General features: G+C 48.4%; 113 protein-coding genes and 1 rRNA gene. 56 read left to right on the plus strand and 58 right to left on the minus strand.

Going from position 1 to position 115,343, the window contains the following annotated elements; genetic code table 11:
• Positions 1-266: ribosomal RNA gene (locus BFC18_RS05685) — 16S ribosomal RNA — on the minus strand; the annotation flags it as partial.
• 454 nt (positions 267-720) lie between these two features.
• Between BFC18_RS05685 and BFC18_RS05690 the strand changes: the two genes are divergently transcribed.
• On the plus strand, positions 721-1,254 hold the full coding sequence (locus BFC18_RS05690) for a gamma carbonic anhydrase family protein (RefSeq protein WP_070124295.1): 534 nt from the start codon (positions 721-723) through the stop codon (positions 1,252-1,254).
• Between the two features lie 10 nt (positions 1,255-1,264).
• On the opposite strand, the gene aroE is transcribed toward BFC18_RS05690, so the two are convergent.
• Positions 1,265-2,071 (minus strand): shikimate dehydrogenase, encoded by an 807-nt coding sequence (aroE, locus tag BFC18_RS05695; RefSeq protein ID WP_070124297.1) that lies wholly within the window; start codon positions 2,069-2,071, stop codon positions 1,265-1,267.
• Between aroE and BFC18_RS05700 the strand changes: the two genes are divergently transcribed.
• Entirely contained in the window at positions 2,070-2,498 is a 429-nt protein-coding gene (locus BFC18_RS05700) for a group II truncated hemoglobin (RefSeq protein WP_070124298.1), read from the plus strand. The genes aroE and BFC18_RS05700 overlap by 2 nt on opposite strands.
• Positions 2,499-2,564: 66 nt before the next feature.
• Here the strand turns inward: BFC18_RS05700 and BFC18_RS05705 are convergent, their stop codons facing one another.
• From BFC18_RS05705 to BFC18_RS05730, 7 genes are all read right to left on the minus strand, one after another.
• Positions 2,565-3,242: an OmpW family outer membrane protein gene (locus BFC18_RS05705; protein WP_070124583.1), complete on the minus strand. Its 678-nt coding sequence runs from the start codon at positions 3,240-3,242 to the stop codon at positions 2,565-2,567.
• Between the two features lie 187 nt (positions 3,243-3,429).
• A complete protein-coding gene (gene hemF / locus BFC18_RS05710; RefSeq protein WP_139138962.1) occupies positions 3,430-4,344 on the minus strand; it encodes an oxygen-dependent coproporphyrinogen oxidase in 915 nt (304 codons plus the stop codon).
• An 11-nt stretch (positions 4,345-4,355) separates the two neighbouring features.
• The gene (tsaC, locus tag BFC18_RS05715) at positions 4,356-4,913 is read right to left on the minus strand and encodes an L-threonylcarbamoyladenylate synthase type 1 TsaC (RefSeq protein ID WP_070124300.1); all 558 of its coding nucleotides are present in this window, start codon (positions 4,911-4,913) and stop codon (positions 4,356-4,358) included.
• Entirely contained in the window at positions 4,910-5,464 is a 555-nt protein-coding gene (locus tag BFC18_RS21365) for a DNA topoisomerase family protein (protein ID WP_083272935.1), read from the minus strand. Before BFC18_RS21365 ends, tsaC begins: the two co-directional genes overlap by 4 nt.
• 24 nt (positions 5,465-5,488) lie before the next feature.
• A complete protein-coding gene (locus BFC18_RS05720) occupies positions 5,489-5,965 on the minus strand; it encodes a DUF494 family protein (protein ID WP_070124301.1) in 477 nt (158 codons plus the stop codon).
• Positions 5,966-5,968: 3 nt separating this feature from the next.
• Entirely contained in the window at positions 5,969-7,099 is a 1,131-nt protein-coding gene (gene dprA, locus BFC18_RS05725) for a DNA-processing protein DprA (RefSeq protein WP_070124303.1), read from the minus strand.
• Positions 7,100-7,133: 34 nt separating this feature from the next.
• Positions 7,134-8,219 carry a LysM peptidoglycan-binding domain-containing protein gene (locus BFC18_RS05730; protein ID WP_070124585.1) on the minus strand — a complete coding sequence of 362 codons (1,086 nt, stop codon included), beginning with the start codon at positions 8,217-8,219 and terminating at the stop codon, positions 7,134-7,136.
• Between the two features lie 266 nt (positions 8,220-8,485).
• On the opposite strand from BFC18_RS05730, the gene def reads away from it, so the two are divergent.
• Genes def through trkA form a run of 4 tightly spaced genes read left to right on the plus strand, consistent with a single transcriptional unit; the run spans position 8,486 to position 12,686 of the window.
• The gene (gene def, locus BFC18_RS05735) at positions 8,486-8,998 is read left to right on the plus strand and encodes a peptide deformylase (protein WP_070124304.1); all 513 of its coding nucleotides are present in this window, start codon (positions 8,486-8,488) and stop codon (positions 8,996-8,998) included.
• Between the two features lie 8 nt (positions 8,999-9,006).
• Positions 9,007-9,960, plus strand: coding sequence for a methionyl-tRNA formyltransferase (gene fmt, locus BFC18_RS05740; RefSeq protein ID WP_070124305.1), 954 nt, complete (start codon positions 9,007-9,009; stop codon positions 9,958-9,960).
• A gap of 3 nt (positions 9,961-9,963) precedes the next feature.
• Positions 9,964-11,280 carry a 16S rRNA (cytosine(967)-C(5))-methyltransferase RsmB gene (rsmB, locus tag BFC18_RS05745; protein WP_070124306.1) on the plus strand — a complete coding sequence of 439 codons (1,317 nt, stop codon included), beginning with the start codon at positions 9,964-9,966 and terminating at the stop codon, positions 11,278-11,280.
• A 26-nt stretch (positions 11,281-11,306) separates the two neighbouring features.
• The gene (trkA, locus tag BFC18_RS05750) at positions 11,307-12,686 is read left to right on the plus strand and encodes a Trk system potassium transporter TrkA (protein ID WP_070124308.1); all 1,380 of its coding nucleotides are present in this window, start codon (positions 11,307-11,309) and stop codon (positions 12,684-12,686) included.
• Between the two features lie 31 nt (positions 12,687-12,717).
• Here trkA and BFC18_RS05755 read toward each other — a convergent pair whose 3' ends face one another.
• On the minus strand, positions 12,718-14,169 hold the full coding sequence (locus BFC18_RS05755; RefSeq protein ID WP_070124310.1) for a TrkH family potassium uptake protein: 1,452 nt from the start codon (positions 14,167-14,169) through the stop codon (positions 12,718-12,720).
• Positions 14,170-14,289: 120 nt separating this feature from the next.
• Positions 14,290-14,943 carry an isoprenoid biosynthesis glyoxalase ElbB gene (elbB, locus tag BFC18_RS05760; protein ID WP_070124587.1) on the minus strand — a complete coding sequence of 218 codons (654 nt, stop codon included), beginning with the start codon at positions 14,941-14,943 and terminating at the stop codon, positions 14,290-14,292.
• 421 nt (positions 14,944-15,364) lie between these two features.
• Between elbB and polA the strand changes: the two genes are divergently transcribed.
• On the plus strand, positions 15,365-18,136 hold the full coding sequence (gene polA / locus BFC18_RS05765) for a DNA polymerase I (protein WP_070124589.1): 2,772 nt from the start codon (positions 15,365-15,367) through the stop codon (positions 18,134-18,136).
• Positions 18,137-18,548: 412 nt separating this feature from the next.
• On the opposite strand, the gene yihA is transcribed toward polA, so the two are convergent.
• Positions 18,549-19,160, minus strand: a complete 612-nt coding sequence (yihA, locus tag BFC18_RS05770) for a ribosome biogenesis GTP-binding protein YihA/YsxC (RefSeq protein WP_070124311.1) — start codon at positions 19,158-19,160, stop codon at positions 18,549-18,551.
• 177 nt (positions 19,161-19,337) lie between these two features.
• Between yihA and BFC18_RS05775 the strand changes: the two genes are divergently transcribed.
• The 4 genes from BFC18_RS05775 (at position 19,338) to BFC18_RS05790 (ending at position 21,998) form a co-directional block, all read left to right on the plus strand.
• Positions 19,338-19,961: a c-type cytochrome gene (locus tag BFC18_RS05775; RefSeq protein WP_070124313.1), complete on the plus strand. Its 624-nt coding sequence runs from the start codon at positions 19,338-19,340 to the stop codon at positions 19,959-19,961.
• Between the two features lie 361 nt (positions 19,962-20,322).
• A complete protein-coding gene (locus BFC18_RS05780) occupies positions 20,323-20,970 on the plus strand; it encodes a class I SAM-dependent methyltransferase (protein ID WP_070124314.1) in 648 nt (215 codons plus the stop codon).
• A 49-nt stretch (positions 20,971-21,019) separates the two neighbouring features.
• Positions 21,020-21,526, plus strand: a complete 507-nt coding sequence (yihI, locus tag BFC18_RS05785) for a Der GTPase-activating protein YihI (RefSeq protein ID WP_070124315.1) — start codon at positions 21,020-21,022, stop codon at positions 21,524-21,526.
• 13 nt (positions 21,527-21,539) lie between these two features.
• Complete coding sequence (locus tag BFC18_RS05790; RefSeq protein ID WP_070124317.1) at positions 21,540-21,998, plus strand: DUF2489 domain-containing protein; 459 nt, start codon at positions 21,540-21,542, stop codon at positions 21,996-21,998.
• Between the two features lie 20 nt (positions 21,999-22,018).
• Here BFC18_RS05790 and BFC18_RS05795 read toward each other — a convergent pair whose 3' ends face one another.
• Positions 22,019-22,609, minus strand: coding sequence for a DNA-3-methyladenine glycosylase I (locus BFC18_RS05795; protein WP_070124319.1), 591 nt, complete (start codon positions 22,607-22,609; stop codon positions 22,019-22,021).
• 121 nt (positions 22,610-22,730) lie between these two features.
• Between BFC18_RS05795 and glyQ the strand changes: the two genes are divergently transcribed.
• The 3 genes from glyQ to BFC18_RS05810 all read left to right on the plus strand — a co-directional run bounded on the left by glyQ (position 22,731) and on the right by BFC18_RS05810 (position 26,223).
• Entirely contained in the window at positions 22,731-23,636 is a 906-nt protein-coding gene (glyQ, locus tag BFC18_RS05800) for a glycine--tRNA ligase subunit alpha (protein ID WP_070124320.1), read from the plus strand.
• A gap of 2 nt (positions 23,637-23,638) precedes the next feature.
• Positions 23,639-25,708, plus strand: a complete 2,070-nt coding sequence (glyS, locus tag BFC18_RS05805) for a glycine--tRNA ligase subunit beta (protein WP_070124322.1) — start codon at positions 23,639-23,641, stop codon at positions 25,706-25,708.
• A gap of 71 nt (positions 25,709-25,779) precedes the next feature.
• Complete coding sequence (locus tag BFC18_RS05810; RefSeq protein WP_245680347.1) at positions 25,780-26,223, plus strand: hypothetical protein; 444 nt, start codon at positions 25,780-25,782, stop codon at positions 26,221-26,223.
• A 41-nt stretch (positions 26,224-26,264) separates the two neighbouring features.
• Here BFC18_RS05810 and BFC18_RS05815 read toward each other — a convergent pair whose 3' ends face one another.
• From BFC18_RS05815 to dnaA, 5 genes are all read right to left on the minus strand, one after another.
• Positions 26,265-28,229 carry an alpha/beta hydrolase family protein gene (locus BFC18_RS05815; protein ID WP_070124323.1) on the minus strand — a complete coding sequence of 655 codons (1,965 nt, stop codon included), beginning with the start codon at positions 28,227-28,229 and terminating at the stop codon, positions 26,265-26,267.
• Between the two features lie 152 nt (positions 28,230-28,381).
• Positions 28,382-30,802 carry a DNA topoisomerase (ATP-hydrolyzing) subunit B gene (gene gyrB, locus BFC18_RS05820; RefSeq protein ID WP_070124325.1) on the minus strand — a complete coding sequence of 807 codons (2,421 nt, stop codon included), beginning with the start codon at positions 30,800-30,802 and terminating at the stop codon, positions 28,382-28,384.
• 10 nt (positions 30,803-30,812) lie between these two features.
• A complete protein-coding gene (recF, locus tag BFC18_RS05825) occupies positions 30,813-31,901 on the minus strand; it encodes a DNA replication/repair protein RecF (RefSeq protein WP_070124327.1) in 1,089 nt (362 codons plus the stop codon).
• A gap of 57 nt (positions 31,902-31,958) precedes the next feature.
• Positions 31,959-33,062 carry a DNA polymerase III subunit beta gene (dnaN, locus tag BFC18_RS05830; RefSeq protein ID WP_070124329.1) on the minus strand — a complete coding sequence of 368 codons (1,104 nt, stop codon included), beginning with the start codon at positions 33,060-33,062 and terminating at the stop codon, positions 31,959-31,961.
• A 32-nt stretch (positions 33,063-33,094) separates the two neighbouring features.
• A complete protein-coding gene (gene dnaA, locus BFC18_RS05835) occupies positions 33,095-34,639 on the minus strand; it encodes a chromosomal replication initiator protein DnaA (RefSeq protein WP_070124331.1) in 1,545 nt (514 codons plus the stop codon).
• A 619-nt stretch (positions 34,640-35,258) separates the two neighbouring features.
• Here dnaA and rpmH point away from each other — a divergent pair.
• The 25 genes from rpmH to BFC18_RS05950 all read left to right on the plus strand — a co-directional run bounded on the left by rpmH (position 35,259) and on the right by BFC18_RS05950 (position 55,776).
• Positions 35,259-35,393, plus strand: a complete 135-nt coding sequence (gene rpmH, locus BFC18_RS21370) for a 50S ribosomal protein L34 (protein WP_014290886.1) — start codon at positions 35,259-35,261, stop codon at positions 35,391-35,393.
• A gap of 15 nt (positions 35,394-35,408) precedes the next feature.
• Positions 35,409-35,765 carry a ribonuclease P protein component gene (rnpA, locus tag BFC18_RS05840; RefSeq protein ID WP_070124333.1) on the plus strand — a complete coding sequence of 119 codons (357 nt, stop codon included), beginning with the start codon at positions 35,409-35,411 and terminating at the stop codon, positions 35,763-35,765.
• Positions 35,753-36,001: a membrane protein insertion efficiency factor YidD gene (gene yidD / locus BFC18_RS21375; protein WP_211481013.1), complete on the plus strand. Its 249-nt coding sequence runs from the start codon at positions 35,753-35,755 to the stop codon at positions 35,999-36,001. The genes rnpA and yidD overlap by 13 nt, the downstream gene beginning before the upstream one ends.
• A 10-nt stretch (positions 36,002-36,011) precedes the next feature.
• Positions 36,012-37,676: a membrane protein insertase YidC gene (gene yidC / locus BFC18_RS05845; protein ID WP_070124334.1), complete on the plus strand. Its 1,665-nt coding sequence runs from the start codon at positions 36,012-36,014 to the stop codon at positions 37,674-37,676.
• Between the two features lie 59 nt (positions 37,677-37,735).
• Positions 37,736-38,218, plus strand: a complete 483-nt coding sequence (locus BFC18_RS05850; protein WP_070124336.1) for a YajQ family cyclic di-GMP-binding protein — start codon at positions 37,736-37,738, stop codon at positions 38,216-38,218.
• Positions 38,219-38,220: 2 nt separating this feature from the next.
• On the plus strand, positions 38,221-39,609 hold the full coding sequence (gene mnmE, locus BFC18_RS05855) for a tRNA uridine-5-carboxymethylaminomethyl(34) synthesis GTPase MnmE (RefSeq protein WP_070124338.1): 1,389 nt from the start codon (positions 38,221-38,223) through the stop codon (positions 39,607-39,609).
• 3 nt (positions 39,610-39,612) lie between these two features.
• Positions 39,613-40,047, plus strand: coding sequence for an FMN-binding protein MioC (mioC, locus tag BFC18_RS05860; RefSeq protein ID WP_070124340.1), 435 nt, complete (start codon positions 39,613-39,615; stop codon positions 40,045-40,047).
• Positions 40,048-40,054: 7 nt separating this feature from the next.
• Entirely contained in the window at positions 40,055-40,717 is a 663-nt protein-coding gene (locus tag BFC18_RS05865; RefSeq protein ID WP_070124342.1) for a DnaT-like ssDNA-binding domain-containing protein, read from the plus strand.
• A 4-nt stretch (positions 40,718-40,721) separates the two neighbouring features.
• Entirely contained in the window at positions 40,722-41,540 is an 819-nt protein-coding gene (locus BFC18_RS05870; protein WP_070124344.1) for a DnaA ATPase domain-containing protein, read from the plus strand.
• Between the two features lie 651 nt (positions 41,541-42,191).
• Positions 42,192-44,093 carry a tRNA uridine-5-carboxymethylaminomethyl(34) synthesis enzyme MnmG gene (gene mnmG / locus BFC18_RS05875; RefSeq protein ID WP_070124346.1) on the plus strand — a complete coding sequence of 634 codons (1,902 nt, stop codon included), beginning with the start codon at positions 42,192-42,194 and terminating at the stop codon, positions 44,091-44,093.
• A 35-nt stretch (positions 44,094-44,128) separates the two neighbouring features.
• Complete coding sequence (gene rsmG / locus BFC18_RS05880) at positions 44,129-44,731, plus strand: 16S rRNA (guanine(527)-N(7))-methyltransferase RsmG (RefSeq protein ID WP_070124593.1); 603 nt, start codon at positions 44,129-44,131, stop codon at positions 44,729-44,731.
• A gap of 10 nt (positions 44,732-44,741) precedes the next feature.
• Entirely contained in the window at positions 44,742-45,533 is a 792-nt protein-coding gene (locus tag BFC18_RS05885) for a ParA family protein (RefSeq protein ID WP_070124348.1), read from the plus strand.
• Between the two features lie 64 nt (positions 45,534-45,597).
• The gene (locus BFC18_RS05890; RefSeq protein ID WP_070124349.1) at positions 45,598-46,479 is read left to right on the plus strand and encodes a ParB/RepB/Spo0J family partition protein; all 882 of its coding nucleotides are present in this window, start codon (positions 45,598-45,600) and stop codon (positions 46,477-46,479) included.
• 197 nt (positions 46,480-46,676) lie between these two features.
• On the plus strand, positions 46,677-47,060 hold the full coding sequence (locus tag BFC18_RS05895) for an ATP synthase subunit I (protein WP_070124350.1): 384 nt from the start codon (positions 46,677-46,679) through the stop codon (positions 47,058-47,060).
• A 100-nt stretch (positions 47,061-47,160) separates the two neighbouring features.
• Positions 47,161-48,021 (plus strand): F0F1 ATP synthase subunit A, encoded by an 861-nt coding sequence (gene atpB, locus BFC18_RS05900; protein WP_070124351.1) that lies wholly within the window; start codon positions 47,161-47,163, stop codon positions 48,019-48,021.
• A gap of 100 nt (positions 48,022-48,121) precedes the next feature.
• On the plus strand, positions 48,122-48,343 hold the full coding sequence (gene atpE, locus BFC18_RS05905) for a F0F1 ATP synthase subunit C (RefSeq protein WP_012520222.1): 222 nt from the start codon (positions 48,122-48,124) through the stop codon (positions 48,341-48,343).
• Positions 48,344-48,387: 44 nt separating this feature from the next.
• The gene (gene atpF, locus BFC18_RS05910) at positions 48,388-48,858 is read left to right on the plus strand and encodes a F0F1 ATP synthase subunit B (protein ID WP_070124352.1); all 471 of its coding nucleotides are present in this window, start codon (positions 48,388-48,390) and stop codon (positions 48,856-48,858) included.
• Positions 48,859-48,872: 14 nt separating this feature from the next.
• Positions 48,873-49,406, plus strand: coding sequence for a F0F1 ATP synthase subunit delta (atpH, locus tag BFC18_RS05915; RefSeq protein ID WP_070124354.1), 534 nt, complete (start codon positions 48,873-48,875; stop codon positions 49,404-49,406).
• Positions 49,407-49,419: 13 nt separating this feature from the next.
• Positions 49,420-50,961 (plus strand): F0F1 ATP synthase subunit alpha, encoded by a 1,542-nt coding sequence (atpA, locus tag BFC18_RS05920; protein WP_070124355.1) that lies wholly within the window; start codon positions 49,420-49,422, stop codon positions 50,959-50,961.
• A 57-nt stretch (positions 50,962-51,018) separates the two neighbouring features.
• Positions 51,019-51,879: a F0F1 ATP synthase subunit gamma gene (atpG, locus tag BFC18_RS05925; RefSeq protein WP_070124356.1), complete on the plus strand. Its 861-nt coding sequence runs from the start codon at positions 51,019-51,021 to the stop codon at positions 51,877-51,879.
• Between the two features lie 33 nt (positions 51,880-51,912).
• Positions 51,913-53,295, plus strand: a complete 1,383-nt coding sequence (gene atpD, locus BFC18_RS05930) for a F0F1 ATP synthase subunit beta (protein WP_070124358.1) — start codon at positions 51,913-51,915, stop codon at positions 53,293-53,295.
• Positions 53,296-53,362: 67 nt separating this feature from the next.
• Complete coding sequence (locus BFC18_RS05935; protein WP_070124359.1) at positions 53,363-53,779, plus strand: F0F1 ATP synthase subunit epsilon; 417 nt, start codon at positions 53,363-53,365, stop codon at positions 53,777-53,779.
• Between the two features lie 121 nt (positions 53,780-53,900).
• The gene (locus BFC18_RS05940; RefSeq protein WP_070124360.1) at positions 53,901-54,311 is read left to right on the plus strand and encodes a GFA family protein; all 411 of its coding nucleotides are present in this window, start codon (positions 53,901-53,903) and stop codon (positions 54,309-54,311) included.
• A gap of 2 nt (positions 54,312-54,313) precedes the next feature.
• Entirely contained in the window at positions 54,314-54,676 is a 363-nt protein-coding gene (locus BFC18_RS05945) for a VOC family protein (protein WP_170826566.1), read from the plus strand.
• 134 nt (positions 54,677-54,810) lie between these two features.
• Positions 54,811-55,776: a hypothetical protein gene (locus BFC18_RS05950; RefSeq protein WP_070124365.1), complete on the plus strand. Its 966-nt coding sequence runs from the start codon at positions 54,811-54,813 to the stop codon at positions 55,774-55,776.
• Here BFC18_RS05950 and BFC18_RS05955 read toward each other — a convergent pair.
• A complete protein-coding gene (locus BFC18_RS05955) occupies positions 55,747-56,364 on the minus strand; it encodes a tRNA-uridine aminocarboxypropyltransferase (RefSeq protein WP_070124366.1) in 618 nt (205 codons plus the stop codon). The two genes, BFC18_RS05950 and BFC18_RS05955, sit on opposite strands and share 30 nt — an antisense overlap.
• 33 nt (positions 56,365-56,397) lie before the next feature.
• Between BFC18_RS05955 and BFC18_RS05960 the strand changes: the two genes are divergently transcribed.
• The 3 genes from BFC18_RS05960 to BFC18_RS05970 all read left to right on the plus strand — a co-directional run bounded on the left by BFC18_RS05960 (position 56,398) and on the right by BFC18_RS05970 (position 58,920).
• The gene (locus tag BFC18_RS05960) at positions 56,398-56,742 is read left to right on the plus strand and encodes an MGMT family protein (RefSeq protein ID WP_070124367.1); all 345 of its coding nucleotides are present in this window, start codon (positions 56,398-56,400) and stop codon (positions 56,740-56,742) included.
• A gap of 86 nt (positions 56,743-56,828) precedes the next feature.
• Positions 56,829-58,016, plus strand: a complete 1,188-nt coding sequence (locus tag BFC18_RS05965) for a cyclic di-GMP phosphodiesterase (RefSeq protein WP_070124594.1) — start codon at positions 56,829-56,831, stop codon at positions 58,014-58,016.
• 271 nt (positions 58,017-58,287) lie between these two features.
• Positions 58,288-58,920, plus strand: coding sequence for a YiaD family glycine zipper/OmpA-like lipoprotein (locus tag BFC18_RS05970; protein ID WP_070124369.1), 633 nt, complete (start codon positions 58,288-58,290; stop codon positions 58,918-58,920).
• Positions 58,921-58,970: 50 nt separating this feature from the next.
• On the opposite strand, the gene BFC18_RS05975 is transcribed toward BFC18_RS05970, so the two are convergent.
• Positions 58,971-59,444, minus strand: a complete 474-nt coding sequence (locus BFC18_RS05975; protein WP_070124370.1) for a nuclear transport factor 2 family protein — start codon at positions 59,442-59,444, stop codon at positions 58,971-58,973.
• A gap of 138 nt (positions 59,445-59,582) precedes the next feature.
• Here BFC18_RS05975 and BFC18_RS05980 point away from each other — a divergent pair, with 138 nt between their 5' ends.
• Positions 59,583-60,587, plus strand: a complete 1,005-nt coding sequence (locus BFC18_RS05980; protein WP_070124371.1) for a YecA family protein — start codon at positions 59,583-59,585, stop codon at positions 60,585-60,587.
• A 349-nt stretch (positions 60,588-60,936) separates the two neighbouring features.
• On the opposite strand, the gene BFC18_RS05985 is transcribed toward BFC18_RS05980, so the two are convergent.
• A complete protein-coding gene (locus BFC18_RS05985) occupies positions 60,937-61,800 on the minus strand; it encodes a YicC/YloC family endoribonuclease (RefSeq protein WP_070124372.1) in 864 nt (287 codons plus the stop codon).
• Between the two features lie 258 nt (positions 61,801-62,058).
• Between BFC18_RS05985 and BFC18_RS05990 the strand changes: the two genes are divergently transcribed.
• From BFC18_RS05990 to tusA, 4 genes are all read left to right on the plus strand, one after another.
• Positions 62,059-63,996 (plus strand): S9 family peptidase, encoded by a 1,938-nt coding sequence (locus tag BFC18_RS05990; RefSeq protein ID WP_070124373.1) that lies wholly within the window; start codon positions 62,059-62,061, stop codon positions 63,994-63,996.
• A gap of 202 nt (positions 63,997-64,198) precedes the next feature.
• Positions 64,199-64,912, plus strand: coding sequence for a ribonuclease PH (gene rph / locus BFC18_RS05995; RefSeq protein WP_070124375.1), 714 nt, complete (start codon positions 64,199-64,201; stop codon positions 64,910-64,912).
• A 9-nt stretch (positions 64,913-64,921) separates the two neighbouring features.
• Complete coding sequence (pyrE, locus tag BFC18_RS06000; RefSeq protein WP_070124376.1) at positions 64,922-65,563, plus strand: orotate phosphoribosyltransferase; 642 nt, start codon at positions 64,922-64,924, stop codon at positions 65,561-65,563.
• A complete protein-coding gene (gene tusA, locus BFC18_RS06005) occupies positions 65,553-65,807 on the plus strand; it encodes a sulfurtransferase TusA (RefSeq protein WP_070124377.1) in 255 nt (84 codons plus the stop codon). Before pyrE ends, tusA begins: the two co-directional genes overlap by 11 nt.
• 29 nt (positions 65,808-65,836) lie before the next feature.
• Here tusA and BFC18_RS21670 read toward each other — a convergent pair whose 3' ends face one another.
• The 5 genes from BFC18_RS21670 to BFC18_RS06025 all read right to left on the minus strand — a co-directional run bounded on the left by BFC18_RS21670 (position 65,837) and on the right by BFC18_RS06025 (position 69,469).
• Positions 65,837-66,013, minus strand: a complete 177-nt coding sequence (locus BFC18_RS21670; protein ID WP_170826567.1) for a hypothetical protein — start codon at positions 66,011-66,013, stop codon at positions 65,837-65,839.
• Positions 66,013-66,471 (minus strand): hypothetical protein, encoded by a 459-nt coding sequence (locus BFC18_RS06010; protein WP_070124379.1) that lies wholly within the window; start codon positions 66,469-66,471, stop codon positions 66,013-66,015. Before BFC18_RS06010 ends, BFC18_RS21670 begins: the two co-directional genes overlap by 1 nt.
• 94 nt (positions 66,472-66,565) lie before the next feature.
• Positions 66,566-67,150 carry a YqaA family protein gene (locus BFC18_RS06015; protein WP_070124380.1) on the minus strand — a complete coding sequence of 195 codons (585 nt, stop codon included), beginning with the start codon at positions 67,148-67,150 and terminating at the stop codon, positions 66,566-66,568.
• A gap of 9 nt (positions 67,151-67,159) precedes the next feature.
• Positions 67,160-68,443: a metal-dependent hydrolase family protein gene (locus BFC18_RS06020; protein WP_070124382.1), complete on the minus strand. Its 1,284-nt coding sequence runs from the start codon at positions 68,441-68,443 to the stop codon at positions 67,160-67,162.
• 177 nt (positions 68,444-68,620) lie between these two features.
• Positions 68,621-69,469, minus strand: coding sequence for a DUF3014 domain-containing protein (locus BFC18_RS06025; RefSeq protein ID WP_070124383.1), 849 nt, complete (start codon positions 69,467-69,469; stop codon positions 68,621-68,623).
• 283 nt (positions 69,470-69,752) lie between these two features.
• Between BFC18_RS06025 and BFC18_RS06030 the strand changes: the two genes are divergently transcribed.
• Entirely contained in the window at positions 69,753-70,061 is a 309-nt protein-coding gene (locus tag BFC18_RS06030) for a DUF6482 family protein (protein ID WP_070124385.1), read from the plus strand.
• A gap of 8 nt (positions 70,062-70,069) precedes the next feature.
• Here BFC18_RS06030 and BFC18_RS06035 read toward each other — a convergent pair whose 3' ends face one another.
• The 4 genes from BFC18_RS06035 to BFC18_RS06050 form a co-directional block, all read right to left on the minus strand.
• A complete protein-coding gene (locus tag BFC18_RS06035; RefSeq protein ID WP_070124387.1) occupies positions 70,070-71,398 on the minus strand; it encodes an ABC1 kinase family protein in 1,329 nt (442 codons plus the stop codon).
• A gap of 6 nt (positions 71,399-71,404) precedes the next feature.
• The gene (locus tag BFC18_RS06040) at positions 71,405-71,683 is read right to left on the minus strand and encodes a hypothetical protein (protein WP_070124389.1); all 279 of its coding nucleotides are present in this window, start codon (positions 71,681-71,683) and stop codon (positions 71,405-71,407) included.
• 79 nt (positions 71,684-71,762) lie between these two features.
• Positions 71,763-72,296, minus strand: a complete 534-nt coding sequence (locus tag BFC18_RS06045) for a DUF6702 family protein (RefSeq protein WP_070124596.1) — start codon at positions 72,294-72,296, stop codon at positions 71,763-71,765.
• Positions 72,286-74,748, minus strand: coding sequence for a M1 family aminopeptidase (locus BFC18_RS06050; RefSeq protein WP_070124391.1), 2,463 nt, complete (start codon positions 74,746-74,748; stop codon positions 72,286-72,288). Before BFC18_RS06050 ends, BFC18_RS06045 begins: the two co-directional genes overlap by 11 nt.
• A 244-nt stretch (positions 74,749-74,992) precedes the next feature.
• Between BFC18_RS06050 and proB the strand changes: the two genes are divergently transcribed.
• From proB to BFC18_RS06070, 4 genes are all read left to right on the plus strand, one after another.
• Positions 74,993-76,093 (plus strand): glutamate 5-kinase, encoded by a 1,101-nt coding sequence (gene proB, locus BFC18_RS06055; RefSeq protein WP_070124392.1) that lies wholly within the window; start codon positions 74,993-74,995, stop codon positions 76,091-76,093.
• A 50-nt stretch (positions 76,094-76,143) separates the two neighbouring features.
• Positions 76,144-76,581: an acyl-CoA thioesterase gene (locus tag BFC18_RS06060; RefSeq protein ID WP_070124394.1), complete on the plus strand. Its 438-nt coding sequence runs from the start codon at positions 76,144-76,146 to the stop codon at positions 76,579-76,581.
• On the plus strand, positions 76,581-77,510 hold the full coding sequence (locus BFC18_RS06065) for a D-2-hydroxyacid dehydrogenase (protein WP_070124395.1): 930 nt from the start codon (positions 76,581-76,583) through the stop codon (positions 77,508-77,510). The genes BFC18_RS06060 and BFC18_RS06065 overlap by 1 nt, the downstream gene beginning before the upstream one ends.
• Positions 77,511-77,756: 246 nt before the next feature.
• Positions 77,757-78,338, plus strand: coding sequence for a HupE/UreJ family protein (locus BFC18_RS06070; protein ID WP_070124397.1), 582 nt, complete (start codon positions 77,757-77,759; stop codon positions 78,336-78,338).
• Positions 78,339-78,394: 56 nt separating this feature from the next.
• Here BFC18_RS06070 and hypE read toward each other — a convergent pair whose 3' ends face one another.
• The 21 genes from hypE to BFC18_RS06175 form a co-directional block, all read right to left on the minus strand.
• Positions 78,395-79,435: a hydrogenase expression/formation protein HypE gene (hypE, locus tag BFC18_RS06075; RefSeq protein WP_070124398.1), complete on the minus strand. Its 1,041-nt coding sequence runs from the start codon at positions 79,433-79,435 to the stop codon at positions 78,395-78,397.
• Positions 79,436-79,440: 5 nt separating this feature from the next.
• A complete protein-coding gene (hypD, locus tag BFC18_RS06080) occupies positions 79,441-80,568 on the minus strand; it encodes a hydrogenase formation protein HypD (protein ID WP_070124400.1) in 1,128 nt (375 codons plus the stop codon).
• Positions 80,568-80,849 carry a HypC/HybG/HupF family hydrogenase formation chaperone gene (locus tag BFC18_RS06085; protein WP_070124401.1) on the minus strand — a complete coding sequence of 94 codons (282 nt, stop codon included), beginning with the start codon at positions 80,847-80,849 and terminating at the stop codon, positions 80,568-80,570. Before BFC18_RS06085 ends, hypD begins: the two co-directional genes overlap by 1 nt.
• A gap of 8 nt (positions 80,850-80,857) precedes the next feature.
• On the minus strand, positions 80,858-82,333 hold the full coding sequence (locus BFC18_RS06090) for a sigma-54-dependent transcriptional regulator (RefSeq protein ID WP_070124403.1): 1,476 nt from the start codon (positions 82,331-82,333) through the stop codon (positions 80,858-80,860).
• Complete coding sequence (gene hypB / locus BFC18_RS06095; RefSeq protein ID WP_070124405.1) at positions 82,330-83,301, minus strand: hydrogenase nickel incorporation protein HypB; 972 nt, start codon at positions 83,299-83,301, stop codon at positions 82,330-82,332. Before hypB ends, BFC18_RS06090 begins: the two co-directional genes overlap by 4 nt.
• Position 83,302: 1 nt before the next feature.
• Positions 83,303-83,644: a hydrogenase maturation nickel metallochaperone HypA gene (gene hypA, locus BFC18_RS06100; RefSeq protein WP_170826568.1), complete on the minus strand. Its 342-nt coding sequence runs from the start codon at positions 83,642-83,644 to the stop codon at positions 83,303-83,305.
• Positions 83,637-84,725, minus strand: a complete 1,089-nt coding sequence (locus BFC18_RS06105) for a nickel-dependent hydrogenase large subunit (protein WP_070124406.1) — start codon at positions 84,723-84,725, stop codon at positions 83,637-83,639. Before BFC18_RS06105 ends, hypA begins: the two co-directional genes overlap by 8 nt.
• Positions 84,722-85,336, minus strand: a complete 615-nt coding sequence (gene hybE, locus BFC18_RS06110; protein ID WP_070124408.1) for a [NiFe]-hydrogenase assembly chaperone HybE — start codon at positions 85,334-85,336, stop codon at positions 84,722-84,724. Before hybE ends, BFC18_RS06105 begins: the two co-directional genes overlap by 4 nt.
• A complete protein-coding gene (locus tag BFC18_RS06115; RefSeq protein ID WP_245680348.1) occupies positions 85,336-85,584 on the minus strand; it encodes a rubredoxin in 249 nt (82 codons plus the stop codon). The genes hybE and BFC18_RS06115 overlap by 1 nt, the downstream gene beginning before the upstream one ends.
• A complete protein-coding gene (locus BFC18_RS06120; RefSeq protein WP_070124411.1) occupies positions 85,568-86,434 on the minus strand; it encodes a hydrogenase expression/formation protein in 867 nt (288 codons plus the stop codon). Before BFC18_RS06120 ends, BFC18_RS06115 begins: the two co-directional genes overlap by 17 nt.
• Positions 86,435-86,457: 23 nt before the next feature.
• Positions 86,458-86,889, minus strand: a complete 432-nt coding sequence (locus tag BFC18_RS06125) for a thioredoxin domain-containing protein (protein ID WP_070124416.1) — start codon at positions 86,887-86,889, stop codon at positions 86,458-86,460.
• A gap of 15 nt (positions 86,890-86,904) precedes the next feature.
• Positions 86,905-87,234 carry a HypC/HybG/HupF family hydrogenase formation chaperone gene (gene hypC, locus BFC18_RS06130; RefSeq protein ID WP_070124417.1) on the minus strand — a complete coding sequence of 110 codons (330 nt, stop codon included), beginning with the start codon at positions 87,232-87,234 and terminating at the stop codon, positions 86,905-86,907.
• Positions 87,234-87,863, minus strand: a complete 630-nt coding sequence (locus BFC18_RS06135; RefSeq protein ID WP_070124418.1) for a HyaD/HybD family hydrogenase maturation endopeptidase — start codon at positions 87,861-87,863, stop codon at positions 87,234-87,236. The genes hypC and BFC18_RS06135 overlap by 1 nt, the downstream gene beginning before the upstream one ends.
• A gap of 189 nt (positions 87,864-88,052) precedes the next feature.
• The gene (locus tag BFC18_RS06140) at positions 88,053-88,370 is read right to left on the minus strand and encodes a HigA family addiction module antitoxin (protein WP_070124420.1); all 318 of its coding nucleotides are present in this window, start codon (positions 88,368-88,370) and stop codon (positions 88,053-88,055) included.
• A gap of 41 nt (positions 88,371-88,411) precedes the next feature.
• Entirely contained in the window at positions 88,412-89,155 is a 744-nt protein-coding gene (gene cybH / locus BFC18_RS06145) for a Ni/Fe-hydrogenase, b-type cytochrome subunit (RefSeq protein ID WP_070124422.1), read from the minus strand.
• A gap of 27 nt (positions 89,156-89,182) precedes the next feature.
• A complete protein-coding gene (locus BFC18_RS06150) occupies positions 89,183-90,988 on the minus strand; it encodes a nickel-dependent hydrogenase large subunit (RefSeq protein WP_070124423.1) in 1,806 nt (601 codons plus the stop codon).
• Complete coding sequence (locus BFC18_RS06155) at positions 90,988-92,064, minus strand: hydrogenase small subunit (protein WP_070124425.1); 1,077 nt, start codon at positions 92,062-92,064, stop codon at positions 90,988-90,990. The genes BFC18_RS06150 and BFC18_RS06155 overlap by 1 nt, the downstream gene beginning before the upstream one ends.
• Positions 92,065-92,349: 285 nt before the next feature.
• Positions 92,350-94,761: a carbamoyltransferase HypF gene (gene hypF / locus BFC18_RS06160; RefSeq protein ID WP_070124426.1), complete on the minus strand. Its 2,412-nt coding sequence runs from the start codon at positions 94,759-94,761 to the stop codon at positions 92,350-92,352.
• A gap of 18 nt (positions 94,762-94,779) precedes the next feature.
• Positions 94,780-96,231 (minus strand): nickel-dependent hydrogenase large subunit, encoded by a 1,452-nt coding sequence (locus BFC18_RS06165; protein ID WP_070124428.1) that lies wholly within the window; start codon positions 96,229-96,231, stop codon positions 94,780-94,782.
• Between the two features lie 10 nt (positions 96,232-96,241).
• The gene (locus BFC18_RS06170) at positions 96,242-97,237 is read right to left on the minus strand and encodes an NADH-quinone oxidoreductase subunit B family protein (RefSeq protein ID WP_070124430.1); all 996 of its coding nucleotides are present in this window, start codon (positions 97,235-97,237) and stop codon (positions 96,242-96,244) included.
• On the minus strand, positions 97,230-98,558 hold the full coding sequence (locus BFC18_RS06175) for an ATP-binding protein (protein WP_070124432.1): 1,329 nt from the start codon (positions 98,556-98,558) through the stop codon (positions 97,230-97,232). The genes BFC18_RS06170 and BFC18_RS06175 overlap by 8 nt, the downstream gene beginning before the upstream one ends.
• 132 nt (positions 98,559-98,690) lie before the next feature.
• On the opposite strand from BFC18_RS06175, the gene BFC18_RS06180 reads away from it, so the two are divergent.
• Positions 98,691-99,245, plus strand: a complete 555-nt coding sequence (locus BFC18_RS06180) for an RNA polymerase sigma factor (RefSeq protein WP_083272937.1) — start codon at positions 98,691-98,693, stop codon at positions 99,243-99,245.
• Complete coding sequence (locus BFC18_RS06185; protein WP_070124434.1) at positions 99,235-99,819, plus strand: hypothetical protein; 585 nt, start codon at positions 99,235-99,237, stop codon at positions 99,817-99,819. Before BFC18_RS06180 ends, BFC18_RS06185 begins: the two co-directional genes overlap by 11 nt.
• Positions 99,820-99,823: 4 nt before the next feature.
• Here BFC18_RS06185 and BFC18_RS06190 read toward each other — a convergent pair whose 3' ends face one another.
• Genes BFC18_RS06190 through BFC18_RS06200 form a run of 3 tightly spaced genes read right to left on the minus strand, consistent with a single transcriptional unit; the run spans position 99,824 to position 106,397 of the window.
• On the minus strand, positions 99,824-100,837 hold the full coding sequence (locus tag BFC18_RS06190; RefSeq protein ID WP_070124435.1) for an LLM class flavin-dependent oxidoreductase: 1,014 nt from the start codon (positions 100,835-100,837) through the stop codon (positions 99,824-99,826).
• Complete coding sequence (locus tag BFC18_RS06195) at positions 100,834-104,574, minus strand: translocation/assembly module TamB domain-containing protein (RefSeq protein ID WP_070124437.1); 3,741 nt, start codon at positions 104,572-104,574, stop codon at positions 100,834-100,836. Before BFC18_RS06195 ends, BFC18_RS06190 begins: the two co-directional genes overlap by 4 nt.
• A complete protein-coding gene (locus BFC18_RS06200) occupies positions 104,571-106,397 on the minus strand; it encodes an autotransporter assembly complex protein TamA (RefSeq protein WP_245680349.1) in 1,827 nt (608 codons plus the stop codon). The genes BFC18_RS06195 and BFC18_RS06200 overlap by 4 nt, the downstream gene beginning before the upstream one ends.
• 369 nt (positions 106,398-106,766) lie before the next feature.
• Between BFC18_RS06200 and BFC18_RS06205 the strand changes: the two genes are divergently transcribed.
• Positions 106,767-107,981, plus strand: a complete 1,215-nt coding sequence (locus BFC18_RS06205; RefSeq protein WP_070124599.1) for a multidrug effflux MFS transporter — start codon at positions 106,767-106,769, stop codon at positions 107,979-107,981.
• On the opposite strand, the gene BFC18_RS06210 is transcribed toward BFC18_RS06205, so the two are convergent.
• The 4 genes from BFC18_RS06210 to BFC18_RS06225 are packed head-to-tail and all read right to left on the minus strand — an operon-like array spanning position 107,978 to position 112,824.
• Entirely contained in the window at positions 107,978-108,658 is a 681-nt protein-coding gene (locus BFC18_RS06210; RefSeq protein WP_170826569.1) for a M15 family metallopeptidase, read from the minus strand. The two genes, BFC18_RS06205 and BFC18_RS06210, sit on opposite strands and share 4 nt — an antisense overlap.
• A 5-nt stretch (positions 108,659-108,663) precedes the next feature.
• Positions 108,664-110,289: a hypothetical protein gene (locus BFC18_RS06215; protein WP_070124443.1), complete on the minus strand. Its 1,626-nt coding sequence runs from the start codon at positions 110,287-110,289 to the stop codon at positions 108,664-108,666.
• On the minus strand, positions 110,282-112,090 hold the full coding sequence (locus tag BFC18_RS06220; RefSeq protein ID WP_070124445.1) for a hypothetical protein: 1,809 nt from the start codon (positions 112,088-112,090) through the stop codon (positions 110,282-110,284). Before BFC18_RS06220 ends, BFC18_RS06215 begins: the two co-directional genes overlap by 8 nt.
• Complete coding sequence (locus BFC18_RS06225) at positions 112,087-112,824, minus strand: hypothetical protein (RefSeq protein WP_070124446.1); 738 nt, start codon at positions 112,822-112,824, stop codon at positions 112,087-112,089. The genes BFC18_RS06220 and BFC18_RS06225 overlap by 4 nt, the downstream gene beginning before the upstream one ends.
• 426 nt (positions 112,825-113,250) lie before the next feature.
• Between BFC18_RS06225 and BFC18_RS06230 the strand changes: the two genes are divergently transcribed.
• On the plus strand, positions 113,251-115,215 hold the full coding sequence (locus BFC18_RS06230; protein ID WP_070124601.1) for an alpha/beta hydrolase family protein: 1,965 nt from the start codon (positions 113,251-113,253) through the stop codon (positions 115,213-115,215).
• Positions 115,216-115,343: the final 128 nt, after the last annotated feature.

Genomic DNA, 115,343 nt, shown 5'->3' on the forward strand with positions numbered 1-115,343 from the left:
TTGGTGAGCCTTTACCTCACCAACTAGCTAATCTCACTTGGGCCTCTCTTTGCGCCGGAGCCGAAGCCCCGTTTGGTCCGTAGACATTATGCGGTATTAGCAGTCGTTTCCAACTGTTATCCCCCTCGCAAAGGCAAGTTCCCAAGCATTACTCACCCGTCCGCCACTCGTCAGCGATGTGCAAGCACATCCTGCTACCGTTCGACTTGCATGTGTTAGGCCTGCCGCCAGCGTTCAATCTGAGCCATGATCAAACTCTTCAATTAAATATATCGAAAAACTTTTATGAATCGTCGGTTGACACTCTTAACGAGTGCCCACACAGATTGTCTTGTTATACATTTTTAAAGAACAATGCTAAGTGCTTATATAAAAGCTTTGCTTAGCTGCTTCGAAGCTTTACCCCGAAGCGGGACGCGCATTCTACGCGCTTCGTTTTCAGTGTCAATCGTTTTTTAAATTTAATTTCAAAACGTTGCTTTTGAAAACCGCTTACTGTATTTGGCTGAAAGCCTTATCCTGCAAGCACTTCGAGGTGTCTGTCAGTGACGTTCCCCGTCGAAGTGGGGCGCATTATAGGGGGTTCAGTTAATAGATCAATGGTTATTTTCAAAAAACTGAAACATTTCGCTCGTTCGCTTAAATCTTGTACTTTCACGCCTATAAAGCGAGCGATCAGAGGCGTATAGTAACCCTATTATTGTTTAAGAGAGCTTTATAATGCCTGTCAGAGAATACAATTCTATCTCCCCTTCTGTTGCAGAACGCTGCTATATAGATGAATCGAGTGTATTGGTTGGCGAGATAACTATCGGTGCGGATTCCAGTGTCTGGCCCCTTGTTGCAGCCCGTGGTGATGTTAACTACATAAAAGTAGGTGCCAGAACGAATATTCAGGATGGTTCTGTTCTTCATGTTACCCGCAAGTCATCCGGCAACCCTGACGGTAATCCGCTGATCATTGGTGATGATGTCACTATTGGGCATAAATGCATGCTACATGGCTGTACCCTGGGTAACCGCATCCTTGTGGGTATGGGCGCGATAGTAATGGACGGTGCTGTTGTAGAAGATGATGTTTTTATCGGCGCTGGCACATTAGTGCCTCCCAACAAGCGACTTGAGAGTGGCTATTTATATGTAGGCAACCCAATGATGAAGAAACGCCCGCTCAAAGAAAGTGAACAAGCGTTCCTCAAAATATCAGCGGATAACTATGTGCGCCTTAAAGATGAGTATTTGGCGCAGATCTGAGTGTTCGCCGTTATGGCCGTAACTTCTGAATGACACCAGCAGTTTCTGGTGTCTTTCCTGTCCATATTGTGAATGCGGCAGCTGCCTGTTCGACTAGCATGCCGAAACCATCTTTTGTAGAACGTGCCCCCTGCTCCTTCGCATAATTCATAAACGAAGTCGCCTTTGCGCTATAAACCATGTCATAAGCCAATTTACATTGTGAGAAAAGGCCATCTGATACCATTGGCAAATCACCGGTTAAACTTGCTGAAGTGCAATTGATGATAACATCTGGCAGCTGCTTCTTTGCCTCTTCGATACTCACCGCACAAAATGCGTCATGTTTAATATCGGTGACAATTGATTCAGCTTTGGCCAAAGTTCGGTTTGTTATCATTAGCAGTTCAGGTTCTGAGCCGAGTAATGGTTGCACAACTCCACGGGCTGCCCCACCAGCGCCAATTAACAAAATACGCTTACCTTTTAACTCGGTAGCATTCAGTAAATCCGCCACCAGCCCCATGCCATCGGTTGTATAACCAAATAATGCATTCCCCTCACGATGAAGAGTATTTACTGCTTTAGCAGTTTTCGCTTCCGGATTGCAGTTTGCTTCACTTAGCACAAACGCCTTTTCCTTGAAGGGAACCGTAACGTTACAACCCACCGCCAGTTCATCTGCGAAGAATGCGTTAACAGCTTGCTCAAAGCCATCTACTGGCGCCTCAATTTTGTCATAATGAATATCTTCACCGGTTAATTCTGCAAACATATGGTGGATAGCCGGTGATAAACTATGAGAAATTGGATTTCCGAATACAGCGAACTTTTTCATGGGCATTTTTAGCTTGTTAAATAAATCAAAGAAGAATACAGGAACTCCTGCCACACCTTATGAGGCGATTGGCGGAGAGGAAACAGTCAGATTAATCGCTAACCGATTCTATGACATCATGGAGCAAGATCCTATTGCTGAGGAGCTTCTCGCTATCCATCCGCAACCATTGGACAGAATTCGCCATGTATTTTTTCTGTATTTAACAATGTGGCTGGGCGGACCAAATGAATTTGAAAAACAGTTTGGCCACCCACGATTGCGCGCGCGTCACCTGGGCTTCCCGGTGACACCAGCCCTTAAACAACAGTGGATGTACTGCATGCGAAAAGCCATGCTACAAACGGTAGACAATATGGCGATTGCTGAGAAGCTACTCGACGCACTGGATCAGTTAGCTGAGCACATGATTAATCACGAGGAATAAAAAACCCTCCAATTCAGGAGGGCAAATGGCAAGTGCGAAAAACGCATGGAAAGCAAAAGCGAGTTATTAGAAAACGAAGCCCACTGATACGGTGTAAACCCAAGGGTCAATGTCAACGTCTACACTGCCAGCAACACTGGCAACAGTAAAGTCGGCAGTTGTGTCGATAGCGATATAGCGGGCAGAGGCATTAATCAGCCATTTTTCATCAATTTTATAGTCGAAGCCTACCTGCGCAGACCAACCAAATGAATTGTCGAGATCTAGGTCAGAGAAGGTTTGCTCCTCACGATCGCCTGTAAAGTCTTCATCATAGATAAACGTGTAGTTTAAACCCGCACCAATGTAAGGAATAAAAGCTGAGTTGGTATCAAAGAAGTAAACAGCACTAATCGTTGGAGGTAGATGCGTAACTTCAGCAAGTTTACCGTCACCTAAACCTAGAGCATTATCTGCGGTACCTGTCAGTTCAACATCGTGGGTAAACGGAGTTGCAGCCAGAATTTCCACGCCCCAGTTTGAATCCAGCATGTAAACCAGGTTTAAACCAAGCTGAGTATCGTTATCGACACCAACCCCCATACCAACATTGCCGCCCAGCGCGTTTACGTTAACATTGCTAGAATCGTCATTTGGCGCAACCGTAGTTACACCCGCACGAATAATGATGTCACCGGCTTCATAAGCCATGGCTGGAGCAGTAAGAGCAGTCAGAATAAGTGCTGCAAGGGTAGTTCTTTTCATGATTTTCTCTCGTGTATTAACGTTGATGTGCGTACTGTACGCCTCGGGAAAATCAGAATGTTGTTCTAGATCAACAGAAAAAATCTGTTTGAGAATGAGCCCGTTGAGGTTGATCTGAATCAACATCAACGAGTCATAGTGCTTTTAAAGAGAAAGCGAATTCACTGAGAACCAGTGGAGTGAATCACTACCAATCGGTGGGTTTAAGCCAGCTTGAGAGCTTGTCTTCAGGACTGCCAGGGGCTGGTTCAAAACCATACTCCCAACGAGCCAGTGGCGGCATCGACATAAGAATGGATTCAGTACGGCCGCCGGTTTGCAAACCAAACAGCGTGCCTCGGTCATACACCAGGTTGAACTCGACATAGCGACCACGGCGATAAAGTTGAAACTGACGTTCCCGCTCGCCGTAAGACTGACCTTTACGTCGCTCTACAATAGGCACATAAGCATCGAGGTAACTATTCCCTACAGACTGCATAAATGCGAAACTCTTTTCGAAGCCCCATTCATTTAAGTCATCAAAGAACAAACCACCAACACCACGGGTTTCATTGCGATGTTTCAGATAGAAGTAATCGTCGCACCATTTTTTATAATTCGGATAAACTTCATCGCCGTATGGCGCGCAACACTTTTTGGCCGTATCGTGCCAGTGCTGTGCATCTTCCTTAAAGGGATAAAAAGGCGTGAGGTCGTATCCGCCACCAAACCACCAAATCGGCGCTTCGCCTTCTTTCTCTGCAATAAAGAAGCGCACATTAGCGTGGGATGTTGGAATGTAAGGGTTGTGTGGATGGATCACCAATGACACGCCCATAGCCTGAAAGCTTCGGCCAGCTAACTCTGGACGTGATGCTGTGGCGGAAGCTGGCATAGCATCACCGAACACATGGCTAAAATTAACACCGCCCTGCTCGATTACGCAGCCATTCTTCATTACTCTAGAACGGCCACCACCACCCTGTTCCCTCTGCCAGGTGTCTTCTTCAAAAGAACCTTTTCCGTCAGCCAATTCCAGGGTCTGGCAAATATTATCTTGTAGAGAGAGTAAAAAAGCTTTTACTCGAGCGATGGCGTCAGCCGTATCCTCAATGTTCATGGTTTGCATGTCTAGTCTCTGATTATCTGCCCGGTTTCGCAGTCACGAATCGTGCTGGGTCGGGTCTTAGCTCCGGTTTCGCCATCGATATAAATAACGCTATCAGCAAAATATGCGCGCGCTTGCTGTTGATCTTGTGCAGGCGGCTCGCCGGAAGGATTGGCGCTGGTAGATACCAACGGCTTCCCCAAGCGCTCACAGAGCGCTTTAACCACCGGGTGATCAGTAACGCGAACGGCAATTTTTTCGTGTTCGCCCGTTATCCAACGAGGCGCGGTTTTCGATTTGGGTAGTAACCAGGTGTTGTGACCCGGCCAGGAGGAGAAGATTTCTGCTCTGCGATGAGGCGGCACGGCATTATCATTAACAAATGGCAGTAATCTTGAGTACGAATCTGCGATCAGGATCATGCCTTTTTCAATTGGACGCTGTTTTAGCTGTAGCAGCTTATGTACTGCCATTTCGTTATCAGGGTCGCAGCCAATCCCCATTACTGCTTCTGTAGGGTAGACAATTAATGCCCCCTGTTCGAACGCATCTTTCAGCGTATCGTTTTGTTGTTCGCTCATTCTTTGGACTCAGCCTGATAGTCACATAATGGTTGAGGGCAGCAGAGTGTTCCTTTCTTATCGATAAGCAATTCCCATCCACATTCTGGGCAGCTACCCGACACAGGCGGGAAATTTACCACATATCGACATTTTGGATAATGATTACAGGCGTAAAACCGTTTCCCATATTTATTTGTGCGTTCGATGATATGCCCGGTTTTGCATTGTGGACATAAAACCTGTGTATCTTCCTGTTGCTTGATCGGCTCGATATGATGACACTCAGGGAAATTGGTGCAGCCGATAAACATACCATATCGCCCTTTCTTAATAGCCATCACATTTCCACATTCTGGACAGGACGAGCCGGCAATTTCTTTTAGCGTGGTAGTTTGCTGATCGTGTAGAGGTTTACTGAAATGGCAATCAGGATAGGCAGTACAGCCAAGAAACGGGCCGTTTTTGCTGTTGCGAAGTTGCAAACGACTGCCACATTCCGGGCAGTCGCCAAAGGCGTGCTCAAGCGCATGCTCGTGAGCACTAAAAAGGGAATGATCAATTTTTGACATAAAGAATGTCGGAAACGCTCCTACTTAATGTAGCGTACCGTCTGATTCCTCAAACAAAAGATCTTCCATTTGGGCGTACGCATTTTCTTTTCCGGGTACATTGAATAACACCATCAATACTACCCACTTAAGATCTTCAAGGCAGAATTCAGGAGAATCGATTTCCATTACTCTGTCTATCACCATCTCACGCGTTGACGCGTCAAGCACACCAACCTGCTCTAAAAACAGCAGGAAGCCCTGACACTCAACATCAAGACGCATTTGTTCTTCTTGCGTATAAATGCGGCTCACGCCAGATGAGATCCCTTTGCAAAAATACGGTTTGATATCCGTTTCTTGCAATGCGGCGAGTTTTTCTAACCAGGCCAACGCTTTGTAGATCTCATCGTGATGAAAACCAGCGCGTATTAACTCATCTGTCAGTTCGTCCTGATCGACGCGGATTTCCGTTTCGCTATGAATGAAATTCTCAAACAGATACATGAGGATGTCGAACATGGTTTATTTCCCCCTCAATTTGACATAACCACCAGGAACAGCGGCTACGAGACCACGCAGCTCATATTCTAATAATGTTGCCATAACTACTGATATAGGCAGAGCGCTACGTTCGGCTATGATGTCAACGCCAGTTACATCTAACTCCACACTATCTAATAATTTATCGGTTGCCAAGTTTTGTTCTTTACTTTTTTGCTGCGATGTTTCGGGCAGACCATGCGCAGTACTGACTTGCGGACTCAATTCTTCAATAATGTGTTCAGCCGATATTACCAGTTTAGCACCTTGCTGAATAAGTGCATGACACCCACTTGTTTGCGAGTTGCTGATATTACCTGGCACTGCGAACACATCACGCCCCATATTTGCGGCCAAATTCGCCGTTATCAAGGTGCCACTTTTCAACGACGCTTCTACAACCAATGTTCCAGCTGCAACAGACGCGATCAGGCGGTTTCGCTGAGGGAAATGAAATCGTTTCGCCGGTGTACCGGGGAAAAACTCAGAGGCAATCAGACCTCCCCCTTCGACAATGTGCCTGGCAAGACTATGGTTGCGCCGTGGATAGATGATGTCAGCACCTGTCCCCAAAAAGGCGATAGTTCTGCCTTCAAATGACATTGCCCCCTTATGCGCCGCACTGTCGATACCGGTGGCCAAGCCACTGGTGATAGTGATACCAGCCTGCGCTAGCTGTGTAGCAAACATCTCAGCGTGCTGTAGTCCAGAGAACGTTGCTCGTCGGCTGCCAACAATGGCAATTTGTGTATCAGATAATCTTGATACGTTGCCAACGGCAAAAAGTACCAACGGGGGCGATGACAACAACGAGAATCCGGTTGGCCAGTGCGCATGCTCACAGGTAAGAATATGATGCTGTTCACTTTGCTCAAGCCAGTTAATAGCCTGATTTACCGCCGTTATATCGATATGTTGACGTAGGGTAGCCAATGCCGTTCTGACTGGCTCAGAAATAACGTCAGACGATAACACTTGCTGATTAAACATGATGTCCTCTGCGCTAAGTGAGTATGCAGAGAGCATGCGGTGCCACTTTTGCGGTGACATTTTAGGAACGGTGGCCATGGCAAGCCAAGCGGTGAGAGATGAATAATGGGAGGAAAAGTGCATGCCGTAACTCCTTGGTTACGGCATGGCTATTTAGTTAAGGGTTGGCGACAATCGCGCCGGTTTTCACCAACTCCCTTGCGCGGGTAATAATACCGTAACTCGCTTTTTCAAAGGTTTTGAAGATAACAATTTCGCCAATTTTTATGCCTGGCTGATGTACCGTACTACCATCGTTGAACACGCTGTAAAGCGCATTATTTTCGCCGGCATATTTAGGGGCTTCACCATCAATGATGTCTGGCCCTTGTGCATAAAGTCCCATAACCGTGCCAGGCTGAACCTGTTCTGCGCCTAAATCGACGATGACTACATCATCTTTGCCAAGCAATTCATGCTGATGCAGGTTGCCCACCACGAATCCTCGCTGTTCAGGCTTCGCAGCCTGCAGCATAAGATCTTGTTTACCGGTGAACTCGCCATCGTATAGGCGGTCACCGCGGCGGGCTTCAAAATTAGATTTAGACACCTTAACGAGCCATTGAAACGGTACCGTGTCGTCAATCATATCGGCATCGGCGACGTGATAAACCTGGATGCCGAGGATATCGCCATTCAGGTTTTCAATAGTAGATTGTCTTCTTAGCACGCGATACTGATCGGAAGATCGGCCGTAGCTGCGACTAATCACGATATCATCTGTCACAAAGCGGATATCACCCGTTTGGTTTCCTAAAATGTGAGGCAGCTTTTCGTACACCTCTTCATCCAGTAACTCGTTCTGATTGATGTAAGGCGCAATCGCGGTCCAGGGCAACATGCCGATGGGATCTGGTTTATTCTGCTTTCTCAGTGATGGCCCGAGGGTTAAATGTTTCTTCTCCCGCTGCACAACAAGTACAGGCTGCCCGTCAACAATTCGGATAACCAGCACGTCGCCGGGGTAAATAAGGTGAGGGTTTATGATTTGCGTGTTATTACGCCATAACTCTGGCCACAGCCAAGGCTTATCCAGAAAGAGACTCGCAATGTCCCACAACGTATCGTGACGTTTTACGGTATACGTTTGTGGCGCGCCCTCTTTTAACGTTACCGCCTGAGCCAGCCCCGACAAACAACCGATAAGCATACCTAGCAAGACTGCGGCAGTGGTTAAACGCTTCTTTATGAATCCTGTTTTCATGCTGGCACCAGCCACTCCTGTTGAAATTTTCGTCATTGCCTCTATATCGGCGGTGTAACGTATTTTTACAGTCCGAAACGCCTTATTACTTAGCTTAGATTGAAGCAGGCCTCTAGGACTAAAGCATAGCGCCAATGCATCAGGAAACAAAAAAATGCACGGCTGAACCCGTTATACGATAGAATAGTAACTTAAACGAATGTGTAAATAGCGCTGGCTATTGGATCGTATATAAATTCATACACGCAAGCGAAGTAGAACGACAGATGGCAATATTAGACGTTTTAAGTTTTCCCGACGAACGGTTACGCACTGTAGCGAAGCCGGTAGAGTCAGTTAATGATGAAATCAAACAACTTGTTTCGGACATGTTCGAAACCATGCGCGACGAAAAAGGCATTGGCCTGGCAGCAACGCAGGTAGATCGTCATGTTCAGGTGGTGGTGATGGATGTGTCTGAAGATCAGGACACGCCTCGGGTTTTCATTAATCCGGTTATCACCGAAAAAGACGGTTCCACGATCAGTGAAGAAGGCTGCTTATCGGTACCGGGCAATTACGCCAAGGTGGATCGCGCCGAGCGTGTTACCGTTAAGGCCCTCGATGCCGACGGCAAAGAATTTGAACTTGAAGCTGATGGCCTGTTGGCTATTTGTATTCAGCACGAACTCGATCACCTGAAAGGTAAGCTGTTTATTGATTACCTCTCTCCACTCAAGCGTCAGCGTATTCGTAAAAAGCTTGAGAAAGAAGCCCGACTGGCTGCGAAAGAAGCATAAGGTACGCTGTGACTTCACCATTACGAATTATCTTTGCAGGTACGCCTGAATTTGCTGCCGATCACTTACGTGCTTTGTTAAAAACAGAGCACGAAGTTATTGCCGCCTATACGCAACCCGACCGCCCGGCGGGACGTGGTAAAAAGCTCACTCCCAGCCCGGTAAAAGTGCTAGCGGAAGAAAGCCAAATTCCGGTTTTTCAACCGGCATCGCTTAAGAATGAAGAAGCGCAGGCAGAACTGGCTGCATTGAATGCGGATGTAATGGTAGTTGTGGCGTACGGTTTACTGCTACCTAAAGCGGTTCTTGATATGCCGCGCCATGGTTGCATTAACGTTCACGGTTCTATTTTGCCCAAATGGCGAGGTGCTGCACCTATCCAACGTTCTATCTGGGCAGGCGATGACGAAGCTGGCGTTACCATCATGCAAATGGATGTGGGTTTGGATACCGGCGATATGCTGCATATTGCTAAGCTCCCGATTGAAGCTTCAGACACCAGTGCCACTTTGTACAATAAATTGGCGGAGTTGGGTCCTGTTGCATTGGTAGACGTACTTAGTGATCTTGAGCGCTATCTTGGCGCTACAGAAAAGCAAAATGACGACGAAGCCACCCATGCTAAGAAACTAAGCAAAGAAGAAGCGCTTATTGACTGGCAGGCAACGGCGGAACAGATTGAGCGTAATATTCGTGCGTTTAATCCCTGGCCAGTTGCATGGATGCAGTTAGGAAACGACAACGTGAAGGTATGGTCTGCATCGGTTAGCGAAGCAACGTCAACACAAACGCCTGGCACCGTAGTCAAAGCGGATAAGCACGGTATTGTGGTTGCCACCGGCAGTAAAGATCTGCAAATCACTCAATTACAAATTCCGGGTAAAAAAGCCCTACCGGCGGCAGATGTTCTTAATGCTCGCCCTCAGTGGTTCGAAACCGGCAAGCCCATCGGCGGCAATTAAGTTATGACAATCCCCTTACCCCGTCAGAAAAACCTGCGCGCCGATACCGCGTGGGTTATTTATCAGATCCTCGAAAATGGTAAATCCAGTCGTGAATGCTTAGCAAAAGTGCAGCGACGATATCAGGGGAAAGATAACGCGTGGATCCAAGAGATGTCGCTGGGCGTGATGCGCCAGTTGCCACTATTACAAACCTGGTTACGCCAGCTGCTGGATAAACCGTTAAAAGGCAATAAGAAGGTGCTTGAACATCTGATTTTGCTTGGGCTGTATCAGATTGCATTTAGTCGTGTGTCGTCACATGCCGCTGTCAGTGAAACCGTCAACGCTGCTTCTTATCTTGGCGGCATGCAACTAAAAGGTTTAGTGAATGCCATCCTACGTAATTTCGAGCGACAGGCGCTGGCAACACAACCCGTAGAAGATCCTATCATCGCCAGTGGATTGCCGAAATGGTTCTATAAACGTGTTGTTGCGGCATACCCTGATCACTACGAATCGGTTGTTGAACAAACCAATGCTCAAGCGCCTATCTGGCTTCGAGTAAACACCTGCCAGGTTTCACGTGAAACGTTTTGTGAGGCATTAACACAACAAGACATTGCGTTTTCGCTGTCAGAACAACACCCGCAGGCAGTGATACTGGTTAAGCGCCAGGATATTACCGCCCTTCCTGGCTATGAGAAAGGTTGGTTCGCCGTGCAAGACGGGGCGGCTCAATTGGCAGCGCAATATTTGGCACCACAGCCAAACGACCGAGTTTTGGATTGCTGTGCCGCGCCCGGTGGAAAAACCGGACATATTTTTGAGATCCAGCCGGCCATTGGCTCTTGCCTCGCCATCGATAGCGATGCCATTCGTTTAGAGCGGGTTAAAGAAAACATGACTCGCCTACAGCACAAACCAGAAATAAAAATAGGCGATGCGCTTAGACCGGATCAATGGTGGGATGGTCAACTATTCGATCGTATTTTGCTTGATGCACCCTGCTCTGCAACCGGAGTAATTCGTCGTCACCCAGATATACGCTGGTTACGTAAATCCACTGATATCGCAGCACTCGGCGCACTACAGTCGGAAATTATGGATGTCATGTGGTCATTGCTTAAACCCGGCGGCACACTGCTTTATGCCACCTGCTCCATTTTGCCTGAAGAAAATCATCAGCAAGTTGCCGCGTTTTTAGCGCGCACTGAAGATGCAGAATTGTCTTCGCTTACTGAAACCGACACCACCGAAAAACCTGGTCGTCAGATTTTACCTGGCGAGCAACAAATGGATGGTTTCTACTACGCGAGACTGATAAAGTCTTCTCACTAATAAGATAAAGAGTCTGAAATAAATCAATGAAAATCATCATTCTTGGCGCAGGACAGGTCGGTGGTACGCTGGCAGAAAACCTGGTTGGTGAAAAGAACGAGATAACCGTTATTGATTCAGACCCGACCATCTTACGAGCGCTACAAGACAGGCTCGATCTTCAGGTTGTTGAAGGCGTGGGTTCTCACCCAGATATTCTTAAAAAAGCCGGTGCCGAAGACGCAGACATGCTTATTGCTGTAACCAACAGCGATGAAAGCAACATGTTGGCTTGTCAGGTCGCTTACAGCCTGTTCAAGACCCCGACCAAAATTGCTCGTGTGCGTAGCGAGCAATACATCATTTATCAGGAACAACTGTATAAAGAGCAGAACATTCCTGTCGATCATATTATCGCGCCTGAGCAATTGGTTACCACGGCGATTAAACGCCTAATTGATTACCCTGGCGCACTGCAAGTTGTCGAATTTGCCGAAGGCAAAGCCAGTCTTGTTGCGGTAAAAGCCTATTATGGTGGTTTGCTCGTAGGTCATGCACTTTCAACATTAAAAGAGCACATGCCTAACGTGGAAACCCGGGTAGCCGCTATTTACCGTCGTGGTCGTCCTATCCGCCCTCTGGGAACAACGGTTATAGAAGCCGACGATGAAGTGTTCTTCATTGCGGCTACAAAGCATATTCGCGCCGTAATGAGCGAGTTGCAGAAGCTGGAATCCAGTTATAAACGCATTATGATAGCCGGTGGTGGCTTAATTGGCGCAGGCTTGGCAAAACGTCTTGAGCATAAGCACAACGTTAAACTTATCGAATTTAGCCCTGAGCGCGCGCAGTATCTTTCTGCCAATTTGGATAAAACCATCGTGTTCTGTGGTGATGCTTCTGATCCCGAGCTTCTGAATGAAGAAAGTATCGACCAGGTAGATGCATTCATTGCAGTTACCAACGACGATGAAGCGAATATCATGTCTGCGATGTTGGCCAAACGAATGGGCGCGCAAAAAGCGATGGTGCTAATTCAGCGCAGCGCGTATGTTGATCTGGTTCAGGGCGGCGAGATTGATATCGCCTTTTCACCCCAACAGGCAACGATTTCTGCCCTGCTGACGCACATCCGTCGCGGTGACATTGTAAATGTGTATTCTTTACGTAGAGGGGCCGCCGAAGCCATCGAGGCGATAGCCCACGGCGATGAGAATACGTCTAAGGTGGTCGGACGCGAAATTGGCAGTATCAAATTGCCGCCCGGCACGACCATCGGCGCAATTGTTCGTGAAGACACGGTAATTATCGCTCACAGCGACACAAAAATTGAAGCCAATGACCATGTGATTCTGTTTTTGGTAGACAAGAAATACATCACCGACGTGGAAAAACTGTTCCAGCCTAGCGCTTTCTTCTTTGGCTAATTGATAACTTACAGATGAAGGCGAAGCCGGATCAGCTTCGCCAGAATGTGGGCGAGAATAACACCAACAGTGAAAACACTTCCAAACGCCCAAACAGCATGGCCAGCACCAACAACCATTTACCTGCATCGGTGACTTCAGAATACGTGCCAGCGACACTGCCAAGACCAGGACCTAAGTTATTCAGCGTTGCCGCTGTTGCCGTAAAGGCTGAAATGTTATCCAGTCCGGTAGCAATCATACCAATCATGATCACCACAAACACGATGGCATAAGCCGAGAAGAATCCCCATACCGCTTCCACAACGCGATCAGGCATTGCCCGCTCGCCCAGCTTAACGGAATACACCGCTTTAGGGTGAATAAGCCTATCGACTTCCCGCTTTCCCTGTAGAAATAGCAGTAAGACACGCACCACTTTTAGCCCACCACCGGTAGACGACGCACAGCCGCCGATAAAACTGGAAAAGATTAACAATATTGGCAAGAAGGCCGGCCAAGATGAGAAATCTGTAGTGGCAAATCCTGCGGTAGTACTAATAGACACCGCCTGAATCATTGCCTGATCGAGGGCTTCTTCTGCAGAACCGTAATAACCCGATAGCGTGAGCACCAGGAAGCAAATCATAATCAACGCAAACTGAATGCAAAGGAAAGCTTTAAATTCCGGATCCCGCAGGTAGCCTTTTACCGAACGGGAGCTGGCAGCCGCGTAGTGTAATGAAAAGTTAAGTGCCGCGATAAGCAGAAAGATGGAGCAAACCGCATTAACCATAGGACTGTCGAAGTAGCCAAGACTCGCATCGTGAGTCGAAAAGCCGCCAATCGCCACAGTGGCGAAGGAGTGGCAAACCGCATCGAACCAGTCCATACCGGCAATCATGTAAGCACCGGTACAAGCGATTGTCAGCGACAAATAGATGTACCAGAGGTGCTTTGCCGTATCGGCAATACGGGGCGTCATTTTTGAATCTTTCACAGGGCCGGGGGTTTCAGCTCTGTATAGCTGCATGCCCCCTACGCCAAGAATAGGCAGAATCGCAACGGCCAGTACAATGATACCCATGCCACCAAGCCACTGCAGTTGCTGACGATAGAATTGAATTGAATGAGGAAGGAATTCAATCCCTTCGATAACGGTAGCCCCGGTGGTAGTAAGCCCAGAGAAGCTTTCGAAGAAAGCATCTGTGACCGTCATACTCGGCTGTTCGAGCAAAATAAACGGAATGGCACCGAAGCTGGCCAGTACTGTCCAAAACAGTACGACGATGAGAAACCCCTCTTTCGCCCGGAGTTCTTTACGATGGTAACGGTTTGGGTACCACATTACTGTGCCGGTGGCGACACACATCAGGAAGGCAATAATGAAAGGCAGACCACTGCCGTCTTCAAAAACCAATGATATCAGTGCAGGTGGTATCATTGTGACGCTAAACAGCGCAACCAGTAATCCCAGAATCCTTACGATTGCACGGTAGTGCATATTTCGCTGTGCCTTTTTATATTTCTTCTAATGCAGTAACTGCATTGTTATCACCCCAATCTTGTCATTATGCGGTGACTCAGGCGAAAGGGAAAGCCCATTCGCCTTAACCCACTACGATTACTTCATCGCCAGTACGGTTTTTACCATTTTATCGATACCGGCCTTGGCCTCCAAAATGTCGCCTGCAAGCATGTAAGCGGGTGTAGTGACAAGTTTTGCTTCGGTATCAATAACGATGGCATCAACGGCGCAATCCACATGTGAAGCACCTAACGCATTAATACCTGCCGCCGCTCCCTCATCGTTACCGATGGTCACTTTACGTTGATCTTTATAAACCGCTGCAGCAAGGGCTGGTGCAATACAGGCGTAACCCGCCGGTTTACCGGCTTCTGCAAATGCTTTGCACACAGCCATCACATCGTCGTTAACTGAACATTCAGGCCCGTCTACCGCAAAAGTGCATAAGTTTTTCGCTGCTCCGAAACCGCCCGGTAACATAATGGCGTCAAAGTCGTCGGGCTTGCACGCGGTAACGGGTTTAATTTCCCCGCGAGCGATACGGGCAGATTCAACCAGCACATTGCGCGACTCGCCTTCAGCAACTTCGCCTGTGAGATGATTCACTACATGCATTTGCGCCACATCAGGCGCAAAGCATTGATATTGTGCCCCGTTTTCACGAATTGCTAATAAGGTAATAACCGCTTCGTGAATTTCAGCTCCATCAAACACGCCACTTCCACTTAGAATCACTGCTACTTTTTTCACTGAATACTCTCCCATCTCTGCAAGCCAGATAGATCAGGCGTTATGCCTTTTATGATTAAAAAAACAACAAATACTATACAAAAAGTATCAATCTCAGCTGTCACTGATTGTTATCGTTATGCTACATTAACTGCCGAACTTGGTTAAACCATAAATCTCAATACACCAAGTTATCCACATTATCAGGGAAGAATTTATCACAAGGATGATGCCTCTTCGGTTTCCTGCAACACCTTATATACTCAGATCTACGGAATTTGACGCCGTTTTAGATCTACATTGACGATCCCGTTATTTTTAGATTTGATCACAAAGTTATCCACAAGCGATCCGAATATTGCGCAATACGGCTAATATGGCTTTAAGACGCCGCCTGTGGCATCCTGCATGCTTTATTATTGATGCCTGCGATAGCCTTTCTATGTCCCAAAGCAAAAAGCCTCCTTTTATTCTTGTTGATGGATCATCTTACCTGTTCCGCGCTTTTCATGGTTTGCCCCCTCTGACCAACTCCAAAGGTCAGGATACGGGTGCCATTTACGGTGTGATCAACATGCTAAGAAGCTTGATCCGCCAATACCACCCTACTCACATAGCCGTTGTGTTCGATGCAAAAGGTAAAACCTTTCGTGACGATATGTATGCCGACTATAAGGCTAATCGCCCGCCAATGCCGGAAGAGCTGCGTTCTCAAATAGCCCCACTGCACGATATTATCCGCGCGATGGGTTTACCGATCATTATCGAAGAAGGCGTCGAAGCCGATGATGTGATTGGTACGCTCTCCCGTCAGGCGACAGAAAAGGGTATCGATACGCTGATCAGTACCGGTGACAAAGATATGGCTCAGTTGGTTAACCAGCATGTCACGTTGATCAACACAATGAACAATCAGATCACCGACATCGACGGCGTTAACGAGAAGTTTGGTGTACCACCAGAATTGATCATCGACTTCCTGGCCCTAAAAGGGGACAAAGTGGATAACATTCCTGGCGTGCCCGGTGTGGGTGATAAAAGCGCGCAAGCCTTATTGAACGGCATTGGTGGCATAAAAGATATCTACAATCATCTTGATGATATTGCTGGCTTGTCATTCCGCGGCAGTAAAACCATGGCAGCGAAAATGGCCGAGTACGAAGAACAAGCTCGTCTTTCTTATGAACTTGCCACCATTAAGTTAGACGTGGAAATGGACTTTGCCCCAGAAACCCTCACCCCAACAGAGGCAGACAACGGCAAGCTTGCTGAACTATTTGCGGAATATGAATTTAAACGCTGGTTCTCTGAAGTATCTTCCGAATCGGCGGCTGAAGCGGCTGAAGCAATCGCTGAGTCTGATGATACCGAAGACGCCCCGGCCTCTCTTTCTGATATTAATCGTGACAACTACGAAACGGTAACAACACAAGAAGCGTTCGATACCTGGCTAAAGAAACTCGAAGACGCCCCACTGTTTGCGTTTGATACCGAAACCACCAGTCTGGATTATATGGAAGCGGAAATCGTCGGTGTCTCTTTCAGCACAGCCCCCGGCGAGGCGGCTTATGTTCCGGTTGCCCATGATTATCCCGATGCCCCTGAGCAGCTCGATCGCAATCACGTGTTAAATGCGCTTAAGCCCCTTCTCGAATCGGAAAGCATTAAGAAAGTAGGTCAGCATCTAAAGTACGATAAGAATGTACTGGCGAATTATGATATCAACCTGCAGGGCATTGCTTTCGATACCATGTTGGAGTCGTACGTGTTGAATAGTACCGCCACTCGTCACGACATGGACTCTCTGGCGATGGCATATTTGAATCACAAAACGATTCACTTTGAAGAGATTGCGGGCAAGGGAGCCAAACAGTTAACCTTTAATCAGATCGATCTGAATGAAGCCTCGCCTTATGCCGCAGAAGATGCCGATGTTACGCTTCGCCTTCATAACGAAATTTGGTCGCGTCTGGAAAAACATGACGAGCTCAAAGCGCTCTTGTTGGATGTAGAGGTGCCGCTTGCCAGTGTACTATCCCGCATGGAACAGTTGGGTGTTTTTATCGATTCACAGAAGTTGAATCAGCAAAGTCAGGATCTCGCCACCAGAATTAAAGAACTGGAAGCCAGCGTACACGATGCAGCCGGAGAGACCTTTAACCTGGGATCAACCAAGCAGCTGCAGCACATCTTGTTTGAAAAGCTTGAGTTACCGATCATCAAGAAGACACCTAAAGGTGCGCCTTCTACTTCCGAGGAAGTGTTGCAGGAATTGGCGCTTGAGTACCCTATTCCGAAAATGATCATGGAATACCGAGGCTTGACCAAGCTGAAGAATACCTACACGGATAAACTCCCGAAGATGATTAATCATCGTACCGGTCGCGTGCATACTTCCTATCATCAAGCAGTCACTGCAACAGGACGTTTGTCTTCTACTGATCCAAATCTGCAGAATATTCCAATTCGCACAGAAGAAGGTCGTCGGGTGCGTCAGGCATTTGTCCCCCGTGATGGCTTCAAAATTGTAGCCGCCGACTACTCGCAAATCGAACTGCGTATTATGGCGCACCTATCTAAAGACAAAGGCTTACTCGATGCCTTCTCTGAAGGAAAGGATATTCACCGTGCAACAGCAGCTGAAGTGTTCGATGCGCCTCTAGATGACGTTACCGCCGATCAGCGCCGCAGTGCAAAGGCGATTAACTTTGGCTTAATTTACGGTATGTCTGCGTTCGGCTTATCTCGCCAACTGAATATTCCGCGTAACGATGCACAAAGCTATATGGATTTGTATTTTGAACGTTATCCGGGTGTACTTCGCTACATGGATGAAACCCGCGAACACGCAAAAGAAAAAGGTTACGTGGAAACGGTGTTTGGCCGTCGTCTTTATTTACCTGACATTAAAGCCAGTAATGGGGCCCGTCGTAAGGGCGCCGAACGTGCAGCGATAAATGCACCTATGCAAGGTACTGCCGCCGACATCATTAAACTAGCCATGTTAAAAGTGGATGAGTGGATCCAAAAAGAAGCCGGCGATGATGTGTATATGATGATGCAGGTACACGACGAACTGGTATTTGAAATTCGCGAGTCTGTTGTTGACGAGATGAAGGCAAAAATTGTAACCCTGATGGAGCAGGCTGCGACTTTATCTGTTCCCCTTCAGGTAGAAGCCGGTGTGGGTGAAAATTGGGATGAAGCGCACTAAAACAGAAAGTGGCTTACAGTATTTACTGTATTTATCCTTACAATCACCTACATTTGGTAATTTTATTACATTTTAACTTGCCTTTTCAGCATTCTGTTGTACCCTATTGCATGTAGGGTACAGAGGTGAGAAAGCTGTTTTCAAACCTTTGCTTTGGCCCCGGTAGTTTTACCGGGGCTTTTTTATGCCTGAAATTCGGTAGTAAAGCTTTATCGTAAGGCTATGATTTTCATAGAGGAAAAAATTAAATAGAAAAAAATCGCGTTTTTTTCTATTTAATTTGAACTAATAGCGGGATGGGGCACTCTATATCTTCGGTTTTTATGTGTTTTCTCTCAGTCCTTTTCCCCGTCCAAATGGATGGGGATTTTTCTTTTCAGGACTGCAAAAGTTTATCTCCTTCTACAGCCACCTACTCTTCTTCTTTTTTATTCAGGTCGAACCAATTATTTAATACTGCTTCAGCTTCACCCACGCCAATCTTATTCAGCGACGAGAAAGTCTGTACCGTCACATCGCCATTGAAGGCCAGCGCTGCCGTTTTCGCAAACATTAATGCTTCTTTTCGCTTACCTGATTTTAACTTATCAGCTTTCGTCAATAACGCTAATACGGGGAGTCCCGCATCGACAGCCCAAAAAATTAAATCCTGATCGAGATCTTTAAACGGGTGTCGGATATCCATCATCACCACCAGACCACGTAGGCTTTTCCGCTTTTGCAAATACTCACCCAGCGATGCCTGCCATTTCTTTTTCATTTCTAAGGGTACCTGAGCAAAACCGTATCCAGGTAAGTCAACCAGGCGGCGGTTTTCGTCAAGTTCAAAGATATTAATTAGCTGTGTGCGACCAGGCGTTTTACTGGTTCTAGCCAGGTTTTTTTGTCTGGTGAGCGTGTTTAAGGCGCTGGACTTCCCGGCATTCGAGCGGCCTGCAAACGCCACTTCGATGCCCTCATCCTGTTTAAGATGGCGGATATCCGGCGCACTCATGAGAAACTTTGCTTTTGTGTAATACGACATTGTTAATATCCGTCTATACTTTGGACTTAATTATAAATTGTTTGACACTTATCAGAAAATCGCCATAAAACCATAGTTTTATTATGGAATAAGTTTTTCTGCCGTGTTAAATGTGTAAAGATACATATGATATCACGTATAACGCCGAAGCCGTTTGGTCCTTTGTAGAGATTAGTTATGAAAAAACTGTGTTTAGTTGTTTGTGTGGCATTAGGTTTTACCGGAACTGTTCTGGCAGAAGGAAATGCCGAAGCCGGAAAAGCAAAATCTGTAACCTGTGCAGCTTGCCACGGTCCTGATGGCAACGCCATGATCCCCATGTATCCGAAAATCGCGGGGCAACATGCAGGTTATATCGAAAAACAACTAAAAGAGTTTAAACTGGCGATGCAAACGGGCGGCGCAGAAGGCCGTAATAACGCCGTGATGAACCCAATGGCGGGTGCCCTGTCTGAACAAGACATGGCGGATTTAGCTGCCTACTTCTCTTCACAAGATCCTAAAATCGGACAAACGCCAGAGAATTACGTCGAAGCAGGCCAAGCCCTTTACCGCGGCGGTGATGCATCACGTGGCATTCCCTCCTGCAGTGCTTGCCACGGTCCAGATGGTAATGGCATGGGATTAGCGGGCTTTCCCGATATCAGTGGTCAATACACTGACTACGTCGCAGCCCAACTAAAAAGCTTCCGGGAAGGCCAACGGGCTAACGACATGAACGGCATGATGCGTGATGTAGCCATGAAACTTACTGATGAAGACATTGAGATCCTGTCGAACTACCTGGCAGGCCTACACTAAGTACTTGTATTTCAAAGGTTGTTAATTATTTGTAAATAATTACTTGTCTTTTGAACTCAGTTCTGTAGTATAGCTGCTCAAGTTTGGAGCTTTGCCTGAAAGAGCACCAACTGAAATACAACAATAACAAAAATCAACAGACCAGGAATTTGGATAAAGCGTCAGGAAGACCTTAAACAATATAAGCTCTGTAAAAAACAAAAAAAAGGGGAGCACCCTTGCACATAAGTGCAATAACGGGAGAGGTGTCATCAGACACTGATAAACGAGGTGATGGTTTCGACCATCACCTTTTTTTCTTTTTGGCTCCTGTTAAACTGACTTCCTATTCTCCCCCAACCTATCCGGACAGCCTCTGTAAATGAAATGCTCTGACACTTGTCCGCTCTGTCTTTCAGAACAAATTAATCACTATCATGAGGATAGAAAGCGTCGATATTTGCATTGTCAGCAATGTGATCTGGTATTTGTCGCAAAGGCGTTTCTACCCGATTTAAGTCAGGAAAAAGCGGAATACGATCTCCATGAAAACAGCTTTGAAGATCAAGGTTATCGGCAGTTCCTGAACAGAGCATGCACACCAATAACAGAACAACTTTCGCCCCCTGCTACGGGATTAGATTTTGGTTGTGGTCCAGCGCCGGTACTCGCCGACATGCTGACACAGTGTGGTTTTGCGATGCACTGGTACGATCCTATTTATGCCAACGACAAATCCGTTCTTAACCTGAACTACGATTTTATAACCTGTACTGAAGCTATCGAGCATTTTCACAGGCCAATTGAAGAGTTAAGGTTGCTTACTTCATTGCTAAAATCAGGCGGCCTGATGGCAATCATGACCAAGCGTGTTGAAAGTCCGGAGAAATTCGTCAGTTGGCATTACAAGAATGACATGACACATGTGTCATTTTTCTCAGCGCGTACCTTCGACTATATTGGTCGGGAATTCGGGTTTTCTGTCACTCTTTGCAGCAAAGACGTTGTATTGTTGAAGAAGCATCCATAGATACGCGGTATAATTACACCCAATTATCGTTCAACCAGGAGACAAAGTTATGTCGTCTCGTTCTAAAAAGACCCGTAAAGTCGGGCTAATTGGTGTCAGAAAAGATCCTGACTTCAATAAAAAGAAAAAACAAAATACCACTTCACCTGCAAAATCGAAGAAGCACTCTGGTAACAAAGCGGGTAGCAGAAACGCGGTTGAGTCTAAGGCAAAACAAGAGAAGCGCGCCTCAGGAAATAAAGATCCGCGCCACGGCAGTAAAAAGCCGATTGAGCTGATAAAAGCCCCGGTCACGAACGCTGTGGTAAAAAAATACGCCACGCCAGCAGACGAATTGGCCGCGTTAGAAGCGGATAACCGATTGGCAACGTTACTCGATAAACTCGACGACGGTATTGCCATTAGTAAGGCAGAGCAAGCTTACGTTGACGAGAAAATGGCACGTCACCGTATTATTTGTGATTTGCTGGGTATTACTGACAGCGACGATGAAGAAGAGGACGAAGATCCGATGAAACATCTGGACGCTATCAGTATGGATGAATTCAAAGACTAAGGTGTAAAGTGCTATGTGGTTAACTGTCGCCATTGTCGCAGGTTTACTGATTATTCTAGGTCTTGGGTTTTATGCCGGAAAGCTCCTGTTTTTGTTAAAGCAACAGAACGCGAGACAAAAGGCCGCCAGAGATGGCCGAATAGACACGATCACAGAAAGTATTGTGGTTATCAGCAAAGCAATGCAGCAGCAACAGTGTGATTTATCAGAAGGCGCCATTCGCATTTGTAAGCTGCTTAATGCCCTGCCATTGGAAGCACCGCCAGAGTATAAAACGAAGTTTCCCCATATCTACGCGCTCTATGTTGAGATCAGTGGCTTTGCGATTTTAGAAGAACGCAGAAAACTGCCACTGAAAGAACGAAGAAAACAAGATGTGGCCAGAGAACAAATTGAATCTGAATACGAGACCAAGGTGTTAGCCGAACTGGATGATATCAGTCGCTGGTGCCAACAACTGAACAACGTTTGAGTGTCAGTCTCACTTCACTGTTACCGCCGTGCCTGTTCACAGCACGATTGGTAACAGTGACATTCCACCGTGTGATCGTTCACCATTCCCACCGCCTGCATGTAGGCATAACAAATCGTTTCCCCCACAAATTTAAAGCCGTCTTTTTTGAGTGTTTTCGACATTAGCTTCGATTCCGGTGAGCTGACCGGTGCCTGTTTGTAGTCTTGCCATTGGTTAATAATGGTTTTACCTTCCGTGAACTGCCAGATATAGTCTTTGAAAGCCATATGTTCAGTAATTTTTAAATAGGCCTGAGCGTTGGTAATGATGCTTTTTATTTTAAGACGATTACGAATAATTCCTGTATTTTGCATAAGTCGCTCAACATCGTCATCGGTCATCTTTGCCACCCGTTCTGGTTCAAAGTTGTGAAAAGCGGCTTCGAAATTGGCCTGCTTTTTTAGTATCGTGATCCAGGATAAACCAGCCTGTTGTCCATCGAGGCAAAGCTTGGCAAACAGTGCCTTATCATCCAGTTCTGGTCGGCCCCATTGCGTATCATGATAAAGCTGATATTCCGTATCATCCGAGACCCAGCCACAGCGATTTACACCTGTCGTCACTTTCATATCGGTTTCCCTGCTAAATTAAGCGTATTTTAATCCGTTTTCATTGAATTCAGCCTACATTCGGCTGCTGACAAATTGTATACTACTCCACCTTTACATTGGTCAGTTATAAGCAGCAAACATGCAGAAATACGATATTAAAACCTTTCAGGGTTTGATCCTCGCACTGCAGGATTACTGGGCACGCCAAGGTTGCGTGATTATCCAGCCTCTTGATATGGAAGTAGGTGCCGGTACTTTCCACCCGATGACGTTCTTAAGATCGTTAGGGCCAGAGCCTATCAGCAGTGCTTATGTACAACCTTGCCGACGCCCTACCGATGGTCGTTATGGCGAAAACCCCAATCGTCTGCAGCACTACTATCAGTTTCAGGTTATGTTGAAGCCTTCTCCAGACAACATCCAGGAGCTGTACCTTGGCTCGTTGAAAGAGCTGGGTTTCGATCCGCTGGTTCACGATATTCGTTTCGTTGAAGACAACTGGGAATCACCTACTCTGGGTGCCTGGGGTCTTGGTTGGGAAGTCTGGTTGAACGGTATGGAAGTAACTCAGTTTACTTACTTCCAGCAAGTAGGTGGCCTTGAGTGTAAACCGGTTACTGGTGAAATCACTTATGGTCTGGAGCGCCTGGCCATGTACGTTCAGGGCGTCGACAGCATTTACGATCTGGTGTGGACAGATGGCCCAATGGGCAAAGTGACCTATGGTGATGTATTCCATCAAAACGAAGTTGAGCAGTCGGCTTATAACTTCGAGCACGCTAACGTGGATTTCCTGTTTAAGACATTCGATGAATGCGAAGCCGCCAGCCAATTGTTAATTGAAAAGAATTTACCTCTGCCCGCTTACGAGCAGGTTATGAAGGCGTCTCATGCTTTTAACTTGCTCGATGCCCGTCATGCGATTTCAGTCACCGAAAGACAACGTTACATCCTGCGCGTACGAACGCTTGCTAAGGCCTGTGCTGAAAGCTATTACCAGGCGCGTGAAGCTCTCGGTTTCCCAATGTGTAAGAAGGAGCAGTAATCGTGCGCACAGAGAATTTATTAGTAGAAATTGGTACTGAAGAACTCCCTCCTAAAGCGCTGAAAGCGTTGGGGCAAAGTTTCGCCGACAATTTACAAGCGGCCTTGGATAATGCTGAGCTCACTTATTCTGGAATTCACTGGTTTGCAGCACCGCGTCGTCTGGCAGTATCGGTTTCCGACATTGCAGAATCACAACAAGATAAAGTAGTAGAGAAGCGCGGCCCTGCGGTTTCTGCTGCGTTTGATACAGATGGCAATCCAACGAAAGCCGCCATGGGCTGGGCCCGCGGTAATGGTATCGACGTTTCTGAAGCAGAACGCATGGTTACCGATAAAGGGGAATGGTTACTTCATCGCGCCAGTGTTGAAGGTCAGCACATTAGCGCACTCATTGAAGGCCTGGTTAATCAGGCGATTGGTAAGTTGCCTATCCCTAAAGCCATGCGCTGGGGTAATTCTACAACCCAGTTTATTCGTCCGGTGCATACGGTTACTGCCCTTTACGGCGCAGAATTGTTGCCTTTAACCGTACTGGGTAAAGCCAGTAGCCGTGTTGTTCAAGGGCATCGATTCCATGGCGAAGCCACCTTTGAGCTTGATCACGCTGATAACTACGCCGCCGCTATGAAGTCGCATTATGTTTATGCCGACTTTTCAGAGCGTACCGAGTACATTCGAAACGAACTGGAAAAAGCAGCGTCTGAGCTTGGTTTAAAAGCTGACTATGACGAGAGTTTATTAGAAGAAATTGCGTCACTGGTTGAATGGCCGGTTGTAATGCAGGCATCGTTTGAAGCCGCTTTCCTGGAAGTGCCAAAAGAAGCCCTCATTTACACCATGAAAGATGACCAGAAATACGTCCCTCTGCTGACCTCAGAAGGCGCGCTGGACAACCGTTTCCTGTTCGTCAGTAACATTGAGTCTCAAGACCCAATTCAGGTGATCTCTGGGAACGAAAAAGTCATCCGCCCTCGCCTTGCCGACGCAGAATTCTTCTTTAACACAGATAAGAAGTCTACGTTGGAAAGTCGTCTTGCCAGCCTGGAGACGGTACTGTTCCAAAAGCAGCTCGGTACACTGAAAGATAAATCCGACCGTATTGCTGCCCTCTCTGGTTTTATTGCTGGTCAAATTGGTGCCGACGCGGAATCCGCTTTGCGTGCAGGTTTACTCGCGAAAACCGACTTAATGTCGCAAATGGTCATGGAATTCCCTGACGTACAGGGCGTGATGGGCAAATACTATGCGCTGAACGACGGCGAATCTGCTGACGTTGCCAATGCGCTTTATGAACAATACATGCCGCGTTTCTCTGGCGATGCACTCCCTGCATCTGGCGTGAGTGCTGCTGTTTCTTTGGCAGACAAGCTGGATACGCTGGTGGGTATCTTTGGTATTGGTCAGTTACCAAAAGGCGATAAAGACCCATTCGCACTGCGTCGTGCTGCCATTGGTGTGCTGCGTATTATTGTTGAGAAAGATCTCGCGCTTGATTTAGATACGCTGGTTGCAAAAGCGGTAGACGTTTATGGTGATAAACTGACTAACGCAGAAACACAGGCGCAGGTTGTAGACTTCGTGCTTGGACGTTTTGTCGCGTTGCTGCAAGACCAAGGTGTTAGCATTGATGTTATTCAAGCGGTGGCTGCCCGTCGTCCTACTCGTCCTGCCGATTATGCTGCACGTGTAGAAGCGGTGTCGGCGTTTAAAGCCCGTGAAGAAGCTGAAGCGCTCGCGGCGGGTAATAAGCGTGTTGCCAATATCCTTGCTAAGCAAGATGGCGATATTTCTGACGCTGTCGATGCATCCTTGCTACAGGAAGAAGCCGAAATCGCCCTGTACAAAGCGCTGGAGAGTGTTAAAGCTGAAGTTGAGTCAGGTGTTGAGTCATCTGATTACAATGCGGTATTAAGCGCTCTGGCTACGTTACGCGACGCCGTAGATAGCTTCTTCGATAACGTTATGGTTATGGCCGATGACGACGCTGTACGGAACAACCGTCTGGCGCTGTTGTCTGTATTAAGACAGCAATTTCTTAAAGCAGCAGATATTTCGCTTCTAGCTAAATAGCCTGCTGTATTGCACACAATAACGCGCATTGCCCGGCAAGTTGTGTCGGGCATTTTTTTAATGGAGTTACAGTGATTAAAAAGTTCGCTTTTTTATTATTCGTCGCCCTTCTCTCTGGCTGTAGTAGCCGCAGCGTTGTAAGCCTGCCTGGCCTAATGGATCCGCCTGAGATTAAATTTGAAGATCTCTATTTACGCGGTGTTTTTAACTGGTGGGAAGCCAACGCTAAATATCAGCTAACCGATGGCCCTCAAGGCTGGTATGTTGAAGTTGATTTGATTGCTGATGGTCAGCCGTATGATTTCCGTCTGTCTGACGGTTTCTGGACACCAGACCAAACCTGTGGCGCCCGTTATCGTGGTCAGGTTGTTCTTAACCAAGAACCGCTCTACATGGTTTGTGGTACAGATTCAGAGAATCTGCAATTCACGCCACAAAAAACCGGTGTGTATCGATTTACCTTCACTCCCGCAAGCGGTGGTGAGGTAATGCTACTGGTGACGCCAAGAGCCTAATCCACCATTTATCTGAGCGCCGATAAATGTGAAAAGCCAGCTTATTGAGCTGGCTTTTTTTCATCTAGAAGGTGTTCACGCAAAAATCGAGTCATCGTTTCGAACAGTTTATTTCGGTTACGTTGGATGGTTAAGTAGTGTGTTCCGTTTTCTAATTCAACGTATTCAACCGGCTTGTTTTCATCTTCCATTTCATAAAACATCTCCTGGCTCTGAGATACATCGACAACGCGATCGCTTTCACCATGAATTAATAACATGGGCGCTTTGATTTCGTTTATCCGATAGTAAGGCGAACGCTGTTCTAAATCATCATAGTCATCACCTATCTGATCTTTTACCAATCTGGAATTTATAAACTTTCGATAGTGCTGCACCAGTCGCTTTAAATCCATAACGCCTGCGAAGATCACGCCGCACTGATAAAGTTCGGGCTCCTTGACCAGGGCCATCGCCGAGGCATAGCCTCCGTAGCTTGCGCCGACCATGCAAATTCTTTCAGGATCTGCGATGCCTTTTTCAATTAACCAACGCGTGCCATCGGTAATATCATCCTGCATTTCCAAACCCCACCTCTTATCAGCAGCGTTAGCAAAGTCTAACCCGTAACCGGATGAACCTCGAAAGTTAGGTCGCAACACTGCGTAGCCCTCGTTGACCAGTGCGGCTGTCCAATAGTCGAACCCGTCATAATCTCTTACGCCTGGGCCGCCATGAGGGAATATTACCGTTGGCAGTTTTTCCCCATCATAATCCACAGGTAACGTAAGGAAGCCTTCAATCGTTACCCCATCGCGCGCCTTATAGGTAATGGTTTCGTTTTTAGGAATGGTTATATCTGCGAGTTCTGGGTATTGGCCGGTAAATGGGCTTAAAGACTTTCTATCACGATCTCCGATGTAGTAAACACCCGGTGAATTCTCACTCTCTACATATAAAACGTAGCGACGATCATTGTCGTTATAACTAACAATAGATGTTGAAGCATCGGGCATTACCGCAGCAAGGCCATCTCTGAATGGTGCGTCTGTTTCATCCCAGTAGTACACCCCTCTTGGCTGTTGAGAAAAGCCTACGCCAATGGCCTCTCTTGTAGTCGGTGAATACACCAAGCCGCCATCTACATCTACATTATTCACCGTTAATACAACTTCTGATTTTTGGTCATTCAGGCGCATTTTGTAGAGAGCGAGGAAGCCATCTAGATATGCTTTGTAGTAGAGGATATTAGGGTCCTTTCCAAACCCAAGAATGATGATGTCCGGATCAGTCATCACGTTGTATTCAAAGAGCGCAAAGAACTTCTCACTACCCGCCTGACGCGCGTAAATTATCACTTCACCGTCTTTATAATTAAGTCTTTCTCCAATGCGAACGTTGCCTTGCTGATCGGCAACCCAGTGCCGTATTTTCCGTTTCCCTCTTTCAATGCGCTCGCGCTTCTTCGTGTTCACGTTAACTTTGAATACCGAAGGCTCTGTGTGACTATCGTAATCCACTTCCATAAGAATGTGTTCAGGGTCGTCAGGAAGCCAGCTTATGACTCTATCCGCATATTGTGAGTGCACATTTTCCAAGTCGCGCCTGGGCTCAATAACAAGTTCTGGCTCGCCACTGCCATCAACATTAATCGCCATAAGTCGGGTTTCACTCACCTTGGTTTTAGACATTCCATATCGCCGATTTCCCGCGAACCCTGCGCTCGTGGCAATTTTGTCTTCGTTTATCCATCTGTACCAATTTATTCGAACATCTTCATTGTCAGACTTCAGTAATATCTTTAGGTCGGCGGTTGTGAAATCGAAAACGGATAATAGCGAGAGCGCTTCTCCGCTATCCAGCGTGACATTTTGAATGTACGCCACCTTGTTTCCGGATGGAGATAGCTTTACGCTCTCAACCGCAGGGAGGCGGCTATAGGCAGATACCGGGGCTGGTTGAGATGCTTCAATGGGCGTTGCAACGCCAATAAGGCAAACTAAAGTGAAAGTGATTTTTCTAAGCATGGCAATGTCCTTATTTACAGCTCACACGTTCCTTTGTCTTCTGAATAAATTACCATGTTTATTCTAGTATTGCCTCTCTAGAGGTAGTTGTTCCCCATATAAAAAAGGCGACTCATTGAGTCGCCTTTCACTGGTTATTTTATTGTAATCAACTACACATCCAGGTTTTCAACTTTCAGTGCGTTCGCTTCAATGAAGGCACGACGAGGTTCAACCTGGTCTCCCATCAGCGTAGTAAACAGCTGGTCACAGTTAATCGCATCTTCAATGGTAACCTGAAGCATACGACGGCTATCAGGGTCCATGGTAGTTTCCCAAAGCTGGTCTGGGTTCATCTCACCCAGTCCTTTATAGCGTTGAATATATTGACCGCGTTTTGCTTCGTTCATCAACCATTCTAGCGCTTCCTTGAACGACTCAACCGGTTGCTTCTTCTCGCCACGTTGTACGAATGCAGAGTCGTTCATCATGTCGTTGATTGACTCATTAAGGTCACGGATTTTCGCATACTCAGCAGAGTCGATAAACTCCTGGTTTAGCTTATAGTTATAGTCGATACCGTGCATACGCATGGTAATTTGAATGAGGAATTCACTGCCTTCTTCTTCCTTCAAGATATCGTAGCTATACGTGGCGCCGTCATTCTCTTTCTCATTAAGACTGTTTACGAAGCTCTCAGCAACGCTATTGAGTGTCGATTCGCTCTTAAGATCTTCGTGCCTTAATGTTGGAGAATAAATGAGACGATATAAAATCGCAGGCGGCATCAGACGGTGCAGACGTTTAATCATCTTCTCGACTGATTGATATTGCTTAACCAGGTTTTCCAATGCGACGCCAGAAATCCCCGGCGCATCTTCACTGGTATGAAGCGCAGAACCATCTACAGCAATATTCGTCAGGTAATTTGTCAGTGCGTCTTCATCTTTCAGGTATTGCTCCTGCTTGCCCTTCTTCACTTTATAAAGTGGCGGCTGAGCAATATAAACGTAGCCACGCTCGATGATTTCAGGCATCTGACGATAGAAGAACGTCAGCAGTAGCGTTCGGATGTGCGAACCATCCACATCGGCATCGGTCATAATGATGATGCTGTGATAACGCAGTTTTTCCGGATTGTACTCGTCACGACCGATACCGCAACCTAATGCCGTAATCAGCGTTGCGACTTCCTGAGAAGACAGCATTTTATCGAAACGGGCTTTTTCTACGTTCAGGATCTTACCCTTCAGTGGCAGAATAGCCTGGTTCTTCCGGTTACGACCCTGCTTAGCGGAACCACCTGCAGAGTCACCCTCCACAATATACAGTTCAGACAGTGCAGGATCTTTTTCCTGACAATCAGCGAGTTTGCCTGGTAAACCTGCCAAATCGAGCGCACCTTTACGGCGTGTCATTTCACGGGCTTTGCGGGCAGCTTCACGGGCCCGGGCCGCATCGATAATTTTTGATGCGATGATTTTACTTTCGTTCGGGTTCTCAAGAAGGAAGTCAGCTAGCTTTTCGTTCATTGCAGACTCGACGGCATGCTTCACTTCTGATGAGACAAGTTTGTCTTTAGTCTGGGATGAGAACTTAGGATCAGGCACTTTTACGGAAATGACGGCAGTCAGACCTTCACGGGCATCGTCACCGCTGGCATTGGTTTTAGCCTTTTTATTCAGCCCTTCCTTCTCCATGTAGTTGTTCAGGGTACGGGTTAGCGCGCCACGGAAACCTGCCAGGTGGGTACCACCATCACGCTGTGGAATATTGTTGGTGAAACAGAAAATGCTTTCCTGGAAACCGTCGTTCCACTGCATGGCAACTTCTACGGATATGCCGTCTTCGCGCTCAGAGGTGAAGTGAAACACTTTTTGGTGAACCGGCGTTTTCTTCTGGTTCAGGTATTCAACGAAAGCCTTAATACCACCTTCATACATGAAGTGATCTTCTTTGCCGTCTCTTTCGTCTTTCAAACGAATAGAAACACCAGAGTTCAGGAATGACAGTTCACGTAGACGCTTAGCCAGAATATCGTAATGGAAAAGCGTATCGGTAAACGTTTTGTCACTTGGCCAGAAGCGAACATTGGTACCCGTTTTATCGGTATCACCAGTTATCGCCAATGGCTCTTGCGGCACGCCGTGGTGATATTCCTGCTCATGCAACTTGCCTTCTCGACGAATTTTCAGTTTAAGCTTGGCTGATAACGCATTAACCACGGAGATACCAACGCCGTGCAAACCGCCCGATACTTTGTATGAGTTGTCGTCGAATTTACCGCCTGCGTGCAGTACCGTCATGATAACTTCTGCAGCCGAGACACCTTCTTCCTCGTGAATTGCTGTAGGAATACCACGACCGTTGTCGGTTACTGATACGGAGCCATCGGAGTGGATTTGAATAACTATCTCAGAGCAATACCCTGCTAAAGCTTCATCAATTGAGTTATCTACAACTTCGAAAACCATGTGGTGCAAGCCGGTTCCATCGTCTGTATCACCAATATACATACCCGGTCGTTTACGAACGGCGTCCAAGCCTTTGAGTACTTTAATACTGGACGAGTCGTAGTTATTTTGCTCTGACATAGTCTAACCTTTACTCCTCTTTCACGTGGCCATGTTCCACGTGAAACAATTTTTTGTCTTTATATTTGTCTATAAAATCGAGCTGTTCACGTTCAATAGCTGTAACGAATAATTGCGTATCCATCGCAACCAGCCCATCTATAAACCGCTCTCGTTTATCTATATCCAGCTCGGCGCCGACGTCATCAAGAAGAAAAATACTTTTCCTCTGCGTTTCTTGCTGAAACAGTTTCGTTTGCGATAGCTGTAATGCTGCGACAGCCATTCTTAGCTGACCCCTTGATAGAATTTCCTGTGCAAGGCTTCCATCTACCTTAAAGCGTAGATCAGATTTGTGCGGACCGGATGTGGTATATCCGACCTTGCTGTCGTACTCACGTTTTCGGAGCAGACTGTCTGTCAACGAGGCGTCTTTTTCCCACCCCTTATAATACGAGATTTCCAGAGAAAACTCAGGTAGAAATTCACTACAAATAGCATTAAATATTGGCTGTAAGCGGCTGACGTAGTCTTTTCTCTGTGCATTAAGGTGTTCCCCTACGGTAACGAATTGCTGCTCCCAGTAGGCATTTTCAGGCGCGTCGATATTAGCCTGTCTTTTCAGCAATGTATTACGTGTTTTCAGTAATTTCTGAAAGGTCTGGAACATCAGATTGAACTGATGTTCCACGTGGAACAACCCCCAATCTATGAATCGCCTTCTCTCACCAGGCGACCCGATTATTAAATCTGTACTTTGCGGCGTAAACAACTGAACCGGAATCAGACTCACTAAGTCGGCTAATCGATGAGAGTGGTTGCCATTTATAGAACAGGTAAATTGATCGTGACGACTACGCTGTAGACCAACCGCAGATTCATCTCCGGAATCGTCTGTACAACGGGTGAAAATACTGAAGCGTTCAGCGTCGTGCTGAATCGCTGATTCATGCTTGTTGGTACGGAAAGAGCGACCATAGCCGAGATAATAAAGCGCTTCGATAATGGACGACTTACCACTACCGTTTTTTCCACTGATCAGTGAAAGCGAACGAGAAGGGTTAAAATCAGCGCTTTTAATATTTCGAAAATCGGTCAGCTGGACGCGGTCCAGTTTCATAGAATAAATCCGGAAGGAAATGCGACCGGTGCAGAAAATACTGCACCGGAACAATTTCTACAGACGCATCGGCATGATGACATATAAGGCAGAATCATCACCGGCGTTTTGGATAAGCGCACTGGAATTAGAATCAGATAAAGTTAACTGCACTTCTTCAGTGGTAAGGGCATTCAAAACATCGATAAGATACGCAACATTAAAACCGATTTCTAAATCATCACCGCTATAGTTAACGTCAACGATTTCTTCGGCCTCTTCCTGCTCCGGGTTATTAGCAGTAATTTTTAGCTCGCCGTTGGAAAGGTTCAGGCGCACGCCACGAAACTTTTCATTAGAAAGAATGGCAGCCCGGGTAAACGCGTCCTTGAGTACCGCTTTACTCGCTGTAATATTTTTATCGCCATCACGAGGAAGAACGCGACGATAATCAGGAAAACGGCCATCTACCAATTTACTGGTAAAAATAAAATCAGCTGAGAAAAGACGGATGTGATTAGCGCCAATCTGTACTTTAATCGATTTATCTTCGTCACCGATTAAACGCGAAATCTCAAGAACACCTTTACGCGGAATAATTACCTGACGTGCTGGCAACGATGCTGCACCGTATTCTAAACGACACAATGCGAGACGGTGTCCGTCTGTTGCAACAGTGCGAATAATATTTTCTTCAGTCTCCAGGGACATGCCGTTAAGGTAATAACGTACATCCTGCTGCGCCATGGAGAAATGGGTACTGTTTATCAGGCGTTTAATATCTGAAGAGGATACTTCAAATTCAACTTCGCCTTCCCAATCTTCCAGATTCGGATAGTCGCCCGCCGATAAGGTTGATAATGTGTAGCGACCACGACCAGCACGAATAAGTGCTTTGCTTGTATCGAGAGTAAAAGTAATCGATGTGCCATCCGCAATGCCGCGAATAATATCAAAGAGCTTTTTGGCTGGAACGGTGATTTCGCCTTCTTCGAAATCCCCTTCAAGTTGCGTGCTGGCAATCAGCTCAACTTCTAAATCTGTACCAGTCAGCCAGAGTGCGCCTTCACTAACTTTAATTAACACATTAGAGAGAATGGGTAAGGTGTGCCGACGCTCAACAGCGCCAGATACCAACTGCAAAGGTTGAAGAAACTTTTCTCGACTGATGGTAAATTTCATTGATTTACTTTCCTGCCTGGAATGTCAAAGATTTATGAGGACAAGGTCCTTATCAGGTTCTTGTAGTCCTCTTTTATATCATGACTTTCCTCTCTAAGCTGCTCTATTTTTCGGCATGCGTGCAGAACCGTAGTATGGTCGCGACCACCAAAAGCATTACCCAATTCCGGCAAGCTATGGTTGGTCAATTCCTTCGCTAAGGCCATAGCAACCTGACGTGGTCTGGCTACGCTTCGACTTCTGCGTTTAGAGAGAATGTCAGCTACCTTAATCTTATAATAATCCGCGACAGTTTTCTGGATGTTATCAACAGTTACCAATTTTTCCTGTAAAGCTAACAGGTCACGTAATGCTTCACGCACAAAGTCGATAGTGATGGGACGACCCGTAAAATTCGCATTAGCAATTACACGATTCAATGCACCTTCAAGCTCACGCACATTAGACCGTAAACGCTTAGCAATAAAGAATGCGACTTCATCCGGCAGGTGGATTTTATTTTCAGCAGCTTTACGCATTAAAATCGCAACGCGCGTTTCCAGCTCTGGCGGTTCTATGGCGATAGTTAAGCCCCAGCCGAAACGGGATTTCAATCTGTCCTCTACCCCGTCAATTTCTTTGGGATAGCGGTCAGACGTTAGGATGATTTGCTGATTACCTTCAAGCAACGCATTAAAGGTATGGAAGAACTCTTCCTGAGAGCGCTCTTTATTAGCAAAGAACTGGATGTCATCGATGAGCAGCGCGTCAACCGAACGATAAAAACGCTTAAAGTCTTCAATGGCATTATTCTGTAGTGCTTTTACCATATCTTGTACAAAACGCTCAGAATGCATGTACACAATTTTTGCACCGGGACGATTAGCAATAATACCGTTCCCTACTGCATGCAATAAGTGCGTTTTACCTAAACCCGTTCCCCCATAGATAAACAACGGGTTGTAAGAGCCGCCAGGATTATTGGCAACCTGAGTGGCCGCGGCGCGAGCAAGTTGGTTCGATTTACCCTCAACAAAATTATCAAATTGATAGGTCGGATTAATATTACTTTTGTGCTTCATTGCCTCAGGAATAGGCACCACATTAGGACCAGCCCGTTGCGGTTCAGCCGAACTGGAATAATCACGATTTTGTTGAGGCTTAGGTTCTGCCATCACTGCCGATGGACTCGCAGCCTGACTCACCTGTTGGTGATTAGAAAATGAATTCGCTGTTGCACCGCCCTGTTGGTGAGAAAACTGACCAGGGGATTGAAATGCCGGTGGCTGCGTTGGGGTACGCACAGGTTGTTGGCTCGGCATTGATGGTCGAGCAGCAACAGAAGGCGCCGGTCTTACAGAACGCGTAGCAACATCAAGATGCAACTGGGGTGCATCGGCGCCACGAAATTCATTAAATAATTGCGTTATCTTATCTCTGTATTTATCTCTTACCCAGTCCAGCACAAAACGGTTTGGGGCAAATAAAGTCAGCACGCCAGCTTCTTCTTGTGCAGTAAGCGGACGAATCCACATGCTGAACTGCTGAGTCGGCAATTCCTGGCGTAAGCGCTCTAGGCACATATTCCACAGAGACATAATAAAGACGAACTCCAAAAGGTGCTGCAGACGCCAGGTAGCGAAAAAAGACGAAAAGAATAGCTATTCCTTATTTGAAAATAAGAAATGAAGCTATGTAGTCTGGGTAACAGCGGTGTTTATTGTATTGTAATTGTGATCGCTGTGGATTATCTGATCTTCTGTGGGTAAAGTAAATCTTGATCTTTTTCGATCTCTACGATCTAAGATTCAAGTTATTGTTATTATTATTTTATTTTATTTATTCATGAATTTAGTAAATTTATAAATAAAAACACTGTACGCTTGATCAGGGTAGAGGATCACGCTAAAAAACTTGCTGATCCGGCGCGATCAATGCTTGACTTGTGGATAAACTTATAGTGACAACAAGGTTATTCACAACTTTAATAGGTCGGTCAAGTACGAAACCAATTGATTGCACAAAATTTCTCCTTTGGTAGCGAAAAATATCCACTATCATCGCGTTTTCAATTGACATCAGCCCCCGAGATCTCTAGAATTCAGCGTCCTTTTTGGATGGGCGGCGTAACAACCTTACTGACAAACTCCACGTTTCGTTATTAAGTGCGTTATTTTGAACGTCTAATAATTTAACTTGAAAAGTGAGACTTTGGTCATGAAAAGAACATTTCAACCGAGCAACTTAAAGCGCAAGCGTTCTCACGGTTTTCGTGCTCGTATGGCGACTAAAAATGGTCGTAAAGTACTAGCAGCTCGCCGTGCTAAAGGTCGCGCTCGCCTTTCTGCTTAAGAGTACTACCCTAAAGTGGGTGAAAATAATTTCTCCAGGGAGTTACGTCTGTTAACTCCCTCCCACTTTACTCATGTGTTTAATGACGCTACCCCTGCTGTATCTCCCGCTTTTACATTACTTGCCAGACATAACCAGTTAGCACATCCACGTGTTGGAATTACTATTCCCAAAAAACGTGTGCGTAAAGCGCATGACCGAAACCGGCTGAAAAGATTAATCAGAGAAAGCTTCCGGCATCAACGCCACAAACTTCCTGCTGTTGATATTGTCGTTGTCGGAAAATCTGGCGCTGATAAGTTAACCAATGAAGAAATTGTTTCAATGTTGGACAAGCAATGGAAAAAACTGGCAAAGCGCTGCGCAAAATAACCATCGCCCTTCCCTTGCTACTGGTGAAATTCTATCAGTGGTTTATTTCACCCATGCTCGGGCAACGCTGCAGGTTCCATCCAACCTGCTCATATTATGCAATTGAAGCATTAAATTCGCACGGATTGCTAATTGGCGGTTGGTTATCGATTAAACGCATATTAAAATGCCACCCTTTCAATCTGGGCGGAGTCGATCCCGTACCGGAATCACGGAATAATAAACACTCAGAATAAAGAGACCTATATGGAATCGCAACGTAGTTTTCTGCTAATCGGCCTTGCCCTCGTAAGCTTCTTGCTTTGGGATCAATGGCAAAAAGATTATGGACCCCAACCGGTTCAGCCCGCCGCGACTGAACAAACCAGCGTAGAAGCCGGTAATGAGGGCGTACCTTCATCCGTGCCAATGAGCGACGATATTCCCGCCTCTTCCAACGAAGATGTACCGGGTGTGACGCCAGAAGCAAAGCCGAACGCAGCTCGCATGATTCACGTACTGACCGACACGCTGGATTTACAAATTGATCTGGTCGGTGGCGATGTCATCAAAGCGAACCTGGTAAAATTTCCGCTAACGCAGGAATCAACCGAAACTTATAGTCTGCTGCGCCCTACAGACGGTCTCTATGTTGCACAAAGTGGGCTGATTGGTCGTGATGGTCCTGATGCAAACCGTTCAGGACGTCCTCGTTACGATGCAGAACAACAAGAGTTTGTCATGCAGGGTGATACATTATCTGTACCATTAACTTGGCAAAATGCAGATGGCGTTGCGGTAACGAAAACCTATAATTTTACCAAAGGCAGCCACGATATTGCCTTAACCTACACTATTGCTAACAACTCATCGCAGACGACCACATTCCAACAGTATGCGCAGTTAAAGCAAACCACGCAGGTACCTGACGGTGGCAACATGTTCATGCCGACATACCGCGGTGCAGCGTATGGTACTGATGAAGATCGTTATGAAAAATACCCTTTCGATGACATCGAAGATAAGAATCTGAAAGTTTCGACTGCCGGTGGCTGGGTAAGTATGCTGGAACACTACTTCGTATCCGCCTGGGTACCACCGCAGTCACAAACGAATAATCTGTATTCCAAGCTGGTTCAGAACCAGTATGCGATTATTGGTTTTACCGGCACACCGGTTAACGTTAACGCAGGCGATACTGTGACCGTTGGTTCCGAATTGTATTTAGGACCGAAAGATCAGGATACCCTGGAAGGACTGGCAAACGGTCTGGATCTGACCGTCGACTACGGCATTCTGTGGTGGTTATCCAAGCCATTATTCGCCCTGCTGCAATTCCTGCACAGCTTAGTCGGTAACTGGGGCGTGGCAATCATTCTGATCACTGTCGTGGTGAAAGGTGCGATGTATCCGCTGACCAAGAAGCAGTACGAATCCATGGCGCGCATGCGTAATCTTGCGCCTAAGATGCAACAGCTGAAAGACCGCTTTGGCGACGATCGTCAGAAGATGTCTCAGGCGATGATGGAGCTGTACCGCAAAGAGAAAGTGAATCCGATGGGCGGCTGTCTGCCAATCATCCTACAGATGCCTATCTTTCTGGCACTGTACTGGGTACTGCTGGAAAGTGTGGAACTGCGTCACGCAGACTTCTTCCTGTGGATCACTGACCTGTCAGTGAAAGACCCGTACTTTGTACTGCCAGTACTGACAGGTGCCAGCATGTGGCTGCTACAGAAACTTCAGCCTACTACTGTGACTGACCCGATGCAGCAGAAGATCATGCAGTTCATGCCTGTGGCAATGAGTGTATTCTTCCTGTGGTTCCCGGCCGGTCTGGTACTGTACTGGCTGGTCAGTAACATCATTACCCTTGTCCAGGCGAAACTGATTTACGCCGCCATGGAAAAGAAAGGGCTGAAATCCAAGTAATTCATCTAATCTTAAACAGCCCGCTTTAGCGGGCTGTTTCATATATAAAGAGGTCAAACATGCCATCTTTCGATATTGTATCTGAAATCAACATTGAAGAAGTCCGTAACGCCACGGAAAACACCACCCGTGAACTGGCTACCCGTTTCGATTTTCGTGGCGTAGAAGCCAGCATCGAATTTAAAGAAAAAACGGTTGTAATGAAGGCTGAAGGTGAATTTCAGCTGCAACAACTAGAGTCAATGTTCCGCAATGCCTGCTCCAAACGTAACCTGGATACCAGTATTCTTGACGTGAAAGACTATGACCAGCGCGGCAAAACCTGTACCCAGGTTATCGGTTTCAAAGAAGGAATCGAGCAGGCAACTGCAAAGAAAATTGTAAAACTCATCAAGGATGCCAAGATCAAAGTACAAACGGCTATCCAGGGCGACCAGTTGCGGGTAACCGGGAAGAAGCGAGATGACTTACAACAGGTAATCTCGCTGGTTCGCGGCGCCGATTTAGGCCAGCCATTTCAGTTTAAAAACATGAAAGATTAATGATGACATCACTTACCACCTCTCAGGATACTATTGTTGCACAAGCCACAGCCCCGGGGCGCGGTGGCGTGGGCATTGTGCGAGTATCCGGACCGGCAGCCCTTGATGTAGCTAAAGCGCTGGTTCCAACACCGCTTAAGCCTCGTGTAGCCAGCTATACCCCTTTTGTGGGCCAAGATTACACGGTTATCGATCAAGGTATCGCGCTGTTCTTTAAGGGGCCTAATTCGTTTACTGGCGAAGATGTACTGGAACTGCAAGGACATGGCGGTCAGGTGGTGATGGATATGCTCATTGATGCGGTACTGGGTGCGGCCAATGTGCGCCTGGCAAGACCAGGAGAATTCAGTGAACAGGCATTCTTAAACGATAAACTCGATTTGGCGCAAGCGGAAGCCATCGCCGATCTGATTGATGCCAGTTCTAAGCAGGCAGCAAAAAGTGCGCTGCGTTCTCTTCAGGGTGAGTTTTCACAAACCATCACTCAGTTATCTGAAGAGATCATCCACTTAAGAATGTACGTGGAAGCAGCCATTGATTTTCCTGACGAAGAAATCGATTTTCTGTCTGACGGGAAGGTAGCGGGCGATCTTCGACAAATTATCGAGTCATTGTCTCAGGTGCAGCAAAAAGCCAAGCAAGGTTCCCTGCTGAGAGAAGGTATGCAGGTGGTCATTGCAGGTCGACCTAACGCCGGTAAATCCAGTTTGCTTAATGCACTAGCAGGACGCGACAGTGCAATTGTTACCGATATAGCCGGCACCACAAGAGATGTACTCAAAGAACATATCGACATTAACGGTATGCCGGTGCACATCATTGATACCGCGGGCTTACGTGAAAGTCCAGATAAAGTGGAACAAATTGGGATCGAACGGGCCTGGAAAGCCATTGACGAGGCCGATCGGGTTCTTTTCGTTGTCGACAGTACCGATACGGCTGTTATTGATCCTTATGAAATCTGGCCAGAATTTATGGCCCGTCTGCCTGAAAATATTCCAACCACCGTTATTCGGAATAAAGCAGATTTGTCGTCAGAAACGGTAGGTATCCAACAGTTAAACACACAGCACGGAGAAGTGAGTGTCATTGGTTTATCAGCAAATACTGGTGATGGCGTAGACTTACTCCGGCAGCACCTTGCCGACACCATGGGTCTGGACACCACCACCGAAGGCCAGTTTATTGCACGACGTCGGCACCTCGATGCCCTGGCCAAAGCAGCCGAACATGTAGACAATGGTGAGCAACAATTACTCTCAAATCTGGCAGGGGAACTCCTCGCAGAAGAATTGCGATTGGCGCATCAGGCGCTCACTGAAATTACCGGCGAATTCACCTCCGACGATTTGCTAGGTCGGATTTTCTCTTCTTTTTGTATTGGTAAATAACGCATGTCTCAGCATTTATCTATTGTGGTAGGTTCCGTTCTTGGTGCCTCAGAATATGTCGCAGAAGCCCTTGAGCAAGTTGCAAAGAAGGCGGGTTTCACCACCACACTGCAATTTGAGCCAGACCTCTCAGCGCTAAAATGTGAAGGCAAATGGCTTATCTGTACGTCTACCCATGGTGCGGGCGAATTACCTGAAAATATTCAACCTTTTGCCAAATCACTGGAAGATGCCGATCTTTCGGGAGTACAAGCCTACATCGTAGGACTGGGCGACAGCAGCTATGACACCTATTGTTTTGGCGCCATCGAAATGGAAAAACGCTTAAAAACTGCTGGCGCGCAAATCATCGCTGAACCACTGCACATTGATGTACTCAATCATCCCATTCCAGAAGATGTCGCGATAGAATGGTTTGAACAGCAATTGAATTCCTGATCAACGCATGTTTACTGAAGCCGAATTTCACGCGCTCACTGCCTCGCTGTCAAATGACAGCCGGGTGCTCTATTGTCTCGGTTTACGACCCACCGTTGATGTGCCTTCTGCATTGTCAGAACCTGTAAATTATAAATATCTGATCAACTTAGTTAACGGCAACAACACTGAAGACGGTGATTATTCTCGCGGCCAACAAATCAATACCCTACTTGGGGAACTCGAACAGGCTGGTCTGATTGCCCTTCAGGATGACAACACGCTGGAAACATCGTTAAGCGGACAGCGTCTTTTACTGCCATTATGTAATGGTAACCAAGACAACTTTACGCATCTACATCGTCAATACACCGCGATCCACGGACGCTGGCGACCCGATCCCGCTCTCTTTGAAGAAATGGCCAATCTCATCGGACTCATCGATCGCAAATTTGATGATGAAGATATCGGCGAGTTTGTTTCATATTGGTTGGGCCGTCCAGACGCAGTTTTTAGTCATTTTCAATGGACACAGAAATTCGCCTACGCAGTGAAACGTAAGCGATTAGCTGTAGGCCATACCACGACGCGTAAAGTGGGTACACAGACCGTTCCAGTTGCAGCCGGCATTGAAGCCGACGATAATGCCAGAAAGCTGGTGGAAAAATACGCATCACAGAAAAAGAGCTGATCCAATGCAATCATTAAAAGACAAACTGAATTCCCTCGCCCGTGCCATGGGTAAACCAGAGGTGCAGGACGGCTATCAGGACTACGAAACGCTGCGAAAAGAATACGAGCGCAAAGCCAACGATGAAGTTCGACAGTTGCAACAAGACAGTAAGATTAAACGTATCCATGACTTACACGGGCGTTCTGATCTGAACCCCAGATGGACCTTTGCTAACCTGGTAGAAGACAGTGACGATGTGATAGAAGCCGTTAGCATCGCCCACTCCTTTATTGCTGCTCACAGCGATAGAGAATGGCGTCAGGCAGGATCACACATGATGCTGTTTTACGGTGACTATGGCCGCGGTAAATCACACATTGCCGGTGCCATTGCCCATGAGCTCATTGAGCAATACGAGATCACCGTGTTGTACCGACAGCTTTCTACACTCATGGAAATGCGTCATTTTTCTTTTGATTTTGGCTCCCAGGACAACATCGGTCAACGTTTCCGCGAAGCTCATCAGGAGCTTCTTGAGGTCGATCTGCTGATATTAGATGAAGTGTGCGTGAATGAAACCATGCTAAAGAAAAATCAACAGAGCTGGCTAGGAAACTTACTTAGACAACGTTTGGTGAATAAGAAGAACTGTATTTTGATCACCAACCACAATCTCACAGAGCTTGAACTGGCGTTAGGTAAGTACTGCTTTGAGTCAATAAAAGAATACGACACCTATAAAGTACGCTTTTCGGGGCCTAGTCGTCGTGACGGATTGGTTAATGATGAGAACCCGGCAGACAATCCCCAGCCGCGTTATCAACCTAATCAGGTACGCTAAATAACAAAATTTCTATGAAAAAAATCAAAGCCGGTGTCCATCACACCGGCTTTTTTTCGCTTGGCCACAAATAATGTATTTATCAACATAAACTTTTTTGGATCGAAAAAAGCGATCATGTGGAAAAGATCTAATCACAGGAAGATCACCCGATCAGCCCCCGAAAACACTACGATCATACGATCATAAAGTGATCGTTCTCGACAACTTATCCCCAACACGATCACATCTTGATCACCCTTGTGGATAGGATCCCCTAAACCTTTGTGCATAAGCTCTGATCGTAAATTGCATAAGTTTTCAGCCCCTTCCGGTTGTGGATAATATACCCGGTTATGCACATGATCAGGGGGTACTTATGATCCCCTCTGTACCACAGTTATCATTCGTGTAAGATCATGATCTCATGATCAAAAAGTGACTTACTAACAGATCTTCGCGATCCTAATAAATATAAAAATAAAGATCTTAAAAGAGATCTTAAGATCTATAAGGCAAACAGCCTGGCAAAAAACAAAAGCAAATTGAAGAAAATTTAGCCATTTCCATTAGCTAATAAGTCAGCTAAAATACGCGCCCTTTTTCTGGCAGACCGTATTATGTCAGAACAAACCGATTAATTTACATTCCCCGTGTTATGTGAGGTTCAACATGTTTTATCAGGACGCATTTGATGTCATCGTTGTTGGCGGTGGGCATGCCGGTACAGAAGCTGCACTGGCATCTGCTCGCATGGGCGCAAAAACATTATTGCTGACCCATAACATGGAAACGATCGGGCAGATGTCCTGTAACCCGGCTATCGGCGGGATCGGAAAAGGCCATCTGGTAAAAGAAATCGATGCGCTGGGCGGTGCTATGGCACTGGCTATTGATCAGGGCGGGATCCAGTTCCGGACGCTGAACTCAAGCAAGGGACCTGCAGTACGTGCAACCCGCGCACAGGCTGACCGCAACCTGTATCGCCAGGCGATCCGTCAAACGGTGGAGAACCAGCCAAACCTGTCTGTTTTCCAGCAGTCCTGTGATGACCTGATCGTCGAGAACGATCGCGTTGCCGGTGTAGTGACGCAAATGGGTCTCAAATTCAAAGCACAGAGCGTTGTGCTGACTGTTGGCACCTTCCTGGGTGGCACCATCCACATTGGCCTTGAAAACTATCGTGGTGGCCGTGCAGGCGATCCGCCCTCCATTGCACTGGCAGAACGTTTACGTGATCTCCCTTTCAGGGTTGATCGCCTGAAAACCGGTACTCCTGCCCGTCTTGACGCCCGTACACTGGATTTCAGCGTGATGCAGGCGCAGCCTGGTGATACGCCGACGCCGGTCTTTTCCTTCATGGGTAACCGTGAAATGCATCCTGAGCAGATCAGCTGCTACATCACCCATACCAACGAGAAGACCCATGATATTATTCGTGGTGGCCTGGATCGTTCGCCCATGTTTACCGGGGTCATCGAAGGTGTTGGCCCGCGTTACTGCCCGAGTATTGAAGATAAGATCACGCGCTTTGCTGACAAAAATTCGCATCAGATCTTCGTTGAACCGGAAGGGTTGAACAGCATTGAGGTGTATCCAAACGGTATTTCCACCAGTCTGCCTTTCGACGTGCAGCAAGCACTCATCCACTCAATCCGTGGCTTCGAGAACGCACACATCATCCGTCCAGGCTATGCCATCGAATATGATTTCTTTGATCCGCGGGATCTGAAACAAACGTTGGAAACCAAATTTATCGGCGGGTTGTTCTTTGCCGGTCAAATTAACGGTACAACGGGTTACGAGGAAGCGGGGGCGCAAGGTCTGATGGCGGGCGCGAACGCGGCACTGCAGGTTCAGCAAAAAGATCCGATGATTTTACGTCGCGATCAGGCTTACATGGGTGTGCTAGTTGATGATTTGGCCACCATGGGTACCAAAGAACCGTACCGCATGTTCACCAGCCGCGCGGAATACCGTTTGCTGCTGCGTGAAGACAATGCCGATTATCGTCTTACTGCACTTGGCCGTGAAGCGGGTCTGGTAGACGACGAACGCTGGCAGGCATTCAATATCAAGATGGAAGCGGTTGAGCAGGAACTGCAGCGTTTGCGTGGTCAGTGGGTTCATCCGGACCATGCTGCAGTACAGGAACTCAATCCGCTGCTGAAAAATCCGGTGAGTCGTGAGCACTCCTACGAAGAACTGATCCGTCGTCCGGAAATGACCTACAATGCATTGATGGCCATCGAAGGCATTGGTCCGGGAATTGCCGATCCGATTGCCGCTGAGCAGGTCGAAATTCAGATCAAGTACGCAGGTTACATTGCCCGTCAGCTCGACGAAATCGCAAAAACGCAGCGTCATGAAAATACCTTGCTGCCAATGGACTTCGATTACAGTAAAATATCCGGCCTCTCTAACGAAGTGGTCGCCAAGCTGACAGAAGCCCGTCCGGAAACGATTGGCAAGGCATCACGTATCTCGGGTATTACCCCTGCCGCAATTTCGCTCCTTCTGGTGTACCTGAAGAAGCACGGCATGTTACGTAAACAGGAATTAAAAACCGCGTGAGCAGAATAGACACCGCAAAACTCAATGATATTCTGATGCAGGGCAGTGAATCGCTGTCACTAACACTGACTGAGCAGCAGGCTGAAAAGCTGGTTGGCTATGTTGAGCGCATTGATAAGTGGAATAAAGCTTATAACCTCACTTCTGTGCGTGAACCAGAGCAGATGATGGTTAAGCATATTCTTGATTCTATTGCTGTTGCACCGTTCATTGACGGCAAAACCATCATCGATGTTGGCACGGGTCCGGGTCTGCCCGGGATCCCGTTATCGGTGATGTTGCCGGATTCTTCGTTCACCCTGCTAGATAGTTTGGGCAAACGGGTCCGTTTTATGAAACAATGTGCATTCGAACTCGGTTTGAATAATGTTACTCCCGTCCATAGTCGTGTGGAAGACCATAAGCCTGATCAACCATACGATATCGTATTAAGCCGCGCATTTGCGTCCCTGAAAGATATGTTGCACTGGTGCGAGCATCTGGTAGATTCATCTGGAGTCTTTGTTGCTCTTAAAGGTCAGTTTCCTCAGAGCGAAATAGACGAAGTAAGTGATCACTTCCGAATCGAGTCCGTAAAGGCGTTGTTAGTCCCGGAGCTTGAGGGCGAGCGTCATTTAGTCAATATTCGAAAAGTCTAACGGGTGCACAGTGGCGAAGGTAATCGCAATAGCGAATCAGAAAGGTGGTGTGGGTAAAACCACGACGGCAGTGAACGTAGCGGCATCCATGGCTGCAACCAAGCGTAAGGTGCTGTTGATTGATTTAGATCCTCAGGGCAATGCCACCATGGCCAGCGGCGTCGACAAGTACGAAGCGGAAGCAACCACTTTTGAACTGCTGATCGAAGAAAAGCCAATTGATGACGTTATCATCAAAAACACGACGGCCAAGTATGATCTTATTGCGGCGAACGGCGACGTGACCGCTGCAGAAATCAAGTTGATGGAAATGTTCGCCCGCGAAGTCCGTTTGCGAAATGCACTGCAGCCGGTGAAAGATTATTACGATTTTATTTTTATCGACTGTCCGCCATCACTCAATCAGCTTACGGTAAACGCACTGGCGGCTGCCGATTCCGTGCTGGTGCCAATGCAGTGTGAATATTACGCTCTGGAAGGGTTAACTGCGCTGATGGATACCATCCAGAAGCTCGCTTCCGTAGTCAATCCGGATCTGAAAATTGAGGGCGTGTTGCGCACCATGTACGATCCCCGCAACCGTCTGGCCAATGATGTATCTGAACAGCTTAAGCGTCACTTCGGTGAACAGGTTTACCGCACGGTCATTCCGCGTAACGTTCGCCTCGCAGAAGCACCCAGTTTCAGTATGCCGGCCATGTACTACGACAAGTCTTCTTCCGGCGCGAAAGCCTATCTTGCGCTTGCTGGTGAAATTCTGCGTCGTCGCGAAAAGACATTACAACCCGCAAAAGCCAGTTAATCTGGTAAACTAACAAAAGTTAATACACTGTCAGTCTTAATCGCTTGAGTCATTGAGGAAAAACATGTCTGCAAAGAAAAGAGGACTCGGACGTGGCCTGGACGCACTGCTTGCCACCAGTCAGACATCCGCTGCCCGCCGTGAACAGGAATCAGAAACCATTGCTTCAGCCCAGAGCGAGCTGAAGAAACTGCCTGTCGAGTTTTTAAAGCGAGGAAAATATCAGCCTCGTAAAGACATGTCGCCGGAGGCTTTAGAAGAGCTGGCATCCTCTATCCGTTCCCAGGGGGTTATTCAGCCTATCGTGGTGCGTAGTGTTGGCGATGATGAGTACGAAATCATTGCCGGTGAACGTCGCTGGCGTGCGGCACAACTGGCACAGCTCGATGTCGTTCCCTGTTTAATCAAGAACGTGCCCGATGAAGCGGCAGTTGCCATTGCACTGATTGAAAATATTCAGCGTGAAGATTTAAACGCCATGGAAGAAGCGCAGGCGCTGGAACGTTTGATGAACGAATTCGAACTGACCCATGCCCAGACTGCTGAAGCTGTCGGTAAATCCCGCGCCACTGTCACGAATTTGTTACGCCTGAATAATCTGAATGACGATGTAAAACTGTTGCTTGAGCATGGTGACATTGAAATGGGTCATGCCCGTGCCCTGCTTGGCCTTGAAGGTGAGCAGCAAACCGAGGTGGCACAGGTGGTGTCAGGCAAGGGACTGACCGTAAGAGACACTGAAAAATTAGTACGTAAGTGCTTGGAACCTGCCAAACCTAAGCCGGAAAAAACCGTAGACCCCGATGTTGCAAGTCTGATGAACCGTCTTTCCAAGAACCTCGGTGCTTCGGTTTCGATTGATCACAATGCCAAGGGTAAAGGTAAAATCACTATTAATTTTAATGATTTAGAACAACTCGATGGCATCCTCTCCAAGATACACTAACCCGCTATAAGACCATAGTTGCAGATCTGTTAACTGTGGTCGTTATTGCTACTCTTTTCGCGTACAATGCGTGGCAACCTGACATTCGACACGAAAATTTTCATAATAACTTTCAAAACGCGATGTATGGTTGAAAAATATCGGTAAAACAGTATACTTCTGACGCTTTTTATTTGGGCTGAGAAATAAGCAGAATAATGGCCAGAGAAGAATTGGCTGCGGCCGGAAAACGGCTTGCAAGAAAAGCCCTCTACATGCAAGTAATTGTCATGTTTGTTTTAGTCGCCATCAGTGGTGCAGGAATATCCGTTAATGCTGCAAAATCAGCGGCGATTGGCGCGCTAATCAGCATCCTGCCCAACCTGGTCTTCGCGACATTCGCGTTTAAATACGCCGGCGCCAGTAAAAACCAACTGGTGGTAAAAAGTTTCAGCCAGGGCGCAAAATTGCGCATGGCAATAGCAATAATTTTATTCGTGGTGGCCTTTAAGCTGTTGCATGCAATACCGGAAATGGTATTTGCCAGCTTCGCTATTACGACGGTTAGCTACTGGCTGACCATGTTTCGTCAACAACACTAATAAATAATAACTAAGTTGACCAGTACCTAAGTAGCAAGACTACTGTGGTACAGACGAAGCGCTGAAAAGTTTTTACACTTTAATTTATTTAGGTTGAAACATGGCATCTGAGATTACAACACAAGAGTATATTCTCCACCATTTGACCAATGCCACCATGTGCGTCACTGACGACGGGGTGAAATTTAGTCACGGTGAAGAACTTCATAACGTTGCAGAAGTATGTGCGGAAGCAGGCTTCTGGGTTTGGAACATTGATACAATGGCCTGGTCTATTGGCCTGGGTATTCTGTTCCTCTGGTTATTCCGTAAGGTTGCTAAATCAGCAACCTCTGGCGTACCGGGCAAAACACAGGCGTTTATTGAGCTTGTTGTTGAATTTGTAAACGATAACGTTCGCGATACCTTCCACGGTAAGAACAATCTCATTGCACCACTTTCTCTGACCATCTTCGTCTGGGTATTCCTGATGAACCTGATGGACCTTGTACCGGTAGACTTTCTGCCTACAGCAGCAGGTCAGATTGCCAATGCGGCAACCGGTGTAGATCCGCACCACGTGTATATGAAAGTGGTACCTACCACTGACCTGAACATGACTCTGGCGCTGGCTCTGGGTGTATTCTTCCTGATTCTGTTCTACTCCATCAAAGTGAAAGGTGTAGGCGGTTTCATGAAAGAGCTGACTTTCCAGCCTTTCAATCACTGGGCATTCATTCCGGTTAACTTCATTCTGGAATCCGTTACCCTGCTGGCTCGCCCGTTCTCACTGGCGCTGCGACTGTTCGGTAACCTTTATGCCGGTGAGCTAATCTTTATTCTTATCGCGACTCTGGGTGTGTGGCAGTTGCCTCTCTATTTCCCATGGGCGGTATTCCATATTCTGGTAATCGTGCTTCAGGCCTTCATCTTTATGATGCTGACCATTGTGTATCTGAGCCTGGCTCACGAAGACCATTAATGTAGTCCGGATCACCTGCAATACCTGGAAAATTGCAGGCGATTCAAACTGTTTTACTTTTACACTTTAACTTTAAATTTAACTTAAATCGGAGACGTACATGTTATACATCGCTGTTGCACTACTGATTGGTCTGGGTGCCCTGGGTACCGCTATTGGTTTCGGTCTGCTGGGTGGTAAATTCCTAGAATCTGCTGCTCGCCAACCAGAACTGGCTCCTCAACTGCAAGTTAAGATGTTTATCGTAGCGGGTCTTATCGACGCGATCGCAATGATCGGTGTTGGTATCGCGCTATACCTTCTGTTCGCTGTTGGTGCTTAATTTTTTAAACCCATTTTTTAGCGAACATATGAGGAGGAGCGGTCGTGAACATTAACGCCACTCTAATTGGTCAATTAATCGCATTCATCGTATTCGTGTGGTTCTGCATGAAGTACGTATGGCCCCCTTTACTGGGTGCGATTGAAGAACGTCAGAAGAAGATAGCCGATGGCCTGGAAGCTTCTGTACGTGCTGAAAAAGACCTGGAACTGGCTCAGGAAAAAGCTACTGAGCAGTTGAAAGATGCGAAAGCGCAAGCAGCTGAAATTGTCGAGCAAGCCAAAAAGCGTGCTAGTCAACTTGAAGAAAGTGAAAAGCAGAAAGCTTACTCAGAGCGTGAGAAAATCATTGCTTCTGGTTATGCCGAAATTGAAGCTGAACGCAATCGTGCCAAGGAAGAGTTACGCTCACAGGTAGCAGCTTTAGCTGTTGCTGGTGCAGAACAAATTCTTCAACGTGAAATCGATGCTAACGCGCAAAACGACATTGTTGAAAAACTTGTCGCTGAGCTATAAGGGAGAGTTGAGCCATGTCTGAATTGACAACCGTTGCTCGTCCCTACGCTAAAGCTGCTTTCGATTTTGCAGTCGAGCATAACGCCATTGCCAAATGGCAGGACATGTTGGTATTTGCCGGCGCAGTTGCAAACAACGACGACATGCATCAGTTAATGACTGGTGCTGTTGCCGCAGAACAACTCGCTGAAATATTCATCAATGTCTGTGGTGAACAGCTCGATGAACATGGCCAGAACTTTATTAAGGTTCTGGCTGAGAATAAACGTTTAGTTGCACTACCAGCCATTTCAGAGCTGTTTAACACTCTGAAGGCGGATTACGACAAAGAAATTGAAGTCAATCTGACTTCGGCTTCTCCACTGTCTGATTCGCAGGCTGCTGAAATCAGCGCATCGTTAGAAAAACGTTTGGCACGTAAAGTGAAGCTTAATTGTAACGTGGACCCTGCTCTGGTCGCAGGCTTTGTAGTCAAAGCCGGTGATACAGTTATTGATGGTTCCGTGAAGTCGAAATTGAACCGTCTCGCAGACGCGTTGCAAGCATAACGGGGATAAGAGTATGCAACTTAATTCCACTGAAATTGCAGAACTGATCAAAAAGCGAATTGAACAGTTTAATGTAACCAGTGAAGCTCGCACCGAAGGGACTATCGTCGCAGTAACAGACGGTATTATCCGCATTCACGGCTTAGCCGATGTAATGCAAGGTGAAATGATCGAACTTCCTGGCAGTCGCTACGCTATTGCACTGAACCTTGAACGAGATTCAGTTGGTGCAGTAGTTATGGGTCCGTATGCGGACCTACAAGAAGGCACAAAAGTACAATCTACCGGCCGTATCCTTGAAGTACCTGTAGGCCCTGGCCTGCTGGGTCGTGTTGTAAACACCCTGGGTGAGCCAATCGACGGTAAAGGCGCTGTTGAAGCTGCCGGCTTCGAACCAGTAGAAAAAATCGCACCAGGCGTAATCGACCGTCAATCAGTTGATGAACCTGTACAGACTGGCTACAAGTCAGTTGACGCGATGATTCCTGTTGGTCGTGGTCAGCGTGAGCTGATCATCGGTGACCGTCAGTGTGGTAAAACAGCCATGGCTGTTGATGCCATCATCAAACAGAAAGATTCAGGCATTAAATGTGTTTACGTAGCAGTTGGCCAGAAGGCTTCTACGATTGCTAACGTAGTACGCAAGCTGGAAGAACACGGCGCGTTGGCTCACACCATCGTTGTTGCGGCTTCTGCTTCTGAATCTGCTGCCCTGCAGTACCTGGCACCTTACTCTGGTTGTACCATGGGTGAGTACTTCCGTGACCGCGGTGAAGACGCACTGATCGTATATGATGACCTGTCTAAGCAAGCTGTTGCTTACCGTCAGATCTCTCTGCTTCTGAAGCGTCCTCCTGGTCGTGAAGCATACCCTGGTGACGTTTTCTATCTCCACAGCCGTTTGCTGGAGCGTGCTGCTCGTGTAAACGACAAGTACGTAGAGCGTTTCACTAACGGTGAAGTTAAAGGTCAAACGGGTTCACTGACAGCTCTACCTATCATTGAAACTCAGGCCGGTGACGTTTCAGCGTTCGTACCTACTAACGTTATCTCTATCACCGATGGTCAGATCTTCTTAGAAACTGACCTGTTTAACGCAGGTATTCGTCCTGCTGTTAACGCCGGTATCTCTGTATCACGTGTTGGTGGTGCTGCTCAAACCAAGATCATTAAGAAATTGGGTGGTGGTATCCGTCTTGCGCTTGCACAGTATCGTGAATTGGCTGCGTTCTCTCAGTTCGCATCTGACCTTGACGAAGCAACGCGTGCACAGCTTGAACACGGTGAGCGCGTTACCGAACTGATGAAGCAGAAGCAATATGCTCCTCTGTCAATCGCTGATATGGGTGTGTCTCTGTATGCCGTTGAGAAAGGCTTCTTAAAAGATGTAGCGCTGGACAAAATCCTTGATTTTGAATCTGCACTGCACGCTTACATGAACAGCGATCACGCTGAGCTGATGAAGACTATCAATGCAACCGGCAACTACAACGACGATATTGATTCACAGTTGAAAGACGCTTTAACGAAGTTCAAAGCAACTCAAACTTGGTAATCAATGGTGCTGGCTTTCGTGGTCAGCACATTTCGTTGAGTAATCGGAGAGATAATCATGGCCAGCGGTAAAGAGATTAAAGGTAAAATTGGGAGTATCAAAAATACTCAAAAGATTACCAGTGCGATGGAAATGGTTGCTGCGTCGAAGATGAAAAAGGCGCAGGAACGTATGGCCCACGGCCGTCCATACGCGCAAAGCATGCTAAAAGTGATTGGTCACATTGCTAACGGTAACCTTGAGTATCGTCACCCTTATTTAGAAGAGCGTGATGAGAAACGGGTTGGCTTTATCGTGATTTCTACCGACCGCGGTTTATGCGGTGGCTTGAATACTAACGAATTCAAGCTGGTCACCCAGAAAGTGCGTGAATACCGCGACAAGGGTGTTGAAGTAGATTTTGCGGCATTAGGCTCGAAGGCTTGTGCATTCTTTAATCGTTTTGGTGGTAAGCTACTTGCCGCAGAAACCGGTTTAGGCGATGCCCCTTCAGTCAGCGATGTAGTTGGTGTGGTTCGTGTAATGCTACGCGCCTACGACGAAGGTTCACTGGATAAGATTTATCTGGTTTACAACGACTTCGTTAACACCATGACGCAGAAGCCTGTGATGAATCAATTATTGCCTTTGCCAAAGTCAGAAGATGAAACACTGAAGCATCGTTGGGATTACATTTACGAGCCGGATCCAAAAGAAATTCTGGAATCCTTAATGGTTCGTTACATTGAATCCCAGGTATATCAGGGTGTTGTGGAAAACGCAGCATCAGAACAAGCAGCTCGAATGGTAGCAATGAAAGCGGCAACAGATAACGCCGGCAACCTTATCGATGATCTGCAACTGATATACAACAAGGCTCGTCAGGCTGCAATCACACAGGAAATCAGTGAGATTGTATCCGGCGCCGCAGCGGTGTAGGCAAAGGTTTAGAAGAGATAACGAGGACAAATTATGAGTCAAGGTAAGGTCGTCCAAATCATTGGCGCCGTTGTGGACATCGAGTTTCCACAAGATGCGGTACCAAGAGTATATGACGCACTGAAAGTTACCGAAGGTGACTTATCCGGGCTAACCCTGGAAGTGCAACAGCAATTAGGCGGTGGCGTAGTTCGTTCCATCGCTCTGGGTACCACAGACGGGCTACGTCGTGGCCTGGCAGTAGAAAACACTGAAGCACCTATCATGGTTCCGGTTGGTACATCCACTCTGGGTCGTATCATGGACGTGTTAGGTAATCCAATCGACGAAGCGGGCCCAATCGGTGAAGAAGAGCGTATGTCTATTCACCGCGCAGCGCCAAGCTACGAAGATCAGTCAAGTGCAGTTGAACTGCTTGAGACAGGCATCAAGGTTATCGACCTGGTATGTCCATTCGCGAAAGGTGGTAAAGTTGGTCTGTTCGGTGGTGCCGGTGTAGGTAAAACCGTAAACATGATGGAGCTTATCCGTAACATCGCAATCGAGCACAGTGGTTTCTCTGTATTCGCCGGTGTTGGTGAGCGTACTCGTGAGGGTAACGACTTCTATCACGAAATGAACGAATCTAACGTACTGGACAAAGTATCTCTGGTATACGGTCAGATGAACGAGCCACCGGGTAACCGTCTGCGTGTTGCTCTGACTGGTCTGACGATGGCAGAGAAGTTCCGTGACGAAGGTCGTGACGTTCTGTTCTTCGTAGATAACATCTACCGTTATACCCTGGCAGGTACTGAGGTATCAGCACTGTTAGGTCGTATGCCTTCAGCAGTAGGTTATCAGCCTACCCTGGCTGAAGAGATGGGTGTTCTGCAGGAACGTATCGCATCAACCAAGACGGGTTCAATCACGTCTATTCAGGCGGTATACGTACCAGCCGATGACTTGACTGACCCATCACCAGCTACCACCTTTGCTCACTTAGATGCAACGGTAGTACTGTCTCGTGATATCGCGTCTCTAGGTATTTACCCTGCGGTAGACCCACTGGATTCGACTTCACGTCAGCTGGATCCTCTGGTAATCGGTCAGGAACACTACGACACAGCGCGTGGCGTTCAAACCGTACTTCAGCGCTATAAAGAGCTGAAAGATATCATCGCGATTCTGGGTATGGACGAACTGTCTGATGAAGACAAGCTTGTGGTAACACGTGCTCGTAAAATTCAGCGTTTCCTGTCTCAGCCATTCTTCGTAGCAGAAGTATTCACCGGCTCTCCTGGTAAGTACGTTTCTCTGAAAGACACTATCAGTGGCTTTAAAGGCATTCTGGAAGGTGAATACGATCACTTGCCAGAACAGGCTTTCTACATGGTTGGTTCTATCGACGAAGCGTTGGAAAAAGCCAAGAAATAAGAGTGAAGCCAGGCAGGTATTAATACCTGCCTGCGTTTGATTCACGTTCCTTACTAAGGAGTTTACAATGGCAGCTATGACCGTTCATCTGGATGTAGTAAGCGCAGAAAAAGAGATTTTCTCTGGTCTGGTTGAAACATTACAGGTAACAGGAAGTGAAGGTGAATTGGGTATCCACCCAGGTCACGCGCCACTTATTACTGCAATTAAACCTGGTATGGTGCGTTTGGTTAAGCAGCACGGCGAAGAAGAGTTGATTTATGTTGCTGGTGGCGTACTTGAAGTACAACCCGGCACTGTGACTGTTCTCGCTGACGCAGCGGTACGTGCAGATGATCTGGACGAACAGGCAGCGGAAGAAGCGAAACGTCGTGCTGAGGAGCACATCGCCAACCCAGGCGCTGATTTCAACTATGCAGAAGCGGCACAAGAGCTGGCAGAAGCCATTGCTCAATTACGCCTGATTCAGAAACTGCGTAAGTAATTATTCAGCTACTTTTAAAAAACCCGGCTTATGCCGGGTTTTTTGTTTTCTGTGGCTTGCCAATACGACGCAAATAGCGTTACTGTATATTTAACCAGCAAGGAATCCCCGGAGAACCGATATGTCAAAATCAGGAAGTTGTCTGTGCGGTGAAGTCGAAGTTCATGCTTCACAGGTTGAAGAAGGCGTCGGCGCCTGTCATTGTTCAATGTGTCGTAAATGGAGCGGAGGGCCATTCTACGCCGCTCATTGTGGTACATCAGTAACGTTCAAAGGCGAAGACGCAATTACCCGTTTCGCGTCCTCTGCGTGGGGTGAGCGAGGCTTCTGTCACCGTTGTGGTACCCACCTGTTTTTCCAGCATGTGGAGAGCGGCGCCTACTTCATACCAGCGGGTATCTTCAATGACAATTCTCTCAAGCTGGAAAGTGAAATATTTACTGATGAAAAAGGCAGTTACTATGCGCTGGATGCCGACAGTATAAAAATGACCGGCGCGGAGTTTATCGCTTCAATGGAAAAGGGCGAATAAGCATGAAATCAAAATCGCTGCAGTATCTCGAATACCCTACCCGTTCCATCGCAAAATCCAAGGCATTCTTTAAACAGGTATTCGGCTGGGAGTTTGTTGATTACGGTGAGATGTACTGTGCGTTTTCACTGGAGAATGTCGACGGTGGCTTCTATCAGAGTGAAGCGATCAGCGATACCGCGAGCGGGGCCGCACTAACGGTATTTTTCAGTGATGATCTCAGCGCTATTGAAAGTGAAATTATTGCGGCCGGTGGAACCATTGTAAAAGACATATTCGCTTTTCCCGGAGGCCATCGCTTTCACTTCACCGAGCCTGGCGGCAGCGAGTTTGCTGTCTGGTCAGACTGTTATACTGATAAGTAATTGATATAGGTTTATCTAGCACTTTATGGCTATTGCATTAAACGATGGCTTAATTAAACTACGCCAAAAATAATAATAAGTAATACCAACAACGCAGTGGGAAGGACTTTACTGATTGGTTTCGTGAAGGCCCTATGACAACACACTACAACTATCCTTCTTCTTCTGCCTCGTCGTTCTGGCGAATGCCGCTTAGCTACTTTTTCATTTGCTGCGTCATTAACTATTTCACCGGTGCACTGGATTTACAAACAATAAGCGACGCGCGAGGCCAGCGAGATTTTAACGCGGCCGTCGGCATGCCGTTGTTAACCAGTTTCTTTTGGATCAGCCTTCGGGTTCAGCAGCAACAAATGGCCAGTGCAATCATGAGCTATTTGCTGGATAAGAACGCGCTGAGCCTATTTGCACAACATCGAGCCAGACTAGCTTCTAAGTTACGCCAGCAAATTATTACATCCGCTACGCTGGCCGTTTCGGTAACGGTTGTTTATATTATTTCCGAAGAGTTGGTAGCGTTCGATCTTAATGCCCAAGTGCTGGTACTCGATCTCATTGCTGTGCCATTCTGGTTCTTCTTCTGGTTATTCTTATTTCAAATGGTGTCATCGACGCAATATATAACACGACACTTCATTACTAAGATCATCACCACCAGCGGTGAGCTCAAAGCACTTAGACGTATCTCATCTCTTTCAGTGGAAAATACACTTTTTGGCCTTATTGCGCTGGTTATCATTCCTGTATTCTGGTTTAACACGCAAATTCCAGCCATAGACATGTTCATCGTCACCATCTTCTCGTTGTCACTGATTGCCTATTTGTTCATGCCCGCCTACCGAATTGTGGGTTTAATTAGTACGCAAAAGCAGCAGGTTATCGATAAACTCACCGTTGGCTTAGTCGCCATCCATAAAGTAGAGCAACACAATAAGCTTGAAGCAGAACGTCGTCATACACTGGAAAGGGAAATTGAAGAGGTAGAAAATATCTCAGCGTCGCCTGTTCCTTTCGAGCTGGCTAAGCGACTAATTAGTGTAGTGATGTTGGTACCTGCCTCGTGGATGGCGTTACTGTACCTTGAGCACCTTGTTGGTTGAAACCTCGCTGTTGCGGCGATGTGCCTGGGGACTTTGCCAAAACGACTGAAATTTTTGCTGAAGACGATGTAACGGTGCAGCAGAGCTCTCGCATGTGTTAGTCAGGGTGTATGCGACGGCCTCCAGCGTTGAAAGACTCTTATCAAATTTTGTGTGTCTTATTTCGTACTCACTCGGCGGTGCACTATCAAAATGATACTGTGGCAGCGTATGCAACTGCTGCAGTGTTTTCCACATACCAAAAGCCTGCTTCCAGCTCCCATCGAGCAATATGAACAAATCGTGTTCGCGCACCGGCTTTGCCTCTAAGGATTCAATCGCTACGCTGCCTTCAGACGGATAAATAACTGCAGGTGATTGATACTGTTGCAGATAATCGGTAACTTGTTGATTTAATCGCTCAGTGCCGGAAACAATAATTCTAGTCTCAGGTAGTGTAAGACACACTAATCGGGCGGTATTCTTTGCGTGTATTGCTTCTTTCTTATGCTGAATGATGAGAAAATGAACATCTGAGTGAAGCGTTTCTACTGCTTGGCAAACACAGGTTTTACTAGGATAGCCACAGTCTGAACAATAGAAACGCATGAATAACTCAGGATTGCCGAAGAAGGGGTTATTATGGCTGAAATTGATAAAACGAGGCAAATTCTCGAAACTGTCATGGTCATTCCTGCAGGGAAAGTAGCGACTTACGGACAAATTGCCGATCTTGCGGGTTTGCCCGGTCGAGCCCGGCTAGTCGGCAGTTCGCTAAGAAGTGAATTCGATGGTGCTGAAGTGCCGTGGCAAAGGGTGCTCAGGGCAGATGGAAAAATTGCGTTTCCCAGCGGTTCCCCCAAAGCCGAAGAACAGCGACAAATATTAATCGCCGAAGGCGTGTGCGTTAAAAATAACCGCGTTTCGCTGGCGGATTACCGATGGCAACCTGATATGGCAACTATACTTAGTGCATTGAAATATTGAATACAAACTTGCAGAGTTAACGTGTCAATGTGTGCCGGAACCAATATTATGCGTAGAACCTGGTGTAAATTGAAGTGACTAATACCGTGATAAAAACAATTACAATCAACGAATTAACCCCCGGTATGTTTGTTCATGAAATTACTGAGCAGTCAGGCAAGGTAAAGATTAAAAGTCAGGGGCGGGTAGCCAGTGAAGCCGTGGTGGATTCGTTACGTGCCAGAGGGGTACTCAAGCTCCGTATTGATTTATCTAAACAGTTCGATCCGCGAAACGGGACCCCTATTCCCACAGCAGTACAAGAAGCCCCTGCCAATACGCGAAAAGCCGCCAAGACAAGTTTTGCCAGTGAATTGATCAATGCCGAAAGTCTGTATAAGCAAGGTAAAAAAATTCAGCATACGTTGCTTCAGGCTGTTGAGAAAGGACTGCCATTCGATGATCGTATCCCCAGCGAGTTCTCTCACAAACTGGTTGCGTCTGTCGAGCGAAACCCTGATGCGCTGCTTTGCCTTACCCGTATTCGCGAGAAAGATGATTATCTTCTCGAGCACTCATTGAATGTGGCGATTATTCTGGCCAACTTTGCTCGTTTCGTTGGCATGAACGACGACGAAGTCCAAGAGCTGGCGTACGCCGGTTTTCTTCACGATATGGGAAAAATTCGAATTCCTGATGACATACTTCATAAGCCTGGCAGGTTGACCGACCAGGAAATGGATGTGATGAAGAAACATGTGCAGTTTGGTGTTGAGGCATTAGAAGAAGTTAATCTTAATGCGGCGCTTATTCGAACCGTCAGCGAACACCATGAACGCCTCGATGGCGGTGGTTATCCTGCAGGCACTGCCAGTAACGGCATAAGTCATGCCGGGCGGATGTTGGCCATAGCAGATATGTACGATGCGCTCACCGCTGATCGTTGTTATAAAGCGGGCATGCCGAGCCAGCGCGCTTTTCAAATTCTTATCAGTGAGAGTCCTCATAAACTGGATAAGGGATTGGTTCAACAGTTCATCAAGTGCATGGGTGTTTACCCGGTAGGTAGTTTGGTGCTGTTATCTAACGACAAACTCGCCATGGTGTTGGCACAAAACGATTCGCCGTTAACGCCGAAAGTAAAACAATTCTATTCCACGAAAGGTGGGCATTACATCACACCAAAAGATGTCGATCTGGAAGCTGATACAAGAATCACGATCGTTAAAGCAGTGAGAGCCAGCGACTACAAGATTAACTTTAACGAGTTCTTTAACCAGAGCATCGCGCCGTAACGCTGTGTCCTCCTGGAATCGAATCCTCATAGTACCGTTGCCTATTTCATACACTTACCGGGAAATATTTACCGGCTAGAAGTGATCTTCAACATTTAATTTCATTTGTTAACTTTATCGTATTGCCGCGCTGTTCAGCGTGTATTCATCCGCTTAGCACTAATCTGCCCACATATTAGCGACTGGAACAGGAATTGCTGTTTTATCCGTTGTAATCACTGCTAAATAAGAAGCAGACCCGATACAGAAGTAGAACCTTAAGAGGGACATGATGAAAAAAGTATTCGCAGTAGGATTAATTAGCGCCGCACTCGCGGTTGGCGGTTGTGCAACCAGTCCAAACAATACACAAAAAGGTGCTGGTATTGGCGCGGTAGTCGGTGCTTTGCTGGGTAAAGCCACGGGCGACAATGATAAAAGTCGGTACGCCTGGGGTGCCGTGGTAGGCGCCATTGCGGGTGGTGCGATCGGTAACTACATGGATCGTCAGGAAGAAGAAATGCGTGAGCAACTGGCTGACACCGGCGTTCAGGTAGTACGTGAAGGCGATAACCTACGCCTTATCATGCCGGGTGACATTACGTTCGCCACTAACAGCGCGTCTATCAGTCCGAACTTCAACCCTGTTTTGCAGGACGTTGCCAAGGTTGTGAACAATTACGAGAAAACGGTATTGATGATTGAAGGTCACACCGACGATACCGGTGCTGATTCTTACAATCAGACCTTATCTGAGCGTCGCGCACAGTCAGTGAAAAACCTATTGGTCACGTTTAATGTAAATCCGACCCGGGTGACAACGGTAGGGCTGGGCGAATATCAGCCCAAAGTGCCAAATACATCTGCTGAAAATCGTCAGATGAACCGCCGTGTAGAACTGAAAATCCAACCGCTGACAAATTAATCTGTCTGCTGGTCAAGAAAGGGAGCACCACTGCTCCCTTTATAACGCTGCTAATGCTGCGCGGTTGCTTGAATTTGCTTTACCACGTCATCTACCAATTCATTGGGGAGTGGAATGGTAAGATGATACTGTGTTACCAGCCATTTACCGTCTCTTTTCTCAAGTACCCCGGTTCCTCTAGTCACACCGTAACTCTGGCTATCCAACATTTCATCAAACCAGGCGACATCCCCTGATTGTGAAAAATACACATGACGAGCTGTGGGCGTATATGTCCAGCCCCTGCCCTGATCAAAATAAGGCTTTGCATACGCTTTGAATTCACTCACCGTCCAGGTTTCAGAGGCATCGGTACCGATGAAAACGCCGTCAGTCGCGAAGGTGCTGAAATAGTCTTCATAGCTGGCGGAAGCCGCTGATTGATGAAGTTTATCAAGAACTGTTGCTACTGCCTTCTCGCTAGGTGTCGATGCAATAGCGGATGAGCAGAAAACGATTAAGCTGCATAGTAGAAGGTGTTTCATAACTTTCCCTGTAACTCGTTAAAGCATCATCTTAACCTTAGAAGCGCATTTTTTATATTCTCGTATTGGTTGATTGCATATGCACAGCGCAAGCAGGAAAATGCAGCTATTACTCTGTAACAGCAAGAAGGGAAAACAATGAAAATCGGCCGAAACGATCCTTGTTATTGCGGAAGCGGGAAAAAATTTAAACGTTGTTGCATGGACAGTACTTCCAAGCAGCATGCTCAAGTTATGGATGACGTTGAATCCATGTTGGCAATGAATCCTAATTTAAGCCTCGATGAACTCAATACGGTTTTGCAAAAAAAGATGTTGGATCGAAATAACCAACCTAACGCTGATTTTTGTGGTGTAACACCAACGCAGATGGCTAATTGGCTTTACGCGCCTTTTGATGAGTTGCAGTGGGTAACAATTAATACGCCAGATGATCTTTCCACCAGCCCGGTAATGCGCTACTTAGCTCTCATTCTCGATGAAGCTATGGCGCAAGAGGGGTCCTTCAAAGCAACAAGTAAAGGCAATTTGCCGACCAAATTAGTCAAGCAGGCCAGTGATTTATTGGCTGAGTTTCCTGTTGCGCAATTCGAACGTCATATAAGCATCAGTGAGTTTGCAGGTAGTAACGAAGACAAGTTTAATGCCCTGCACTATACGCGAGTGCTTGCTGAAATTAGCGGTATTATCTATCGACGAAGTGGCCGCTATCATGTAAAAAAATCAGCGCAAAAACAGTTTCAGACGTTAGGTATACAAGCATTTTTTAAACCCATGTTAGAGGCTACCATTAGCAAATATAACTGGGGATATTTGGACGGTTTTGAGTTTGATGTCGACTTGCGAACATTTTGGGTGTTTATGCTGTGGCGTATTCAAAGCCACAAGCGTGTGGATCGGTTGATTGAAGAAGTCCTGACAGCATTCCCAGATTTACTACTGGCATTACCAGCGGACGATTATTTTTCGCCAGAAGAAAATATAAGCAGACTTATCGAGACTCGATTTCTGGAGCGATTTTTACAGTTTTGGGGATTTGTAACCATTGATTCGAGACGTTATATAAATGCTGATCCCGTAGCCAGAGTGGTTAATGTGCAACCTTTACTCACACAAACTTTTCAGTTCTCTGTAAGTCCATAGCAAGGTCATCTGGCATTGCTGTTTCACCCACTCGTTATTAACTACATTCGAGAGAGTTCGTATTTCGTTTAAATCAGGCCAACGATAAGTTTATTCACCGTTAGTGGTGACTTTAGATGTATTCGTTACCTGTGAACCAATACATCACCGATTTGGGTGATTTATCTTGCGAAATTATATGGGGAGATAAGTCGTAGGTTTTTCCAGTCTATTGAGGCCGCGGCTTCAATTTTCTAGGCATACATTTGAAGCCCTGATTTATAAATATGACGATAGAGAAAGTCGGAAACCGGCGGAATGCATACTTTTTGATGAAGAAAGTAGGCTGAGGCAGGCTCAGCCATTTTTTTTACTCAATATTCTGGATCTGCTCTCTCATCTGCTCAATCAATACCTTCAATTCAACCGCAGACTGGGTGATTTCGGAGTTAATCGACTTTGACCCTAATGTATTCGATTCGCGGTTAAATTCCTGCATCATGAAGTCGAGACGACGGCCGCAGGCGCCACCTTTTTTGAGAATATTGCGGGTTTCTTTCACGTGAGCATTGAGGCGATCGAGCTCTTCGGCAACATCAACTTTTTGTGCCAGCATCACCATTTCTTGTTCAATGCGAGTTGGATCCAACTCTACCTTGGCTTCTTCGAAGCGAGACAGAATTTTTTCACGTTGCCATTCCACAATGGCAGGCATCTTTTCGCTCACTGTAGCGGCTTCAGACTCAATGGCATCAAGACGTTGTTCAATCATTGTTTTAAGCGCATCACCTTCGCTGGCGCGGGCTTCTATGAACTGAGTCAGCGTAGTATCAAACGCAGCAAGGATGTCTGCCTGAATGGCGTCCATATCGGCTTCTTCTGCGGCAATGACACCAGGCCAGCGTAATATATCTAAAGGATTAACGCCGGTAGACTGACCATGTGACTGCACCCAATCTGCCGCATGCATCACTTCCTTTGCCAATGCTTCGTTGAGGTTGAGTTTAGTTACGGCTGCATCGTTTGCATTGAAACGCAGTGCACACTCTACTTTGCCGCGCTGAAGACGTTTGCGGAATCGCTCTCGGAGCACCGGCTCCAGTGCGCGAAACTGCTCTGGTAAGCGAAAATATGTTTCCAGAAAACGCTGGTTAACCGAACGGATCTCCCATACTGCAGTACCCCAGTCTTTTTTGACTTCAGAACGGGCAAAAGCGGTCATGCTGTAAATCATAAAAATGCACTCTCCCAGAGGCTCACTATTGTTTGTGTAAACGATCATACGCGACTTTTAGACAGTATGCCCAATTATCAACATGACGCATAATAGCATTGTTAATTTGTAAACACTGTTTGTGGTCACAACTGAGTCATGCGCTAAACAGTGTATCTAAATGTTTCGTAAATTGATTTTACAACGCAGCTACACTAATCTTTTACACTGTTTAGACAAACGAAATTCAAAAAAGTTAAATACAAGGAAAGTATTAGTATGCGCAGTTTACTTTTTGCCTTTTGCTTAGCCATATCATTTAGCAGCTCTGCTAAATTCACCCTCGAAGAAATAGCTCAGGCTCCTCAATATCGCGACGCCGATATATCCCCAGATGGCAAACACCTCGCCGTCGTTTACATTAAAAACGGAAAACGTAATCTTGCCGTATTAGCCATGAAAGATTTTTCGGTAGTGGGTGGCACTAACCTCGGTCAGGATGCCGAGATTGGTACGGTTTATTGGGCGAATGAAGAACGCCTGGTAATGACGCTTCTGCGTACTGAAGAAAAGCAAGCTGAGTCAATGAGTCATGGTGAAATTTACGCACTGAACTACGACGGTTCCGATGGGGAAATTATCTTCGGATATACCAAGGCCCGGCGAGGCGGTATTAAAGCCCGGCAAACAAACGCGGATATGGCTGGTGGAAGGATCATCAATTTATTACCGGATGATCACGATAATATTCTTGTTTCATCACAACCATTCTCCCGGGATGGCGGCAGTCTTGCAGAAGTTCATAAGCTTAACGTTTATACCGGCAAACTAAGTCCGAGAGTAATACGTGCACCTACAAAGCTCGCATCAGTTTATACCGATAAAGCCGGTAATGTTCTGATGGCTTCGGGCGTCGATGACAATGGTAATTCGCAAATATTCAGAAAAGCAAAAGATTCAAATGACTGGGAAGAAGTGTCTAGTAATTACGGCACTGAATTTGGCATTGTTGGCTTAAGTGAAGATGGTAAGAATGCGGTCTTTTTTGATAACTACCAGCAGGACAAAATTGGTCTGTTCAGCCTGAATCTCGACACCTTTGAAAGAAAGAGCATTTACACCGACCCTACAGTCGACCTGAGTGATGTTTCTCTTACTTCGGATGGCACTGCGGTTTACGCGGTGAGAGTTGAAAGTGGTTATCCGTCTTATGTGGTGTTCGGTGATGCGGGTGAAGAAGCAAAACTGTTTAAATCCTTATTACAGGCTCTGCCTGGCTACCGTCTGAACATCACCAGCAAAACAAAAGACAACAAGAAGTGGGTAATTCATGCGAGTAGCGATATTGATGCTGGTACCTGGTATATGTTTGACGCTGAGAAAAACAGTCTCACTCAGCTTCTTGCCAACATGTCACATATTGCAGTAGATGATTTGTCTGAAATGAAACCCGTCACTTTCGATGCAAGAGATGGTGAAAAGATCCCGGCTTACGTGACCTATCCAGTTACCATGAAAAAAGGTGAAAAGGTGCCACTGGTCACGCTGGTACACGGTGGCCCCCACGGTCCTCGCGATGCCTGGGCATTCTATCAGGAAGTCCAGATGCTCGCTGGTCAGGGGTATGCTGTTTTGCAGGTAAATTTCCGGGGCTCCGGTGGCTATGGCAGGGCTTATATGGAGAGCGGCTACCAGCACTGGGGCGACTTGATCATGCACGACATCATCGACGGCACACAATGGTTAGTAGACCAGGGTAATATCGATGCCGACAATATCTGTATCATGGGTGCCAGCTTTGGTGGCTATTCTGCAGTCATGGCGGCAGAGCTTGCTCCGGATTTGTTTAAATGTTCGGTGGCTACTGCCGGCGTCTACGACATGAATTTAATGTTTACTGAAGGTGACACAACCGATGTCTTCTTTGGTACTGATACTCTGGAGAAATTCCTTGGTACGGACCGTGAGCAGCGGATAAAATTTTCTCCAAATTATCACGTAGATAAATTGAAAGGGCCGGTATTAATTGCCCACGGCAAAAAGGACCGCCGTGCACCCTATGAACACGCAGTACGATTAAGAAATGCGATGGACAAAGCCGGTAAGCCGTATCGCTGGTTTATTAAAGAGGATGAGACGCACGGATTCTATGATGATAAGAACCGTGCGGAATACTTCAATGTCGTTGCCAGTTTCCTGGCGGAGAACCTTGAATAACGTTTAGTGAACCATAAAGTGTAAAGTGACCCCCAGCCGTTGGATATGCCAATGACTGGGGGTCTTTTGTTTTTTAGGGGAATTTAAACAAACTGCACTTTGAATCATCAACAAAGCCTAAACTCCCGTTCAACTTACCCTGCTAAGTAAGCTATAATCCCCGCTTATTTATTGCGTCCCAAGCCTATATCAGGAGATCCCTATGCGTCCAAGTGGCAGAACCGCCAGTCAGATCCGTCCCGTTACTATTACCCGCAACTATACCTGCCATGCGGAAGGCTCGGTGCTGGTGGAATTCGGCAACACCAAAGTGCTGTGTACTGCTACTGTGGAAGAAGGGGTTCCCCGTTTCATGAAAGGTCAGGGAAAAGGCTGGGTAACGGCTGAATACAGCATGCTGCCTCGCGCTACCCATACCCGTAGTCAGCGTGAAGCGGCTCGCGGTAAGCAAGGTGGTAGAACGTTGGAGATCCAGCGTCTTATCGCGCGTTCTCTGCGTGCAGCGCTGGATCTGAAGCTGCTGGGCGAAAATACCATTACGCTGGACTGTGATGTGATTCAGGCTGACGGCGGTACCCGTACTGCATCGATTACCGGTGCCTGTGTGGCGCTGGTTGATGCGCTTACTCACATGCGTGCCAAAGGCATTATCAAAACAAACCCATTGAAATTTATGGTGGCGGCGTTGTCTGTGGGTATTTATAAAGGTACGCCGATTGCCGATTTGGAATACACCGAGGATTCAGCGGCAGAAACCGATATGAACGTTGTGATGACCGAAACCGGCAAGCTGATTGAAATTCAGGGCACTGCCGAAGGCGAACCGTTCTCCTTCGAAGAAATGAACGAAATGCTGGATATTGCTAAGCATGGTCTGCGTGAACTGTTCGACGTGCAAAAAGCTGCACTGGCGTAAGGAGACATCATGAAAGCGTTTAAGCGTGAATTTATTGAATTTGCCATTGCCCGTGGCGTACTGAAATTTGGCGAGTTCACTTTAAAATCAGGCCGCACCAGCCCGTATTTCTTTAACGCCGGTTTGTTTAACAAAGGTGGCGATCTGGCGAAGCTGGGTCGTTACTATGCCGCAGCGTTGGCCGATTCCAATATTGCTTTTGATGTGCTGTTTGGCCCGGCTTACAAAGGCATTCCTATTGCCACAACTACTGCGGTTGCGTTAGCTGATCATCATGATATGGATGTGCCTTACTGCTTTAACCGTAAAGAAGCCAAAGATCACGGTGAAGGTGGCAATCTGGTAGGTAGCCCGCTGGAAGGTCGAATTATGCTGGTAGACGATGTGATCACCGCGGGTACGGCTATTCGTGAATCTATGGAGCTGATTGCCAAAAACGGCGCAACGCTGGCTGGCGTGCTGATTGCCCTGGACCGTCAGGAACGGGGTAAGGGCGAACTGTCTGCCATTCAGGAAGTCGAGCGTGATTTCGGTACTGCTGTGGTGTCTATCGTTTCTCTTGGTGACGTGATCGCGTATCTGGAAGAAACCGGTGAGCATGCAGAACACATGGACTCTATCCGTAAATACCGTGAGACTTATGGCATCTGATAACCCGTCTTTTGCCAACGCTGATCATGAACTGGATGCACTGGGCTTACGTTGTCCGGAGCCCGTCATGATGGTACGCCTGAAAGTACGTAAAATGACAGACGGTGAAACGGTGTTGATAACGGCTGATGATCCGGCAACGGAGCGGGATATTCCTGGCTTCTGTCGCTTCATGCAGCATACGCTGGTGGCAAGCCAGACAGAAACTCTGCCCTATCAGTTTCTGATCCGCAAAGGGGTGTAATCCCTCATTCTACTGCGCCCTATTACGGGTTAATTAACCTCAGTCATTGCCTGCAGCAATAATTGCTGCAGGCGAATTTTATCCTGATGTGAACTGCACCTGACATCGCTGATATGCAGTGTCTGCTGGCGCAGCATTTGTTTCAATAGGCTAATATCGACTTCCAGCGTAATGGTTGTCGGCGTGGCAGCAGAAGCGGGCGGCATCAGTGCAATACCTGTGATGCTAATGTTTGTCGCTGATAAAACGCCAGTCCTTGTTGCAGTGAATAGCTGATTTGCTTGAGGTGTGACAGCATATCGGGCTCAGCGGCAAATAAGGGGGCGAGTGCATGAATTTGTTGTGCGGCGCTATCAAGGCAAACGACCGCTTCGTTAATATTGCCAGACGCGGCATGCGTACGGGCCAGTTGAATAGCGGCAGCGCCATAGGCCAATAAGTCATTGTGTTTTGCATTGGTGTGACTGTCTGAAACCTGAATAGACAACATCACAGCCTGAGCCATTTCGAAAGCTTCTCCCGCTGTCTGACAGGCCGTTTCCATTTCCCCTGAGCGAGCTTTCTCCAGAGCGGTCTGACTGGTTTGCGTAAAGTGTTCCCTGGCGTGCTCGGGATGCATCTGAAGCCATTTCCAGTAAACCGGACAAAGATAGTTTGTTTTCATTGTCGCACCTCCTTTTTATTTAAAGTAATGCAAATGAGAACTATTATCAAATAAAAAGTTCACTACTATTTTGTTTGCTTCGCTCAGCGCTTATTCAGAACAATGTTGTGATATACCAAATCAGCACGACCAATATGGTTAACGCAATAATTGCTTTAGTTTTGTATCGTCTGATCAGCGACTCGGCTTTATCGCCTGCGAAGTACACAACAGCAGCCAGCCCAAAATAACGTAGCGAGCGTGCGATCACTGTTGCCAATAAAAAGAGTAGCAGTGAATATTTGGTTGCGCCCGCTGCTAACATGGCTATCTGAAACGGTATTGGCGCAATGCCCAGTGTCATGACGAACCAGAAGCCCTGGCTTTCCATTTTGCTGGAAACGCTGTCAAATTGTTCTGGGCTGGATAACGTTTGAATAACCCAATCGCCCACCAAATCAAACAGGTAATAGCCAAGTGCATATCCAAACAGGGCACCGAGAACACAGCCTAGAGTCGAGACTAGTGCTATGGCCCACAGTTTTTCTCTGCGGGCCTGCATCATCGGGATCAGGATAGCTTCAAGAGGAATAGGAACGATGGTGGATTCAAGAAAGGATGCCAGGGTGATCCCTTTCAGCATGTGTTTCGAATTCACCATCTTTTTGGTGCTGTGTTTTAACTTCTTGGTTATGGGCATTATCTTCTTCTATTGTTTGAAGATTGCCCCATCCTTCATGACGAAAACAACCTTCTCCATCACCTGAATATTCTCAAGTGGGTTACCTTCAACGGCAATGATATCTGCCAGCTTGCCCTTTTCGATTGAGCCAGACTGGTCGTTGATCCCCAGCATTTTTGCCGGTGCGATCGTTGCGCTCTTCAACGCTTCTGCTGCTGGCATACCGGCCTCAACCATAAGCGCGAACTCCTGCGCATTATCACCGTGGGCAGATACACCGCTGTCAGTGCCAAAAGCGATGTTTACACCTGCTTTATACGCACGACCGAAGGTCTTTTGGATCAACGGACCGATAGAAGCCGCTTTAGGGCGAACCAGCTCAGGAAAATAGCCGTCTATTTTGGCTTTTTCGGCAACAAATTCGCCGGCCAAAATGGTAGGGACATACCAGGTGCCGTGCTTTTTCATTAGCGCCATGGTTTCTTCATCCATGTAGGTACCGTGCTCAATAGAAGTAACGCCGGCTTTGATGGCGCGCTCCATCCCTTCTTTGCCGTGAGCGTGCACAGCAACGGTAAAACCATAATCATTGGCGGTGTCGACGATGGCTTTTAGTTCATCGTTCATAAATTGTGGATTCTGACCGCTTTTGGCCACACTCAGTACGCCGCCGGTAGCAGTAATTTTAATTACGTCAGCACCATCCTGATAGCGTTGACGAATAGCATCGCGAGCTTCTGCAATGCCATTGACAACACCGTCTTCAGGGCCGACGTCTGGGCGCAGCGCCGGCGACATGCCGTTACTCGGATCAGCATGTCCGCCTGTGGTGGCGATAGACTTGCCTGCTGAATAAATACGCGGGCCTACTGCAATCCCTTTTTCAATCGCTTTACGCAGGGCAATGGTTTCATTGTAACTGTCGCCAAGGTTGCGCACGGTCGTAAAGCCGGCTTCTAAGGTCTTGCGGGCATAATTTGCTGCTTTGAAGGCGTAGTCTGCTTCACTCAGGGTAAATGGCTCTAAATAGCTGCCAGGGCCTTGCTGGGAAGATAAATGAACGTGCATGTCCATTAATCCCGGTATCACGGTTTTATCTTTGAGATTGATAACCGTGTCATCTGCCCCGCCCTTTTCGAATCCCTTTTTAACATCAACAATTTTATTGCCGTCGATCACAATGGTCATGTTGGATTGCAGCGAGTCACTGGTGGCGGTAAATAGTTTTCCGGCATGAATGAGGGTATCTGCGCTCGCCGATAACGGTTGCAGTACAAACAGTGCAGACAGGCACATTAAACGTTTTTTCATAGTTATTATCTTTAGTTAGGTTTGTCCAAAGGCCGTTTTGCATAATTAAAACGGATTGAATCTACTCTAAAGAATTGTGACCCGTGACGCCAGTGATCAACTGACCACCTGCTTCAATGCACAAAAAACGCGGTGCCCTTTCGGAGACCGCGTTTTTCAAATCAGTGAAGGGTGTTATTAAAAGCCGTCGTCTACCAGTAGCGACTTCAATTCACGTAGCTTCGCTTTAATGCGACGCATGTTGTCAGGCCCAGTACGTAACAGTTGTTTTTGCGGTGTACTTAACTCTTCCAACTGGGAATCAGCATATTTATATGCGACCGAATCTGAATACACTTCCACAGGAACGGGCACTTCTGGGGTATCCAGCAGTTGATCAATCGCTTCTACCAATACTGATTCAAAAGGTTGACCTGGCTGACCAATCTCATCGTATTTTGACTGAATTTCGCCCTCATAACGCTTCATTAACTGAAGCAGTGCTTCGTTATCAAAGCTTTCCATCATTGTGACGTAAGGGGTATATCGCTTATAGCTGGCAGCGTCGATCCACTCTTTGTCGGCTTGGCGATAAACCTTGAACGATTGCTCCGGCGCCGTCAGCGGAATTTGCTGGCTAGCAGGCATTTCATCGTTGGCGAGGTTTGCCACAGTAACAACAAAGCGCTGGATCAAGCCTTCATTCACGATCAGGCTATTTGCTTCTTCAGAATCGGAAATTTCATTCAGCGCTTCTTCTACGCCTTTATCCGATACATCAAGCGGCTCTGGCTCAGGTTCTTCTACCGGCTCAGGCATCGGCTCAACCTCGTCAGTTGGCTCAATTTCCATTGGCTCTGGCGGCGGAGCTGGAGAGAAATCTACGGGCTCATTAGGCTCGATGGGTGTGTCTACCACCGGCTCCTCTGCTACCGGAGCGGGTTTCTCTTCTGTGGGCCAGAGCACAACTGCAATAATTACCACAACAATGGCTGCGATAATCAAAAAGTGCGGGGCCAGTGTTTTCTTCTCTGAATCGTCACTCATAACTTTTCACCCTGTAATGTTCCCTCTGGATCTCAATATTACCAGAGATGTGTCCACTGTTTTGAGAATCAATGGATCAATTTGTTCCCTGCAAAAAGCAAATTCCTCTTTTCTAACACTTTTCTACACTAAAACGTCACTTTTTGATCGAAATATTCTGTTTATACTCGCAAAAAGTGCAGGAAATATTACATCATCTTAATGTAAAACCGGCGTCAGCGGGCTGGTCACTATAGCAACTCATTCATACACTAACTGAGTGTAAATCAGTCAGAGGTTTGTCATGAGTAAGTTCTATTTTCGCGATATCGAACATACCCCCATGGTGATAGATTATCTTGAAGTGCAGTCATATGAAATGAACGTCTATCTTGTTCATCTGTGCGTTGGTCTTCGTTCCGGGCTCGTCTACGATGAAAAGAACAATCCTATGCGGTTTTACAGTGCCGGGCAGATCCGCGAATTGTTTGCGCATTGTGAGGTGGAAAAAGCCGTGATGAAACACGATACCCCCTACGATGAAATGATCGGTAACCCGCCTAAAGCCGCTTACTCTATGGCACTTCCGTTCACTATGACGTTACCGTATTGATACCAGGGTCAAAGCCAGGGCGCGGCGATAGCGCGAAGATTCATCTGTGCATTCAGTCGTTTTGCGAGCAAAAACAGGCCTCCTAATTTGCGGTGAATAAACAACGCGTCTACAGGAGGCACATGCCAGAAATCCTGGTCGTACGTGAGTGCGGTGCCCAGGGTATGAATGCGTGCGATGAGGTCGCTGGCGCCGAAATCGTATTCTGTGTCGTGATGGATAGCTTCACACGCTGTCATCCCCAATTCTACCACCCGTGCTTTTTGTTCATTTGAGTGGGACGATAACAGCAGACCAATAGACAAAGCGGCTTGCTCCATCATGGTGTTGTCCTGGTAAGCGGCGGCTTTCAGTAACTGTTGGTAACCTTCAGCGATGTAGCCAGGAATTTCCCGGGTTGCTCCGAAGTCGAGCAATATCACTTTGCCGGATTGAGGATGAAAGCGGTAATTTGCAAGATTTGGATCGCTTTGGATAAGTTTGAAATCAAAGACTTCTTTGAAGAATAAGCGCATCAATGCACTCATGATGTGATTGCGTCGTGCTTGCGATAGCCCAAGTACCTGCTGAATATCTTCGCCACTTTCAAAACTCATGGCCAACACATCTTTTGTGCACAGCGCTGGAAAACTTTTCGGTACAATAAAATCCTGGTCGTTGTTGAGCAACTGATGATAGCGGTCGAGCATCTGCGCTTCGCGCAAATAATCAGCTTCTTGCTTAAGCTGCCCTTTGGCCTCTTCCAATACAGTGCCAATGTCCAACTCTTTTGGGATTAAGCCACTCATCCGAATTAAGGTGGCGACATTATTCACATCACTGTCTATGCTCTCCCGTACACCGGGATACTGTACTTTCACCGCAAGCATGGTTCCGTCTATAGTGATGACTTTATGCACCTGACCAATGGATGCGGCCGCCTCCGGGGTAGAGGTAAAATATAAAAGGTCGCTTTGCCAGTTGTCGCCCCAGGCTTCAGCGAGTACTTCATCCAGTTGTGCTTTCGGCATTGGCTCGGCGTCGTCACGAAGGCGGGCAAGAATATCTGCCAATTCCCGGGGCAGGAAATCACCACCATCCATGCTAATGAGCTGGCCAACTTTCATGGCTGCGCCGCGCATTGTGGCCAGCTTATCGGCAATGCGTGTTATGTTCGCAGGAGTGAGCAGCAAATCAGACATGGCTGGCCGCTGGCCTTTAAGCAGTTGACTGGCGCCAGATGTCACCACGTTCCCCGCTATTCGCCCTGCTAATGACCCTAACCCGAATACCCGGGAAAGGCGACCAGATGGAACGGCCTTACCTCGGGGAGGTTTGCTATTGCGATCGTCGCTCATCGACGTTCACACGAACATAACGGACAGCATTTGAATGAGCATGCCTATCACGCTGCCGACAATAAATCCGATCCAGCCATTTTTATTGATGTAACGAAACACGGTAGCTAAGAATATGCCGCACCAAAGCATGGCGGAGTAGACAGAGAGTGTGCTATTGGCGTCGCTGCCGCCGGGAGTAAACAGCAGTACAATAAACATCGTGGCCATTGCGCCTGAGAGCAGCACCCACATAATGTTCTTTTTATCGGTAAAGCTGTTGGGTTGAGTATTTGTTTCAGACATAAGACTTGCCCGTAGAAATTCACAATATTTTAACTATGAAGCATTACGGGCAAGTGGGTCAATGTGCAGATATAAGACTTTAGTGTTGCGCGTCGTTGTGACCAGTGAACTCAACGCTAAGTAGTTCCACATTATCACGGAATGTTAGCGTTTTAATGTCGCCCTGACCTTCCACATTCAATGTGTTGACTTGGGATGGCCAAATATCACGTAACGCATCATGACGAATGCGTAGACCTTCTAAGGCGGGTGGTTGTTCCGTTTCCTGGTATACCCAGAAAAATTTTCCTTCCGTTTCATAACCTACGGTTTTCAATGCGAGGGATTCGTCCTCGGCATTCAGCAAATAAAAACGCGAAGTTACATAGTCTGCAAAGGCTTTCTGCGTCGATTCGTCATCAAGAATATCGGCGTGTTTGTCGAACAATACCTTTACCGCATGTTCGGCATCGTGCAGATTAAAACGGTGCATAACCTCAATGTTTTCAGTGCGCTGATTGAACAACACTGTGGTAATGGCCGCCTTTATCTGGTGGGCCGATACAACCTGACTCATCACTAGCAGCAGAGCCGCCAGGCTCCACTGCTGTAAACGGCGAGACTTAGTTGTCATCGCCTTCTTCATCATCGTCGGTCTTCAGTTCAGTTTTCATATCCTGCATCAGATCCATCGAAGTGCGCGCTTCGCTCTTCTTAGACTTGTATGCTTCGATACGTGAAGGAATGATACGACGCGGGTAGTAGTTATTTTCTACGTCTACGTCTGCCGTTTCCCAACGAGGATCAACCGTTACGCTCACCAGCTCTTTATCTTTGTCGGTCACAATCAGCTTAGAGACAGCTTTTGGTGTACGACGCCAGATTTCAGCGGGAATACGCATGGTTTGCGTGGTGCCGTCAGCAAATTCCATCTCCAGCAGGATGGGCATAACCAGTCCACCCAGGTTGCTGAAGTCCATTACGTAATAGTTTTTGTCTTCACGAACGGCACGTTCAAAGGTTTCACGTTCCCATGGCTCCAGTTTTTTCAGGAAATCACGGTACTTGTTACGGTCTTTGTTGGTTGGCGTGTACTGGTCGTTGTCATCATAGAAATCTTTGATGTCATCGAAACGTTCAACCCACAGCTTGCGGCCTTCTTCGCGGTTACGCTCGTCGGTGAGCGACAGCGGCTTGTCCATTTCAGCTTCACGCTGGCGAGCCAGATCGATGTCAGGATCTTTGGTATCTAAACGCAGCTTGTACACGCGGTCGATAGAGATATCTACGTGATCAGTGGTGTAGAACCAGCCGCGGAAGAACCAGTCCAGATCCACACCAGACGCTTCTTCCATGGTGCGGAAGAAATCAGACGGTGTAGGACGCTTAAACATCCAGCGTTGTGCATATTCTTTAAACGCAAAATCGAACAGCTCTCGGCCAAGAATGGTTTCACGCAAAATATTTAGCGCTACGGCAGGCTTGGTGTAAGCGTTAGGGCCTAAGTGCAGAACTGAGTCAGACTGGGTCATGATTGGCACCTGAGATGAGCCTTTCATATAGCCTGTTACATCGCGTGGCTCAACACCCCAAGGAATGTTTGGATCCCATTCGCGACCGGCAACGCCGTCGAGGAAGCTGTTTAAACCTTCGTCCATCCAGGTCCACTGACGTTCGTCAGAGTTCACGATCATTGGGAAGTAGTTGTGACCTACTTCGTGGATTACCACACCAATCAGGAAGCGCTTTTCAGACAGCGAATATGTCCGTGAACCGTCGTCTTGCAACTCGGTGCGCGGGCCGTTGAAGGAAATCATCGGATATTCCATGCCGCCAACCGGACCGTTTACAGACTGTGCAGTCGGGTACGGGTAAGAGAATGTGAAACGGTTGTATACGTCCAGAGTATGTACTACAGATTCTGTAGAGTATTTCTTCCACAGATCGCCACCTTCTTTCGGATAGAAAGACATGGCCATAACGTGCTTCTGCGGACCATCCTGTTCAATACCTTTTGCATCCCACATAAACTTACGTGAAGACGCCCAGGCAAAGTCACGCACGTTGTCGGCTTTAAAGTGCCAGGTTTTGGTTTTGCTGGTACCTGCTTTTTCGTTTTCCAGTGCTTCATCTGCGGTTACGATGAAAACAGGGCGGTCAGCGGTTTTAGCTTCTTCTAAACGCTTACGCTGGGTGCTGGTAAGCACATCTTTCGGGTTCTGCAGAACACCAGTAGAAGAAACGATGTGGTCGGCCGGTACAGTCATGGATACATCGTAGTTACCGAATTCCAGGGTGAACTCACCACGGCCGATAAATTCTTTGTTAGTCCAGGCTTCGTAATCAGTGTATGCCGCCAGACGCGGGAACCACTGAGCCAGCAAGAAGATGTCGTTACCGCCTTCGCGCTCGTCATCCGGGAAGTGCTCGTAACCAGAACGGGCTGATACGGCATCTTCTTCAACGATGTTATAGGCAAAATCGATATCAAACTTGACTGATTTACCCGGCTTAAGCGGGGTTGCCAGGTCAACACGCATTAGGGTGCCAACGATAACTTTATGCAAGTCTTTGCCACCGGCTTTTACTGCATCAATCTGATAGCCTAATTCGTGGTCTGCCACAAATTGGTCACGACGCAGGGCGCCCATGCTCAGTTTTGCTGGGCTGTCGCCGCTGGCTGATTGTGTTGCTGGACCACGGTTACCGATACCGCCGAACGTGGTGGTCAGGGCAGACAGAGAATCATCACGGAATTTGTTCTGATCGAGCTGAATCCACAGGTACTTCAGTGTATCGGGTGAATTGTTGTGATAAGTGATGGTTTCAGTGGCTTCAATGCGGCGCTTTTCTTCATCCAGTTCAGCTTTAATGACGTAGTCAACTTGTTGCTGCCAATACTGGTGGCCGGCTTCACCTGCTGCGTTACGGTAAACGTTAGGTGTAGGGAGTACTTCGTCGAGTTGTCTGAATTTATCTTCGAAGTCGCCTTTTGTTTGTTTTATCGCTGCGGTGGCTACAGGAGCCTGAACCAGTAAACCCAGTACAGGAGCCAACCAAAGCAGACGCTTTTGTCGCGTGCTCATTCAATTTCCTTCTTATTATAGACTTTAAGCCCAAGGTAATATTTTATCGGGTATTGCTTTAGCGATGCCAGTTTTTAGCCGTAGATAGCTCCTGTCTCACCGCAAATCAGCGCAATTTCACTCGTTGTTTTTATGCTGATGGTCTAAGTCTGCAAAATCCGATCTAAAGGATTACCGCTTACACATTTTTTTCTGCCGGTGTTTGCAGTATTCTCGAAGACCTCTTTGTTTATCACTAATTTCCATGAGTAATTTCACCTGGCAACGTGCTGTTATTAAAGTAGGCAGCGCACTGATTGCGCCAGACGGCAATAACGTCAGCGCAAAATACCTGCTCCCTCTCGCCCGATTCATCACCGAGAGTCGTGCGGCAGGAAAAGAAGTCATTGTTGTTTCGTCTGGAAGCGTAGCGGCCGGACGGGGCCGGGTGGTAATAAACCACCCCGCATCCATTGCTGAAAAACAGGCCATGGCAGCCATTGGGCAAATGCAGATGATGGCGAACTGGCAGCGATTTTTCGACTGTCCCTGTGCGCAGGTTTTGCTTACTGCCGAAGACCTGCGTGATCGAACCCGTTACGTGAATATTAAAAATACCCTTCGTGAACTGCTTATTCATGAAGCACTGCCTATTGTGAACGAGAACGACACCGTGGCAGTGGCGGAACTGAAGGTGGGTGATAACGATAATCTCGGCGCTTACACGGCGCTGGTGGCACAGGCCGACACGTTAATTATCTGTTCTGACATCGACGGCCTTTACACCGCCGACCCACGCAAAAATCCAGATGCCACTTTAATTCCTGTGGTGGGATCCATAACGCCGGAAATTTATTGTTTGGCGGGTGGTGCCGGAACGGCAATGGGTACCGGCGGCATGCGAACAAAAATCGAAGCGGCAGATAAATGTGCCCAAAGTGGCATTCAAACACTGATTGTTAATGGCCGCGACGGCAAGGTATTTGACGCATTGCTAAAAGGGCATTGTCCGGGTACGGTATTTTCAGCTCAGCAATCACGCCAAACGGCAAGGTCACTGTGGCTTACTCATACATTAAAAACGCGCGGTGTGGTGGATATCGACGCCGGTGCCAAACGGGCTATCACCGAGCGAGGCGCATCGCTCTTGCCTTCGGGTGTTATCGGAGTAAATGGTAAGTTTGCTGCTGGCGATGCCATTGAACTGCGATGCGAAGGGCAAGTGTTAGCCAAGGGGCTGGCACTCTACGACGCCAAAGATCTGCTGCAGATAAAAGGGCAGAAGAGCAGTCAGATCCAACACATTCTGGGTTACGACTATGGTGAAGTGATCGTTCACCGTGATGACCTGGTACTGTTACCATAAACTGAATTTTTGCGTGCCCTTGGCCGGCACGCATTGCAAGGAGAGTAAAGATGACGGATTTCGCCCCCGCATTAAGCGACTATCCCTATCAGGTAAAACTGACATCCCGTCAGGAAGACAACGACGAAAACGGCTTCATTAATAACGTGGCGTTTTACAGCTTTTTTAATACCGGCGTTAATATGTTCCTGCAGAATCACTGTCCGCAAGCGTTCGAGCACGAGGGCATTACGGCATATGTCGTGAGTTCTCAGTGCCAGTACATGTCACCGGCCTCTTTCCCTGACGATATTTTTGTTGGCCTTCGTGTGGCAAAAGTTGGGCGCAGTTCGGTAACCTACGGGTTGTCGGTATATGCCGGTGAAACCAAACGTCGTGTCGCCCATGGTTTGTTCGTGCATGTCTATGTAGAGCGCCATACCGATAATGCAGTGCCTATTCCGGCGGATGTCAAAGACGCACTGTTAACGTTCTCTGAGGAGTTTTAATGAAAGCGGTATTGCTGGACGCCGATACACTTAAACCTGATGAGTTAGACTTAACCGGTCTTACTGCATTGCCGATTTCGCTCACCCAATATGCAACCACCACCGCGGATGAGCGTATTGCGCGGATAAAAGACGCCGAAATTATTCTGGTGAACAAAGTGGTACTCGATGCCGAAGTGCTGGCTCACGCCAGTGCGTGCAAGTATATCGGTGTGTTGGCCACTGGCACGAATAATATCGATAAAGCGTATTGTCAAAAGCAGGGTATTCACGTAGCGAATGTAGAGGGGTACGGTACCGATGCGGTGGCGCAACATGCGCTCATGCTGATGCTAAATCTTGCTACGTCTTGTCCAGCCTATGCTGCCGATGTGGATGCAGGTAAATGGGCTGCTGGTCCGCACTTTTGTTTGCTTGATCATCCGGTCATGGAACTGGCGGGAAAAAATCTGGTTATTGTCGGTTATGGTGAGCTGGGGCAACGCTTTGCTGCCATGGCAAAAGCTCTGGGGATGAATGTACAGGTTGCGGCTCGCCCGGGAAAAAGTGACGACGAAAGACCTTCGTTAGATGCGCTGCTACCCGATGCCGATGTGGTTTCTTTGCATTGCCTGCTTTCCGAAGAATCAAAGCACTTGATCAACGCTGAGCGGCTTAAAGCAATGAAGCCAACGGCGTTGTTGGTGAATACCGCCCGCGGTGCGCTTATTGATGAATCTGCACTGCTAAATGCGCTTAAAAACGGCGAAATTTTGGGTGCAGGGCTGGACGGGTTGTCACAAGAACCGCCTCCGGCTGATCACCCGTTACTGAACACCGGCCTTAAAAACTTACTTGTTACGCCACACTCTGCTTGGGTGGCGAAAGAGGCACGCCAGCGCTTAGTCAACATCGCAACGGGACACTTAAAAGCCTTTTTATCGGCATAAGTCATCATCGATTTGTTAGATAACATTTCACTTTGTTAGAGAAGTGGAATGTTATTTAACAGTGTGCTGAACCCTTGTCGTCCGTTTATTCCCTCTGGCTGCTTCTAACCTACTGCCCTTATTGAATTTTCTCATGTGAGCTTGTTTGCCCTCTATTGGCATTGCCTTTGCAAACGACACTAAATAAAAGCACCGCTAACACGGTTTGCACATAACTCGTTCAATAATAAATAAAAGGGTTTCACCATGAAATTAGTTGCCAAGGTCAGCCTACTGACCGCACTTGCTGCTCTGGTTCCTTCTGCTGCGTTCGCGCATACCGGCACGGGTTTTCACTCCCATGGCCTGATGGCGGGTCTGGCTCACCCAGTGATGGGCTGGGACCATCTGGTGGGATTGCTGGCCGTAGGTTTCTGGAGTATGACGCTGGTTAAAAGCCAGCAGACAAAAGTTATCACCACCTTTTTTGCAATGCTGATGCTAGGTTTTGTTGCCGGAGCATCGGGTATTGCGTCGTCTGCCGTAGAAAGTGGAATCGCTGCGTCAGTGCTGCTCGCAGGCTTGCTGTTAATGCGTAATCGCCAATTTGCAATGCCTGCGGCAGCGTTTTTTGCCACTTTCTTCGCCGTGTTTCACGGTATCGCTCACGGCGCTGAGACATCCGTTGGCGCGTCTTTCGAATTCGCCGTTGGCTTCATGTTAAGCAGTGCCATGCTGTTTGCGTGTGGCGCATTGTTTCAGATGGCATTTGCACAGCGTTTCGCTGCAGTGCGTTATATTGCGGGAGCCGGCGTTGCCTGTGCCGGTTTAGGAATGATGGCGTTCTGATAGTAAGACAAGTCGCGGGCCCACCGCTGATCCGGTGGCAACCCGCGGCGATTTCGTTAGCAAATCCGCGGCAGTTGTTCTCCTACCAGCATATCCATAATGCGTTCGCCGCCGAAAAACGTTTTCACCACGACTCTACCCGCTTTACCTTCCGCCACTTCTCCAATAATGGCTGCGTCCTTACCCGCAGGATGAGCACGCATAGCCGACAGCACGCTATCGGCAGATTCTGCTGGTACGGCAGCCACAAGCTTTCCTTCGTTGGCGAAGTACAACGCTTCGAGGCCAAGAATTTCACAAACACCGCGTACTTCTTCACGAATGGGCACCGCTTCATCATCCAGACGAATACTTACCTGAGATGACTCTGCAAACTCACAGAGCACAGTGGCGACACCACCACGGGACGCATCGCGAACTGCATGAATATCGGGACACACTGCCAGCATGGCTTGAACTAAGCCATGTAGAGGCTGACAGTCGGTTTTTAGCTCGACGTCCAGCGCCAGATCGCCACGGGCGTTTAAAATAGCCGCGCCATGATCGCCAATGAAGCCGTTAACGATGATTTTATCTCCAGTCTGGCAACGCTTCGCTGAGATATTTACGCCGTCAGGGATCACGCCGATACCCGTGGTGTTGATAAAGCATTTATCGCCTTTACCTTTCGGTACCACTTTGGTGTCGCCGGTGACAATCATCACTCCGGCTTCATCTGCAGCCTGTTTCATTGAGGTAACGATACGCCGTAACTGTTCCACTGGCATGCCTTCTTCGAGGATCATGCCGCACGACAGATATTTAGGCATTGCGCCAGACACGGCTAAATCGTTTACTGTGCCATTTACTGCCAGCGTACCGATGTTACCTCCGGGGAACTCAATTGGATCTACTACGTAGGAATCGGTAGTAAATGCTAACTTCGTTCCTTGTTGTTGGAGCGCGGCTAAGTCGAAACGCGCCTGATCTTCCAGTCCGTTTAAATGTTCGTTATCGAAGGTGCCGACAAAGACATCGTCGATAAGATCGCGCATGGCTTTGCCGCCAGCACCATGCGCCATGGTAATGGTGGCGGCTTTTAAAGTATGTTTTGACATTGCAACTACCCTGCTTGATGTACGTCTATCTTGCCGTAACTGTAGTAGGCGGAACAGGCGCCCTCGGTGGATACCATCAGTGCGCCGACGGGCGTTTCCGGGGTACAGTCTTCGCCGAACGCAGTGCAATCCCACGGCTTCAGTGCACCCTTGAGTACTTCACCGCATTGACAGGATTTGGGATCTTCAACTTGCAGTGTAGCCACTGAGAATGCACGTTCTGCATCGAATTGTTCAAACCCTTGGCGGATCTTCACCCCAGACTCAGCAATAGAACCCAAGCCCCGCCATTCAAAGTGCTCACGTACCTCAAACACCTCGTTCACCGCCGCCATGGCGTGCAGGTTGCCTTGTTCCGGCACAATCCGAGCGTACTGGTTTTCCACTTCGGCACGTCCATCGCGTAATTGCTCCACCACCATTAATAGCGATTGGAGAATATCAAGTGGTTCAAACCCGGCGACCACCAGCGGTCGGTTGTAGTGAGAGGCGATGAAATTGTAAGGTTGTTTGCCAATCACCATGCTGACGTGTCCCGGACCGAGAAAGCCGTCGATAGACATGCCTGGCTCATCCAGAATCGCCTTCATGGTAGGGATAATGGTGATGTGGTTGCAGAAAAGATAAAAGTTGTTCAGTCCTTCACGCTTCGCCTGCATCACGGTAAGCGCGGTGCTGGGCATAGTGGTTTCAAAACCGAGGCCGAAAAATACTACACGCTTGTGCGGGTTTTCCCGGGCGATAGCCAGCGCATCCATGGGCGAATACACCATACGCACATCACAGCCTTCGGCGCTGGCCTGTTGCAGACTCTTCTTCGAGCCCGGCACTCGCATGGCGTCGCCAAAGGTGGTGAAAATCACATCCGGCTGCTCGGCAATAGTAATACAATCGTCCACTCTGCCCATGGGCAGTACACATACCGGACAACCCGGGCCATGTACCATTTCAATGCCTTTGGGCAGTAATCCTTCAAGGCCATATCGGAAGATAGAATGGGTGTGACCACCACACACTTCCATGATCTGTAACGGGCGCTCTTTTGCTCGAGGGATGTCTGCCACCACCTCATGAAGCTTTTTCAGCACCTTGCGGGCAAGGGCCGGGTCGCGGAATTCATCAACGTACTTCATTATGCTCTGCTCCCCGATTGCGCAATGGCGTCCATTTCTTCCTGCAATTCGCCGATTTCTTTCAATATTTCCAGCGTGCGCTGTGCTTCGTCTTCATCAATTAGACTCATGGCGAAGCCCACATGAATGAGCGCCCAGCTGCCGATGACGGCTGCTTCAGGCTGATCCGGTGTGTAGACGCAACTTAAATTGACTTCCCGCTTCACACCCAGAATACTCGCAACGCCAAACTGGCCGCCTTCTTTAACCTCAATGATCTGGCCCGGAATACCTAAACACATAATGACTCCTAATGTTTGGGGCGATCAGTAATGTCGCCCTTGTCGAGGTCGTAGCGTTCCAGCTTGGAGCGTAAACCGACCCGGGACAGGCCCAGTTCTAATGAGGCGCTGCTTTTGTTCCAGCGGTGACGAATAAGGGTTTCCCGGAGTATGCGTTTTTCCAGCATCTCCACGCGTTCTTTCAGGGTACCGTCGAGATTCGCCAGTAACTCCAGCTCACCACGTTCGGATTCCGGGGAGGCGCGCAGAATACGGCTTTGCAGCAAATCGGCAGTTAATGTATCTCCCTCTGCCATCACCAACATACGGCGTACCTCGTTTTGCAATTCGCGCACGTTACCCGGCCAGTGATAGCGGGCCATACAGGTCAACGCTTCGTCACTGAAGCCGTTCACTTGTTTATCAAACTGCGACATGGCGAGAGTAAGGAAATGATTGGCCAGTACTGGAATATCGATTTTGCGGCGAGACAGTGCGGGCAATTCCATGGGCACTTCAGCGAGGCGGAAATATAAATCCTGACGGAAACGGCCAGCGCGAACTTCTTCTTCCAAATCGCGGTTGGTTGAGGCAATCACCCGCACATTGATTTTGCGACGCTGTTGATCGCCCAGACGACGAATCTCTCGTTCTTGTAACACGCGCAGCAGCTTTACCTGAAAGGCCGGGCTTATTTCGCCAATTTCATCAAGGAAAATGGTACCGCCATCGGCTTGTTCAAACAGACCTACGTGATCGGTAATGGCGCCGGTAAAGGAGCCACGCTTGTGGCCGAACAGCTCTGAAGCCAGCAGCTCATCGGGCATAGCGCCGCAGTTTTCCACCACAAAGGGTTTGTCGGCGCGCAAGCTGTTGTAATGCAACGCTCTGGCAAACAGCTCTTTACCGGCACCGGACGGACCGCTGATCAACACTGACACATCAAAAGGCGCTATTTTTTCCACCTGCGCACACACGGCATTCAGTGGACTGTTCTCGTGGCGCTTGATCCCTTCCAGACGAAAGCTTTGCTGTAACTTGCTGCGTTTGTGTTGAACCCGCGACTCTGACTCCATTTCTGTGAGTCGCATTTCCATGTTCAGCAAATCGTTTTCCTGCTGAAACGACACCATGTTACAGGCGCTACGCACGGTGGAAATCAGATTATCCGGGTGCCAGGGCTTGGTAATGTACTGGAAAATCCCGGCGTCATTCAGGCCACGAATAATATCTTCTGACTCGGTGTAACCCGACAGAATAAGTCGGCCCACCTGAGGCCAGCGTTCTCGCACTTCTGTGAGTAAATCTACGCCGGTACGCTCTGGCATACGTTGGTCGCACAGAATCACATGAACCGACTCGCTTTCCAGTACCGACAGGGCTTCCGACGCATTTGCAGCGGTGAATACATCAAAGTCGTCATCCAATGTGCGTTCAAGGGTTTCCAGTGAACGCAATTCATCATCAACGCAGAGTACCGCCGGGCGGCTGGCAACGGCGGTCATAGCAGATCCCGGAGGCTGGCTGCTTCCGCCTCGAGTTTCTCTAAACGCTGTCTGATGTGTTTAGAGCGATGCGCATTCAACCAGGACAGCCAGGTTTCCATGCCTTCGCCACTTCGGGCAGAGATCTGGATGATTTCAATGTCTGGATTAACCTGACGGGCATAGTCGATGCACTTGTCTAAATCAAAATCCAGATGTGGCAGCAGATCGGTTTTGTTCAGCAGCATCAGCTTGGCGGCATGGAACATATCCGGGTATTTCAGCGGTTTATCTTCCCCTTCGGTAACCGACAAAATGGCGACCTTGGCGGCTTCGCCCAAATCGAAAGCCGACGGGCACACCAGGTTGCCTACGTTCTCAATAAACAACACGCCGCCAGACAGGTTGTCGAAGTTTTCCATGGCATGACCCACCATGTGGGCATCGAGGTGGCAACCTTTACCGGTATTTATTTGGATAGCGGGCACACCGGTTTCGCGAATGCGGTCAGCATCATTAGCGGTTTGTTGATCGCCTTCAATCACGGCCATTGGGAACTGTTCGTCGAGGGCTTTGATCGTTTCTGTGAGCAGTGTGGTTTTGCCGGAACCCGGACTCGATACCAGGTTCAGCGCCAGCACCGAGTCGCGGGCAAAAGCGGCACGGTTACGGGCGGCGTACTGATCGTTTTTACCCAGAATATCCTGCTCAATTTGAATCATCCGCGACTGACTTAAACCTGGTACGTGGGCATGGGCCGGGCCTTTACCAAAGTGAATGTTGTGACCTTCTGCATGCACATGGCTGTGTTCATGATTGTGGTCATGCCCATTGCCATGCCCAAGAGAATGTGTGTGTGAGTGACCGTGGCTGTGCTCATGAGTGTGAGCATGGCCATCATGCGCATGATGGTGGTGACCATCTTCATGCTGGTGGTGATGACCTTCAATTTTTACTTCACCTTCGGAACAACCGCATACAGTACACATATCAGGCTACCTCTAATTCTTTAATTCGCATTTCATCACCCTGGGTTACTTGCAACTGGTAACTGCCGCAATGACTACAACTGTCATAACGTTGGGTAATAGAGACTGTTTCGCTGCACTGCAGGCAGTAAGCCACGCCAGGGAGCGAGATGATGGTGAGTTTGGCACCTTCTGCCAGACTGCCTTTCATAACTACGTCGAAGCAGAATGTCAGGGCATTTGCATCGATATTGGCCAGTGGGCCGATTTCCAGCCACACTGCTTTTACTTTTTCGTACTGCTGAGACGCGGCCTGATCTTCTAAGACCTGAAGAATGCCTTCAGCAATGGACATTTCATGCATGGCTTACCTCACTTTTCCAGCTCACGCAGGGATCTATCATTTTTATCATTGTGTCCACCACGGTGGTGGCATTGTCAGCGTCGACTTTCATACCATTACACACAGAGTACAATGATCCTCGAGGATGAAAATTCCATTCTGTGGGTGCCACAATAGCATAATCCTCTATGACCCACTGTTCACCAAGCTGTCGCAGCTCCACTTTATGCAGCAAGGTACCTCGGGCCGTTTCTGTTAAGCCTATGCCATGGCGTTGTATTCCGGCGTCGGGCAGAAGGCGGCGCATGTTTCTGGGTATGGTGGCAAAGTCGTTGATTAGGGCGGACAACCGATTAACGAATACATTGTGGTCTTGATTGCCTGCCCGGACGAAACAACCGGATTCCCGCGGTTTGCCATTGATCGACGGGAGCTTACAAAATGCTGCCCTGTCGCCGTTATCAAGTTCGTCTAAAACACTATCGAGGTCTGTCTGTACCGAAAGATCCAGTGTGTCTGCCCCTGCACCGAAGGATAAGTTATTGAACAAGGCGGCTGTCTCGGCGTGATGGTTTACTACCCATTCTCTAAGCCATACTGGATTTTTAAGTTCGCCCAATGGCGCGCTGAACATCGCTATGATCAAAGTTTCCAAGGCGGCAACGTGGCTGTTGTAGTCCTCGGTGTCTTCTTTTGCTGTGGCGTTAAGTTGTAGTGACCAGCTAGCCTTTTGATGACAGTGGGCAAACCAAGCGGTAAGCCTGCCCATAATCACGTCTTTACCGGCCACCCAATGTTGCAGCAGGCTAATGCCCAGTTCTCTTGCCGATTCAGCCATAACCAGAAATGCCCTGGCCCGGCGGGTGGGCTCTGATACGGTGATAGACTGCGCCGACTCCATCGCTTTTAAAGACGCTACGGTTTGCGCGACGGCACAAACATTAAAGATGAGCGGTAATGCCCCAACAACCTGTTCCACCGGCTTATCACGAAACCAGGCAGTGAGATGTCGGGGACGACTGTTTATGATGTCTGCAATGGTCAGTTGGCCCTGTTTCCACACGGCACTTACCTGGATTTCCCCGGCACTGAACGACGTCACAGTTCCACCTCGTTATCTAATCCGGTCTCGTTATCTAACCCGGTAACGGGAGCAGAAAATTTGCCACGCATGAATGCTCTGCGACTGACACCGGGCTCGTCTGTTGTCGTCAACTCGGACGCGGCCAGCGCTTTTGCTTCCGTTTGCGCCGCATCTTCCCTCGACGCCTGCTCATTGATGATCTCAGTGCGGCGCTGATGCTCGTCTTTTAACAACTGCCGCTCTGACACGCTATTTTCGTCTTCCTGCATAATGAAACTTAGCGCACTTATCGCGACATCTTCTGCAACGGACTGGGCTTCAAATTCCCACATGGGCGAGAACAAGGAACAAATTCCGTAGCGACCCAGGGCGCTATCTTCTGACGCGGTAAATTCAAACATGCCGGAAGGCAAGGCTAACGCAAAGGTTTCACCACAGTCAGGCAGCGCAGGATGCAGCAACAGTAAGTTCATGCACCACGGCGTTACCACAGCAAACAGCGAATGCTGACAAGGTGTCGCCACCGCGTCACTGCAAAATACTGACAATGCGGGATTGTACACCGGCAGATCGCACATTTTGCTATCGGCTTGCTGATAGAACGCCATGATGTCAGTGCGTGTTATCATCAGTCTTTTCCGGTCACCATGAACTGATCTTTATCACCATCGCACTGAGGGCAGCGCCAGTGTTCGGGCAGTTGCGTAAATGGCGTGCCCGGTGGGATCTGTTCAATATCATCACCCTCGGCGGGGTCGTACACATACCAGCAAATCTTGCATTCCAGACAGGCGTCGTCGCTGATACGGCTGGCATCACCCATAAAACTGCCTTCAAAGCCCTGATAGTTCATGCTGTCCTCACACGAGTACGTCACGAATTTCGTGCAGGCGCTCAGCCGAATCTTCCAGATCTTCCGGTGCCGCACAGCCCACCGCTGGAATATCTACTATCTCGAGGGTATCGAGAATTAACTGATCGGTGCTGTTGTAGTACTGCACACGCCACAGGTTTTCCACGTTGGTGGCGGTGATGCGGCAGTTGCCATAACCTCGCGACAGCATGGTGACAGGACCTGTGCCAGTGAAGTAGGTTAAACAACCATGATCTTCAGGAGAAAATGGCAGCAGCGACAGATTGATTACATGGGGGATTGGTGTTTTGTCCTGGCTGTATTTCTCTGACACTTCCGCAATTTCTACCAGTACCGACGGCGCGTTCAGCAGGTTAGTTGGCAGGCTGGCAAGTTTGGGGGTAAGTGGTTCTGCCTGACTAAATGCCAGTTCGCGGACAGCTGCAGGAATGTCGGCAACTTCAATGATGTCTGAGGAAAGTTCCTCACCAATCCACGAGCGAACACGCCAAACACCGGCCATCACCGTTTCCTGAATTTGATATGCTTCGGTACCCTCAATACGGATACTGACCTCACCTTCTCCTAGCAGGTTGTTCAGCAGGGAAAGATCTGGCGCAGGCAGCGACTTAATACTGAAGCGGCTTGAAGGCTGGTCGACTTCGTAGTGGTCTAACGCATGTTGTAGCTGCTCCAGCACGGCAACAGCCTGCGGACAGGACTGTACATCTTCAGCTTCTGGCAAAATAGGCATGTCATACGTGTGCATTGCGCCCGGCATTTTCATGTAGTCGAGCACCATATCGCCCTCGTCCTGGCTACCCGGACCAATTGGTACTGCACCGACATTACGAATTGGAATTTGATTGTCCATAGTGATCTCCTTGTAAGCGCCGCCTAGTGGCCGCAGCTGGCTGGGCCAGGGTTAAACACAACCGGGGTACCAATGCCCGGATCACAAGTAGGCTCTTTTGAAAGCAGGTCGGAAATCATCGACATGTATTCGTCCCAGTTGCGTACTTTGGTAATGTCGCCGAGGTATTTCCCTTGTTTCAGAAATACCAATGCCGGGTAGGCGCGAAAATTATAGCGACCGCGTAGCTCGCGCTCATAATCGGTAGACACCACGGCTGGCGTTAGCTTTGGAAAGGCTTTAATCAGTTCTGGCAAAATCACCGCCACGTCATTCGATTCGGGGAACTGTTTGGGTTGCTCAGTGAGAAACAGTACTGAGAATTCTTCTTTCTGAATGAAGGACTCAAAATTTTCTTCCGACAGGTGCGGGTAATTCAGTTCTTCTATCAGTCTTTCTACTAATGGTGAGGGCATGGGCTGACTTCTTATTTAGCGTGTTGTTGAGTTAACCGGGTTTAATTGAGACTTCAGGTGTTCTGGCAGTTCCGGCTCGCGATCATTAAGATCAGCGAACAGCGACTGGTCATATTCAAGGGTGCCATTCATTACCTGAGTGAGTGCTTTTAATGCATCGGCGATATTCTTTGCGCGATTTGCAGACACGACTTCCCGGGCGGCTCCAAGAAAAACCAGCACCCAAGTGCCTTCTTCCTGTGGGCCAACGAGCTGCATGTCTACCCATTGCTCATCCTGACTATCACCACACAGGGCGCGTAGGCCGTCGTTCTGAATAACCTGAAGCGGAATGCCGGTACACATTAGTGCGCCTCCTGTTCACCTTGAGCTGGCGGGAAAAAGCGAATATCACCGGTGCGGCAAGCCGAGGCTTCATCCGGTCGACCCTGTTCGTAATCGCTCAGATTCAGCTGTTCGGGTGACAAGGCATGGTTATTGGTTTGCTGCTTCTGCGCGGTAATGCCGAAGTCTGTTAAGTAGTTCAGGGCGGTATCGATGGCGGGTTCGATTTGCGCTTTGACCACATCTCGCAGACTGCCGCCGAAATCTTCCAGTTCTTCCGGCTGACAGCCAACCAGCAGTAAGGCTGACGGATAGTTGCCAGTGAACTCGGCCATGGCCAGTACTTCCTGGAACCCGGTTTGGTGAAGGCTCATTTTCTTTGCGCCCATGAATTTGGGCACATCATCGTTGTATACCACTTTCAGCGTGCCGGGCGCTAAACCATAGTCGATGGCATCAAACACCACTAAAACATCGGCTTCCTGAACGTGCTGCACCAGGTAAATTCCCTGGGTGCCACCGTCCATCAGCTTCACATCGCCTTCAAACACATAGTCCTGATTAAGTGCTTCGATGCAGCGTACGCCAAAACCTTCATCGGCCCAAAGCACGTTACCAATGCCTAAAATTAATACTTTCTTACTGTTCATACCCGCCTGCTTATCTTGTTGTTCGTTAAAGGGCTGTAAAGTAATGTTTAAAATTTTTGTTTTTTCGTCTTTCAGGTATTACAAACTCTGTGCCAATCGAGGGGAAAGGCAGAAAGCCAGTACTGGCGGGGTGTAACGGGGAGCGTTACAGAACGTGATAAATTTTTATTGGAAATTAACTTATCAATTTTATGCTATATCGGAAAGTTTCTTTTCTTTTGCGGCTTGCAGCGCTTGATAAAGATCCCAGCGTTGTTGTTTTTCGAGCCAGAACATGGCGGGTGTTTTTAAAAACATGCCGAGGCGCAATGCGGTATTAGCTGAAATTGCGCGGCGACCCTGAACGATTTCATTCACCCGGCGACGGGAAATTTTCAGTTCTGCCGCCAAATGAGACTGGGTGATTTTCATGGGGGTGAGATAACACCGGGCCAGAAATGCGCCGGGATGCTCGGCTTTTTTACAGCCAGGGTTGCAGGGTGAGGTGATGGAATTGATGTCACACATGAGCAGGGAATACGCGCCTGCAAAGGCGCGTATATTCTCGATTAGTCCGGCTTGTCATCTTTGAACATGCGCCAGCCGCTTATCATGGTGGAGATCAGGCTTTGGCGTGACATGATGTCTTCACGGATGGCCACGTACACGTGGATCATGATGAAGGTGATGATCCACCACATGCCCACACGGTGCCAGGTGTGTACATCCTGACTCTGGCCAAATAGCGGGATAACCCAACCAAACATCACGTCGGCCCAGCTGCCCTGACCGAGGCCTTCGCTGTACAGTGCGAAGCCAGTCACGATCATAAAGATAATGCCGAGCACGAACAGTACAAACATACCCAGTTGCGCCAGCGGGTTGTGGCCCACGTACTTCTTCGGCGTTTTCTCTATAAACGAGTACCAGCGGATCTCGTGCCACACTTCTTTCCACCAGGCTTTACGGAAAACCTTGGGATAGAAAAGCTCTCTGGCGTGGCTATTGCCCACAATCGCCCAGTAGATCCGACCGATAAATGCAATAGTCACCACGTAACCCGCGGTAAAGTGCGCGAAACGGATATAGCCCATCAGAAAGTTCTCACTGGCCTCACCCGGCTGCGTTGGCAAAGGCACACCAATGAAATAACCGGTCACGCACAGTGTCAGCACGCTGAGTACGGTAACCCAGTGCCACAGTCGTAATGGCGCTTCGTATACGTAAACCGCGGTCTGCTTACGCACCAGTTCTTTCTTCGTTCCATCACGATGATTATCGACCAGCTCTTTTTTCTCTACGGTTGATGTCATGACGTTCTCCTGCGTTAGCGCAATGCCCTAGCGAACCTTAACTTTTGTCAGTTCCTGACCGTCTTCTGCCATTACGTGGGTAGAACACGCCAGGCACGGGTCAAAGCTGTGCAGGGTACGCAGAATCTCAACCGGTTCATCAGGACGTTCCATGGGGGTGTTAAGCAGCGAGGCTTCAAAGGCACCAATGTTGCCGTTGGCATCGCGAGGGGAGCCGTTCCACGTAGTCGGTACCACCGCCTGATAGTTCTCGATTTTACCGTCTTTAATTTTAATCCAGTGACCCAGCGCGCCACGCGGTGCTTCGTTTATGCCCACACCTTTGGCTTCTTTTGGCCAGGTGCTCGGGTCCCATTTCTCAACGTTAGCCGTCGATGAGTCGCCGCCTTTAATGTTGGCAACTAACTGATGCCAATCGTCCAGCATGGAATCCACACAGAGTTCAGAGTCCAGTGCTCTGGCGAGGGTACGGCCTAAGGTAGAAGGCAGGAATTGTTTCAAGCCGAGATCCATGCCGGTAGCGGAGTTGAATGCGTGCAGTGAGCGGTCAACCTGCTCTTTGATATATTCCTTACCGGACGCATAGCCGATGATATAACGGGACAGCGGACCCACTTCCATGGCATGACCTTTCCAGCGTGGCGACTTGATCCAGCTGTACTTGGCGCTTTCATCCAGTTCTTTAATGTTGGTTTTGGTGCCCTTGAAGTTCGGACCCAGTTCGAATTTCGCTTCGGTTTCACCATCCCACGGGTGCAGACCTTTCGCGCCATTGGCGTACTGATACCAGCTGTGATCAACGAACTCCTGAATTTCATCCGGGTTACGCACATCTACAGGGTGGATTTCGTCCCAGTTGCCGCCGATGATAGCGCCTGCCGGTACCAGATCGGTGCTGCGATCGCCGGGCACCACGGTGTGTGTGCCGTAGCTCATCACGTTGTGCGCCGCCAAACCGCCACCATACAGCCAGTCTTTGTACAGCGTGGCAATGGCGATCACGTCAGGGATATACACGTTTTTAATGAAGGCTTCGGCTTCGCGGATGCGTTCCAGTACAAAGTTCAGGCTGGTCATGTTCACCGGTGCGCCAGACGAGCCGGTGCCGTCCAGGTTAATGGCACAGGCCACGCCGCCTACCATGTAGTTCGGGTGCGGGTTTTTACCGCCGAAAATGGTGTGGATCTTAACGATTTCCTTCTGCATATCCAGCGCTTCCAGATAGTGCGCTACCGCCATCAAATCCGCTTCCGGCGGCAGTTTGTATGCAGGGTTGGTCCAGTAACCGTTGGCAAACAGACCTAACTGACCGCTTTCAACGAATTTCTTGATACGGGTTTGCACATCTTTGAAGTAGCCTGGGCTGGATTTCGGATGGGCAATGGACACTTTTTTCTGTAGATCGGAGGTTTTCACCGGATCGGCTTTCAGCGCGTTAACCGGGTTAACCCAGTCCAGCGCGTGCAGGTGATAGAAGTGCACCACGTGATCGTGGATATTCAGGGTTTTATCCATCAGGTGTCGGATAATGTGCGCGTTCAGCGGGATATCGATGCCCAGCGCATCTTCTACCGCACGGACACTGGTCAGTGCGTGACAGCCGGTACAAACACCACAGATACGTTCTACGAACGCCCACGCGTCGCGCGGATCACGGCCTTTCAGGATCACTTCCAAACCACGCCACATGGTACCGGTAGATACCGCGTTACGAATAATATTGTCTTTATCGACGTTCACTTCGCAGCGCATGTGACCTTCAATGCGGGTCACCGGATCGACCACAATCCGACGGCCGCTGTTATCCAGGCTGCTTGAATTTAAATCATTCATTATTCTTGTTCTCCTTTATGCTGTGCGCGCTTCACAGCACTCGCTGCGGCGTGGGCAGCAATGGCGGCACCAACGCCACCGGCAACAGTCATACCGATTTCATCGGCGTTTTTCTCAATACCAAATTGTTTGATGTCGGTGAGGCGATCGTAGAACGAGCCTTTGTCCCAGAAGCCGTCTTCGGAACAACCGATACAGCCGTGACCAGCCTGGATGGGGAACGAGGTACCTTCGTTCCAGCGTACCGTAGAGCAGGCGTTATAAGTGGTTGGCCCTTTACAGCCCACTTTGTACAGGCAGTAACCCTTACGCGCGCCTTCGTCATCCCATTGCTCTACAAACTGGCCCGCATCAAAGTGCGGACGACGGTAGCATTTGTCGTGAATACGTTGGCTGTAGAACATCTTTGGACGACCCTGGCGGTCAAGCTCCGGCACACGGCCGAATGTGAGCATGTAGGTAATAACACCGGTCATGACCTCGGCGATAGGCGGACAACCCGGCACTTTGATGATGGGCTTGTCTTTAATGACTTTGTGGATAGGCACGGCCTGAGTCGGATTTGGCTTGGCAGCCTGTACGCAGCCCCACGATGCACAGGAACCCCAGGCAATAATCGCGGCGGCATCTTTGGCCGCGTGTTTCAGCTGGTCGAGGAACGGTTTACCACCAACGATACAGAACATACCGTCTTCATTCAGCGGCGGGTTACCTTCAACGGCGAGAATGTACTTACCCTTATACTTTTGGATGGTCTCTTCCAGAATCGCTTCGGCCTGATGTCCGGCAGAGGCCATCAGAGTATCGTCGTAATCCAGCGAAATCATCGACAGCACCACATCTTTTACCAGCGGGTGGGCTGAACGAATGAAAGATTCTGAACAACAGGTACATTCCAAACCGTGTAACCACAGAACGGGCGTCCGCTCTTTGGTTTCCATGGCATGGGCAATGCGAGGTGCGAATGCCGGGCCAAGGCCCAACGCTGCCGCAGTCAGGCTGCAGTACTTAAGAAAACTTCGACGGGTAATTCCCTGCCGACGCATGACGTTATAAAAAGTTTCCAATTGGGACATGGTGGGTCCTCCGCATACTTCTGCTGAAGACGAAATAATCTCGCGTGTACCGTGCCTGTTCGATGATTGGGTATTAAGCAAGTTATCCGGCTATTCAGCGGATTTTTGTTTTTTTGTTTGGTGCAACAATTTCTTTAATGCAACCAGACAGATAGCAAACACCAGACCAGATCGGAATTGCTATTAATAACAGTAAGTTAACAATTTCAGAGGCGGGAATTGGTTTGTTAGCTTTCCACTGGAGAACGAAACTGGAAAGTCGGTTATCAGTATAAACAGAGGTGTTCAGGCAGGCGTTGTGCGGGCCAGCGTGATCAGCGCCTGACCAAAAGCAATCCCGGCATCGTTTGCGGGAATGCGCCGATGGCTGAGTACGGTGAACCCAGCTTGCTGCAACTGCTGTTGAAGCAAGCCCTGCAGTAAACTGTTCTGCATGACACCGCCGGAGAGAACCACAGTACGGAAGTGTTTCTGCTTTTGGATATTCTGCGCTAAGCAGGTGAAGGACGCTGCCATTGATACATGGAATCCCTTGGCAATATTGGCCTTATCTTCGCCCTGTTCGAGCGCGTCTATCATTTCCAGTAGCATGGGGCCGGGATCAATATGTCCTTCTTTATCGGGTTTCAGAGTAAACGGCTTCGCAGGAAGCAGCCCGTTCTCAGCCAGTTTTTGCAGGGCAACGGCTGCCTGACCTTCGTAGCTGATCTGATTGTCATAACAACCAAGCAGGGCAGCAACTGCATCGAATAAACGCCCGGCAGAACTGCTAAGTGGACAATTGAGCTGCTTATCTATCATCTTCGCCAGCGTGGCCGCCGTGGGAGAGACCAGAGTTTTTGATAGTCCGGGAATCGCGTTCACGCGTTCTCTAATGTCTTGCTCACTCAGTAAGGAATATAACTGGCCGAACAGACAACGCCAGGGCGCGAGAATTGCCTGTGTGCCGCCGGGTAGTGGTGCGGGTTTGAGTCCGCCCAGTCGTTCTGCTTGCTGATAGTTGCCAAATAGCACTTCGCCGCCCCAAAGCGTACCGTCGGTGCCAAGACCCGTGCCGTCAAGGCAAATGCCGAGGAGGTTTTCACTGCTCAGTGGAACACCGTTGTCGCCCATACAGGCTGCCATATGGGCGTGGTGATGCTGAATCTGACTTACCGGTGAATCAACACGAAACGGAGAATCTTCTTCATCGGCACAGCGACGTGCGTAGCCACTGGAAAGGTAATCGGGATGCAGATCGCAACATATTTGTGATGGGGAAAACTGATATAAGTCCCGGTACAGTGCCAGCGTTTGCTCCCAGGCATCGAAAGTACGGGCATCACTGAGATCGCCCATGTGCTGGGAGATTACAGCGTTGGACCCCTGGGTCATGCAGAAGGTGTTTTTCAGCTCTGCTCCCAGTGCCAAAATGGTGTGTTCTGTTGAAAAGCCTTCCGGCAGCGGTAATACAAGTGGTGCATAGCCGCGGGCTAGTCGTAGTGGCTGTAACCGGGAGCCCGTTTCATTTGGTAGCACCTGCATAACGGAGTCATCCACCCGGTTGTGGATAGGCCGGTTATGCATCACAAATACGTCGGCAATATCACATAGCTGGCTTCTGGCATCCTCGTTGTCGATGGCTTGGGGCTGCCCAGAGGCGTTGCCGCTGGTCATTACCAACGGGAAGTCCACCGCGTCCATCAGTAACAGGTGAATGGGTGTGTAGGGCAGCATGATCCCAAGCCGGTTGGTATCCGGAGCTATGGATTTTGCTAACGGCCACCCCGAGAGCTTATCTGTTTTCTGACTGCCGGACGGTGCCGTCGCACCGGCAGAATCATCGCAGGGAGGAGCAAGTACTACCGGCGCCTGTGGTGATGTCAGCAGCGCCATTTCCTCTTCACCGAGCAGGACATACTGACCGGCGTGTTCAATGTCTTTCATCATCAGCGCAAACGCTTTGTGCGGACGACATTTGCGCTCCCGCAGCGTGTTTACCGCTGTGTCGTTGGTGGCGTCGCACACCAGATGAAAGCCGCCGAGCCCTTTCAGCGCAACGATTTTGCCGTCTGCAAGTGCCATTGCAATATCAGTAAATGGCAAACTGGAAACTAACTTTTCACCCTGGTTATCTTCCAGCCACAGTGTGGGCCCGCAGTCAGGACACGCTACCGGTTGCGCGTGAAAGCGCCGGTCAGCCGGATCCTGATATTCTGCCGCGCAGGTGTCACACAACGGGAAATCCGCCATGGTGGTGCTGGCCCGATCATACGGCAGGGTTTTGATGATCGACAGTCTGGGACCACAGTTTGTACAGTTCAGGAAAGGATACTGATAGTGCCTGTCTGCCGGATCGAATAGCTCGTTTCGGCAGTCTTCGCAGGTGGCCGCGTCAGGCGGACAGCCGGTTTTCACGTTGCTGCTGACGGATTCGGTGATCGAAAATGAGGTAGGTGCTGAGTCGATAAAAACCGGGGTCAGGGTTATGCTGTCGATGCGGGATAAAGGCGGCGCTTCGCGGCGGATTGTGTCGGTATAGTGGGTTATCGCGTTTTCATCACCGAGCACTTCAATCAGCACGCCCTCGCCGTCATTAAAAATATGTCCGCACAGGGATAATTCATTAGCCACTCGCCAGACAAATGGCCGAAAGCCCACGCCCTGTACCAGACCAGTAATTCGGATATGGAAACCGTTGGTTTCAGCCGTTGACATGGCGTATGAATAATCAGGCTAGTGCACCGTGCAAGCCATGCACGGATCAAAAGAACGGACAATGTGCTGCACAGCCACCGGCTCAGTCTCGCCCGGACGCACTGGCGCGCCTTCTAATGCCTGCTCCAATGCACCTGGAATACCGAAGCTGTCTCTGGGAGAAAAGTTCCAGCTGGTGGGGGCCACAATCTGATATTGCGAGATTTTACCCTTTTTAATTTCTATCCAGTGTCCCAGCGAACCCCGGGCCGCTTCCACCAAACCAATACCTCGCGCGCTGTCGGGGAGCTTGGTTTCGTGGCGAAATGGCGCAGAAGGGTCGATGGCTTTCGCCCATGTTTGCATGGCGGGGATCACGCTTGCCAGTTCCAGCAGGCGGGCGACGATCCGGGAATGTACATTCGCGCCGTTAGCAGCAACCAATGCTTCAATCAGCGGGTTTCGGTTCAGCATCTGACGGGCAATAGCGCCGGTTTCCATCACGTGATTATCCAGCCGAGGTGACTTACACCAGCTATACGCGTTGTCGTTATCCAGATCGGGCGTGGTTTCGCCCTGCATTGGATTTACCGGTGCAGATAGGGGCGTTAACCAGCTGTGAGCATGATCTTCCGTTACTGCGGAAATGGTCACGTCTGTGCGTTTACCTTTAATCAACTGGCCCGGTGCAAACAGGTGTCCTTCGGTCAGTGGGTATGCGCCATAACTTAAAAAGTTGCCAGGGCCTTTACCGAGTTTATGCAGCTCCAATTCCTCGCTGATGTGCAGAAAGCGGGTGAAATCGCTGTGATCCCAGCTTTTCGATGCCTGCCACGCATTGAGCTCATCTATTGAAGACAGACTGTTGATGGTATCGAGATTGTCGCCAAACAGTTCAGATTCTAAAAATTTGCGGAACGCCGAAATGATGGTTACCACACGAATACGTTCGGCACGGTCGATAGCACGTGCGGAGCCGTCAGGCTGAATAGTGAGGGTGTGCGGCCACTTGCCCGCCATTAACCCCATCAGATGCAGAAAGACCGCGCGAGCGGGCAGCATGACTGCAGTGGCGCTGCCGGATGTCGCTTTAAAGCGGTTTGAGATTTCTGCAAACCAGGGCTTGTCAGCATACAGGTCGCGGGCAAAGTCTGGCATAAAAAACAGATAGAAATGGGTGAGTAGGTCTGTCATGTTCTCATTAGCGAGAATCAAATTGGTGGCTAACTGGCCGTTACGGGGCATCTCAATACCCATGCAATCAGCCAGTGCCCGGGCGGCAGCAACCGATTGGGTTACTGAACAAATGCCGCAAATCCGTGGCGTGTACACCAGTGCATCTAATGGGGCTTTGCCCAGCATGATTTGCTCGAACCCCCGATAAAGGGTTGAGTTCACCTCGGCGCTGTCGACCTTTCCGTTCTGGATATCCAGGGCAATCTCTAAATCCCCCTCAACGCGGTTAAACGGGCCTGCAACGATTCTGCTCATAGGGTTGCTCTCATTTGTCCCGCTTGTAGATAGTAGGCGGATAAATTAACTGATCGGATACCGCGTTCTGTTTCAGACGGTTGGGGGTGGCGGCTTTCGACAGTGAAGCCAGTGCCACGAACCAGGCTTTGGGCATATCGGCGGGCAAGCCAACAGGAATGCCCGCCACTTTCGGTGTGCGGGTGAAAGTGTGTCCCGGTTCTTCAAATTCAGGTGCAGTACAGTTGATACAGGGATAGCCGCCGTTGGTACAGGAGCCCTGCCCGTTCCACGGCCTGATATTGCAGTCGGCGTGCGCCTGCGTGCCCTTACAACCGGTATTTTCCATCATACAACCGCGATCGCCTAACGATTCAGCGCTGGCTTTGTATTCGTAAAATTCGTTACGGTTGCAGCCGTGATGAACAAGGTGATCGGCGTACATACGCGGACGCGCCAGTTCATCTAAATCGTCATCGGTATGTTCATTCATGGCAATGCTGGTGAGGGTTTCAGTAACCCAGTCTGGGTGCGTCGGACATCCCGCGATATTCACTACCTTATTGCCAGACTGTGAGCGGTAGTCATCGCCAAGTAAGCCGCCAGTTTGCTCGCCTTCGAACTGCAAGCCGGTGGCATCGGTAAGGTTATCTGCAGCGGCGGTTATGCCGCCATAAGCGGCGCAAGAACCGACTGCAACAGTATGACGACTCTTGGCTGCTAACTCTGACACCCATTCAATCATTGGCTTGCCGGTACCGCCCATCACGTGAAAACGACCGGTGCCGTTTGGACCGGTCATCATCGAGCCCTCGATGCACAGAATATCCAGCGACAGGCGATCGTTGAGAATATCATTCAGGATGGCAAGGAATTCGCGGCCGCTGGCTTCGCTTAACGAGGGGTGCCACAGCAAATTAATGTCGGCAGCCTCAAACAGCGCGATGACGTCTGGCGATTCGGCATTCAACAGTGACATGGAACAGCCACCACACCCTCCAGATTGTAACCAGAGTAGATTATGCATCGTCTTCTCCCGGCCCCGGCAACCAGAGTCGAGCCAGTGCGCCACCTTGTTCATGATTAATGATACTGAGTTCGCCGTGGTGTTCAGCGATGATGCCGTAGCTAATGGAAAGTCCTAGGCCCGTGCCTTTTCCTACTGGTTTGGTGGTGAAAAAGGGTTCAAATAAATTGGGAGCATCGGTTTCGCTAATGCCTGGTCCGCTATCTTTTAATGTAACCAGTACACCTTGATGACAAGGCTCTGCACTCAGAATAAGCGACCTTATTTCACTGTCGGCCATAGCGTCAAACGCATTCTGCACCAGATTTACCACTACCTGATGAATTTGCCCAGCGTGTCCCCAGGCATCTAATTTTGGCGGCAACTGATAAGTAATATCAACCGAGAATTTGCTCTCTTTCACAATCCAGTGTGCCGCTGTGCGGATGACATGAACAATGTCGAATGCGGCTTTTGCAGATGCCTGCGTGGATGAAAACTGACGCAGGTCATCGACAATTTCTTTCACCCGAACCGCGCCCTCCATGGTGCCTTCCACCAGTGAGTCGAGATCTTTAATCGCCTTATCCAGGCGCATTTGCGAGCGCATGTCGCGGAGATCTTCCCGGGTGGCACCTTCGCTCACCGCATCGAAATAGGTGCGCAGCTTATTGGTATAGCGCTGTAATACGTGCATGTTGCCGTATACAAAGCTGATAGGATTATTCAGTTCATGGGCAACCCCGGCGACCAGTCGACCCAGGGAAGCCATCTTTTCAGACTGTACTAACCGTTGCTGTGCCAGTTGCAGTTCGGCATGGGCTTCGTTGAGTTCTTTGTAAGCACGCTGTAATTCGCCCACCGGACGGCCTACCAGCACCACACCCACTTTGCGGCCACGGTGGTTAATACGGGGAGAGCAGTTTACCGATAACGGCACATCTCCGAAGCTGCCGTGTAGTACCACATCCACGTCACGTTCAATGTGTTTGCTGTCGACTTGTTTGAGTAGCGGTAAAAGTGGAACACCAGGGCAACTGATGAGCTCTTCTACCGGCGTACCTAGCAGACTGGGGCTATCTTCGTCTGTGAATTCGCTGAGCGCACGGTTTACACCGTCAATTTTGCCGTGGTTGTCGCAAACAATGAGCACGTCGTTCATCGAGCTCTGCACGCTGTCGAAGTAGCGCTGAGCTTCTTCCAGTTCGACGTTTTTGCTCTCCAGTTCTACCTGTGAGCGAACAAGATCGGCATAGGCCTCATCCATTTTGTGGATGACATCAACCCACGCAACATCGGCCTGGATGGCCTGTTCGTTATCGACTTCGTGCTCGTTGGTCATTTCAGACCACTAAAATGAGACATTTCATAGCGTAAAACTATACCGAAGATCCCGGCGGTTCAAGTACCTGCTCAGTAGGTACCGTAAAAATTTATTCGCGATGACTGTAATTTTTTTCAAAATGCCCTGACTATGGGGCAACAAATACACTTTCAGGGCATTTACCCTAAGGACCCGGGAACACCGTTGGCTACCGATTTTGCTGCCGTACTCAAGGAATACAATGGACTGCTCAGCCGTGTTGCCAGTGGCTATGAGGCCAATGAGGCGCTGAGACAGGAATTGCTGCAAGAGATAGCGCTGGCCGTGTGGCAAGGGTTGCAGCGTTTTGAGCATAAAAGCAGTCTGAAAACCTATATCCTTAAAATTGCCCACAACCGGGCGGTAACCCACGTGGCTACTAATGCTCGTATCCCGCGTTCCGAATCCTTTGAGGAGCATGAGGAATCCAGCCCTTCCTTTACCCTTAATCCCGAAGACAATGCCGCACAGGATAAGCAGTTGCAGGCGTTACTTAATATCGTGCGCGAATTACCGCTGCCGGGACGACAGGTACTGACATTGTCGTTGGAAGGCTTGTCTTACGATGAAATTGCCGACGTGTGCGGGTTAACCACCAGCCACGTGGGTGTACTGCTGAAGCGAACCAAAGCCGCTGTTGTAGAGAGGTTAAACGATGACAAATAATACCGATGATCTGGCCGCGCTTTGGCAAACTCAGGAAGTGCAGCCAATCGATGTGGAAAAAATTCAACGTGAATTGCTCATGCAGCGCTGGAAGCAGCGTTTTTACATGCTGGTGGATGTGCTTGGGCCGGTACCGCTGGCGCTCATTCTTTACTATCAATCAGACAAATTACCGCTGTCTGCATTAATCGTTACCTGGGCCACGCTAATTATCACCGTACCCTTCGTCATTTACTTTCTCTGGCTGCGTCGTCACGCTGCCTTCACCACGGCCGTCGATACCCAATCGCACGTAAATGTGCTTTATCGTCAGGTGGCGAACAATGTGAAAATTGCGTTTTACACCAAGCATTCCTGCTGGGTGTCGTGCGTGATGCTGTTGCTGTTCTTCGGCGGAGAAATTTTTAAAACCTTGTCTGCCAGTGAGGAAGGATTATCTTTAGTCAGGATTGCGGTTTGGCTGGGGCTAGGACTGGTGATCAGCTTTGGTTGTTTTATCTGGGCCCGTGGACGGGAACGAAAGTTCAGAGCTAGATTAGAAGAGCTGGCTGGGATAAGAAGCCAGCTCGACTAACGGTTTAAGCTGCCCAGTCCTGCTTCTGCATCACCGAGGTCATGCCGCCCACATGGCGAATGGCATCGAGACACTTTTCTTTATCGGTAATAGGGAATGAGAAAATCATTTCATCCACACCAGTGGCTTCCACGAACTGGCTGATCTGCCGTTCCGCCTGTGCAGGTGTACCGACAATGGCAAAGCGCAGGGTATTGTTAATGGCGGCGACTTCATATTCTGAAAGTACCGCATCAATATTGTCGACGGGGGCTGGCATTGGATCGTTTGCCTGACGGCGCAGATTAGCGAACTGCTGCTGAACCGAAGTAAACAAACGCGCTGCTTCTGCTTCATCATCGGCCACCACACTCATTACACCGGCTGATACATACGGTTTGTCTAAATGTGCCGAAGGACGGAAACTGTCACGGTACACACTGATAGCATCTAGTAGCATGTCTGGCGCAAAATGTGAGGCGAAGGAATACGGCAAACCAAGCTGTCCGGCGAGCTTCGCAGAATACAGACTGGAGCCCAGTAGCCACAGTGGAACCTTGGTGCCTGCACCGGGAATCGCGAGAACGCGGTTATCACCTTTGTCGTCAGACAGGTAATCCTGCAGCGCCATCACATCGGCAGGGTAATCTTCTACGCTGGCATTCATGTTACGACGAAGTGCTCTGGCAGTGGCCATGTCGGTGCCTGGAGCGCGACCCAGACCCAGATCGACCCGGTCCGGAAACAGGGTAGCCAACGTACCGAACTGTTCGGCAATCACTAATGGCGAGTGATTAGGTAACATGATGCCACCCGATCCAATGCGAATTTTGCTGGTGGCCTGGCCCACTGCAGCCAGCAATACCGCCGTTGCTGCACTGGCAACACCGCGCATACCGTGATGTTCTGCCAGCCAGACACGTTGATAGCCTTGCTTTTCCGCTTCAGCGGCTATGGCTTTGCTCTTTTCAAACGCGTTAGCCGCGCTCTGACCCTCACCAATATGCGCCAAATCAAGTATAGAAAATGGAATACTCATGGTTTCTCCTCACTGGTTGTCTGATTGCTCTGACTGCGGGATGGCGTAGATTCCCCCAGGAAGAATTCATAATAAAAATCGACGGCGAATACCGATTGCTCCTCAATGGTGGTTTGCACGCCTTCAACAAATAAGCGTGGAAGCAAACGATAACGCAGGGCTAAATCAGGCGGTTCCTGACGACGGCGTAAAGTGCCAGTGGTGTTGTTATCACTGCTTAAACCCACGTCCAGGTTGTACTGCACGGTAAGCCGTTCGTTTATCTGACCGTTAATAGACAGCTTGGTTGAACCGCCATTAGGATTAGATGTGGTGCCAACCGTGAATTCATCAATACCTAAAGCACTGCCCACTTTGTTTTGCAGATTTTCTGTATTAGATAACCCGAAGCCCAACAGCAAACTGCCGTAATCACTGCTCGACGATGACGATGAACCCAAACCTTGACCAGTAAGCAGGTAAGACAGGGTGTTACTCTGATTCATACTGGGCTCAGAGTACAAGGCAATGTTCGGACTGTCAGCGGCACCGTCAATGCGAACACCTGCCACTACACCGTCTGCGGTTTTATTCGGGTCGCGAATGGCTTCTACCAACAGGGAAGGTTGGTCAATTGGTCCATTGAATTGCACTTCACCGGTACGAATAACCAGATCCTGGCCATAGGCCTGATAGCGCCCGTTGAGAATTTGCAGGCTACCAAATGCCACCATGGATGGCTGAGTATCTACTTCGATATTCCCGTGTAGGTTGGCCGTTAAACCAAAGGCTTCCAGCTTCACCTCGCCGAGTTTTTCCTCATCGATATTCACCGTGATATTGGCATTAACCATGTCGAGAGGATCTTCCGTCGGGGGTTCGCCGCGTAAATGCACATCTTTCGACGGCGAGACAGCGCTTGGCGGTAATTCTTCGATTTCGATACGAGCCCAGGGAATATCAACAGAGCCAGAAACGTTGACTTCTCCGGGCTTCACACTCGCCGAAATATCTGGCGATACGTCTATGCTGATATCAGGCTGATTCACGCGGAAGCGATCGCCTTTTAGCTTGATATTGGTTTCAAAACCATCGCTCCAGGCCAGATCGCCACTTAGCGTGCCAGGTCCGTTACCGAGTAAAAACTTACCGTCAAAGTCTGCGCTCTGACCATTGAACGTGATTGACTGTTCCCAATCACCAATGCTGACCGGCATATCTTCAATGTCGACATTACCGTTGCCTAGTTTCAGTTGGCCGGTGACTGAAGGCGCTTTCGCTGAGCCTTCTAATTGCAAATCGCCATTCAGATTACCAGCGAGTTGTCGAATGGCTGGCGACATCGGCTTGAATGGCGCAATCCTGATGTTATCGATATTTACCTTGCCGGTTAGTGGCATGTCATCTTTGGTAGGCTGCATTTCAACGTCGGCGGTGATGTTACCCAACTGCTCGCTCATTAATTTAAGCGTGGATGTGAGTGTGTCGTTCTTGAAGTTACCCTGCGCTTGCAATGTGTCTACGTTCAGTTTCAACTGTTGTTCCGGGCCCATGGTCCAGGTAGATGGGGTAACGGATACATCAAAATTCGCTGTCATCGGGGCGTTAACACCAAACTCGCCCGTTGTCTTTAACGACAACTGCGCGTCGGATGTGGCAGTGAATGTATCAGGCAACAATTCGTGCGCCCACAGTCCCACCGGAACTGAGTTCGCATTTACAATCCATTTGGTGCGCTCATCTTTGTAAAGCACATCTTCAATACACAGCTCGCCTTCATTGCGTGATTCCCAGCAGTTCCGGTGTACTTTCATACTGAACGGCTCTGGGCGCACTGCTACCCGGAATGGCTGATTAAGCTGCCAACGCGTGGTGAGCAGCCCGATTTGACTATCACTGATATCTGCCGTGTAACGATCGTCTTTCCATGCGCCTTTCATGGCGAGTTGCAGTTTGTGTTCAGGGAGTGAAAGGTCTACACCAAAGCTGTGATCGGAAAAGGTCCCTTTAGCATTCACCGTGCCGTTCACCTTGCCCTGTTCAGCGGCGATAGGGCTTAATGTTGCCGAAGCCATCACATCAGTAAGAGTAATGTCGGCGTCGATAATCGGGTCGGTCCATTCGCCCTTCGCCTTAATTTTGCCGTTAACCTTACCAAATACCTGGGGATACAGTTCATCTATGGCGGCAACATTTAAATCGATATCTGCGTTTAAATAACGCTCTTTGAAGATTTGAACCATCGCGCGCACGGTGCTTTCCGCTTGGCTTATATTCAGGTTGGCCACCAGAATATCGTTGCCTTGCGAATAGATAAGACCGCCGTTTACCTCTACCGGTACGCCATCACGCATGCCTTTTATCGACATGTTTCTGATGTTAGCTTCCACCCCTTTGTCGGTAAGTCGCATCAGACTATCCAAGCTACCGTTAATCTGGGTGGGCGCAAAAGGTGATATCTGGGTAGCTGAAATATCACTGACCTTTGTGTTACCCGACCAGCTCACAGACTCATTCAGATACAAGGTGCCCGTATTCACTACCTGCCCTTCGAGGATCTTCACGTTCAGCGCATTAATCGTAATGTCGTTCTGGTTCAGGACTACATCGGCAGTGACCGGTATTGCGCCTATTTCGGCAACATCTGCACCTGAATCAGCGGTAAAGCGGTATGCCCCCATTTCGCCTTGTAGCAGCATGTCGCCTTGCCACAGCTTGCTGTTTTCAACCTGAGGAATGGCCTGTTCTGGCCAGTTGATTTTGAGATCCAGCGGTAGTGTATCGTCGAGAATATTCGCGTGACCGGCTATCTGGGCCGAATACGTGCCGTCCACCGCCACATCCAGATTTAAATCGCGTAGCGAACCGTCGGTGGAGAGCGTTACCGTTTCTTCTATACCTTCCAGTGTGATGCCGGCAGTGGCATCAAGGTTCAGCGGATAGTCTTTTGCCAGCGTAACCGAAGCCGAAGCATCAACGTTAGCCATAGCATGTTCCACGTGGAGCTTATCTAATGCGACATCGCTCTGTTCTAGGGTCAGTGAGTTAAAGGCAACAATGGGGATCTCTTGCAGCGTCGCATCGCCCTGTTTGACTGAAATATCTTTCAGCTCGAAAGATTCCACCGTTACGGGAATGGGAATAATAACCTCAGGCAACGCGGGTGCGGTGTAGCTAAGCGCGTAACTGACGGGCTTGTCTGTGGGCTCAGATTCTTGTGGTGCTTCAGGCAACGTTACTACCAATCCTTCTGCTTTTAACGGCGCCAGGCTAACGGTTTTCCAGGCCGTCCCTTTGGTAGACAGCGACTTAAGCGCAACCTGTTGTGCAAGCAAGTCAATGGATACATCGGTAAGTGTGAGTGCATTCAGCTTTACAGAAACAGGAAGTTCAAATTCGGTAAGCGGTTCACTGTCGGATTCTTCTTCTTCGTCACTAACAGCGAGCTGTTTGAGAGTAAAACCGTCTACAATAAGGTAATCCACACACACTTTGGTGGTGATTAAACAGCCGAGTACAAGGTTCGTTTCCGCTTTCTTAACCGACACCGACCACTGCTCGTTTTCCCAGCTCACGCCACTCACAGTAATATCGCTTAGTATTGTGCCGTCGATATCGTCAATGTGCAGTCCGTCTACTGCAGCGTTCGCAACGTAGCGGATAACCGGCGCACCTAACGGACTGACGATGTACGCGATTAGCACACCAATTAGCAAAAATGGCGCAACGACCCAGAGACTAATCGTACGTTTTCTCATAGCTCGGGCCCAAGAATGAAGTGCAGACGCCAGGTATTTTCATAGTCTGACATGCCTCGTGCAACATAAATCCGCACCGGGCCTATGGGAGACTTCCAGTGAAAGCCTGTGCCCACACCGTAGGCTAAGCCGGGACTACAATCTCCAACCTCAGAATCAGAAGATGAGCCTGTATAATCATCACAGTTATTGCTGACTGAAAACGTGTTCGCAGCGGTACCCGCATCAAAGAAAACAGCGGCCCGCCAGTTGGGAACAACTTCATAAGCATATTCAATACTGCCTGTTGCCAGGTATTTACCACCAATCGAAACGTTATTAATTTCTCCGGTTTCAGGGTCGATCACATCATCTTTTGGTGAAATATCGCGGAAAGCAAAACCCCTTACACTCTGGTCGCCACCGGCAAAGAAACGTAATGAGGCCGGTACTTTTGAAAAGTTGTTGGTTTCAATCGCACCGGCTTCTGCCCGAAGCATAAGCCAATGCCGGTTATAAGTACGCACAATACCAGCTTCTACCACGGCTTTTTGGAAGTCGATATCAGAGCCATAGCCGTCACGCCCAATTTGATAAAAAGCAGAAAAATACGTGCCTTTTGTGATGTTCAGCGAGTCATCCCGGTTTAGATATCGCACGCCATAGCCTGGCATAACTAATTGTGTGGTTTGCGCTGGGTCTGCACCTTGGGTGTAATTTTCCCGAAGATAAGTTAACGACGCATCGAACTGCCAGGGAGAGCCACTATCCTGCCAATAACGATGCCCGGCCACCGTGAGGGTTTCTGCCTCAGTGTTGGTATTGCTGTAATCAATAAACTGATAGCCGCCTTCAATGCTGATGTAGTCATTGTTGATATCGCCCTGTGGAATGCGATAATCCACCGTGAATGACTGCTCAGGCTGCGATAAAAACACCTCTGAACTTACCGAGTGTCCGCGGGAATTCACCCATGGGCGTTCCCACTTCAAACGCAGCCTTGCACCGGTATCGGTGGCAGCGCCGAGACCAACATTAAAAGCATCTCGGGGTTTGTGCACCAGTGTAATTTCAACCGGTACTTCTTTGCCCTGCGCTTCGGTAACCACTGGGCGTGCAATAACCCGGGAAAAATAGCTCGACTGGTTTAGCCTACGATTGAATTCTGTCAGCTTGGCAGAGGTGTAATATTCCCCTTTCTCGAAGGGTTGCAGGCGCTTAATGATTGCCATAGCTTTGTCGTCACCAACAATTTTGATGTCGCCAAATTGATAGCGCTGACCGCTATCTGCAATCATCAAAATGTTGGCTTCGCGATCTTCACGCACCAAGTCAATGCGAGTCGCGCGCCAGTTGAAATCGAAATAACCCCGGGACAAGGCATAGTTAAACGTGGATGATTTGAAGTTTTCATAAACCGGTTGATTCAGCACGTCGCCCTTTTTCAACGCGAAACTGTTAAAGCGCTTACTGAAGTCGTCATCGGTGCGTGCATCGCCGAATATTTCGGCAAAAACATTCACGACTTTTAGTGGCGTATTCAATGTGACATGCAGGATCACGTCGTCGTCTTTCAACTCAACCACAGCCTCACTGTTGTAGTAACCAAAAGGCTCTACTGCGGTGGATACCGTTTTACTTATCTGATCTTGCCAAAACGGATCGCCAAGCACCTCAGGACTCACATCAAGACTGTTAAGGTGCAGACGAATGTTGTCTTCCAGTTTGCTGTCTTCAACGCCTTCAATTTCAACATCGAGGGCTGACGCCTGGAACGCAGTAAAAAACAGAAGGCACGGTAAAACCAGGCGACACCTGAGCGACGCACTGAAAGGACGAATCATAGAGCTGAATGATTCCCTGAAAAGTAATGAGTGGTGGAGCATCTTAGAGTTACCGTAAAACAATTAGTTCACGGTACGACAGACACCAGAAAAACGCGCTGATGGAGAATACCTCAATAAAATACCATGCAATGATAATGGTATTCGTTAAAACGATGCAAAACGATCATCGTGCACCTGCTATAAATGACCGGTTTTCATCGTTCAAAAACAACAAAGCCCATAGAGCAAAGACATTATTCCACTTACTAACCGCATAAGATGTGCTGCATTGCCAAATAAAGCCGGTCAAATGGCGATTAATCATATTACATTAAGCTATAATACACCGCCTATATATTGACTATTTACAAAGCAGAAACCAAATTCATGAAAGCACCCCGCACTCCTATTCCACCAACGCTTGGCTTGTTCGAATTCGTCGCGTTGATGGCACTGATGACATCGCTGGTGGCATTGAGTATTGATGCCATGTTGCCTGCGCTCATACAGATAGGTGAGGCGCTGCATGCAAAAGACCCTCACGAGGCTCACCTGATAGTCTCTATTTTCTTTGGTGGCATGGCGTTCGGGCAGCTTTTCTTTGGGCCCTATTCAGATACCCGCGGACGAAGGGAAACTATTCTGCTAGGCATCACCATTTTCGTGATCGGTACCGTGGTTTGTATGATGGCCAACGATATGAATAGTATGCTTATCGGCAGGTTGATACAGGCTTTCGGGGTGTCTGGCCCTCGTGTGGCAGCCATGGCGGTTATTCGTGATTTATATGTGGGTGATGCCATGGCCAGAGTGATGTCGTTCATCATGATGGTCTTTATTCTGGTGCCAATGCTGGCACCTATGGTGGGTCAGGCGGTACTGACATTCTTCCATTGGCAGCATATTTTCACCCTGTTTTTGATTGTTTCAATTATTACCGGCGCTTGGTTCATGTATCGGCAACCTGAAACCTTACCCGCCGATCGCCGCCGAAAATTCACCTGGCTGAGATTTTTTGTATCGACAAAGTTCATCCTCACCAACGTCAATGTGATGGGTTATACCGTTGCTATGGGTTTCATATTCGGGGCATTCTTGGGCTACCTCAGTGCTTCGCAAACCATTTTCCAGGAATACTACGGCTTAGGCACCCTGTTCCCCTTTGTATTTGCGCTACTGGCATTTTCTATCGGGCTCGCTTCGTTCTTTAACGGCACCATGGTTGTACGCTACGGCATGCGCAAACTGGTGAATATCGCGCTGTATGGCGCGGTAGGTTTTGCCGCCGTGATGGTGGTCACGCTGTTCCTGTTTGGTGGACTACCGCCCATTAAGGTTCTAATACCCGTCATGTTTGTGGGCTTTTTCTTTGTGGGTATCCTGTTCGGTAACCTGAACGCACTGGCCATGCAGCCATTGGGTGAAATGGCGGGCCTGGGCGCCGCCATCATCGGTTCGCTTTCCAGCTTGTTTGCAGTGCCTATCGCGTTGTTCATCGACAGTTTCCTCGACGGAAATCTGTACCCCATTGGATTTGGATTCCTGGCGTTCTTCTCACTGGCGTTTGTTAGTGTGCGGTTTGCTGATAAAGACGCTCACTAACCGTGAAGTTGCTTTAGTTTTCGTTGATATTGTTCCGGGTCATTAATGTTCAGTTTGTCATCGAAGTGAACATAGTCGGGCGTGCCGAAGTGGCCGCCCCAGCGCAAGCCTTGTTTGCAAACTGCACAAATAAACTGTGTGATGTTGTCCGGTATTTGGGTGCTGCCTTTGAAAGCTCGGGAGCCGTAGCAGATGGTTTTATACATGAAGTTGACGTCGACGGCGTGACCCACATGGTGATTCGACACGCTTGCCGGTTTCACAATGGCATTGCCGACTGGCGAAAGCGGTGAACGCAGACTGCTGGTCACCAGTAGCTTTAGCTCGTGATTTTTGGCTTCCTCTTCCATAATGAGCAGTGACTTCTCAAAGTCTTTGTGAATGCGAATCGGTTGTTCGCTTGTGATGCAATCATTCCGGGGCCGATATTGAATGATGCCGTTATCTAAAAGGAAAGGAACAACTTTTTCTGGCGTAATTCGCGGTTTATAAGGCTCCAGATAGTCTTTCAATACGTAGCCCACTTTCCCCGATGGCGTGATAACTTTCACCCAGGTTTGCTCATCAACGGCGGTAAGTTTGGTGTCATCTGGGAGTATTTCCAACGTGTCTCCGTCAAACGGTGAGTTTCGTAGGCGTAAGCCGTTATCTGAGCGGGTTCTGAAGTACTTTTTCATGCTCATCACCCAACCGCATTGTTTTCGTCGTCATCCATGCTGACGTACTTTGGCTGTTCAAGCTCGATGTCGAAGAAGTCGGCCGAGCGGATAATCGTTGCTACTCCGGCTTTTTCTCTCACGGTAAGTTCCTGGCCGGTTATATTGGTCAGCACAAATTTATCCCCTATTTTATGAAGACCGACTGGTTTGATTAGTATTATGGTGTCGCTCACATAGGCACGACCGGATTTTAAATCAATGAAGGCCGCTGCTTTTGCTTCCGGAGTGACGGTACGATAAGGCACTGTTTTGGGCTTGGCGCCACCCAAGCGGTCACTGATACTTCTGACCATCATCAAGATCCATTCGGACGAAAAGCCTGCCGCAAAGGCGATAGATATGCCCGTGAACTGACTTTCAAAGTCATCGTTAAGATAGCCGTATGCAATCACAGCAAGTATGGGTGCTGAGGCTACCTGGATAATCTGAAACAATACCAGTTCGGGAAGCTCACAATAGCCAATTGGCGCATAGGAATCGCCACGGAATACTTTTTCGCTGGTATCCTCTTCAGTGCGTTTCAGGCGGGCCTGGAATTCCGGCAGCTTTCTCGCCATGGCAATCATTGCACCGATCAATGCACAGAAAATAAAGTAGGCTGGTACAATAATGCCACCAATAATCAGGTTGCCGGTTACATGATTATCAATCACGTAGTGAGCATCGAGCGCCTTTTTCTGTTCAATTCTTGCTTCAACCAGGCTCTGGAGCTTAATCAGTTTCGCAATATTTTTAAAATCTGATTCGTCACCGGGGTTAGCACTTAATGCGTAAGTGCGGATTGTATTATTGTCGTCGGCAACCTTGCCTGCTTTTTTGATTCGAGAGTCAAGGCGTTTAAGCAGCTCTGCGGATGCACAGGGATTGGGATCATCTTTACTGAGCAAGCTGTCGATATCTGCGCTGCAGTTTTTCTGGTCGTGGTAGAAGTCATTTGCTCCGGGCATCGCATTAATGGGTGTTTCAGAATCTGTAGGTGTAATCGCTTTCTCTGCTTTGGCAATCTCTGGGGCATCGACAACGGAGCAATTATTGGTGAGGCTGCATTGGGTTTTTATGCCACCTATCACAAGCATTCTTTGCGGCTCTGTCTGTCCGCAGTATTTCAGGTTGGCAGGAATGGTAACCCGCAGTACAGCCTTTAGCTCTGCTGAGTTTTCATTTTCTTTTGTTTCAGATTGCTTGGGTTCGGCTGGTGCTTGATATTCACAGCCATAGACGAGCATAGGCAGGAAGGCAGGAATTGTGTTTTCGTTCTTTGTTTTATCATAATCGATAAACATTAGCGCAAACGCAAGGCAGGCAATAGCAATCAGAAACATATAGCCTATTACCAGCACACCTCTGGCGATCCGTCTTTCGCGGTTTGGGTCGTCGTCACTGACTATCAGTTCTGCAGTAAATAAGCTTATCGCGCAGGCTATTGATATAGAAACACCCAAAATAAGGAGGAAATGGGAATAGGATTTACCAACGCCAAAGAATGATGTAATTATCCAGAATAGAGCGCCGGTCAATATAAGTACCAAAACAACCGGGCCAGCCCATTTGCGAAACCCTTTATCTGCCGAACTGAAGGAGCTATTCATTGGTATCACTCCCTGCCAGCGAGAGTGCCGTTGCATAAGCGCTCATCCGCGCTTTCGCAGACTGGCGGAGCTTTTCAACTTTTCTCACGTCGGCATCATCCGGCAGTGCATTGATTTCAGCCAGTAGCTGGGAGAGTTCTGACTTCAGGTTTCGTATCACCGTTTTCTGATAATCGATGTCCAGTGCCAGTGCTTCATTCTTTCCGGCATCTAAAGGTTGTTCGTCATCTGCATTGTCTTTGCCGAAGTCGACTTTGCCAAGGCCAGATAACCCGCCAACTACATTCAAAGCAGCCTCAGTTACAGCGGAGCTTATAGCAATTTGATTTTGTGCGAGTACCGTAGGGTTGTTCTTTGCCTGTGCCGTGCGGAAACGGGTTGGCGTGTCCCGAATAACTACCACAGATGTGTTTCCATCGCCTTTGAAGTGCTGTTTATTGATTGTATTCCACTGATTAGCGAACATCGGATTGACGATGGTTCGCCACACCGGATCACCCGCGTTCTGCAGGCGGTCAATGAGGTCGTTAAGGTTGCTTTTACTTTTTACCAGGCCTTCTAGTGCAGCTTGTGAGGATGCAGATTCGGGTAAATCATTACGCAGCGCTTCCAATTCGTTGGCCAGATTCAGACTGGCTCCTTGAAAGCTGGTGTCATCATAACTTCGGGAAATGGTTCGCTGGCCAGTAGCGGGCTGGACTCCAGCTTCTTCATTGAGCGCCACCAGCTTTTTTTGCAGTTGACGTGCAAAGTTTTTCCACAGCGGTGCCGACCCGGGACGCACCTCGATGTATTTATTTATCAGAAACTCGATATTGCCCCAGTTGAAGTAAATAGCGGGATGGCTGAGTTGTTTGTAGGCAGCAATAACGCGTGAGACTTTATCCAGAGTATCGACTTCGAGATCGACAAAAGTTTGTCCACATATCTCTGATTCATTGAGAGTATAAGTGTCTGCTATCTGTTCTACCGTCTCCGTTTTACCATTCTTTGTAGTCGTTTTGACGGTAACAGTTTTAGTGACTTTTGATGGAAAAGCGATGTCCTTATCTGGACTACAAATTTCACCTTGGCCATTGACATTCAGTGCACGAAACTTTGCTGTCACCGTGATTTTGTCAAACAGATAGTTATGTTTCGTCAGTACTTCAATGTCTTTGCTTTTCCGTCTGTGCGGCGGCTTTGAATCTCCAATTCTGATGGTTTGAATATCCTTGTCCTGGTATTCAATAAAGGTTTCTGGGTTGTCACAGATTTCCCGGAGGACTTCCCTTTTTTCGTCTTTATCGCTGTTTACTAACTGCTGGCATTGCTGCCTGACGATCTCCGTGTAGGCTTTTTTGTATGCTTTGAGGTAGGTTAGCAGTCCATCATAAGCCTCATTACTCGCATTTTTAAAATCTTCATAGCTTTCGCTGAGACAGCTATTGTACTTTTCGAGTGGCTTCAGATTTGAGTCGACTTTTTTATCGTCAGATAACTTTGGACAGCTAACCTGAGCAGGATAGGATACGTCGTCAGCTTTTAGCCTATCAGCTTTAATGAGCATCTTAAGCGCGTCGTCATATAGCGCTGATGTACCTGTAGCAAGCTTTATCCTGGTCGCCAACGTCTCATCTGCGTTTTCCTGAAGCTTTGCCAAATCCTGAAGCATGGCCTCAACCTTGCGGTCAGATAACGGCAAATCCACGGCTGGGTTCTTTTCGAAAATGTCTACGGTCACGTCGAGTGTCGCCGTAGCACAGCCCGATAACGTCATCACGCCTGCCAGGGCACAGATAAACGAAAGTTGATTTTTCATAATGAAGACTCCGTCAGTGTTACCAGAGACTCAACTTCAGTTCTCAGCTCATCAAGCTGCTGCGCTGCCAGTTTCTTTTCATCGTCGCTTTCGGTTTTTTCTTCAAGGAGTCCTGCGGTGCTTGTCAGCCGAGCACTTAAAAGCGAAGCAAAACGCTCAATATTTTGTTTTTCTTTTGCCAGACGAACGTTTTCTGCATCTTCCTGACCTTTCGCCAGTTGCGATAGTTTCAGAATAGCTCGACTGGTTTCGTTATTTTGAGCTGTCGTTTTTATGCCATTCAGTACTTCGTCAGGGTTGGAGGAAAAGGCGATGACAAACTTCTCTCCAGAGTGCATTAATGTGAGGTTAGAAACGGGGTCGTACTCAATCTCTTTTGCACCGTCAGGAAGGGGTGTGCCATCACCTGGTACCGCGCGAACCCGTTTTAAAACAAGAAGGTGTTTGGCGATTTCTTCATCTGTGCTGGCAGGATTTTGCGCTGCCTTCATATAAGCGTCATAAGCTGCAACATAGGCATCATCAAAAGCGTTTTTGATCTTTTCATTAGCGAGCTCAGACTTAACGCTTTCAATGTTTCCCGCGCCGTATAGCCTGTCAACTGCTGCGCTGGGAAACCAGCCAGACTCGTAGGCTGCAACCCCTAACACGCTTTTGCCTTTTACGGTGACGCGAAAGTAGTTGGTGTTTTCGCCGCTGGCGACGGCAACGTAGAATACTTCTTCGACATCCATGCTTGCCGTCTGGGAGTTGGCGCACCCTGTAGAAAGTAGAGTGAAATAAGTAATGCAAAGAAAAGAAGCAAGGCTTCTCATCTTCCTTGTGAGAATGGTCATTGCGAAATCCGTTTCGAGCAAAATTGCTTATAAGTTGAACAATATATTGAGGGGAGAGTAAAAAGTAAACGCCTTGAGTGTAAAAAATGTACAGTTTGCTTAGGTGGGGATCGAAAAAATACCCGCTTTTTAATCGAAGTCGGAAGGGAAATCGTCGTCAGTAGGCTAGATAGCAGTTTGAGTACGAGTGCGTTACAGTACCAGCCATTGTCTTAAATACACTTTGTATAACAGAGGGATGTTGGCATGCGTTACCTGCTTATCTCGTTGGTAGTGCTGCTTGCAGCTTGCCAACCCAAAGAATCACGATCGGACGAGGAGTCTATGAAATCATCATCAACCGATACTGTCGAATATGGTGGCTGGTCGTCGCCAGTAACCGCTGAATCCATTGTGCAGGGCAGCCGCGGACTCTCAACGCTGGCTGTAGACAATGGTTATGTGTACTGGGTGGAATCCCGACCGCTGGAAGGTGGTCGCAGCACCATAATGCGTAAAAAAAAGGGTCAAAGCGATACGGCGGCTGAAGAGTTGCTGGCAGCACCCTGGAATGTGCGTACTCGTGTGCACGAATATGGCGGACGTTCCATGCTGGTCAGTAACGGTGTGGTCTGGTTTACGCATTTTAACGATCAGCGCATTTACCGCATGGTGATTGGTGAAGCGCCGGTGGCAATTACACCAGAAGATAAAATCCGCTTTGGTGCCTGTGAACTGGATGCAACCCGCGATCGACTGATTTGTATTCGTGAAGATCACCGCTCAGTGGGCGAACCACAGAACACGTTGGTGGCGGTGCCTGCAAACGGTATGTCGGAAGGTGAAGTGTTGTTTGAAGGTCCAAGCTTTGTATCTGCGCCGAGTTTGTCATTGGATGGGAAGTCCATCGCGTTCATTGCGTGGAATCATCCGAATATGCCGTGGGACAATACCACGCTGTGGTCGGCAAACTTCGATACTGACGGCAAACTGGAAGGGCTGACAGAGCACAACCCAAATACCGGTGAATCGGCTATCGATCCTCAGTGGGATGTTGAAGGTAACCTGTATGTATTAAGCGACCGCAATAACTGGTGGTCACTGTATCAGGTATCCGGCACCGAGTTTACCCTGCTGTCGCCACAACCGGAAAAGTCAGAGATAGGCGGTCCGGCCTGGCAGGTGGGCAAACATTACTACCGTATTCGTCAGGATGGCTCTATTCTCGCGCAAGTGGTTCAGGGTGCCATTGGCCAGCTTTATCTGCTCGATAGAAAATCCAATACACTGCATGTGTTGACGCCGGAAAGTGCCGCCATTGAAGATTTTGTTGAATCGGACTCTGCACTCTATGTGATTCAGGATCCGCAAACCCGCCCCGGTGAACTCATTACACTGTCTGATTTATCCGGTGATTCGCCCAAAGTAAATATTGTCACTTCATCAAGCGATTCCGCACTGTCGCCAGACTGGGTACCCACCATTCAGGAAGTGAGTTTTCCGGTGGGTGATAACGCGAAAGCATACGGCACCTATTTCCCGCCGACAAACCCGGACGTGAATGCGCCTGAAGGCAGCGCGCCGCCACTGATTGTGATGATACACGGTGGCCCCACGTCAAAAGCGTCGCCCACCTATTCAGTAAGTAAGTATTTCTGGACTAGCCGCGGCTTCGGTATTCTCGATCTGAATTATCGTGGCAGTACAGGCTATGGCCGTGAATATCGTCATGCACTTTACGGTGAATGGGGCGTCACCGATGTAGAAGATGCTGTTGCCGGTGCACAGTGGCTGGCAGACCAGGGGCTGGCGGATGCCGACAAGCTCATTATCCGTGGCGGCAGCGCCGGTGGTTATACTACACTGGCGGCACTGGCTTTTAGTGATGTTTTTAAAGCCGGTGCCAGTCACTATGGCGTTAGCGACCTTGAAGCACTGGCCGGTGATACCCACAAGTTTGAATCTCGCTACCTGGATCAGGTAATTGGCCCGTACCCGGAACGCAAGGATTTATACATCGAACGCTCTCCTATTCATCATCTCGATGGCTTCAACGTACCGTTGCTGCTGTTACAGGGGCTGGATGATAAGGTCGTGCCACCTAACCAGTCTGAAATGATCTTTGAAGCACTGAAAGACAAAGGCATTCCTACCGCTTATGTGGCCTTTGAAGGTGAAGGGCACGGCTTCAGGAAGTCTGAGAATATTGTGACGGCACTGAATGCCGAGCTGTATTTCTACTCACAGGTGCTGGGCTTTAAATTAGCAGAGCCGTTACCGGCTATTGACATCGTGGGGCTTGAAAAGTAATCCGCGAAGCGGTCTCTGAACCTCTATGCAAACGCCAGCATCTTGCTGGCGTTTTTGTTTGTTGCTATCGAATTCCAGGCATAAAAAAGCCCGACCAAAATGGTCGGGCAAGAGGGCTTGGTTAAGCA

The organism is Alteromonas confluentis (assembly GCF_001757105.1).
GTDB lineage: Bacteria > Pseudomonadota > Gammaproteobacteria > Enterobacterales > Alteromonadaceae > Alteromonas > Alteromonas confluentis.

Excerpts from the sequence above, each read along its gene's own strand:
- BFC18_RS05690 (WP_070124295.1), top strand. The coding sequence starts at position 721 with ATGCCTGTCAGAGAATACAATTCTATCTCCCCTTCTGTTGCAGAACGC.
- BFC18_RS05700 (WP_070124298.1), top strand. The coding sequence starts at position 2,070 with ATGGGCATTTTTAGCTTGTTAAATAAATCAAAGAAGAATACAGGAACT.
- aroE (WP_070124297.1), bottom strand. The coding sequence starts at position 2,071 with ATGAAAAAGTTCGCTGTATTCGGAAATCCAATTTCTCATAGTTTATCA.
- BFC18_RS05705 (WP_070124583.1), bottom strand. The coding sequence starts at position 3,242 with ATGAAAAGAACTACCCTTGCAGCACTTATTCTGACTGCTCTTACTGCT.
- hemF (WP_139138962.1), bottom strand. The coding sequence starts at position 4,344 with ATGAACATTGAGGATACGGCTGACGCCATCGCTCGAGTAAAAGCTTTT.
- tsaC (WP_070124300.1), bottom strand. The coding sequence starts at position 4,913 with ATGAGCGAACAACAAAACGATACGCTGAAAGATGCGTTCGAACAGGGG.
- BFC18_RS21365 (WP_083272935.1), bottom strand. The coding sequence starts at position 5,464 with ATGTCAAAAATTGATCATTCCCTTTTTAGTGCTCACGAGCATGCGCTT.
- BFC18_RS05720 (WP_070124301.1), bottom strand. The coding sequence starts at position 5,965 with ATGTTCGACATCCTCATGTATCTGTTTGAGAATTTCATTCATAGCGAA.
- dprA (WP_070124303.1), bottom strand. The coding sequence starts at position 7,099 with ATGCACTTTTCCTCCCATTATTCATCTCTCACCGCTTGGCTTGCCATG.
- BFC18_RS05730 (WP_070124585.1), bottom strand. The coding sequence starts at position 8,219 with ATGAAAACAGGATTCATAAAGAAGCGTTTAACCACTGCCGCAGTCTTG.
- def (WP_070124304.1), top strand. The coding sequence starts at position 8,486 with ATGGCAATATTAGACGTTTTAAGTTTTCCCGACGAACGGTTACGCACT.
- rsmB (WP_070124306.1), top strand. The coding sequence starts at position 9,964 with ATGACAATCCCCTTACCCCGTCAGAAAAACCTGCGCGCCGATACCGCG.
- trkA (WP_070124308.1), top strand. The coding sequence starts at position 11,307 with ATGAAAATCATCATTCTTGGCGCAGGACAGGTCGGTGGTACGCTGGCA.
- BFC18_RS05755 (WP_070124310.1), bottom strand. The coding sequence starts at position 14,169 with ATGCACTACCGTGCAATCGTAAGGATTCTGGGATTACTGGTTGCGCTG.
- polA (WP_070124589.1), top strand. The coding sequence starts at position 15,365 with ATGTCCCAAAGCAAAAAGCCTCCTTTTATTCTTGTTGATGGATCATCT.
- yihA (WP_070124311.1), bottom strand. The coding sequence starts at position 19,160 with ATGTCGTATTACACAAAAGCAAAGTTTCTCATGAGTGCGCCGGATATC.
- BFC18_RS05775 (WP_070124313.1), top strand. The coding sequence starts at position 19,338 with ATGAAAAAACTGTGTTTAGTTGTTTGTGTGGCATTAGGTTTTACCGGA.
- BFC18_RS05780 (WP_070124314.1), top strand. The coding sequence starts at position 20,323 with ATGAAATGCTCTGACACTTGTCCGCTCTGTCTTTCAGAACAAATTAAT.
- yihI (WP_070124315.1), top strand. The coding sequence starts at position 21,020 with ATGTCGTCTCGTTCTAAAAAGACCCGTAAAGTCGGGCTAATTGGTGTC.
- BFC18_RS05790 (WP_070124317.1), top strand. The coding sequence starts at position 21,540 with ATGTGGTTAACTGTCGCCATTGTCGCAGGTTTACTGATTATTCTAGGT.
- BFC18_RS05795 (WP_070124319.1), bottom strand. The coding sequence starts at position 22,609 with ATGAAAGTGACGACAGGTGTAAATCGCTGTGGCTGGGTCTCGGATGAT.
- glyQ (WP_070124320.1), top strand. The coding sequence starts at position 22,731 with ATGCAGAAATACGATATTAAAACCTTTCAGGGTTTGATCCTCGCACTG.
- BFC18_RS05815 (WP_070124323.1), bottom strand. The coding sequence starts at position 28,229 with ATGCTTAGAAAAATCACTTTCACTTTAGTTTGCCTTATTGGCGTTGCA.
- gyrB (WP_070124325.1), bottom strand. The coding sequence starts at position 30,802 with ATGTCAGAGCAAAATAACTACGACTCGTCCAGTATTAAAGTACTCAAA.
- recF (WP_070124327.1), bottom strand. The coding sequence starts at position 31,901 with ATGAAACTGGACCGCGTCCAGCTGACCGATTTTCGAAATATTAAAAGC.
- dnaN (WP_070124329.1), bottom strand. The coding sequence starts at position 33,062 with ATGAAATTTACCATCAGTCGAGAAAAGTTTCTTCAACCTTTGCAGTTG.
- dnaA (WP_070124331.1), bottom strand. The coding sequence starts at position 34,639 with ATGTCTCTGTGGAATATGTGCCTAGAGCGCTTACGCCAGGAATTGCCG.
- rpmH (WP_014290886.1), top strand. The coding sequence starts at position 35,259 with ATGAAAAGAACATTTCAACCGAGCAACTTAAAGCGCAAGCGTTCTCAC.
- yidC (WP_070124334.1), top strand. The coding sequence starts at position 36,012 with ATGGAATCGCAACGTAGTTTTCTGCTAATCGGCCTTGCCCTCGTAAGC.
- BFC18_RS05850 (WP_070124336.1), top strand. The coding sequence starts at position 37,736 with ATGCCATCTTTCGATATTGTATCTGAAATCAACATTGAAGAAGTCCGT.
- mnmE (WP_070124338.1), top strand. The coding sequence starts at position 38,221 with ATGACATCACTTACCACCTCTCAGGATACTATTGTTGCACAAGCCACA.
- mioC (WP_070124340.1), top strand. The coding sequence starts at position 39,613 with ATGTCTCAGCATTTATCTATTGTGGTAGGTTCCGTTCTTGGTGCCTCA.
- BFC18_RS05865 (WP_070124342.1), top strand. The coding sequence starts at position 40,055 with ATGTTTACTGAAGCCGAATTTCACGCGCTCACTGCCTCGCTGTCAAAT.
- BFC18_RS05870 (WP_070124344.1), top strand. The coding sequence starts at position 40,722 with ATGCAATCATTAAAAGACAAACTGAATTCCCTCGCCCGTGCCATGGGT.
- mnmG (WP_070124346.1), top strand. The coding sequence starts at position 42,192 with ATGTTTTATCAGGACGCATTTGATGTCATCGTTGTTGGCGGTGGGCAT.
- rsmG (WP_070124593.1), top strand. The coding sequence starts at position 44,129 with ATGCAGGGCAGTGAATCGCTGTCACTAACACTGACTGAGCAGCAGGCT.
- BFC18_RS05890 (WP_070124349.1), top strand. The coding sequence starts at position 45,598 with ATGTCTGCAAAGAAAAGAGGACTCGGACGTGGCCTGGACGCACTGCTT.
- BFC18_RS05895 (WP_070124350.1), top strand. The coding sequence starts at position 46,677 with ATGGCCAGAGAAGAATTGGCTGCGGCCGGAAAACGGCTTGCAAGAAAA.
- atpB (WP_070124351.1), top strand. The coding sequence starts at position 47,161 with ATGGCATCTGAGATTACAACACAAGAGTATATTCTCCACCATTTGACC.
- atpE (WP_012520222.1), top strand. The coding sequence starts at position 48,122 with ATGTTATACATCGCTGTTGCACTACTGATTGGTCTGGGTGCCCTGGGT.
- atpH (WP_070124354.1), top strand. The coding sequence starts at position 48,873 with ATGTCTGAATTGACAACCGTTGCTCGTCCCTACGCTAAAGCTGCTTTC.
- atpA (WP_070124355.1), top strand. The coding sequence starts at position 49,420 with ATGCAACTTAATTCCACTGAAATTGCAGAACTGATCAAAAAGCGAATT.
- atpG (WP_070124356.1), top strand. The coding sequence starts at position 51,019 with ATGGCCAGCGGTAAAGAGATTAAAGGTAAAATTGGGAGTATCAAAAAT.
- atpD (WP_070124358.1), top strand. The coding sequence starts at position 51,913 with ATGAGTCAAGGTAAGGTCGTCCAAATCATTGGCGCCGTTGTGGACATC.
- BFC18_RS05935 (WP_070124359.1), top strand. The coding sequence starts at position 53,363 with ATGGCAGCTATGACCGTTCATCTGGATGTAGTAAGCGCAGAAAAAGAG.
- BFC18_RS05940 (WP_070124360.1), top strand. The coding sequence starts at position 53,901 with ATGTCAAAATCAGGAAGTTGTCTGTGCGGTGAAGTCGAAGTTCATGCT.
- BFC18_RS05945 (WP_170826566.1), top strand. The coding sequence starts at position 54,314 with ATGAAATCAAAATCGCTGCAGTATCTCGAATACCCTACCCGTTCCATC.
- BFC18_RS05950 (WP_070124365.1), top strand. The coding sequence starts at position 54,811 with ATGACAACACACTACAACTATCCTTCTTCTTCTGCCTCGTCGTTCTGG.
- BFC18_RS05955 (WP_070124366.1), bottom strand. The coding sequence starts at position 56,364 with ATGCGTTTCTATTGTTCAGACTGTGGCTATCCTAGTAAAACCTGTGTT.
- BFC18_RS05960 (WP_070124367.1), top strand. The coding sequence starts at position 56,398 with ATGGCTGAAATTGATAAAACGAGGCAAATTCTCGAAACTGTCATGGTC.
- BFC18_RS05970 (WP_070124369.1), top strand. The coding sequence starts at position 58,288 with ATGAAAAAAGTATTCGCAGTAGGATTAATTAGCGCCGCACTCGCGGTT.
- BFC18_RS05975 (WP_070124370.1), bottom strand. The coding sequence starts at position 59,444 with ATGAAACACCTTCTACTATGCAGCTTAATCGTTTTCTGCTCATCCGCT.
- BFC18_RS05980 (WP_070124371.1), top strand. The coding sequence starts at position 59,583 with ATGAAAATCGGCCGAAACGATCCTTGTTATTGCGGAAGCGGGAAAAAA.
- BFC18_RS05985 (WP_070124372.1), bottom strand. The coding sequence starts at position 61,800 with ATGATTTACAGCATGACCGCTTTTGCCCGTTCTGAAGTCAAAAAAGAC.
- BFC18_RS05990 (WP_070124373.1), top strand. The coding sequence starts at position 62,059 with ATGCGCAGTTTACTTTTTGCCTTTTGCTTAGCCATATCATTTAGCAGC.
- rph (WP_070124375.1), top strand. The coding sequence starts at position 64,199 with ATGCGTCCAAGTGGCAGAACCGCCAGTCAGATCCGTCCCGTTACTATT.
- pyrE (WP_070124376.1), top strand. The coding sequence starts at position 64,922 with ATGAAAGCGTTTAAGCGTGAATTTATTGAATTTGCCATTGCCCGTGGC.
- tusA (WP_070124377.1), top strand. The coding sequence starts at position 65,553 with ATGGCATCTGATAACCCGTCTTTTGCCAACGCTGATCATGAACTGGAT.
- BFC18_RS21670 (WP_170826567.1), bottom strand. The coding sequence starts at position 66,013 with ATGCCGCCCGCTTCTGCTGCCACGCCGACAACCATTACGCTGGAAGTC.
- BFC18_RS06010 (WP_070124379.1), bottom strand. The coding sequence starts at position 66,471 with ATGAAAACAAACTATCTTTGTCCGGTTTACTGGAAATGGCTTCAGATG.
- BFC18_RS06015 (WP_070124380.1), bottom strand. The coding sequence starts at position 67,150 with ATGCCCATAACCAAGAAGTTAAAACACAGCACCAAAAAGATGGTGAAT.
- BFC18_RS06020 (WP_070124382.1), bottom strand. The coding sequence starts at position 68,443 with ATGAAAAAACGTTTAATGTGCCTGTCTGCACTGTTTGTACTGCAACCG.
- BFC18_RS06025 (WP_070124383.1), bottom strand. The coding sequence starts at position 69,469 with ATGAGTGACGATTCAGAGAAGAAAACACTGGCCCCGCACTTTTTGATT.
- BFC18_RS06030 (WP_070124385.1), top strand. The coding sequence starts at position 69,753 with ATGAGTAAGTTCTATTTTCGCGATATCGAACATACCCCCATGGTGATA.
- BFC18_RS06035 (WP_070124387.1), bottom strand. The coding sequence starts at position 71,398 with ATGAGCGACGATCGCAATAGCAAACCTCCCCGAGGTAAGGCCGTTCCA.
- BFC18_RS06040 (WP_070124389.1), bottom strand. The coding sequence starts at position 71,683 with ATGTCTGAAACAAATACTCAACCCAACAGCTTTACCGATAAAAAGAAC.
- BFC18_RS06045 (WP_070124596.1), bottom strand. The coding sequence starts at position 72,296 with ATGACAACTAAGTCTCGCCGTTTACAGCAGTGGAGCCTGGCGGCTCTG.
- BFC18_RS06050 (WP_070124391.1), bottom strand. The coding sequence starts at position 74,748 with ATGAGCACGCGACAAAAGCGTCTGCTTTGGTTGGCTCCTGTACTGGGT.
- proB (WP_070124392.1), top strand. The coding sequence starts at position 74,993 with ATGAGTAATTTCACCTGGCAACGTGCTGTTATTAAAGTAGGCAGCGCA.
- BFC18_RS06060 (WP_070124394.1), top strand. The coding sequence starts at position 76,144 with ATGACGGATTTCGCCCCCGCATTAAGCGACTATCCCTATCAGGTAAAA.
- BFC18_RS06065 (WP_070124395.1), top strand. The coding sequence starts at position 76,581 with ATGAAAGCGGTATTGCTGGACGCCGATACACTTAAACCTGATGAGTTA.
- BFC18_RS06070 (WP_070124397.1), top strand. The coding sequence starts at position 77,757 with ATGAAATTAGTTGCCAAGGTCAGCCTACTGACCGCACTTGCTGCTCTG.
- hypE (WP_070124398.1), bottom strand. The coding sequence starts at position 79,435 with ATGTCAAAACATACTTTAAAAGCCGCCACCATTACCATGGCGCATGGT.
- hypD (WP_070124400.1), bottom strand. The coding sequence starts at position 80,568 with ATGAAGTACGTTGATGAATTCCGCGACCCGGCCCTTGCCCGCAAGGTG.
- BFC18_RS06085 (WP_070124401.1), bottom strand. The coding sequence starts at position 80,849 with ATGTGTTTAGGTATTCCGGGCCAGATCATTGAGGTTAAAGAAGGCGGC.
- BFC18_RS06090 (WP_070124403.1), bottom strand. The coding sequence starts at position 82,333 with ATGACCGCCGTTGCCAGCCGCCCGGCGGTACTCTGCGTTGATGATGAA.
- hypB (WP_070124405.1), bottom strand. The coding sequence starts at position 83,301 with ATGTGTACTGTATGCGGTTGTTCCGAAGGTGAAGTAAAAATTGAAGGT.
- hypA (WP_170826568.1), bottom strand. The coding sequence starts at position 83,644 with ATGCATGAAATGTCCATTGCTGAAGGCATTCTTCAGGTCTTAGAAGAT.
- hybE (WP_070124408.1), bottom strand. The coding sequence starts at position 85,336 with ATGATAACACGCACTGACATCATGGCGTTCTATCAGCAAGCCGATAGC.
- BFC18_RS06120 (WP_070124411.1), bottom strand. The coding sequence starts at position 86,434 with ATGGACAATCAAATTCCAATTCGTAATGTCGGTGCAGTACCAATTGGT.
- BFC18_RS06125 (WP_070124416.1), bottom strand. The coding sequence starts at position 86,889 with ATGCCCTCACCATTAGTAGAAAGACTGATAGAAGAACTGAATTACCCG.
- hypC (WP_070124417.1), bottom strand. The coding sequence starts at position 87,234 with ATGTGTACCGGCATTCCGCTTCAGGTTATTCAGAACGACGGCCTACGC.
- BFC18_RS06135 (WP_070124418.1), bottom strand. The coding sequence starts at position 87,863 with ATGAACAGTAAGAAAGTATTAATTTTAGGCATTGGTAACGTGCTTTGG.
- BFC18_RS06140 (WP_070124420.1), bottom strand. The coding sequence starts at position 88,370 with ATGTGTGACATCAATTCCATCACCTCACCCTGCAACCCTGGCTGTAAA.
- cybH (WP_070124422.1), bottom strand. The coding sequence starts at position 89,155 with ATGACATCAACCGTAGAGAAAAAAGAGCTGGTCGATAATCATCGTGAT.
- BFC18_RS06150 (WP_070124423.1), bottom strand. The coding sequence starts at position 90,988 with ATGAATGATTTAAATTCAAGCAGCCTGGATAACAGCGGCCGTCGGATT.
- BFC18_RS06155 (WP_070124425.1), bottom strand. The coding sequence starts at position 92,064 with ATGTCCCAATTGGAAACTTTTTATAACGTCATGCGTCGGCAGGGAATT.
- hypF (WP_070124426.1), bottom strand. The coding sequence starts at position 94,761 with ATGTCAACGGCTGAAACCAACGGTTTCCATATCCGAATTACTGGTCTG.
- BFC18_RS06165 (WP_070124428.1), bottom strand. The coding sequence starts at position 96,231 with ATGAGCAGAATCGTTGCAGGCCCGTTTAACCGCGTTGAGGGGGATTTA.
- BFC18_RS06170 (WP_070124430.1), bottom strand. The coding sequence starts at position 97,237 with ATGCATAATCTACTCTGGTTACAATCTGGAGGGTGTGGTGGCTGTTCC.
- BFC18_RS06175 (WP_070124432.1), bottom strand. The coding sequence starts at position 98,558 with ATGACCAACGAGCACGAAGTCGATAACGAACAGGCCATCCAGGCCGAT.
- BFC18_RS06180 (WP_083272937.1), top strand. The coding sequence starts at position 98,691 with ATGGGGCAACAAATACACTTTCAGGGCATTTACCCTAAGGACCCGGGA.
- BFC18_RS06185 (WP_070124434.1), top strand. The coding sequence starts at position 99,235 with ATGACAAATAATACCGATGATCTGGCCGCGCTTTGGCAAACTCAGGAA.
- BFC18_RS06190 (WP_070124435.1), bottom strand. The coding sequence starts at position 100,837 with ATGAGTATTCCATTTTCTATACTTGATTTGGCGCATATTGGTGAGGGT.
- BFC18_RS06195 (WP_070124437.1), bottom strand. The coding sequence starts at position 104,574 with ATGAGAAAACGTACGATTAGTCTCTGGGTCGTTGCGCCATTTTTGCTA.
- BFC18_RS06200 (WP_245680349.1), bottom strand. The coding sequence starts at position 106,397 with ATGATTCGTCCTTTCAGTGCGTCGCTCAGGTGTCGCCTGGTTTTACCG.
- BFC18_RS06205 (WP_070124599.1), top strand. The coding sequence starts at position 106,767 with ATGAAAGCACCCCGCACTCCTATTCCACCAACGCTTGGCTTGTTCGAA.
- BFC18_RS06210 (WP_170826569.1), bottom strand. The coding sequence starts at position 108,658 with ATGAAAAAGTACTTCAGAACCCGCTCAGATAACGGCTTACGCCTACGA.
- BFC18_RS06215 (WP_070124443.1), bottom strand. The coding sequence starts at position 110,289 with ATGAATAGCTCCTTCAGTTCGGCAGATAAAGGGTTTCGCAAATGGGCT.
- BFC18_RS06220 (WP_070124445.1), bottom strand. The coding sequence starts at position 112,090 with ATGAAAAATCAACTTTCGTTTATCTGTGCCCTGGCAGGCGTGATGACG.
- BFC18_RS06225 (WP_070124446.1), bottom strand. The coding sequence starts at position 112,824 with ATGGATGTCGAAGAAGTATTCTACGTTGCCGTCGCCAGCGGCGAAAAC.
- BFC18_RS06230 (WP_070124601.1), top strand. The coding sequence starts at position 113,251 with ATGAAATCATCATCAACCGATACTGTCGAATATGGTGGCTGGTCGTCG.